This is a genomic window from uncultured Parolsenella sp. (assembly GCF_958346945.1).
Taxonomy (GTDB): Bacteria; Actinomycetota; Coriobacteriia; order Coriobacteriales; family Atopobiaceae; genus Parolsenella.
On the sequence record NZ_CATVTL010000001.1, the window covers coordinates 115344 to 229486 of the forward strand.

General features: G+C 66.1%; 98 protein-coding genes, 5 tRNA genes and 1 other RNA gene (2 of these 104 cut by a window edge). 68 read left to right on the plus strand and 36 right to left on the minus strand.

All coding sequences use genetic code 11. From position 1 onward, the window contains the following. On the plus strand, positions 1 to 150 hold the 3' portion of the coding sequence (locus Q3866_RS00475) for a transaldolase family protein (protein WP_301828782.1). It extends 519 nt beyond the left edge of the window; 150 of the gene's 669 nt are visible here — the last part of the coding sequence; its start codon lies off the left edge, out of view; its stop codon occupies positions 148 to 150. Positions 151 to 381: 231 nt separating this feature from the next. Here Q3866_RS00475 and Q3866_RS00480 read toward each other — a convergent pair whose 3' ends face one another. After that, on the minus strand, positions 382 to 1161 hold the full coding sequence (locus Q3866_RS00480; protein WP_301828783.1) for a DeoR/GlpR family DNA-binding transcription regulator: 780 nt from the start codon (positions 1159 to 1161) through the stop codon (positions 382 to 384). Between the two features lie 271 nt (positions 1162 to 1432). Between Q3866_RS00480 and Q3866_RS00485 the strand changes: the two genes are divergently transcribed. The 4 genes from Q3866_RS00485 to deoC all read left to right on the plus strand — a co-directional run bounded on the left by Q3866_RS00485 (position 1433) and on the right by deoC (position 4799). Continuing rightward, a complete protein-coding gene (locus tag Q3866_RS00485) occupies positions 1433 to 1888 on the plus strand; it encodes a PTS sugar transporter subunit IIA (RefSeq protein WP_293673503.1) in 456 nt (151 codons plus the stop codon). Positions 1889 to 1983: 95 nt separating this feature from the next. Further along, the gene (locus Q3866_RS00490; RefSeq protein WP_301828784.1) at positions 1984 to 3402 is read left to right on the plus strand and encodes a PTS ascorbate transporter subunit IIC; all 1419 of its coding nucleotides are present in this window, start codon (positions 1984 to 1986) and stop codon (positions 3400 to 3402) included. Between the two features lie 206 nt (positions 3403 to 3608). Next, positions 3609 to 3893 (plus strand): PTS sugar transporter subunit IIB, encoded by a 285-nt coding sequence (locus tag Q3866_RS00495; protein ID WP_301828786.1) that lies wholly within the window; start codon positions 3609 to 3611, stop codon positions 3891 to 3893. 261 nt (positions 3894 to 4154) lie between these two features. Further along, positions 4155 to 4799, plus strand: coding sequence for a deoxyribose-phosphate aldolase (deoC, locus tag Q3866_RS00500; protein WP_301828787.1), 645 nt, complete (start codon positions 4155 to 4157; stop codon positions 4797 to 4799). A 122-nt stretch (positions 4800 to 4921) separates the two neighbouring features. On the opposite strand, the gene Q3866_RS00505 is transcribed toward deoC, so the two are convergent. The 5 genes from Q3866_RS00505 to Q3866_RS00525 all read right to left on the minus strand — a co-directional run bounded on the left by Q3866_RS00505 (position 4922) and on the right by Q3866_RS00525 (position 8829). Next, positions 4922 to 5473, minus strand: a complete 552-nt coding sequence (locus Q3866_RS00505; RefSeq protein WP_301828789.1) for a LemA family protein — start codon at positions 5471 to 5473, stop codon at positions 4922 to 4924. 230 nt (positions 5474 to 5703) lie between these two features. After that, a tRNA-Ser gene (locus Q3866_RS00510) sits at positions 5704 to 5794 on the minus strand. Positions 5795 to 5868: 74 nt separating this feature from the next. Further along, on the minus strand, positions 5869 to 6228 hold the full coding sequence (locus Q3866_RS00515; protein WP_293673508.1) for a cupin domain-containing protein: 360 nt from the start codon (positions 6226 to 6228) through the stop codon (positions 5869 to 5871). 66 nt (positions 6229 to 6294) lie between these two features. Beyond that, positions 6295 to 7857, minus strand: coding sequence for an autoinducer-2 kinase (gene lsrK, locus Q3866_RS00520; protein ID WP_301828792.1), 1563 nt, complete (start codon positions 7855 to 7857; stop codon positions 6295 to 6297). Between the two features lie 12 nt (positions 7858 to 7869). After that, positions 7870 to 8829 carry a sugar-binding transcriptional regulator gene (locus tag Q3866_RS00525; protein WP_301828794.1) on the minus strand — a complete coding sequence of 320 codons (960 nt, stop codon included), beginning with the start codon at positions 8827 to 8829 and terminating at the stop codon, positions 7870 to 7872. A gap of 570 nt (positions 8830 to 9399) precedes the next feature. Between Q3866_RS00525 and Q3866_RS00530 the strand changes: the two genes are divergently transcribed. The 6 genes from Q3866_RS00530 (at position 9400) to tadA (ending at position 16232) form a co-directional block, all read left to right on the plus strand. Then, positions 9400 to 10986, plus strand: a complete 1587-nt coding sequence (locus tag Q3866_RS00530; RefSeq protein WP_293824311.1) for a sugar ABC transporter ATP-binding protein — start codon at positions 9400 to 9402, stop codon at positions 10984 to 10986. 65 nt (positions 10987 to 11051) lie between these two features. Further along, positions 11052 to 12086: an ABC transporter permease gene (locus Q3866_RS00535; protein ID WP_293673512.1), complete on the plus strand. Its 1035-nt coding sequence runs from the start codon at positions 11052 to 11054 to the stop codon at positions 12084 to 12086. Further along, positions 12086 to 13126, plus strand: coding sequence for an ABC transporter permease (locus Q3866_RS00540; RefSeq protein ID WP_293673513.1), 1041 nt, complete (start codon positions 12086 to 12088; stop codon positions 13124 to 13126). The genes Q3866_RS00535 and Q3866_RS00540 overlap by 1 nt, the downstream gene beginning before the upstream one ends. Before the next feature lie 25 nt (positions 13127 to 13151). After that, the gene (locus Q3866_RS00545) at positions 13152 to 14285 is read left to right on the plus strand and encodes a substrate-binding domain-containing protein (RefSeq protein WP_293673514.1); all 1134 of its coding nucleotides are present in this window, start codon (positions 13152 to 13154) and stop codon (positions 14283 to 14285) included. A gap of 231 nt (positions 14286 to 14516) precedes the next feature. Then, positions 14517 to 15395, plus strand: coding sequence for a 3-hydroxy-5-phosphonooxypentane-2,4-dione thiolase (gene lsrF / locus Q3866_RS00550; protein ID WP_293824307.1), 879 nt, complete (start codon positions 14517 to 14519; stop codon positions 15393 to 15395). 330 nt (positions 15396 to 15725) lie between these two features. Further along, entirely contained in the window at positions 15726 to 16232 is a 507-nt protein-coding gene (gene tadA / locus Q3866_RS00555) for a tRNA adenosine(34) deaminase TadA (RefSeq protein ID WP_301828797.1), read from the plus strand. Positions 16233 to 16280: 48 nt separating this feature from the next. On the opposite strand, the gene Q3866_RS00560 is transcribed toward tadA, so the two are convergent. The 6 genes from Q3866_RS00560 to Q3866_RS00585 form a co-directional block, all read right to left on the minus strand. After that, positions 16281 to 17540, minus strand: coding sequence for a DEAD/DEAH box helicase (locus Q3866_RS00560; RefSeq protein ID WP_301828799.1), 1260 nt, complete (start codon positions 17538 to 17540; stop codon positions 16281 to 16283). A 151-nt stretch (positions 17541 to 17691) separates the two neighbouring features. Then, entirely contained in the window at positions 17692 to 18549 is an 858-nt protein-coding gene (locus Q3866_RS00565; RefSeq protein WP_301828802.1) for a MetQ/NlpA family ABC transporter substrate-binding protein, read from the minus strand. 151 nt (positions 18550 to 18700) lie between these two features. Beyond that, the gene (locus tag Q3866_RS00570; protein ID WP_293673519.1) at positions 18701 to 19378 is read right to left on the minus strand and encodes a methionine ABC transporter permease; all 678 of its coding nucleotides are present in this window, start codon (positions 19376 to 19378) and stop codon (positions 18701 to 18703) included. Next, positions 19378 to 20136, minus strand: a complete 759-nt coding sequence (locus tag Q3866_RS00575; RefSeq protein ID WP_301828803.1) for a methionine ABC transporter ATP-binding protein — start codon at positions 20134 to 20136, stop codon at positions 19378 to 19380. The genes Q3866_RS00570 and Q3866_RS00575 overlap by 1 nt, the downstream gene beginning before the upstream one ends. Before the next feature lie 245 nt (positions 20137 to 20381). Then, positions 20382 to 20906 (minus strand): nitroreductase family protein, encoded by a 525-nt coding sequence (locus Q3866_RS00580; RefSeq protein ID WP_301828804.1) that lies wholly within the window; start codon positions 20904 to 20906, stop codon positions 20382 to 20384. Positions 20907 to 21296: 390 nt separating this feature from the next. After that, a complete protein-coding gene (locus Q3866_RS00585) occupies positions 21297 to 22673 on the minus strand; it encodes an alpha/beta fold hydrolase (RefSeq protein WP_301828805.1) in 1377 nt (458 codons plus the stop codon). Between the two features lie 187 nt (positions 22674 to 22860). Here Q3866_RS00585 and metA point away from each other — a divergent pair, with 187 nt between their 5' ends. Next, entirely contained in the window at positions 22861 to 23841 is a 981-nt protein-coding gene (gene metA / locus Q3866_RS00590) for a homoserine O-succinyltransferase (RefSeq protein ID WP_301828807.1), read from the plus strand. Between the two features lie 166 nt (positions 23842 to 24007). On the opposite strand, the gene yfcE is transcribed toward metA, so the two are convergent. The 3 genes from yfcE to Q3866_RS00605 all read right to left on the minus strand — a co-directional run bounded on the left by yfcE (position 24008) and on the right by Q3866_RS00605 (position 26575). Further along, a complete protein-coding gene (gene yfcE / locus Q3866_RS00595) occupies positions 24008 to 24592 on the minus strand; it encodes a phosphodiesterase (RefSeq protein WP_293673524.1) in 585 nt (194 codons plus the stop codon). Between the two features lie 112 nt (positions 24593 to 24704). After that, entirely contained in the window at positions 24705 to 25853 is a 1149-nt protein-coding gene (locus tag Q3866_RS00600) for an amidohydrolase (protein WP_301828809.1), read from the minus strand. Positions 25854 to 26140: 287 nt separating this feature from the next. After that, a complete protein-coding gene (locus tag Q3866_RS00605; RefSeq protein ID WP_301828811.1) occupies positions 26141 to 26575 on the minus strand; it encodes a hypothetical protein in 435 nt (144 codons plus the stop codon). 327 nt (positions 26576 to 26902) lie between these two features. Between Q3866_RS00605 and Q3866_RS00610 the strand changes: the two genes are divergently transcribed. The 4 genes from Q3866_RS00610 to dapD all read left to right on the plus strand — a co-directional run bounded on the left by Q3866_RS00610 (position 26903) and on the right by dapD (position 30787). Next, entirely contained in the window at positions 26903 to 28324 is a 1422-nt protein-coding gene (locus tag Q3866_RS00610) for a diaminopimelate decarboxylase (protein ID WP_301828812.1), read from the plus strand. A gap of 63 nt (positions 28325 to 28387) precedes the next feature. Then, on the plus strand, positions 28388 to 29278 hold the full coding sequence (gene dapA, locus Q3866_RS00615; protein WP_301828814.1) for a 4-hydroxy-tetrahydrodipicolinate synthase: 891 nt from the start codon (positions 28388 to 28390) through the stop codon (positions 29276 to 29278). Then, the gene (dapB, locus tag Q3866_RS00620; protein WP_301828815.1) at positions 29271 to 30038 is read left to right on the plus strand and encodes a 4-hydroxy-tetrahydrodipicolinate reductase; all 768 of its coding nucleotides are present in this window, start codon (positions 29271 to 29273) and stop codon (positions 30036 to 30038) included. Before dapA ends, dapB begins: the two co-directional genes overlap by 8 nt. Before the next feature lie 44 nt (positions 30039 to 30082). Further along, positions 30083 to 30787 carry a 2,3,4,5-tetrahydropyridine-2,6-dicarboxylate N-acetyltransferase gene (gene dapD, locus Q3866_RS00625; RefSeq protein WP_301828816.1) on the plus strand — a complete coding sequence of 235 codons (705 nt, stop codon included), beginning with the start codon at positions 30083 to 30085 and terminating at the stop codon, positions 30785 to 30787. Between the two features lie 318 nt (positions 30788 to 31105). On the opposite strand, the gene Q3866_RS00630 is transcribed toward dapD, so the two are convergent. After that, positions 31106 to 31291: a 4Fe-4S binding protein gene (locus tag Q3866_RS00630; protein WP_126420653.1), complete on the minus strand. Its 186-nt coding sequence runs from the start codon at positions 31289 to 31291 to the stop codon at positions 31106 to 31108. Between the two features lie 650 nt (positions 31292 to 31941). Between Q3866_RS00630 and dnaK the strand changes: the two genes are divergently transcribed. The 6 genes from dnaK to Q3866_RS00660 all read left to right on the plus strand — a co-directional run bounded on the left by dnaK (position 31942) and on the right by Q3866_RS00660 (position 39479). After that, on the plus strand, positions 31942 to 33846 hold the full coding sequence (gene dnaK / locus Q3866_RS00635; protein WP_301828821.1) for a molecular chaperone DnaK: 1905 nt from the start codon (positions 31942 to 31944) through the stop codon (positions 33844 to 33846). 14 nt (positions 33847 to 33860) lie between these two features. Further along, a complete protein-coding gene (locus tag Q3866_RS00640) occupies positions 33861 to 34697 on the plus strand; it encodes a nucleotide exchange factor GrpE (RefSeq protein WP_301828823.1) in 837 nt (278 codons plus the stop codon). Between the two features lie 67 nt (positions 34698 to 34764). Then, positions 34765 to 35700, plus strand: a complete 936-nt coding sequence (locus Q3866_RS00645) for a DnaJ C-terminal domain-containing protein (RefSeq protein WP_293824271.1) — start codon at positions 34765 to 34767, stop codon at positions 35698 to 35700. A gap of 73 nt (positions 35701 to 35773) precedes the next feature. Continuing rightward, positions 35774 to 36211, plus strand: coding sequence for a MerR family transcriptional regulator (locus Q3866_RS00650; protein WP_301828826.1), 438 nt, complete (start codon positions 35774 to 35776; stop codon positions 36209 to 36211). A gap of 401 nt (positions 36212 to 36612) precedes the next feature. Continuing rightward, positions 36613 to 39249 (plus strand): ATP-dependent chaperone ClpB, encoded by a 2637-nt coding sequence (clpB, locus tag Q3866_RS00655; RefSeq protein ID WP_301828828.1) that lies wholly within the window; start codon positions 36613 to 36615, stop codon positions 39247 to 39249. Positions 39250 to 39287: 38 nt separating this feature from the next. Continuing rightward, the gene (locus Q3866_RS00660; protein WP_293824266.1) at positions 39288 to 39479 is read left to right on the plus strand and encodes a hypothetical protein; all 192 of its coding nucleotides are present in this window, start codon (positions 39288 to 39290) and stop codon (positions 39477 to 39479) included. Positions 39480 to 39662: 183 nt separating this feature from the next. Here Q3866_RS00660 and Q3866_RS00665 read toward each other — a convergent pair whose 3' ends face one another. Then, positions 39663 to 40109, minus strand: a complete 447-nt coding sequence (locus tag Q3866_RS00665) for a hypothetical protein (protein ID WP_293674004.1) — start codon at positions 40107 to 40109, stop codon at positions 39663 to 39665. A gap of 251 nt (positions 40110 to 40360) precedes the next feature. On the opposite strand from Q3866_RS00665, the gene Q3866_RS00670 reads away from it, so the two are divergent. Beyond that, positions 40361 to 40783: an Hsp20/alpha crystallin family protein gene (locus tag Q3866_RS00670; RefSeq protein WP_293674003.1), complete on the plus strand. Its 423-nt coding sequence runs from the start codon at positions 40361 to 40363 to the stop codon at positions 40781 to 40783. A 160-nt stretch (positions 40784 to 40943) separates the two neighbouring features. Next, on the plus strand, positions 40944 to 41360 hold the full coding sequence (locus tag Q3866_RS00675; RefSeq protein WP_301828834.1) for a hypothetical protein: 417 nt from the start codon (positions 40944 to 40946) through the stop codon (positions 41358 to 41360). 205 nt (positions 41361 to 41565) lie between these two features. Here Q3866_RS00675 and Q3866_RS00680 read toward each other — a convergent pair. From Q3866_RS00680 to Q3866_RS00695, 4 genes are all read right to left on the minus strand, one after another. Next, positions 41566 to 41642, minus strand: a tRNA-Arg gene (locus Q3866_RS00680). A gap of 477 nt (positions 41643 to 42119) precedes the next feature. After that, positions 42120 to 42210 (minus strand) — tRNA-Ser (locus Q3866_RS00685). Between the two features lie 271 nt (positions 42211 to 42481). After that, positions 42482 to 43495, minus strand: coding sequence for a tRNA glutamyl-Q(34) synthetase GluQRS (gluQRS, locus tag Q3866_RS00690; protein WP_301828835.1), 1014 nt, complete (start codon positions 43493 to 43495; stop codon positions 42482 to 42484). A gap of 183 nt (positions 43496 to 43678) precedes the next feature. Beyond that, a complete protein-coding gene (locus Q3866_RS00695) occupies positions 43679 to 44197 on the minus strand; it encodes a ferritin (protein WP_301828836.1) in 519 nt (172 codons plus the stop codon). A gap of 124 nt (positions 44198 to 44321) precedes the next feature. On the opposite strand from Q3866_RS00695, the gene Q3866_RS00700 reads away from it, so the two are divergent. The 4 genes from Q3866_RS00700 to Q3866_RS00715 all read left to right on the plus strand — a co-directional run bounded on the left by Q3866_RS00700 (position 44322) and on the right by Q3866_RS00715 (position 50367). Next, entirely contained in the window at positions 44322 to 46265 is a 1944-nt protein-coding gene (locus tag Q3866_RS00700; protein ID WP_301828838.1) for a DUF2207 domain-containing protein, read from the plus strand. A 315-nt stretch (positions 46266 to 46580) separates the two neighbouring features. Continuing rightward, positions 46581 to 48179, plus strand: a complete 1599-nt coding sequence (gene purH, locus Q3866_RS00705; protein WP_301828840.1) for a bifunctional phosphoribosylaminoimidazolecarboxamide formyltransferase/IMP cyclohydrolase — start codon at positions 46581 to 46583, stop codon at positions 48177 to 48179. A gap of 447 nt (positions 48180 to 48626) precedes the next feature. Further along, on the plus strand, positions 48627 to 49298 hold the full coding sequence (locus tag Q3866_RS00710) for a response regulator transcription factor (protein WP_301828841.1): 672 nt from the start codon (positions 48627 to 48629) through the stop codon (positions 49296 to 49298). Between the two features lie 4 nt (positions 49299 to 49302). Next, positions 49303 to 50367, plus strand: coding sequence for a HAMP domain-containing sensor histidine kinase (locus Q3866_RS00715; RefSeq protein ID WP_301828844.1), 1065 nt, complete (start codon positions 49303 to 49305; stop codon positions 50365 to 50367). A gap of 39 nt (positions 50368 to 50406) precedes the next feature. On the opposite strand, the gene Q3866_RS00720 is transcribed toward Q3866_RS00715, so the two are convergent. From Q3866_RS00720 to Q3866_RS00745, 6 genes are all read right to left on the minus strand, one after another. Then, entirely contained in the window at positions 50407 to 51915 is a 1509-nt protein-coding gene (locus Q3866_RS00720) for a M20/M25/M40 family metallo-hydrolase (RefSeq protein ID WP_301828845.1), read from the minus strand. Between the two features lie 56 nt (positions 51916 to 51971). Next, positions 51972 to 52787, minus strand: a complete 816-nt coding sequence (locus Q3866_RS00725; protein ID WP_301828846.1) for an amino acid ABC transporter ATP-binding protein — start codon at positions 52785 to 52787, stop codon at positions 51972 to 51974. A gap of 8 nt (positions 52788 to 52795) precedes the next feature. Beyond that, positions 52796 to 53944 carry an amino acid ABC transporter permease gene (locus tag Q3866_RS00730; RefSeq protein WP_301828848.1) on the minus strand — a complete coding sequence of 383 codons (1149 nt, stop codon included), beginning with the start codon at positions 53942 to 53944 and terminating at the stop codon, positions 52796 to 52798. Between the two features lie 12 nt (positions 53945 to 53956). Next, a complete protein-coding gene (locus tag Q3866_RS00735) occupies positions 53957 to 54859 on the minus strand; it encodes a transporter substrate-binding domain-containing protein (protein WP_301828850.1) in 903 nt (300 codons plus the stop codon). Positions 54860 to 55066: 207 nt separating this feature from the next. Then, a complete protein-coding gene (locus Q3866_RS00740) occupies positions 55067 to 57298 on the minus strand; it encodes an FtsX-like permease family protein (protein ID WP_301828851.1) in 2232 nt (743 codons plus the stop codon). After that, positions 57288 to 58103 (minus strand): ABC transporter ATP-binding protein, encoded by an 816-nt coding sequence (locus Q3866_RS00745; protein ID WP_293673998.1) that lies wholly within the window; start codon positions 58101 to 58103, stop codon positions 57288 to 57290. The genes Q3866_RS00740 and Q3866_RS00745 overlap by 11 nt, the downstream gene beginning before the upstream one ends. Positions 58104 to 58297: 194 nt before the next feature. On the opposite strand from Q3866_RS00745, the gene Q3866_RS00750 reads away from it, so the two are divergent. The 7 genes from Q3866_RS00750 (at position 58298) to Q3866_RS00780 (ending at position 67232) form a co-directional block, all read left to right on the plus strand. Continuing rightward, entirely contained in the window at positions 58298 to 58960 is a 663-nt protein-coding gene (locus Q3866_RS00750; RefSeq protein WP_293824238.1) for a hypothetical protein, read from the plus strand. A gap of 239 nt (positions 58961 to 59199) precedes the next feature. Continuing rightward, complete coding sequence (nifJ, locus tag Q3866_RS00755; RefSeq protein WP_301828856.1) at positions 59200 to 62733, plus strand: pyruvate:ferredoxin (flavodoxin) oxidoreductase; 3534 nt, start codon at positions 59200 to 59202, stop codon at positions 62731 to 62733. Positions 62734 to 62905: 172 nt separating this feature from the next. Continuing rightward, positions 62906 to 63055 carry a hypothetical protein gene (locus Q3866_RS00760; protein WP_301828858.1) on the plus strand — a complete coding sequence of 50 codons (150 nt, stop codon included), beginning with the start codon at positions 62906 to 62908 and terminating at the stop codon, positions 63053 to 63055. A gap of 445 nt (positions 63056 to 63500) precedes the next feature. After that, complete coding sequence (locus tag Q3866_RS00765; protein ID WP_301828859.1) at positions 63501 to 64796, plus strand: glycosyltransferase family 2 protein; 1296 nt, start codon at positions 63501 to 63503, stop codon at positions 64794 to 64796. Beyond that, positions 64793 to 65980, plus strand: a complete 1188-nt coding sequence (locus Q3866_RS00770; protein WP_301828861.1) for a histidine kinase — start codon at positions 64793 to 64795, stop codon at positions 65978 to 65980. The genes Q3866_RS00765 and Q3866_RS00770 overlap by 4 nt, the downstream gene beginning before the upstream one ends. 15 nt (positions 65981 to 65995) lie before the next feature. Next, positions 65996 to 66715, plus strand: coding sequence for a LytTR family DNA-binding domain-containing protein (locus Q3866_RS00775; protein WP_293674173.1), 720 nt, complete (start codon positions 65996 to 65998; stop codon positions 66713 to 66715). A 10-nt stretch (positions 66716 to 66725) separates the two neighbouring features. Further along, the gene (locus tag Q3866_RS00780; RefSeq protein ID WP_301828865.1) at positions 66726 to 67232 is read left to right on the plus strand and encodes a metallophosphoesterase; all 507 of its coding nucleotides are present in this window, start codon (positions 66726 to 66728) and stop codon (positions 67230 to 67232) included. A gap of 307 nt (positions 67233 to 67539) precedes the next feature. On the opposite strand, the gene trxA is transcribed toward Q3866_RS00780, so the two are convergent. Further along, a complete protein-coding gene (trxA, locus tag Q3866_RS00785; RefSeq protein ID WP_301828867.1) occupies positions 67540 to 67860 on the minus strand; it encodes a thioredoxin in 321 nt (106 codons plus the stop codon). A gap of 173 nt (positions 67861 to 68033) precedes the next feature. On the opposite strand from trxA, the gene Q3866_RS00790 reads away from it, so the two are divergent. The 3 genes from Q3866_RS00790 to Q3866_RS00800 all read left to right on the plus strand — a co-directional run bounded on the left by Q3866_RS00790 (position 68034) and on the right by Q3866_RS00800 (position 71236). Further along, positions 68034 to 68579 carry a hypothetical protein gene (locus tag Q3866_RS00790; RefSeq protein WP_301828869.1) on the plus strand — a complete coding sequence of 182 codons (546 nt, stop codon included), beginning with the start codon at positions 68034 to 68036 and terminating at the stop codon, positions 68577 to 68579. Between the two features lie 202 nt (positions 68580 to 68781). Continuing rightward, the gene (gene pgi, locus Q3866_RS00795) at positions 68782 to 70476 is read left to right on the plus strand and encodes a glucose-6-phosphate isomerase (RefSeq protein ID WP_301828871.1); all 1695 of its coding nucleotides are present in this window, start codon (positions 68782 to 68784) and stop codon (positions 70474 to 70476) included. A gap of 73 nt (positions 70477 to 70549) precedes the next feature. Beyond that, a complete protein-coding gene (locus Q3866_RS00800) occupies positions 70550 to 71236 on the plus strand; it encodes an HAD family phosphatase (RefSeq protein WP_301828872.1) in 687 nt (228 codons plus the stop codon). Between the two features lie 160 nt (positions 71237 to 71396). On the opposite strand, the gene Q3866_RS00805 is transcribed toward Q3866_RS00800, so the two are convergent. Both Q3866_RS00805 and Q3866_RS00810 read right to left on the minus strand, forming a co-directional pair. After that, on the minus strand, positions 71397 to 71939 hold the full coding sequence (locus Q3866_RS00805) for a hypothetical protein (protein WP_293674328.1): 543 nt from the start codon (positions 71937 to 71939) through the stop codon (positions 71397 to 71399). Positions 71940 to 72122: 183 nt separating this feature from the next. Next, positions 72123 to 73829 (minus strand): DEAD/DEAH box helicase, encoded by a 1707-nt coding sequence (locus Q3866_RS00810; RefSeq protein ID WP_301828874.1) that lies wholly within the window; start codon positions 73827 to 73829, stop codon positions 72123 to 72125. A 187-nt stretch (positions 73830 to 74016) separates the two neighbouring features. Here Q3866_RS00810 and Q3866_RS00815 point away from each other — a divergent pair, with 187 nt between their 5' ends. Further along, on the plus strand, positions 74017 to 75840 hold the full coding sequence (locus Q3866_RS00815) for a CapA family protein (protein ID WP_301828876.1): 1824 nt from the start codon (positions 74017 to 74019) through the stop codon (positions 75838 to 75840). 446 nt (positions 75841 to 76286) lie between these two features. Here Q3866_RS00815 and Q3866_RS00820 read toward each other — a convergent pair whose 3' ends face one another. The 4 genes from Q3866_RS00820 to Q3866_RS00835 all read right to left on the minus strand — a co-directional run bounded on the left by Q3866_RS00820 (position 76287) and on the right by Q3866_RS00835 (position 80329). Then, positions 76287 to 76736 carry a MaoC/PaaZ C-terminal domain-containing protein gene (locus tag Q3866_RS00820; protein ID WP_293673871.1) on the minus strand — a complete coding sequence of 150 codons (450 nt, stop codon included), beginning with the start codon at positions 76734 to 76736 and terminating at the stop codon, positions 76287 to 76289. Positions 76737 to 76875: 139 nt separating this feature from the next. Continuing rightward, complete coding sequence (locus Q3866_RS00825; protein ID WP_301828879.1) at positions 76876 to 78006, minus strand: CaiB/BaiF CoA-transferase family protein; 1131 nt, start codon at positions 78004 to 78006, stop codon at positions 76876 to 76878. A 1-nt stretch (position 78007) separates the two neighbouring features. Continuing rightward, on the minus strand, positions 78008 to 79168 hold the full coding sequence (locus Q3866_RS00830; protein ID WP_301828882.1) for a CaiB/BaiF CoA-transferase family protein: 1161 nt from the start codon (positions 79166 to 79168) through the stop codon (positions 78008 to 78010). A gap of 15 nt (positions 79169 to 79183) precedes the next feature. Beyond that, positions 79184 to 80329 (minus strand): ABC transporter substrate-binding protein, encoded by a 1146-nt coding sequence (locus Q3866_RS00835; protein WP_301828884.1) that lies wholly within the window; start codon positions 80327 to 80329, stop codon positions 79184 to 79186. Positions 80330 to 80667: 338 nt separating this feature from the next. Here Q3866_RS00835 and Q3866_RS00840 point away from each other — a divergent pair, with 338 nt between their 5' ends. The 5 genes from Q3866_RS00840 (at position 80668) to Q3866_RS00860 (ending at position 85340) form a co-directional block, all read left to right on the plus strand. Then, a complete protein-coding gene (locus Q3866_RS00840) occupies positions 80668 to 81690 on the plus strand; it encodes an L-rhamnose/proton symporter RhaT (protein WP_301828886.1) in 1023 nt (340 codons plus the stop codon). Positions 81691 to 81834: 144 nt separating this feature from the next. Further along, positions 81835 to 82929 (plus strand): Gfo/Idh/MocA family protein, encoded by a 1095-nt coding sequence (locus tag Q3866_RS00845; RefSeq protein ID WP_301828887.1) that lies wholly within the window; start codon positions 81835 to 81837, stop codon positions 82927 to 82929. A gap of 99 nt (positions 82930 to 83028) precedes the next feature. After that, the gene (locus Q3866_RS00850) at positions 83029 to 83922 is read left to right on the plus strand and encodes an amidohydrolase (protein ID WP_301828888.1); all 894 of its coding nucleotides are present in this window, start codon (positions 83029 to 83031) and stop codon (positions 83920 to 83922) included. 107 nt (positions 83923 to 84029) lie between these two features. Next, positions 84030 to 84356 carry an L-rhamnose mutarotase gene (locus Q3866_RS00855; RefSeq protein WP_301828890.1) on the plus strand — a complete coding sequence of 109 codons (327 nt, stop codon included), beginning with the start codon at positions 84030 to 84032 and terminating at the stop codon, positions 84354 to 84356. A gap of 111 nt (positions 84357 to 84467) precedes the next feature. Continuing rightward, the gene (locus tag Q3866_RS00860) at positions 84468 to 85340 is read left to right on the plus strand and encodes a dihydrodipicolinate synthase family protein (RefSeq protein WP_301828893.1); all 873 of its coding nucleotides are present in this window, start codon (positions 84468 to 84470) and stop codon (positions 85338 to 85340) included. A gap of 450 nt (positions 85341 to 85790) precedes the next feature. On the opposite strand, the gene Q3866_RS00865 is transcribed toward Q3866_RS00860, so the two are convergent. Next, entirely contained in the window at positions 85791 to 86489 is a 699-nt protein-coding gene (locus tag Q3866_RS00865) for a FadR/GntR family transcriptional regulator (protein WP_293673880.1), read from the minus strand. Positions 86490 to 87239: 750 nt separating this feature from the next. Here Q3866_RS00865 and Q3866_RS00870 point away from each other — a divergent pair. From Q3866_RS00870 to Q3866_RS00900, 7 genes are all read left to right on the plus strand, one after another. Beyond that, a complete protein-coding gene (locus Q3866_RS00870) occupies positions 87240 to 88169 on the plus strand; it encodes a pyridoxal phosphate-dependent aminotransferase (RefSeq protein WP_301828896.1) in 930 nt (309 codons plus the stop codon). A gap of 460 nt (positions 88170 to 88629) precedes the next feature. Continuing rightward, on the plus strand, positions 88630 to 89199 hold the full coding sequence (locus Q3866_RS00875) for a hypothetical protein (protein WP_301828897.1): 570 nt from the start codon (positions 88630 to 88632) through the stop codon (positions 89197 to 89199). 92 nt (positions 89200 to 89291) lie between these two features. Next, positions 89292 to 89507 (plus strand): hypothetical protein, encoded by a 216-nt coding sequence (locus tag Q3866_RS00880; RefSeq protein WP_301828899.1) that lies wholly within the window; start codon positions 89292 to 89294, stop codon positions 89505 to 89507. A gap of 181 nt (positions 89508 to 89688) precedes the next feature. Then, a complete protein-coding gene (locus tag Q3866_RS00885) occupies positions 89689 to 91455 on the plus strand; it encodes an ABC transporter ATP-binding protein (RefSeq protein WP_301828900.1) in 1767 nt (588 codons plus the stop codon). After that, a complete protein-coding gene (locus Q3866_RS00890) occupies positions 91448 to 92194 on the plus strand; it encodes an energy-coupling factor transporter transmembrane protein EcfT (protein ID WP_301828902.1) in 747 nt (248 codons plus the stop codon). Before Q3866_RS00885 ends, Q3866_RS00890 begins: the two co-directional genes overlap by 8 nt. A 269-nt stretch (positions 92195 to 92463) precedes the next feature. Further along, positions 92464 to 92559: signal recognition particle sRNA small type (ffs, locus tag Q3866_RS00895), an RNA gene on the plus strand. Between the two features lie 98 nt (positions 92560 to 92657). After that, complete coding sequence (locus Q3866_RS00900) at positions 92658 to 93317, plus strand: VTT domain-containing protein (protein WP_293824206.1); 660 nt, start codon at positions 92658 to 92660, stop codon at positions 93315 to 93317. A 779-nt stretch (positions 93318 to 94096) separates the two neighbouring features. On the opposite strand, the gene Q3866_RS00905 is transcribed toward Q3866_RS00900, so the two are convergent. Then, positions 94097 to 95095 carry an ROK family protein gene (locus Q3866_RS00905; protein ID WP_301828904.1) on the minus strand — a complete coding sequence of 333 codons (999 nt, stop codon included), beginning with the start codon at positions 95093 to 95095 and terminating at the stop codon, positions 94097 to 94099. Positions 95096 to 95337: 242 nt separating this feature from the next. Between Q3866_RS00905 and dnaX the strand changes: the two genes are divergently transcribed. The 17 genes from dnaX to Q3866_RS00990 form a co-directional block, all read left to right on the plus strand. Next, positions 95338 to 97755 (plus strand): DNA polymerase III subunit gamma/tau, encoded by a 2418-nt coding sequence (gene dnaX / locus Q3866_RS00910; protein WP_301828906.1) that lies wholly within the window; start codon positions 95338 to 95340, stop codon positions 97753 to 97755. An 85-nt stretch (positions 97756 to 97840) separates the two neighbouring features. After that, positions 97841 to 98164, plus strand: a complete 324-nt coding sequence (locus Q3866_RS00915) for a YbaB/EbfC family nucleoid-associated protein (protein WP_301828907.1) — start codon at positions 97841 to 97843, stop codon at positions 98162 to 98164. Between the two features lie 3 nt (positions 98165 to 98167). Further along, the gene (gene recR / locus Q3866_RS00920; RefSeq protein WP_301828909.1) at positions 98168 to 98821 is read left to right on the plus strand and encodes a recombination mediator RecR; all 654 of its coding nucleotides are present in this window, start codon (positions 98168 to 98170) and stop codon (positions 98819 to 98821) included. Positions 98822 to 98885: 64 nt separating this feature from the next. Beyond that, positions 98886 to 99854 carry a hypothetical protein gene (locus Q3866_RS00925; RefSeq protein ID WP_301828912.1) on the plus strand — a complete coding sequence of 323 codons (969 nt, stop codon included), beginning with the start codon at positions 98886 to 98888 and terminating at the stop codon, positions 99852 to 99854. A gap of 133 nt (positions 99855 to 99987) precedes the next feature. After that, positions 99988 to 100064 (plus strand) — tRNA-Asp (locus Q3866_RS00930). A gap of 757 nt (positions 100065 to 100821) precedes the next feature. Next, positions 100822 to 100898 (plus strand) — tRNA-Asp (locus Q3866_RS00935). Positions 100899 to 101254: 356 nt separating this feature from the next. Beyond that, complete coding sequence (locus tag Q3866_RS00940; RefSeq protein ID WP_301828913.1) at positions 101255 to 101548, plus strand: hypothetical protein; 294 nt, start codon at positions 101255 to 101257, stop codon at positions 101546 to 101548. A gap of 311 nt (positions 101549 to 101859) precedes the next feature. Further along, positions 101860 to 102546, plus strand: a complete 687-nt coding sequence (locus Q3866_RS00945; protein ID WP_301828915.1) for an HAD family phosphatase — start codon at positions 101860 to 101862, stop codon at positions 102544 to 102546. Positions 102547 to 102621: 75 nt separating this feature from the next. Further along, a complete protein-coding gene (locus Q3866_RS00950; RefSeq protein WP_301829101.1) occupies positions 102622 to 103497 on the plus strand; it encodes an adenine glycosylase in 876 nt (291 codons plus the stop codon). Between the two features lie 179 nt (positions 103498 to 103676). Next, complete coding sequence (gene rbr, locus Q3866_RS00955; RefSeq protein ID WP_301828917.1) at positions 103677 to 104222, plus strand: rubrerythrin; 546 nt, start codon at positions 103677 to 103679, stop codon at positions 104220 to 104222. Between the two features lie 14 nt (positions 104223 to 104236). Continuing rightward, the gene (locus tag Q3866_RS00960; protein ID WP_301828919.1) at positions 104237 to 104377 is read left to right on the plus strand and encodes a hypothetical protein; all 141 of its coding nucleotides are present in this window, start codon (positions 104237 to 104239) and stop codon (positions 104375 to 104377) included. Positions 104378 to 104869: 492 nt separating this feature from the next. Continuing rightward, on the plus strand, positions 104870 to 107032 hold the full coding sequence (gene glgB / locus Q3866_RS00965; RefSeq protein ID WP_301828921.1) for a 1,4-alpha-glucan branching protein GlgB: 2163 nt from the start codon (positions 104870 to 104872) through the stop codon (positions 107030 to 107032). Positions 107033 to 107092: 60 nt separating this feature from the next. Further along, entirely contained in the window at positions 107093 to 109531 is a 2439-nt protein-coding gene (locus tag Q3866_RS00970; RefSeq protein ID WP_301828923.1) for a glycogen/starch/alpha-glucan phosphorylase, read from the plus strand. Positions 109532 to 109612: 81 nt separating this feature from the next. Further along, positions 109613 to 110761 carry a glucose-1-phosphate adenylyltransferase gene (locus Q3866_RS00975; protein WP_301828925.1) on the plus strand — a complete coding sequence of 383 codons (1149 nt, stop codon included), beginning with the start codon at positions 109613 to 109615 and terminating at the stop codon, positions 110759 to 110761. A gap of 3 nt (positions 110762 to 110764) precedes the next feature. After that, the gene (gene glgD / locus Q3866_RS00980; RefSeq protein WP_293673678.1) at positions 110765 to 111862 is read left to right on the plus strand and encodes a glucose-1-phosphate adenylyltransferase subunit GlgD; all 1098 of its coding nucleotides are present in this window, start codon (positions 110765 to 110767) and stop codon (positions 111860 to 111862) included. Beyond that, positions 111862 to 113358, plus strand: a complete 1497-nt coding sequence (gene glgA / locus Q3866_RS00985; RefSeq protein ID WP_301828928.1) for a glycogen synthase GlgA — start codon at positions 111862 to 111864, stop codon at positions 113356 to 113358. The genes glgD and glgA overlap by 1 nt, the downstream gene beginning before the upstream one ends. Before the next feature lie 54 nt (positions 113359 to 113412). Continuing rightward, positions 113413 to 114143 carry the 5' portion of a 4-alpha-glucanotransferase gene (locus Q3866_RS00990; RefSeq protein WP_301828930.1) on the plus strand. It continues 2605 nt past the right edge of the window, so only the first 731 of its 3336 coding nucleotides appear in the window; its start codon is at positions 113413 to 113415; its stop codon lies off the right edge, out of view.

Below are 114143 nucleotides of genomic sequence, written 5' to 3' on the forward strand. Positions count from 1 at the left end.
CATGAGCTCATCAAGGCCGGCATCCAGGCCATCACCTTCCCGCCCGCGATCCTGCACGCCATGATCGACCACCCCGGCACCAAGATCGCCGTCGACGAGTTCAGCGTCTCGTGGGAGAAGGCCTACGGCCGCAACGAGCTTGGCCTCTAGGCAACGGGCGATGGCGCTTGCGCCTCAATAAGCTGCGACTGAGGGGCGGTGCCAACGGGTGCCGTCCCTCTCTTATATATGTGTGAGCTGGGGGAGGAGGGCGCGAGGGGGTCAGCGCTCATCACGCACCCATGGAGCTGGAGATGCTCCGTCCATCTTCCGTCTATACATGTGGCCGCGTGCAGGTCGGGGGCGCGTCCGTGTCACGCGCGCATTGCCAAGTGATCACAGCTAGCAGAGCACGGGCGTGCCCGTGGCGGCAATGGCGCGCAGCACCGAGTGGTCGTTGGAGTCGGTGATGACCGCCGTAAAGTCCGAGATGGACGCAAAGCGATACCCATTGTGGATGCTGAACTTCTCGTGATCGGCGAGCAGGAAGCGATACGACGCGTTCTTGAGCACCTGGTCGTCCACCTTGCCGTCATCCGTCGTGGTGGCGAGCACCGCACTCGTGCCCAGGTCGACGCCGCACGTGCCGAGGAAAGCCTTGGAGAACAGCAACGGCTCGAGAAGGCTGATGCATGCGGGCCCGGTGAAGCCGTTGTTGAGCACGTTGAGATAGCCGCCGGTGGCGAGCGCCGTGACCTTGGGGTTGCCGGCGAGGCGTTGGAGCACGTCAATCATGTTCGTCGTGACGATGAGGCGCTTGTCGCCCGCCGCGATGAGGTCTGCGAGGTAGACGTTCGTGCGCGAGACGCCCAGGAAGATGGCGTCGCCATCGTTGATCTCGAGCCAGGCGCGGGCGGCGACATCGCGCCTGCCTTGCTCGACCACGGCCTCGCGCTCGGCAACGGCGGCCGGCGTGGAGGGGGCCTCCTCGACCGGCGGCTCGTCGACCTTGAGCGCCCCGCCGTACTCGCGTTTGATCTTGCCCTCGTTCTGCAGAACCTTGAGGTCCTTGCGGATACTGTCGACGCTTACCCCAAAATGCTTCGAAAGGTTCTCGACGGTGGCAAAGCCCGAGGCGTTCACCATCTCGAGAATCTGCTTTCTACGCTCCTTGGGGAACAAGGCACTCTCCGTACTTAAGTGGTTTGAGGGGACGGGCGTTGCATCCAAATTTAAATAGCGGACTGCTTACGCTTAGTTAACATATATTATCGAAACGGGAAATAATGCAATCGGCGAGTGTCGCTCACGGCTCAAAATCGACCGAAAACAGGAAACAAACCCGGCGAAACAGGAAAAAACAGGAAAACCGGCTGCAATATGCGTTGCCCTTTTGTACAATGCATGAAGGTTTTATGTGCAGGTATGTTTCGACCAAGAGAGGGGTTTGTCCATGGCCGGTATGGAGGACATGCTCAAGCGCGAGAACGTCCAGATCGTCGAGAAGGTCTCTGACTGGGAGGAGTCCGTCCACGTCGCGGTTCAGCCGCTCGTTGACCAGGGCTTCGTCAAGACCGACTACATCGACGGCATCATCTCCAACGCCAAGGAGTTCGGCCCCTACTTTGTCATCTGCCCCGACCTGGCGCTGCTCCACGCTCGTCCCGAGCAGGGCGTCATCAAGCGTCAGCTTGCCGTCACCGTGCTTCGTGAGCCGGTCCGCTTCAAGGAGGAGGGCCCCGACGTTCGCCTGCTCGTGACCCTGGCCGCCGAGGACGCCGACTCCCACATCGACGTCATGCGCAAGCTGGCCGTTATGTTCAGTGATCCCGCCAACATCACCAAGATTGCCGAGGCTAAGGACGCCGACGAGGTTTACGCCCTGTTCTGCGCCCCCACCGAGGAGTAATTGGCGACAAGGCGATCGCGCCGCCCGTAGCGTCCGCAGCCGCTGCGAGTGGCAAGTGAAAGTAGTAGTACCTACGTAAGGAAGGAAGGGAAGAAATGGCAGTTCTCGACTTTATCGTCAACATTCTGTCTACGCCGGCTATCCTAGTTGGCCTTCTCGCTCTCCTCGGCCTCGCGCTTCAGAAGAAGCCGATCGAGGACATTGTTATGGGCACCATCAAGACCATCGTGGGCTTCCTGGTCCTCACCGCCGGTTCCGGCTACCTGCAGTCCGGCTCCCTGCTCGCCTTTGGTGAGATCTTCAACTACGCGTTCTCCATGCAGGGCGTCGTGCCGAACAACGAGGCCGTCGTCTCCATGGCTCTGAACGACTTCGGTCAGGCCTCCGCACTCATCATGTGCATCGGCATGCTCCTCAACATCGTGCTTGCCCGCTTCTCGCGCATGCACTACATCTTCCTGACCGGCCACCACACCCTCTACATGGCCTGCATGCTCGCCGTCGTGCTGAGCATCGGTGGCCTTGACGGTTGGCAGCTCTACATCGCCGGTGGCTGCGTCCTCGCCTTCATCATGGTCGTCTCGCCTGCTTACTGCCAGCCGACCTTCAAGAAGGTCACCGGCACCGACGGCGTGGCCCTCGGCCACTTCGGCGGCATCGGCTACGCCATCGCCGGCCTCGTCGGCAGGGCTTTCAAGGGCGGCAAGTCCACCGAGGAGATCAACTTCCCGAAGCGACTTGTCTTCCTGCGTGACACCACCGTGTCCATCTCCATCACGATGATCGTCCTGTTCATCATCGTGACCGGCGTCGCCGTCGCCAAGGGCATCCTTGCCGCCGACCCGACCCAGTTCAGCTACCTCAACGAGCTCCTGAACGTCGGCACCGAGACCCAGACCAACTGGGTCGTCTGGGCCTTCACGTCCGGCTGCGCCTTCGCTGGTGGCGTCTACATCGTTCTGTCCGGCGTTCGCCTGATCGTCGGCGAGATCGTCCCCGCCTTCAAGGGCATCGCCGAGAAGCTCGTTCCGGGTGCCATCCCCGCCATCGACTGCCCCGTTGCGTACCCGTACGCTCCTAACGCGGTCATCATCGGCTTCCTGACCTCCTTCGCCGCCGGCATCGTGGGTCTGCTGATCCTCAGCGCCATCGACGCCAACCTCGCTCCCGTTGCTCTGATTCTCCCCGGCGTTGTCCCGCACTTCTTCTGCGGTGCCACCGCTGGTGTCTTCGGCAACGCCGAGGGCGGCGTGAAGGGCTGCGTCGCCGGTGCCTTCGTGCACGGCCTGCTCATCACCTTCCTCCCGGCCGTCTGCATGCCGGTGTTCACGATGCTTGGCTTCACCTCCGCCACGTTCTCCGACGCCGACTTCTCCTGGCTCGGCATCCTGTTCGGCAACCTCTCCCAGGCTGTCCCGGGCATGCCCCTGCTCGTCATCTGCGTCCTGTTCTTCGTCGCGCCGATCGTCTACAACTTCGTCGCCCCGAAGCCCAAGGCTGCTGACGCCGAGTAGCATTTGCTGCGGATGGGTTTAGCGGGGCCCTGCATACCATGAGCAACTCCGTCTAACCCAAATTTGTGTCACCTTACCGGTTGCGGGGCTGGGGCTGCGGCTCCGGCCCCGCAATTGGGTAACATCGTTGTTGGTGCGCAGCAACAGGCTGCGTAAAAACGGGCGACGCTACCAAGGGGGAGCGTCGCGATATGAAAAGAGGAACCATGGAAGTCCACAAGATTATGTGCGCCTGCGGTTCGGGCCTCGGCTCCAGCCTTATGGTCGAGATGAACATCAACGACGTCCTTAAGAAGATGGGCAAGTCTGACATCCAGGTCAGCCACTCCACCACCTCCGACGTCAAGCCCGGCGCTGCCGACCTTTTCGTCGTTGGCCGCGACCTCGCCGGCTTCATCAAGGATGTTCCCGAGGACTCCAAGGTCATCCTCAACAACATCGTTGACAAGAACGAGCTTCAGGAGAAGCTCACCGAGGCCTTCGCCCGCTAAGTTCTCCTGGTTGCCTTGCGTCCCGCGAGGCGCCTTGCGCGGGCCAGGTGCCTGCTTCGCCGCCTGAGCGCGGTGTCCTTTCCAGAGGAGCTGGCCCGGCGTTGGTCGTTCGGCATTGTGCCTTACGGCAAGCGCCGGGCCTCTTTGTGCCCTCTCGTTCCCGTTATGTCCTGCCTTATGACAAGGGCGCACGCCGCCGCGCGCTTCCTCGCCTGTAGGCACGTGCATTCGAAGGGAATGCAACGAATTAGGGAGAAGCACATGGAACTCAACCGCATGATTGACCACACCCTGCTCAAGGCCAACGCCACGCGCGCCCAGATCGAGAAGCTCTGCGACGAGGCCCTCGAATACCACTTCGCCTCCGTCTGCGTTAACACCTGCTGGGTGCCCCTGGCCCACGAGAAGCTCGCTGGCAGCGACGTCAAGACCTGCTGCGTCGTGGGCTTCCCCCTGGGTGCCATGCTTCCCGAGGCCATTGCCGCCGAGACCCGCCTGGCCGTCGAGGCTGGTGCCGACGAGGTCGACATGGTCATCAACGTGGGCTGGCTCAAGGATGGCGACTACGACGCCGTGCGCGACCAGATCGCGAGCGTCGTGAAGGCCGCCGGCGGTAAGTGCGTCAAGGTCATCATCGAGTGCTGCCTCCTCACCGACGAGGAGAAGGTCAAAGCCTGCGAGCTCTCCGTCGAGGCTGGCGCCACGTTCGTCAAGACCTCCACGGGCTTCTCCACCGGTGGCGCCACCGTTGCCGACGTTGCCCTCATGCGCAAGACCGTGGGCGACCGCTGCAAGGTCAAGGCCGCTGGCGGCATCCACACCGCCGAGGAGGCCAAGGCCATGGTCGAGGCTGGCGCCGACCGCCTAGGCTGCTCCGCCGGCATCCAGATCATGCAGAGCTGCTAGTAGGCTCCTTGCGCCGCTTCGGGTTTCAGAGCTAACGAGAAGGGCTCCGTACCAGCAGGTACGGAGCCCTATTTGGTTTGCGGGGAATCATGGCCCCCGCGAATACGTTGAGATTCAATAATCTAGAACTTGACCTGTGGTACCTGGGAGTCTGCGTCGGAGATCTCGAAGCCGTGCTTGGGGGCGCGGCCGCCGGCAAAGAGGCTGCCGGGGAAGGTCTGGATGGCGTTATTGAACATGAGCACGCAGTCGTTGAAGCTCTGGCGCGCGTAGACGATCTTGTTCTCAGTTTCCTCAAGCTGTCCCTGGAGCTGCTGGAAGTTGGCGTTGGCCTTCAGGTCAGGGTAGCTCTCGGAGAGGGCGAAGAGCTGGCGGAGAGCGCCGGTGAGCTGGTTGTTGGCAGCCATGGCCTCGTCGGGCGTCTTGGCTGCCGTGACGCCGTTGCGGGCGACGATGACGGCCTCGAGCGTGCCAGACTCGTGGCTGGCGTAGCCCTTCACGGTCTCGACGAGGTTAGGGATGAGGTCTGCGCGGCGCTTGAGCTGCGCGTTGATCTGGTCCCACGCGTTGTCGCAGCGGTTGGACAGCCTCACGATGTTGTTGGAGAGGTGGATGCAAAATCCGATTATCGCGATGACCACCACAACGATGGCAACGATGACGGTGGGGTTCATGGGGTACTCCCTTCGGTGGTGCCGCACGTTGCGGCGCTTGGGGAAAGTATACCCGCTAGGATATGTCCTCAATATGAGCGACCCCCAATGGTTGCTCCTGGGGTGCAGGAGCGCTGCCCTTGCACGCGTCCGGTGCCGCCCGCGCAACCATTCCGCCACGTGCGCCACGTGCAAACGCCTGGCGTCATGAAAAGGCCCCGCAGGCGCTAACCTGCGGGGCCATCACAATCTGGCGGAGGAGGAGAGATTCGAACTCTCGAGACGGACGAGCCGCCCAACGGTTTTCAAGACCGCCGCATTCAACCGCTCTGCCACTCCTCCAAGCAAACTCATCTTACAGAAAAGCGTCGCCCCGTGCGCTCAGGAACGCGTGGGGCGACGCCGCAAGGACCGTCCTAGTACTCGGGGTTGGGATCTTCGACCTTGTCGACCTCCTGGAAGGGGGCGAGCGTCGAGACCATCTTCATGGGCTTGTCGTAGGCGTTGTTCACATAGTGGACCTCGCCCGGGCCAATGTGGATGAAGTCGCCGGCCTCAAGGGTGTGGCAGACGCCGTCGACTACGATGTCGACCTTGCCCTCGAGCACGAAGAAGTTTTCCTCCATGATGTTGTGGTGGTGGGCCTGGAAGTTCTGGCCCGGCTGGAACTGCACCAGGGCAAAGTTCATGCGGGGGCCCTTCATGAGGTACTTGGGGCCGGAATCGCCAAAGCGGTACTCGAAGTCGTTCTCGTTGACGACAAACGTCTCTGCCATGTCTATCTCCTTTGCTCTGCCCGCGGCCTGGCCACGGGCACCTCTCCCTTACTGGTTGTGCCCAACTTACAGGCCGGGCGCACGCCACATGCCCTTGGTGACGCCGGCCTCGCTGAGCTCGAACTGCTGCTTGTAGACCTTGCGCCACGTCTGGTAGAGCTTCTCGTAGACGGGGGCGTTGTCGGGGTTGGGCTCGAAGGTGCGGTCCCACTTGACGACGCTCGCGGCGCCCGCGGCGATACTCGGGTAGATGCCAACGCCATAGCCTGCCAGGATGGCGGCGCCAAGCGCGGTGGCCTCCTTCACCACGGGAACCTTGACGCGCTTACCCGTGACGTCGGCCACGATCTGGGCCCACAGCGGGCTCTTGGAGGCGCCGCCGGCAAAGACCAGCTCGTCGGGCTCGTTGCCCGTGGCCTCGCGAACCAGCTCGATGTGGCCGCGCACCAGCAGGGCCGTGTTCTCGAGGATGGCGCGGTAGAAGGTGTACTTGTTGAACTTCTCGGGCTCAAGCTCGAAGTTGGTGAACGTGGGCGCGGCGTGCGTCCAGTGGATGTAGTTCATAACGTCGGAGAAGCAGCACAGCATGCCGTAGGAGCCTGCGGGGATGTCCTTGGCATGCTCATTCATGATGTCGTAGACGTCGCGGCCCTCGACCTTGGCCTGCTCCTTCTCGGCCTGGCAGAAGCCGTCGCGGAACCAGCGCATGACGAGGCCCGGCTTGAAGGCGAGCGCCTCGTACTGCCACACGCCCGGGGCGGCGTGGCAGTTGACGCGCACGCGGCACTTGGGGTCGGTGGCACCGTTGTCGGTGTTGAACTCGTACTGCCAGAAGCTGCCGCCAAAGACGCCGGCCTGGCCGGGCTCGCAGGCGTTGACGCCAATCATGCCCAGCTGGCAGTCGCCGCCGCCCACGACGACGGGCGTGCCCTCGGCAAGGCCGGTGTCGGCGGCTCCCTTGGCGGTCACGTGGCCGGCGATCTCGCCGCACTCCTTGACCGGGCCAAAGATGTCGGTGCGCAGGCCGCAGCGCTCGGCGATCGAGGGGTCCCAGGTGCGAGTCTTGAGGTCCATGATGCCGGTGGTGGAGCCGTTGGAGGGCTCGATGGCCATCTCGCCGGTGAGCTTATAGATGAGCCAGTCGTTGAACATGCCAATGCGGGCGGTCTTCTCGTAGACCTCGGGCATCTTGTTCTTGACCCACAGCAGGCGCGGCAGCGCGCCCAGGGCGTAGGTCTGGCCGCTCTCGCGGTAGAGCTCGGCCTCAAGCTCGGGGTTCATCGCGATAAGCTGGCCCACCTCGTCGTCGGAGCGAGCGTCGACGTTGGCGCAGGCCCAGATCTCATTGCCATCCTTGTCATAGAGCAGGATGCCCTCGCGCATGCAGGTCGTGGAGACCGCGGCGATGCTCTCGGGGGCGATGCCGGTCTTGGCGAGGACGTCGCGCACGCAGCCGCGGGCCAGGTCCCAGTTGTGCTCCCAGTCAAAGTCCATGCTGCCGGGCCAGCGCGGGTCCTCGTTGTGCGTCCACTCCTGCTGGGCCACGCCAACCTGCGTGCCGTCAGTGGAGAAGATGACCGCGCGCACGCTGCCGGTTCCGGCGTCCATGGCCAAGAGGTACTTTTCCATGCTGTCCATCTCCTAGTTCGAACTCTGATACTCGATGCCTATGCTTGCGGGGCCCTTCTCGTACTCGAGGAGACCCTGCGCCGTGACCTCGTCGGTGACGAGCACGTTGAGGTAGCAATGCCTGAGAACCGCGTGGATGGCGGGGATCTTGACGACGCCGCCCGCCACGCCCACCACGTTGCGCATGCTCTGCAGCGTCTCGAGGCTGGTGCTCATGATGCGGTCCTCGATGTCGGTGTCGACGGGGTTGCCGTTCGCGTCGATGAAGTGGTTGAGCACGTCTCCCACGGCACCCTGCATCTTGAGCAGGGCAAAGTCCGTCTTGCTTAGGATGCCGTTGCGGATGATCGTGGCCTCCTCGTCCATGCTGCCAATGCCCACGACCGTCATGTCCGCGTGGTTGGTCATGCGGTAGACGTCCTGGATGGGCGCCTCGTGGAGCAGGGCGTCGCGCAGCTCGGGCGTCGAGAGGATGAGCGGGGAGGGCACGAGGTAGAGGTGCATGGCGAACACCTCCGAACTCACCTTGGGCAGGTAGTAGCTCACGCCTCCCGTGAGGCTCGTGACGTTGATGTCCGAGTGGCGGGTGCTCGCCAGGTTGTCCAGGATTCGGCCCGTCATGTCGCCGTAGCCGATGTTGAGGAAGCCGTCTGCGCGCAGGTGGTCTGCCACGTACATCGATGCCGCGCGGGCGATGCTGTCAAGCAGGTCCGAGTGGTGCGCGGGCGTGGGGACCACGAACGCGTCGTGTAGGCTGTACTTCTTGATGAGCCTGCGCTCGACCTCCATGCGCTCCTGGTCGTTCTGGCGGAACAGGAAGCGGATGATGCCCTCGCTGCGTGCCTCGTCGAGCAGGCGGATGACCTTGCCGCGCGATACGCCCATGAGGCCAGAGATCTGCTGCTGGGTGTAGTTCTCCATGTAGTAGAGCCAGGTTGCCTTGAGCATCAGCTGGTATTCGTCGTCGGTCATCTCTCGCCTCCGTTCGTTGTCCGTGTGCCAAACAGATGTCATGCGCCGCGTGCCCGTCGGGTGCGTGCGGGCTGTCTGGCGGCGTGTCTGGCGCCGACCCTTGCTTGCGTCGGTGGTGCAAACAATTGTCTGCTACTCAAACAAAAGTCTGACTTACCTATACAACGCCCCAGATGGGGTGTCAATCGAGCCGGGCCAAGAATCCCGTGAGGGGTCGAAGCCGCTAGGTAAGCGAACGCCGCTCTGTTACAGAACGTGAAACTTGCACGTAAAACCCCACGATATTTGAGCTAACCAAACAGGTTTGCAGGGTGGCTCGCCCAAGGGAAGCTTGCCAGCACCATAAGAAATGCAAGTTGACACGTTGTGCTGACCGCGACACATGTATCCCCATGGGTGGGCATATGTCAGAACAATCGTCACAGGTCTGTGCAAATTACCGTTTAGAACCCATTTGCTACCGTTCGCTCCACAGCCTCTATGGAACCGGTAGTCCTATGGATACCTTTGAATCGAAATCGACTGAATAGTCGTCTGTACGTTCATTTGTTTCAAGGGGAGGGGAATCGAATGACCAACGAGACCCAGTCGTCGCCCGTCGAGGGCAGCGCCGACGCCCTCCGTGAGGTCGTCGAGGACATCAAGGGGCGCAACAAGCTCCTGTGCGTTCACGACATCTATAAGTCGTTCGGTACGAACGCGGTCCTCAAGGGCATCAGCCTTGAGGTCGACCACGGAGAGGTTCTGGCCCTGATTGGTGGCAACGGCGCCGGCAAGTCCACGCTCATGAAGATCATCATGGGCATCTACTCGTCTGATTCCGGCGAGGTCATCGTCGATGGCGACAAGGTCGACATCTCGAACCCGAAGGCCGCCCTCGCGCACAGCATCTATATGGTGCCGCAGGAGCCCATGCTGTTCCCGAACATGTCGGTTCGCGAGAACATCACCATTGGCTTCGAGGAGAAGCCCGCCGTCCTCAACGAGCGCCTCGAGAAGGTCATGGAGCAGACCGGCTGGCACATGGACCTCGAGCGCAAGGCCATGACGCTGTCCATCGCCGAGCAGGGCATGGTCGAGATCCTGCGCGGCCTCATGCGCAACCCCGAGGTCCTCATCCTCGACGAGCCCACGAGCGCCCTCACCTTCGACGAGGTCCAAAGCCTGTTCAACTGCGTGCGCGAGCTGCAGAAGCAGAACATCGGCATCATTTACATCACCCACCGCCTGGCCGAGGTCTTCGAGCTCGCTACGAGCGTCGCCATCCTGCGCGACGGCATCGTCGCTATGCAGGGCAACGTCAAGGACTTCACCCGCGAGGACCTGGTGCGCGGCCTGCTCCCGCCGGACGCCACCAACGTCGGCTCCGCCAAGGACGAGGCCGCCCGTGCCATCGACTACACGGCAGACCCCGTGCTCGAGCTCAAGGGCTTCTCGGGCTATGGCTTCAAGGACGTTGACCTCAAGGTCTACCCCGGTGAGATCGTGGGCATGGCTGGCGTCGTGGGCGCCGGCCGCACCGAGATGGCCACGACCATCTTTGGCATGGAGAAGCCCCTTGGCGGCAAGGTCCTGCTCGACGGCAAGGACATCACCGGCAAGAAGACGGCCGAGGTCATCAACGCGGGCATCAACTACGTGCCCGAGGACCGCTTCGCCGACGCCCTCTTCCGCATCCGCGACGTCTCCGAGAACACCACGAGCTCGCTGCTGTGCGGCAAGCGCCTGGGCAACTTCCTCCTCAACTTCAAGAAGGAGGAGGAGATCTCCCAGCAGTACGTCAACGACTTCCGCACCAAGGTGACCGGCCTCGACCAGGAGGTTGGCGGTCTGTCCGGCGGTAACCAGCAGAAGATCATCATCGGCCGCATCTTTGCCTCCGAGCCGCGCCTCGTCATCCTCGACGAGCCCACACGTGGCATCGACGCCGCGGCCCGTGGCGACGTCTACGCCGTGCTCGACAAGCTGCGCGAGTCGGGCGTCTCGATTCTTCTCATCTCCTCCGACATGGAGGAGGTCTGCGAGCTCGCGGATCGTGCGGTCGTCATGTTCCAAGGCCGCATCAACAGCGAGTTCCAGAAGGACGACATCACGCAGGACAACCTCATGTCCGCCGCGTTTGGCGTCACGAGCGACAAGGGGGCGGTGTCGGCATGAGCCTAGACCGCCGTTTGGTTGGATCGTCTCTGTTGGTCATCGATACGAGGGAAGGGGTGTAATCGATGGAGAAGGTTAAGAAGCTCCTCAAGGCGCGCGAGCTCACGAGCCTCGTGTTCCTCATCGCGCTGTTTGTCATCGTTGGCCTGATGAACCCTATGTTCCTCGACCCGTCCAACGTCTCCGCGTGCTTTAACTCGTCCGTCGTCTACACGCTCGTTGCAGTGGGAATGGCATTCGTGCTGTTCATTGGAGAGATTGACGTCTCCGTTGGCGCCAACCTCGGCCTTACGGCCGCCGTCGTGGGCTCAATGCTCCGCGACGGGCAGTCGCTGGCCCTGGCGGTCGTCGTCGCCATCGTCATTGGCATCGTCATTGGCCTCATCAACGGCTGGGGCGTGTGCATCATGGGCGCTCCGTCGCTCATCTTCACCCTGGGCGTCAACGGCATCCTGCGCGGCCTGATCTACCTGTACACGAACGGTGCCTGGGTCGAGAACCTGCCCAAGTCGTTCAAAGACTTCGCGGCCGTGAACCTCGTGGGTTCGGTGTCGGTGTACTACTGCTGCATCATCGCGCTCGTCATCGTGATTCACCTCATCCTCACCCGCACGCGTCAGGGCCGCTACTTCGTGGCCGTGGGCGACAACGCCCAGGGCGCCACGCTCGTTGGCCTTCCCACGCTCAAGACCAAGATGCTGGCCTACGTCATCTGCGCGGTCATGGCCTCCGTCGGCGGCGTGATCTTCTGCAGCCGCATTGGCTTCGTCACCCCGATGAGCGGCAACGGCTATGAGATGAAGGCCATCGCGGCCTGCGTCCTGGGCGGCATCTCGCTCGCCGGCGGCGTTGGCTCCGTGATCGGCTCCGCCATCGGCGCCGTCATCATGTCCTCCATCAGCTACCTGCTCGTCTTCATGGGCTTCTCGTCCAACTACGACAACGCCATCACGGGCATCATCCTGCTCGTCATCGTCGTCATCGACGCCGTGATCCAGCACCGTGGCCTCGTCAAGAACAAGCATGACCGCCTGCTCGCCCGCGTGTCCCAGGACGCGCCCGCCGCAGGCGCCCAGACCGAGAAGGGTGGTGAGGCGTAATGGATAAGCTCAAGAAGATGATCTCCAAGGGCCAGGGTGGCTGGAACCTCATCCTCATTGGCCTGCTCGTCCTCGAGTTCGTGATCTTTGGCGCCGCCAATCCCAAGTTCCTGCGCCCGCAGCTGCTCTTCACCGCGGTGAACGACAACCTCGCCGTGTTCATGCTCGCCTTGTTCGTCACGCTCGTCATGTGCACCGGCGGCATCGACATCCAGGTGGCCTCTCTCGTGGGCCTCACGTCGATCATCATCGGCGTGGCCTGGCAGGACTTTGGCCTGTCCATCTGGGCGGCCGCGGGGCTTGCCACGGTGATCGTGTGCCTGTGCGGCGCCCTGTCCGGCTTCTTCATCGCATATTGCGGAGTGCAAGCGATGGTCATTACGCTGGGCGGCAGCTTCCTGTACTCCGGCCTGGCCCTGCTCGTCTCCACGCTCTCGAGCACCGCGTCCTACGAGTCCATCTCTGGCTTCCCGGACAGCTTCAAGTTCATCGCCAACTACCAGATTGGTGGCGTGCTTCCGTTCCAGATCCTGGTCTACATCGTGATGCTCGTAGTCGCTTTTGTCCTGCTGCACAAGACCAAGTACGGCCGCAAGATCATCCTCACCGGCGTAAATCAGTCGGCTGCCGAATATTCCGGCATCAACACTCGCCGCGTGATAATGTCCACTTACATCCTGAGCGCCCTGGCGGCCGCCATTGCCGGCATCGTGCTCACGGCGTACCTGGGAACGGCTAAGTCCGACCTCGGCGGCGACCTCACGATGGACATCATCACGGCCGTCGTCCTGGGAGGCACGCTCTCCACTGGTGGCAAGGGCTCGATCATCGGTACGGCCCTGGCGTCCTTCGCCATCGCCCTCCTCAAGTTTGGTCTTCCCCTGTGCTTCAAGGTTGGTACGCAGTACCTGGATATCCCGGTGGGCATTCTGCTCGTCGTGGTTATCATCGGGCGCTCTGCAGCGACCAACACGGGAATCGTCCCGTGGCTGCGCTCGATGTTTGCAAGGAAGGGTAGTAGCAAGGCAAGTGCCCAGTAAGGGGCAAAGAAAAGGGAGGTTCGTTATGAAGAACATGACTCGTCGCGGATTCCTGAAGGTGGCCGGCTCCGGTGCTGCCCTCGCGGGCCTCGGCCTGGTTGGCTGCGGTGGCTCTGGCTCCAGCGCCGCCACGACCGCTGCCGCCTCCGGCGAGGCCGCGGCTGGCGATCTCGGCGGCAAGGTTGTCGCCTTCATCCCGAAGATCACCGGCAACGCCTTCTTTGAGTCCGCCAACGACGGCGCTCAGAAGTACGCCAAGGAGTGGGGCTTCGAGGTCCAGTACATCGGCTCCTCCAGCGCTTCCGCCTCTGACCAGGTGGGCATCATCAACCAGGCCGTCGCCAACGGCGTCGACGCCCTCTGCATCTCCACGGTTGACGCCGCCGGCGTCTCCGACGCTCTGAAGAAGGCCACCGAGGCCGGCATCGTCGTCACCACCTGGGACTCCGACGCCCAGCCCGAGGACCGTACGCTCATGGTCTCCCAGGGCACCCCTGAGATTCTTGGCCAGATGCTCGTTGACATGTCCGTCGACGGCCTGAAGCAGCGCGGCAAGGATCCCTCGGCCGACAAGATCACCTACGCCTGGCACTACTCGCAGGCCACCGTCACCGACCAGAACTCCTGGCAGGTCGCCGCTGAGGCCATCATCAAGAAGGACTACCCCAACTGGGAGAACGTCCACCCCGACAACTACTACTCCAACCAGGATGCCGAGCAGGCCAAGACGGTTGGCGCCGCTGTCCTGAGCGCGTTCCCGGACATCGACCTGATCATCTGCAACGACTCCACCGCCCTCCCCGGCCAGCTCGCCGCTGCTGAGGATGCCGGCTACGACGCCCAGAAGATCACCATCACCGGCTTCGCCTCCCCGCAGTCCATCAAGCAGTACTGCGAGAACGGCACCCTGTACAACTGGGGCCTCTGGGACTGCGCCGTCCAGGGCGCCATGGGCTGCTACGTCGCTGCCTACCTCGCCGCTGGCAACACCGTCAAGGTTGGCGACACCATCTCGATCCCGAGCATCGGCGACGTCAAGGTTGAGGCCAACGACTCGATTTCCGAGGGTGCCACGACCGGTGACGAGAACAACGGCGTCGTGCTCCTGCCCGAGCGCCTTGTCTTCACCAAGGACAACATGAACGACTACAACTTCTAAGTTGTAACGTGCTCTTCGCGGGGGCGCCGCGAGCGTGCGGTGCCCCCGTCTGGCTCGCGCACATCCGTTACTGCGGTAACGTATCTGCGCGAGCCAGATAAAGAAGCGGCGGCACGCAGCCGCTTGGCTCGCACTTCGTCCGGGATACACCGGCAAGTCAGTGCAAGCAACGATACCTATACAGGCGTCCTTCCCAGGGGTGGGGAGGGCAAGAGGAAAGGAATCTGGGACATGGCTGATCTCGATGGCCTCAAGGTCGCTCATGACTATCACGTCGACGAGCCGTTTGCCAACAACAAGGGCTTCTACGTCAAGGGTGCCAACAGCCTCGACTGGGGCATGAAGAAGCACCTCTCCAACATCTTTAACCCCAAGAGCGGCAACACCGTCATGTTCGCCTTCGACCATGGCTACTTCATGGGTGCCACGGCTGGCCTCGAGCGCCTCGACCTGCTCCTTCCGAAGCTCGCCCCCTACGTCGACTGCTTCATGGGCACCCGCGGTGCCATCCGCTCCTGCGTCCCGCCCGAGATCACGAAGGCCATCGCCCTGCGCACCACCTCCGGCTCGTCCATGCTCCAGGCTGACCTCTCCCACGAGGTCATCGCCGTTGACATCGAGGATGCCATCCGCATGAACGCCGACTGCATGGCCTCCCAGGTCTTCATCGGCGGCGACGGCCAGCTGTCTTCCATCGACAACCTGAGCCAGACCATCAATGCCGGCTTCCGCTACAGCATCCCCACCCTGGGCGTCTGCGCCGTGGGCAAGGACATGGAGCGCACCCCGCGCTTCTTCAAGCTCGCCACGCGCATCATCGCCGAAATGGGCTGCCAGATGGTCAAGACCTATGACTGCGAGGACTTCGAGGAGGTCGTGGCCGCCTGCCCCGTGCCCATCGTCGTTGCCGGCGGCAAGAAGCTTCCCGAGAAGGATGCCCTGCACCTCGCCTACGACGTCATCCGCAAGGGTGCCCACGGCGTCGACATGGGCCGCAACATCTTCCAGTCCACGCACCCCATCGAGATGGCCCAGTGCGTCAACAAGATCGTGCACGAGGGCATGACCGACGTCGAGGCTTGGGAGATGTTCCAGGACATCGCCAAGTAGCGATTCGCCTTCCAAGCGGCAAAAGAGGGGATAGCCGCATGGTCTAGCACATAGCCCCTTCGCGGCTCACTACCCGTCTTTGCGTGGGCCGTCTCCCGCGCCCGGAGCCCAGTTCCCCCTTCCACTGGCTCCGGGCGCATTGTATTGTTACGTGGTGTTGGAGCCGCATCGATGCGTTGCCGAGCCGTAGAGTGTTGGGTTGCGCCGATGCGCTACTGCGCGACGCGGTGCTTACTTTGCACCGATGTGTTGCCGTGTCGCGAGTCGCTTGGCCGCGTCTTTGCCGACGCGACGATGGGGTGTGGAAGATGGGGGGGGGAGGACAATCGCGTGACCGACGAGGATTATATGCGCATGGCGCTTGCCGAGGCGCGCCTGGCGGCCGATGAAGGCGAGGTGCCCATTGGTGCCGTCGTTGTGTACGAGGACGAGGTCATCGCCCGTGCCCACAACCGCCGCGAGAAGGACCGCGACCCGTCTGCCCATGCTGAGTTCAGCGCCCTGCTTGCCGCGGCCCGCGCCCTCGACCGTTGGCGCCTTACCGGCTGCACCGTATACGTGACGCTCGAGCCCTGCCTCATGTGTGCTGGTCTCATGGTCAACTCGCGCATCGACCGCTGCGTCTTTGGCGCGCCAGACCCCAAGGGCGGGGCCCTGGGCACGCTCTTTGACGTGAGCCATGATGAGCGGCTCAACCATGAGTTCGAGGCGGCGGGTGGCGTGCTTCAGGACGAGTGCGCGGCCGTGCTGCGCGAGTTCTTCCGCGCCCGGCGCCAGGCGGCAAAGGCTGCCAAGAAGAAGGGCCCCGGTGATGCCGAGGCCCCTGCCTGCTGCTAATGAACCTGGTGGCGGCCGGACAATTGCATCCCTGCCGCTCTTCTCGTCCTAGTAGTGCCTGCCGTAGCGGCCGCCGCGCGGGCCGCGGCCGCGGCCGCGCGAGCCGCTGAAGAGACTGCGCGTGGGCTTGGAGGTGCTGCGGCGGGCATTGGGCACGATGCGGCCCTCGGCATAGTTGAATCCCTCGAGGTCAAACAGCGGGATGAGCTTCTTGGTGAAGTACTCGATCTCGCGAAGCGGGCTCACCTCGTCGGGCGCCATGAAGGTGTAGGCGGCACCGTTTGCGCCGGCACGACCCGTGCGGCCAATGCGGTGCACGTAGTCCTCGGGGTCCATGGGCACGTCGAAGTTCACGACGGCGTCGATGCCCGAGACGTCGATGCCGCGGCTCATGACGTCGGTTGCCACGAGCACGCGAATCTTGCCATCGCGGAAGCGTTCGAGGGCCTTCTCGCGCGCCTTCTGCGGACGGTCGGCGTGCATGACGTCGACCTTGACGCCCGCGTTCTTGAGCGTCTTGCACACGGCGTCGACGCGCATCTTGGTGCGGCAGAAGACGAGCACGCGCTCGTAGCTCTCCTGTTTCATGAGGGCCTCGAGTAGCGGAACCTTGTCGGCCTGCGTCACGGGGCAGAGGTGCTCGTCGACCGTTGCGGCCGTCTCGCCCACGCGGGCAATCTCGACCACGTAGGGGTTGGGCAGCATCGCGTCGACCGTGCCCTTGATGCTGGGCGGAATGGTGGCCGAGAACAGCAGCGTCTGGCGCTTCTTGGGGCAGGCCGTCACGATGCGGCGCACGCTGGGCCAAAAGCCCATGTCGAGCATGCGGTCGGCCTCGTCGAGAACCAGCACCTGCACGTTCGCGAGACTCACGTGGTCGTGCTCCATGAGGTCGATGAGGCGGCCGGGGGTGGCCACGAGCAGGTCGCAACCTGCCTCGAGCTCACGAATCTGACGGTCGAACTTGGCGCCGCCCATGACCACGACGGTCGACTGGCCGGTCTTGGCGCAGACCTCGCTCGTGACGGCCTCGATCTGCGAGGCGAGCTCGCGGGTGGGGGTCACGACGAGCGCAAGCGGGTGGCGCGGCTTGGCAATCTTCTTGCTGGCCGCGATGCGCTGCAGCGTGGGCAGCGTGAAGGCGCATGTCTTGCCCGTGCCGGTCTGCGCGCTGGCAAGCACGTCGCGCCCCTCGAGAACGGCGGGGATGGCGGCTGCCTGGACGGGGGTTGGCGTGGTGAAGCCGAGGGCATCGACCCCGGCGAGAATCTGCTCGTTTAGCCCGAGCTCGGCAAAAGTAGTATCCATACCTGCAAGTATGCAGCAACGCCCCCATCTCTGCACGCGAGACGGGGGCGTTGGTCAGCGCTCCACCAAAAAGCGGCGCCCACTCTCAGGAGAGGGGGCGCCGCTTGGCTAATCCTTGGGCGCCGCGAGTCGCTGTGGCACCGGGGGATAACTAGAACACCGGGATGACGGAGCCCTTGTACTGCTCCTCGATGAACTTCTTGGCGGTGTCGGAGGTCAGGGCCTTGATGAGGGCCTGGGTCTTGTCGGAGTTCTCCTCGCCCTTGCGCACGGCGACGATGTTGGCGTAGGTCTGGGCGGCCTCGGAGCTGGCGTCCTCGCTGGCGAGCGTGGCGGAGGTGTCAAGGCCGGCGGACAGGGCGTAGTTGCCGTTGATCACGGCGAAGTCGGCGTCCTGCAGGGAGCGCGGCACGGCGGCTGCCTCGACCTCGACGAGCTCGATGTTGTGCGGGTTCTCCTCGATGTCGTTGGCCGTGGCCTCGAGCCCCACGCCGTCCTTGAGCTTGATGACGCCCTGGTCCTGGAGCAGCAGCAGCGCGCGGGCCTCGTTGGTGGCGTCGCTCGGCACGGCAATCTTGGCGCCGTCGGGGACGTTCTTGATGTCGGAGCTCTTGCCCGCGTACAGGCCCATCGGCTCGAAGTGGATGGCGCTGGCGCTCACGAGGTCGGTGCCGTTCTCCTCGTTGTAGTTCTCGAGGTAGGGGAGGTGCTGGAAGTAGTTGGCGTCAAGGTCGCCCTCGGAAAGGGCAACGTTGGGCTGCACGTAATCGTTGTACTCGACGACCTTGAGCTCGTAGCCCTCGACCTTGAGCTCGTCGGCCACGGCGTTGAGGATCTCTGCGTGGGGCGAGGGGGAGGCGCCAACGGTGATGACGTTGTCGGCCGAGCCGGAGGCGGCAGCGGTCGTGGCGGTGGCGTTGGAGTTGCCACCGCAGGCGGTGAGGGCAAGGGCGAGGCCGGCTGCGGCGACGACACCGGCGAGCGGCTTGAGGTGCTGCTTGAGGGACATGGCGGTTCCTTTCTGATGCGTGGTTGCTGTTGGCAGCGGGTGGGCAAATCGATATGGCAAGCCCCATCCCGAGTGAACGGGCGAGACGAAACACCTGGTAGAGTGGTTAACGCTGGATTGGGTGCGCGACTGCGCGCTTGGTGCGCGCTCGCTAGGAGCGCATTCGCTTGTCGAACACCTTGACGAGGACGTTGCACACGGTCTGGATGACCTGAACCATCACAATGAGGATGATAACCGTGGCGATCATGACGTCGTCCTGGTAGCGCTGGTAGCCGTAGCGGATGGCGATGTCGCCCAGGCCGCCGGCGCCCACGGTGCCAGCCATGGCGGTGTAGCCCAGGATCGTGATGATGACGATGGGCAGGCCGCGCAGCAGGCTGGGCAGGCCTTCGCGCAGGTAGACCTTGACGATGATCTCCCAGGTGGAGGCACCCATGGAGCTCGCAGCCTCGACCAGGCCGCGGTCGACCTCGGCCTCGCTCGACTCGACCATGCGCGCCACGAACGGCGCGGCCGAGACGATGAGCGGGAACACCGCGGCGGGAACGCCCAGCGTGGTGCCCACGATGGCGCGGGTCACGGGGATGAGGAAGAGCAGCAGGATGATGAACGGTAGCGAGCGGGCCATGTTCACGAACCAGCCGAGCACCTCGTAGGCAACGCGGTTCTCGCGCAGGCCGCCGGGGGCGAGCACCGTGAGCAGCGTGCCCAGGATGACGCCGATGACGTAGGCGCCCAGCGTCGAGGCAAGCACCATGACCGTGGTGTCGACGGTGCCCTGGGCGAGGAGCGCCCCGTACTTGTCGAAGAATGCGGCGAAGTCCATTAGCGACCCTCCCCCTCGAACTGAAGCAGCGCGCGTGTGACGTCTGCCTGAGGGTTTCCAAACACCTCGGCAACGGTGCCCTGCTCGACGACCTGGCCGTGCTCCATGACGGCGATGCGGCCGCAGATGCGGCGGGCAACGGCGAGCGAGTGGGTGATGAGTACGATGGTGACGCCGAGCTTCTCGTTGATGCTGCCCAGCAGGTCGAGGACCTGGCTGGTGGTGAGCGTGTCGAGGGCGCTCGTTGCCTCGTCGCACAGCAGCGTCTTGGGGTTGGTCATGAGCGCGCGGGCGATTGCGACGCGCTGCTGCTGACCGCCGGAGAGCTGGGAGGGGTAGGAGCGCTCCTTGCCCTCGAGGCCAACGAGGCCGAGCAGCTCGCGGGCGCGGTCGGTGGCCTCGGTGCGCGAGACGCGGCCGGCGCTGCTGGCGAGCGTGGCCGGGAAGATGACGTTGTCGAGCACGGTGCGCTGCTCGAAGAGGGAGAAGCGCTGGAAGATCATGCCGATGTCGGCGCGCAGGGCGCGAAGCTCGCTGCCGCGCAGGCTCGTGACGTCGCGGCCGTCGATGACGACGGAGCCCGAGGTGGGCTGCTCGAGGAGGTTGATGCAGCGCACGAGGGTCGACTTGCCCGCTCCCGACTCGCCGATGATGCCGAAGACCTCGCCGGTGTCGATGGTGAGCGAGACGTTGTCGAGGGCCTTGACGGTGCCCGCGCTCGTCTCGAACGACTTGGATATGTTAGTAAGCGTAATCATGGTGCCAGTGAGTATACCAGCAGAACTGAAGGCCGACTGGATAAATACCCTATAAACCCGGTAGGAAAAGTCAATAATTGGCGATAGCTTCAGGCTGTGGAAAAGGGTCCCTCGGGCAGCCGATGTTGTGGCTGTGTCCGAGGGACCCTTGGGATGCAGCTATGCTTGCGCTCGGCCGTCGCGAGGGCTCGGCAAGCCTGCACCCTTATACGTGGCGCGGGCTTGCCGAGGCGCCGTACTCGCTGCTACTTGACGTAGGTGACGCGGCCGGGCTTACGCTCGGCGCCCGCCTGCTCGCCGCCTTCCGCGGCGTAGCCCAGGATGCAGTGGCCAACGCCGCGCCAGGTGCCCTCGACGCTCCACTTGGCGAGCAGGGCCTTGCCCTCGTCGCTCTCGAACTCCTCCTTGGCGCGGTGAATCCAGCAGGAGGCAACGCCCAGCGCGTGCGCGGCGTTCATGAGGTTGCCCATGACGAGCGCGCCGTCCTCGACGCAGGTGGGGTTCTCAGGGTTGGTGAGCACCACGATGACGGCCCTGGCTCCATAGAAGGGGTCGTTCGTGCTGCCCATGATCTGGGCGTTCATGCGGCTGAGAGCGGCAACGTCATCGGGGTTGGTGACGACGACCAGGCGCGTGCCCTGGCGGCCCATGCCGCTTGCGGCCCACAGGCCTGCCTCGACGATCTGCTCAAGCTTCTTAGGGTCGACGGGCTGGTCGGTGTAGCTCCTGCAGCTGCGGCGCTGCTCGAGCGCCTCGATGACCTGGTTCATGGCACGTTCCTTTCTCGAAATGAGTGCCCGGAGAGGGCGTCCACGCTGTCCCTTAGAAAAAAACTTCATTAAGTCGGTAACCTGTTTGAGGCTTGCTGAGTAGGCGGGCTTTATCCGTAGCAAAACCGCAGGTCGCGGAGTCTACAAATGGGGGGCTACTTACCAATCGCGGAAGAGGTTACCGACTTGACGTTGTTTTTTGGCCACACAACGGTTTGATACCCATTTTTGAGGTAAAGCGGCGCTGCGCCATGGCTGGACGCGGCGCCGCTTGGCGGTCTTTGAGTGATCCTGGTCAACTTGCGTCGACGTGTGCGGGCGCAAATGCTGCGAGGGCCAAACCCGTTCCGCATTGCGGCAGCAGGAGTGACGCGCCGCCGTCCTCGGTTCCTACGCCCCCAGCGCGTGCTCGAGGTCGCCGCGGTTGAGCGCCTCGGCAAACAGGCGGCCGAAGACCTCGCTGCCGTGCAGGCCGTCGTGCTCAAACTGGTTCGTGACCCAGGCGTGGCTGTTGCCCATGCGTGAGAGCGTGTCGAGCTGCAGCCCCGAATCGACGTACGGATCGTCAAAGTAGACGGCGGCCTGCAGGGGCACCTCGTTTGCGGCAAGGCGTGCCTCGTCATAGACCGGGTCAAACTCGGTGTCTTCCATGAGCAGGTCAACGGCCGGCTTGAGCGGGGCCAGCAGCGGGTCGTCCTCGAACATGAAGGGGAAGGCCGCCTCGCCCGTGAGCATAAGGGGGCGCGCCGTGTCTGCGAACTCGGGGTGCCTGGCGTACTCCTGCTCAGCCGCCCAGCGGATGGGTTCCTTCATTGTGCCGTCGGCGTAGATGAACTCCTGCAGCGTCCAGTACAGGGGGTTACCCGCCGTGGTGAGGTTCTCGAGCACGCCCATGAGGAAGCCGTCGGTGAGCTCGGGCGCGGCGCCGGCGCAGGCCAGCGAGCCGTCGCCCGCCTCGAAGGCCGTGTCGAGCAGATTGTGCAAGCGCTCGGGCGCGGGCTTCATGCCCAGACCGCCGCCCAGGGTCTGCAGACGACGCACCGAAAGCGGGCTGCCATCGGGAAGAGTCACGTCGCCGGCGGCCAGGCGGTTGGCGATGGCGGCCATGCGTCGCTCGTCCTCGGGGTAGCGCTCGTAGTAGGCGCGCGTCTTGGCGACCATGCGCGGGAAGGTGTGGGCGTAGACGTCGGCGGCGCTGGCTGGCACGTGGGGGATGCCGCCGCAGGTAAAGCTGGCCGCGATCCCTTGCGGGAAGAGGCTCAGGTAGCATAGGGTGAGAAAGCCGCCGTAGCTCTGGCCCAGCGTGGTCCAGGCGCGGCCGCCAAACTCGGTGAGGCGCAGGTACTCGAAGTCGCGCACGATCGAGGGCGCAAGCAGGCGCTTGAGGTACTCGGCCTGGGCGCGGGCGTCACCGCGGCGCGCGATGGAGCGGGCACTCGCGTGCGTGCTGCGGCCGGTGCCGCGCTGGTCGGGCAGAACCACGCGGAAGTGCTTGATGGCTTCGGCGATCCAGCCGTCTGAGGTGGGGGAGAGCAGGCGCGGGCCCGCGCCGCCGGGACCGCCCTGCAGGAACACGAGGAGCGGCAGGTCGCGGCCCACGTTCTCGGCTGCGCAGACAGTGCGGTAGAACACGCGGATGCGCTCGCCGGCAGGCAGACCGTCTGCGGCGACGGCGGCGGGCTCGTGGCCGCGCCAGTCGAGCGGCACCTCGATCGAGTGATCCTCAACGTAGAGGCCCGGCAGGTAGTAGCTGGTAAGCTTGGGCATGGCGGCTCCTTTTGACGATGCTGCTGCCCACATTATGCCGCTGCCCGAGTGCACCTGCGCCGCCGCGCCTGCGTGGGGTACCATTAAACGCTGCATGTCTAAAAGCCGGCGGCAGACCGACCGGCGCTACGGCAGCCCGAGGTCTCATCTGCCCCGCGCGCATGCCCAGAAAGGTTCTTTGGCTCCCATGCCCATCAACATCCCTGACGGCCTGCCCGCCAAGCGCATCCTTCAGCAGGAGCGCATCTTTGCCCTCGAGGAGGACGTGGCCCGCAAGCAGCAGATTCGTCCGCTTCGTGTGGCGCTTCTCAACCTCATGCCCACCAAGATCGAGACCGAGACACAGATTCTGCGCCTCATCTCCAAGAGTCCCATCCAGGTGAGCGTCGACTTCATGCGCGTCTCGACCCACGAGGCCACCCACGCGGCCGACCACCTCGTGAAGTTCTACGACACCTTCGACGACCTCAAGGGCAACAACTACGACGGCCTCATCATCACGGGCGCGCCCGTCGAGCAGATGCCGTTCGAGCAGGTCGACTACTGGGACGAGCTGTGCCAGATCATGGACTGGGCCCAGGAACACGTGCTTTCCACGATGTTTCTGTGCTGGGGCGCCTTCGCGGGCCTCTATCACCTGCATGGCATCCACAAGCGCCTGCTGGGCTCCAAGCTCTTTGGTGTGTTTCCCCAGCGCCTGTGCGACGAGTACAACTTCCTCACGAACGGCTTCGACGAGGTCCACAACATGCCGCACAGCCGCCATGCCGCACCCGATGAGAAGGAGATCGACGCCGACCCCGCGCTGCAGGTGCTCTCGCGCGGCGAGACGAGCGGCCCCGCCCTCATTGCCACGCGCGACTTCCACGAGATCTACGCCCTGGGCCACTTTGAGTATGGCCGCGACACCCTGGCCGACGAGTACTGGCGCGACTTCCACGCCGGCCTTCCCATCCAGCTGCCGCTGAACTACTTCCCGGGCGACGACCCCGAGCGCCAGCCCATCTTCACCTGGCGCAGCCACGCCAACCTGCTCTACCGCAACTGGCTCAACTACGTCTACCAGACCACGCCCTACGACCTCGACCGCATCCCCGAGGTGGTGGCCGAGCTGCGTGAGCACACCGAAGCGCTGCTCGCCAAGGGTGGCGTGCCCAGCAAGTTCTAGCGCTCACTGCCACGCCCGTGGCCGAGGAGGACGCCGCCGAGAAAGACGCCGCCGACCCCGACGCACACAAATGAGAGAGGGGCGCGGGGCCTCAAGACCTCGCGCCCCTCTCGCGCAATACATCTAATAAGCGGGGCGGCTCCAGCTGGGACCGCCCCGCCTGTGTCTAGCCCTCGAGAACCACGTGGCGCACGGCACCGTTCTCGTAGATGCCGTAGCTGTGCGTTCCGTCCTTGGGGATGGAGACGCTGCCGGGGTTGAACGCCCAGACGCCCGGGTGCCCCGACGCGGGCTCGCTCACCTTCTTGTGAGTGTGGCCGTAGAGCAGAATCGAGCCCTCCGGCAGCTCGGGCAAGTGGTCGACGCTGTTGTGGAAGCCCGCGCCCCACACGTGGCCATGCGTGCAGAACAACTCACAGCCGCTCTTCTCGCGCGGGGAGCCGTCTGCGGCAAGCGTGGCCGTGGGGTCGAGGATGGTGGTGTAGTCGCCCATGCAGGGGAAGTCGAGGACCATCTGGTCGACCTCGGCCTCGCAGTTGCCGCGCACGGCGATGATGGTGCCTGCGAGTGGGTTGAGCATCGCGATGACCTCCTTGGGCGCGTAGCCCTCGGGCAGGTCGTTGCGCGGGCCGTGGTAGAGTACGTCGCCCAGGATAAGCAGGCGGTCGGGCTGCTCGGCGTCGAGCGCGTCGACGAGGCGTCGGCACCAGGTGGCCGAGCCGTGGATGTCGCTTGCGATGAGGAACTTCACGTTGGTCTCCAATCGTGGTGGTCTTGTGCGAGAAGAGCGGCCGTGTGCTGTGCGGGCGTTGCGGGCTGCTGTCGCCTGGCCGTCGTGCCGGCCGTCGGCGGCGTTTTCGCAGCTAGGCGATGCCCAGCAGCGTGCGGTAGGCGGCGAGGCCGTGCGCGAGCACGCCCTCGTCCATGTGGAACTTGTCGGAGTGCAGCGGCTCGCTCGTGCCCGTGCCCAGCAGGAAGAAGACGCCGGGCAGGTGGCGCTGGTAAAAGGCGAAGTCCTCGGCAATGAGCAGGGGCTCCTCGATGCCGTCGAGCGTGTCGCCCAGGGCGCCCGCCGCAAGCGCGTAGAGGGCGCGGTCGTTGTCGACGGGTGGGTAGCCGGTGGCAAAGCTCAGGTCGTAGGTGCAGCCGTATGCCTCGCAGGCCTGGGCCGCGCACTGCTCGACGCCCGTGCGGGCGCAGTCGAACATGTTGTCGGAGAAGACGCGCAGGCTACCCTCGACAGCACTGCTCGCGCTGATGGCGTTGCAGACGGTGCCGCTCTCCATGTGGCCAAACTTGAGCAGGCACGGCTCGTCCTGGGAGAGGCGGGCCATGAGGGTCTCGACCTCAGTGAGGAAGTGCGCGGCGGCGAGCAGGGCGTCGTGGCCGTCCGCGCTCTTGGCGATGTGGCTCGAGGTGCCGTGCACGTTGAGGTGCGTCTCGCTGGCGCGGGCAAGCAGCGGGCCCGGGCGGCTCGCGATGGTGCCGGCGGGCAGGTCGGGCCAGACGTGGAAGCCAAAGATGCGGTCGGCGCCGTAGCGCTCAAACACGCCCGACTCGCAGACGAGGCGGGCGCCGCCGGTGGTCTCCTCGGCGGGCTGGAACACGAACAACACGTTGCGCGGCAGCAGGTGTGCGGCCTCGGTGGCATCTCCTGCCAGTACCTCGTTGACCCAGCAGGCGGCGGCAAGCGCCATGGCCATGTGTCCGTCGTGGCCGCAGGCGTGCATGTGGCCGGGTTTGGTCGAGCAGAACGAAACGCCGCTGCGTTCGGTGATGGGCAGCGCGTCCATGTCGGCGCGGATGGCCGTGGCGGGCCCATGCGGGCGGCCCAGCTTGGCATCGACGTCAAAGAACGCGGCGACGCAACCCCTGCACGGGCTCGTCACCTCGCACGACAGGCCGTCGAGCACGCCGTGCACGTAGGCGATTGTCTCGGGCAGGTCAAAGTCGAGCTCAGGAATGCGGTGCAGGTCCTGGCGGAACTTGGTGAGCAGGGCAAGGTCTTCCATGGTTCTCCGTCCCCTTGTGGTTGCCAAGACTATACGCCGCCGCGGCACCCACGCCGGCGCAGACGGTGTCGGTCGGGAGAGGCGGCGCCACCGTTGAGGCCACTGACTACATCTGAGAGAATGACCACAAGGGCAGAGTCACGAGCCTCTCGCTCCTCAGTTGCCGGTGGGTGGATGACGATACGCCTGCCTTTGTCGTGCAGGCCTCCTTCCTGTGCGATCCTGCCGGCAAGCCCAAGGCCAAAACAAGAAGTGGGACAGTTGCCCGGAGCAACTGTCCCACTTTGCTATTCCTCGACCTTGTCGAGCTCGCGCACGTCTCCGCCGCCATGGTCGACCATAACGTGGCCAATGCCGTCCACACCGCCCTCGCTGGGCGTAAGCCGCCACTCGGTGAGCAGCAGGTCCATCGTCTCGGGTCCGTCCTTGCTCTCGAGCGTCACCGTGAGCGTGTCGCCGCTCTGCTGCACCTGCGCGACCTTCTCGCCGGGAATCGAGCCGCCCGCCAGCTGCAGCTGAATGAAGCCATCGCGCGCGGCCCAGCCCTCGCCGGGCATCGCCACGGTGCCGCCGCCGGCAACCTTCCAGGTGAGCACCGCGAGCGAGTCGTCCTGCGCGGCAACCCAGCCCGCCACGCTGGCCTGCTGCTGGCAGGCCGTTAGCGCGGGCGTCGCCACCAGTCCGGCGACTGCGGTCACGAAGGTCCTCCTCGTCATGCTCATGCGGGTCTCCCTCTCGAGGCTCGTGGGCGTTTTGCTCGCATTCTACCCGTCCCTCTGCCCCCGCAGATGGCGAGTGGGTAACGTCTTGCCGCCAATCGCCCTGCGTCGCGGGCGTTGTGTTACGGTAGCTGAACTGATAGAGGCGCGGGGGAGAAGAAGCGCGAGCGAGCCGGCGGGCTGTGACCTCGTGCGGGAGCAACCCCGCCGAACTCGGGCGCCCGTCACGGCGCAACCGGGTGGGCTTGCGGGAGACACCCGCAAGACTGTCTGCAGTGGCCGCCCCGCGCGGCCGCCCGTCCCTGCAGGAGCGCTATCGATTGGAGCCGCATGAGCGCGCCGCACGATCACACCCCGCCTATCCAGGCGCAAAACCCCAGCTACAACGTTACCTCGGTCGAGGACGTCGAGAAGCTCCCCAACCACGGCTACAGCCTCAAGACGCCGTTTGCGAGCAAGGTCGTCCTCGAGGCGGCGGCCGAGAAGTATCCCACGCCCTTCTACCTCTATGACGAGGCGGGCATCCGTCGCAACGCGGAGGCCGTGCGCGAGGCCTTCTCGTGGAACCCCGGCTTTCGCGAGTACTTCGCCGTCAAGGCCAACCCCAACCCGCGCCTCATCTCGATCCTGCACGAGTACGGTTGCGGCTGCGACTGCTCGAGCTACACCGAGCTCCAGATTGCCCAGGCCCTGGGCATCACCGGCCAGCAGATCATGTTCTCCTCAAACGACACACCCGCCGCGGACTTTGCCAAGGCCCGCGAGCTGGGTGCCCTCGTGAACTTTGACGACATCAGCCACATCGACTTCTTCGAGAAGGTCGCGGGGCCCATCCCCGAGACCGTGAGCTGCCGTTTTAACCCGGGCGGCCTGTTCCAGCTTGCTAACGGCATCATGGACAACCCCGGAGACTCCAAGTACGGCATGACCACCGAGCAGCTCTTCGAGGCGTTCTCCCTGCTCAAGGCCAAGGGCGCCAAGAGCTTTGGCATCCACGCGTTCCTCGCGAGCAACACGGTCACCAACGAGTACTACCCCAAGCTCGCGCGCATTCTCTTTGAGCTCGCCGTCGAGCTCGAGCGCAAGACCGGCTGCCACGTGGCGTTCGTGAACCTCTCGGGTGGCGTCGGCGTGCCCTACCTGCCCGGCCAGGCCGCAAACGACATCCGCGCCATTGGCGAGGGCGTGCACGCCGCCTACGACGAGATCCTCGTGCCCGCCGGCATGGGCGATGTCGCCATCTACACCGAGATGGGCCGCTTCATGATGGGCCCTTATGGCTGCGTGGTGACCCGTGCCATTCACGAGAAGCGCATCTACAAGGACTACATCGGCGTGGACGCCTGTGCCGTGGACCTCATTCGCCCGGCGATATACGGCGCCTACCACCACCTGAGCGTGGTGGGCCAGCCGGGAGGGCCCGACAAGACCCAGGCCGAGGCCACCGAGGTCTACGACGTCACGGGCAGCCTGTGCGAGAACAACGACAAATTCGCCATCGACCGCCACCTGCCGCCCATCGAGGAGGGCGACCTCATCGTCATGCACGACGCAGGTGCCCACTGCTACGCCATGGGCTACAACTACAACGGCCGCCTGCGCCCCGCCGAGGTGCTGCTGCGCGAGGGCGGCGCGACCGAGCTCATCCGCCGCCGCGAGACGCCGATGGACTACTTCGCCACGCTCGACGTGCTGCCCGAGGCCTTTGCCAACCTCGCCGTCGAGAGCGAGGGCGTCACCGGAATCAAGTAGAGACGGGTGCCAGCCGCGGGCCCAGCTCCGCGGTCCGGCGCCTTTGAGCACTAGGGAGACAACATGGACGTTCGCAAGCTCGAGGGCTCGATCGTGGCCCTCGTCACCCCGTTCAACGAGGACGGCTCCGTCAACTTCGACCAGCTCGAGCGCCTGCTCGAGTTCCAGATCGAGAACGGCACCGATGCCATCCTCACGCTGGGCACCACCGGCGAGAGCGCGACGATGACCGACGAGGAGGACAACTCCGTCGTCGAGTTCGTCGTGAACCACGTGGCCGGCCGCGTGCCCGTCATCGCCGGCTCGGGCTCCAACTGCACCGCCGCGCAGACCGCCAAGAGCCTCACGTACCAGAAGCTCGGCGCGGATGCCGTTCTCATCATCTCGCCCTACTACAACAAGTCCAACGAGGAGGGCATCTACCAGCACCTCAAGCACACGGCCGACGCCGTTGACATCCCGTGCGTCCTCTACAACATCCCGGGGCGCACGGGCTGCTCCATCTCGGTGCGAAACGTCGAGCGCCTGTCCGCCCACCCCAACGTGATGGGCATCAAGGAGGCCAGCGGCAACATGTCCTACGCCGCGAGCATCGCCCACACCCTGTCCGACGACTTCCGCCTCTACTCGGGCGAGGACGCGCTCACCGTGCCGCTCATGGCGCTGGGCGGCTCGGGCACGATCAGCGTCTGGGCCGACGTGCAGCCCGCCCTCGTTCACGAGATGTGCCGCGCCTACCTCGAGGGCGACGTCGCGCGCGCCACGCGCATCCAGGTCGAGGGCCAGCCGCTCATCTCGGCCCTGTTTGGCGAGGTCAACCCCATTCCCGTTAAGGAGGCGCTGGCCCAGATGGGCCTCATGGGCACCCACTACCGCCTGCCGCTATGCCCCATGAGTGAGGGCCCCAAGGCCAGGCTCGTCGAGGCCATGAAGGGAGCTGGTCTTCTTGACTAACGCCACCGCGCCGCTGCGCATCGCCATCATGGGCGAGGGTCGCATGGGCTCGCTCATTCGCTCCACCGCCGAGGGCGTGCGCACCGAGGCTGGCACCGCCGCCTTCGAGGTCGTGGCCCAGATTGGCTTTGACCTCTCCGCCGCCGACTCCGCCCCCGCTGCAGACGTCCTCATCGACTTCTCCAACGTGGTGACGCTGCCCGCCGTGGCGAACTACGTGCGCCGCGTGGGCTGCGCGCTCGTCTCGGGCACCACGGGCTATACCGACGAGCAGATGGACGAGCTGCGCTCGCTTTCTCAGGTGGCCCCGGTGCTGCACTCGGGCAACTACTCGCTGGGCATCGCCGCCCTGCGCCACGCCACGACGCTCGCCGCCCGCGAGCTCGCTGGCTTTGACGTCGAGATCGTCGAGACGCACCACAACCAGAAGGTCGACGCCCCCAGCGGCACGGCAAAGCTGCTGCTCGACGCCGTGGTCGATGCCGAGGCCGCCGAGGGCCGCGGCGAGTACCACCCGGTCTATGGCCGCGAGGGCATGGTGGGCAAGCGCGACCCGCGCGAGGTTGGCATGCACTCGCTGCGCGGCGGCACCGTCGCCGGCGTGCACACGGTGAGCTTCTTTGGTGCGGATGAGGAGGTCTCGCTCACGCACCGCGCCACGAGCCGCCAGATCTTCGTGAATGGTGCCCTGGCCGCTGCCCGCAAGATGGCCGGCCGCGAGCCTGGCATGTACGGCTTCGACGAGGTCATGTTCGGTTAAACATATGTGCGCGCCGCCGCGTTGGCGGTGCAGGAGGGATTTGCATGGACGCTCAGGAGATCATCAACTACATCGCCACGGCCCCTAAGAAGACGCCGGTCAAGGTCTACCTGACCCTGGCCGAGGGCGCCGATCTCGACCTCTCAGCCGCCGACCACGTCTTTGGCGATGGCGCTTCCAAGGTTGTCTTTGGCGACTGGGAGAAGCTCGCCCCCGTGCTCGCGGCTGCGGGCGACGCCATTGCCGACATGGTGGTCGAGAACGACGGCCGCAACACCGGCGTACCCCTGCTCGACAAGCGCAACATTCACGCGCGCATCGAGCCCGGCGCGATCATTCGCGACAAGGTCGAGATTGGCGACAACGCCGTCATCATGATGGGTGCCGTTATCAACATCGGCTCGATTATTGGCGAGGGCACCATGATTGACATGGGCGCCGTGCTGGGCGGTCGTGCCACGGTGGGCAAGCACTGCCACATCGGTGCCGGCACCGTGCTCGCGGGCGTTGTCGAGCCGGCGAGCGCCACGCCCGTCATCATCGAGGACGACGTGCTCATCGGCGCCAACGCCGTGGTGCTCGAGGGCGTGCGCGTGGGCAAGGGCGCCGTGGTGGCCGCCGGTGCCGTGTGCGTCGAGGATGTGCCGGCTGGAGCCGTCGTGGCCGGCGTGCCTGCCCGCGTCATCAAGCAGACAAGCGAGGTCGCGAGCGGCAAGGTGTCGCTGGTCGACGCGCTGCGCACGCTGTAAAGAGACGGGGCTGGCTGCCCCGCGCTTCTCGCGTTAGGGTACATAAGTTGGCGTTTTGAGCTCAACTTGCCCCGAAACCGTGGCATTCTTGCAACTTGTGCACACTAGCTGGCCTATGTGAGTGCGTGCGCTGGGCGCTCGCCAACGACAAGCGTCGCTAACAAGAAAGAGGGAGACGAACCAGCTGGCTCGTCTCCCTCTCGTGTTTAAGCGTCAAAGCCTTGCGGCTCCCCGTGACGCCGGGCTCTTCGCCCAAGGCCACGCCACCTCTCCGCGGCGCGACCATCTGCCCGGGCGCACCCGGGCACCCCGTTGGAGTTAGTCCTCGGCGATCTCGGTGATGGCGCCGGCGGGGCAGGCCTCCTGGCAGGAGCCACAGGCAACGCAGGAGTCCTCGTCCTTGACGGTGGCAACGTCCTCGAGCTCGAGGACGTCGCAGGGGCAGGTGTCGACGCAGACGCCGCAGGCAACGCACTCGTCGGCGTTAATAACAGGATGGGCCATGATGATTCCCTTCATCGTGTGCTTGTTGTACCCGGCTGGCTGGGGCTCCCTCGGCTCAAAAAGTAAACCTTGGTAACCTTTCTACCAGCTCCTTTACGTGAGAATACCAGTCATGGCACCGTTTGCAAGACGTGATACGCAAAAGATTGGGGACAGCAAAAACCCACCTTCGAGCAGGAATTTTGTCCGCTTCGAGAAACGCGTGCTTGGGGCCTTGCCGCCGCACGGGCGCCCCTAGTGGCCCTTGATGATTGTGCTCGCGACTCCACATCCAGGGCCGCCCACGACCCAGCTAAGCCAGAAGAGGTTGGGCAGGCTCACGCCGCCCGCCTCGACGACGTCGTGCGCAAGGGCCCGTCCCAGGAAGAGCCACGCCCCGCTTCGATGGCCTCGCAGCTGCCATCGTTGCCCGTGTTCTGGTGATGAGCCTGCGTGGCCCCTCACGCCCACGTGCGCCGCCGCCCGTGCGCCCGGCGGATTGCCACTGCCCGTCCTTTTCGACCCCTAAAGTGAAGGAAACAAAAAATCTATCTCTTTCTCACTTAGATTTTGTATAAGGAAAGCACGCAGAGGATATATAGTGAGCAGTAACAAAGATTGCCTGGGCGATTTGGCGCCCAGAGACGCAACAAGAAAGGAACGTGCCAACAATGAGCAAGATTCTCGGCATCGACCTCGGTACCACCAACTCCGCCATGGCTGTCCTCGAGGGTGGCCAGCCTACCATCATCGTGAACGCCGAGGGTGACCGCACCACCCCGTCCGTCGTGGGCTTCCGCTCCGAGGGCGACCGCATCGTGGGCAAGGCCGCTAAGAACCAGGCCGTCACCAACCCCAAGAACACCGTCTTCTCCATCAAGCGCTTCATGGGCCGCAAGTACAGCGAGGTTGGCTCCGAGCTTAAGACCGTGCCGTACTCCGTCAAGGAGGGCCAGGGCGGCCGTGCCGTCGTCGAGATTGACGGCGAGGACTTCACGCCCGAACAGGTCAGCGCCATGATCCTCTCCAAGATGAAGGCCGACGCCGAGAAGTATCTCGGCGAGACCGTCACTGACGCCGTCATCACCGTCCCCGCCTACTTCAACGACGCCCAGCGCCAGGCCACCAAGGACGCCGGCAAGATCGCTGGCCTTAACGTCAAGCGCATCGTCAATGAGCCCACGGCCGCCGCGCTTGCCTACGGCCTGGACAAGAAGGGCACCGAGCAGAAGGTGCTCGTCTTCGACCTGGGCGGCGGCACCTTCGACGTGTCCCTGCTCGACCTCGCCGACGGCGTGTTCGAGGTTCTGGCCACCAACGGTGACAACCACCTGGGCGGCGACGACTGGGACCAGCGCGTCATCGACTGGATGGCCGACAAGTTCCAGCAGGAGAACGGCGTCGACCTGCGTCAGGACCCCATGGCCCTGCAGCGCCTCAAGGAGGCTGCCGAGAACGCCAAGAAGGAGCTCTCCAGCGCCCAGCAGTCCACGATCAACCTGCCGTTCATCACGATGAACCAGAGCGGCCCGCTGCACCTCAACTACACGCTGACCCGCGCCGAGTTCGAGCGCATCACCCGCGATCTGCTCGACCGCTGCAAGGCCCCTGTCACCAAGGCCCTGCACGACGCCAACATGCAGATCTCTGAGGTCTCCGAGGTCATCCTCGTCGGCGGCTCTACGCGTATGCCTGCCGTCCAGGAGCTCGTCAAGCAGATCACCGGCAAGCAGCCCAACATGTCCGTGAACCCGGACGAGGTCGTCGCCGACGGCGCCGCCGTCCAGGGCGGCGTGCTCACCGGTGACGTCGAGGGTATCCTGCTGCTCGACGTCACGCCGCTGTCCCTTGGTGTCGAGACCATGGGTGGCGTCATGACCAAGATGATCGACCGCAACACCACGATTCCGACCTCCAAGACCGAGGTCTACTCCACGGCCGCCGACAACCAGACGTCCGTCGAGATCAACGTCCTGCAGGGCGAGCGTGAGATGGCCGCCGACAACAAGAGCCTGGGCAAGTTCCAGCTCACTGGCATCCCCGCGGCCCGTCGCGGCGTGCCCCAGATCGAGGTCACGTTCGACATCGACGCCAACGGCATCGTGAAGGTCACGGCCAAGGACAAGGGCACCGGCAAGGAGCAGCAGATTACCATTTCCGGCTCCACCGCCCTGTCTGACGACGAGGTTGACCGCATGGTCAAGGACGCCGAGTCCCACGCCGAGGAGGACAAGAAGCGCAAGGACGAGATCGAGATTCGCAACCAGACCGACAGCCTCGCCTACTCTACCGAGCAGACCGTCAAGGAGCTCGGCGACAAGGTCCCCGCTGACATGAAGCAGCAGGCCGACGACGCCGTGGCCGAGGCCCGCAAGGCCCTCGACGGCACCGACATCGACGTCATCAAGGCCGCCGGTGACAAGCTCCAGGAGGTTGGCCACAAGCTCGCCGAGGTCGTCTACTCCAGCGCCCAGGCCGATGCCTCCGCTGGCGACGCTGGCCAGGCTGCCGGCTCGTCCGACGACGTGGTCGACGCCGACTACGAGGTTGTCGACGACGACAAGGACAACCAGTAGCGAGAGGGTGAGTCATGATGGCTCGCACCACCGTGAACGATAAGCAGGCGGGGGCCACCGCGGCCCCCGCGCCGAGCCCCGAGGGGGACGACGTGAAGGTCGACATCGAGGTCGAGGGCGACGAGAAGCCCGAGCAGACCGCCGACGCCCAGCAAGACGAGGCCCAGGCCGTTGAGGCCGAGGTCATCGAGCCCGAGACCAGCGACGATGCCGACGAGCAGGCGCGCGTCGAGGCGGCCATCAAGGCCGGCGAGGCCGCTGCCGAGGCCGACATCAAGTCCGAGGCCGACGTCCTGCGCGCCGAGCGCGACGAGCTCGCCAAGAAGCTCGCCGACGTCGAGGGCGACATCGAAGCTGCCAAGGCCGAGGCCGCGAGCGCGGCCGACCGTCTCTCGCGCCTCCAGGCCGACTGGGAGAACTACCGTCGCCGCACCGAGCGCGACCGCGTGACCGAGCGCGAGCGCGCCTGCGAGGGCCTCGTGAAGGACCTGCTCCCGGCCATCGACGACCTCGAGCGCGCCATCTCCCACGCCCAGGCCACGGCCGAGGGCAACGAGGTGGCCCAGCAGCTCGCGGACGGCGTCTCGGCTGTGCACGAGAAGGTCGTCTCGGTGCTCGAGAAGCAGGGCGTCGAGGTCATCGACCCCGCCGGCCAGCCGTTCGACCCGCAGGACCACCAGGCGGTAGGTCGCGTTGAGAACGCCGACGAGTACGACGAGACCGTCGCGGACGTGTACCAGAAGGGGTACCGCCTGGGCGGCAAGGTCGTGAGGCCGGCCATGGTCACCGTCACCTATGGCGGTGCCAAGCGGCCTGCGGAAGCCCCGGAGGGCGACGCAGAGTCCAAGTAACGTGTCGCGTGCGCCCGGGCAACCCACCCGGGCGCACGCATCTGATTGAGAGGGGGTGCCCTTCGCCATGGCGCAAAGGACGTTCTACGACGTGTTGGGTGTCAAGAAAGACGCCTCGGCCGACGAGATCAAGAAGGCGTTTCGCAAGCTCGCGGTGAAGTATCACCCCGACGCCGGCGGAGACGAGCAGAAGTTCAAGGAGATCTCCGAGGCCTACGAGACGCTGTCGGACGACAAGAAGCGTCGCGAGTACGACCAGATGCTCATGTTCGGCGGCATGCCGGGCGGCGGCGGGAACTACTCGTACACCACAAACGTGGGCGGCAACTGGGCCGACATGTTCAACAACATGCGCGGCGACGGTGGCTTTGGCAACTTTGACTTCTCCACCATCTTTGGCGGGGCAGCCGGTGCCCAGGCCCGCCGCTCGATGCGCGGCTCTGACCTCACGCTCACCATCAGCCTGACGCCCGAGGAGGCCTTCAAGGGCACCAAGCGCGACGTCTCGTACATGGTTCCGTCCACGGGCGAGCGCGCCAAGCTCACCGTCGAGGTGCCGGCTGGCGCCTATGACGGCATGAAGCTGCGCTACCACGACCGTGGCGAGTACGGCAGCAACGGCGGCCCGCGCGGCTCGCTGGTCATTACCACGAGCGTGGCCGAGCACCCGCTGTTCAAGCGCGATGGCGCCGACGTGCGTCTCGAGCTGCCGGTGAGCATCTGGGAGCTTGCGCTGGGCGGTGAGGTTCGCGTGCCCACGCCGGGCGGCAACACGCTCAAGCTGCGCATCCCGGCTGGCACGCAGGACGGCAAGACGTTCCGCTTCCGCGACTTGGGCGCCCCCAACGTCAAGCGCCGCGGCTCGTTTGGCGCCATGTACGTCACCGTGCGCGCCCAGATTCCCACGCGCCTCTCGGCCAAGGAGCGCGAGGCCCTCGAGGCCCTGCGCGATGCCGACGAGCGCGACTACCGCGCCGACGTCGAGAAGTACTTCAAGGCATAGCCAGGGGCGCCCCGTGTCGGGTCGCGGGGCGCCCAGTCGGACCGCACTGGCCCACTGAGAGGGGAGAGCCCCGATGGCCCACAAGAATGACGAGAGCCGCACCAAGCCGCTCTACATGATCAGCGTGGCGGCCGAGCTCACGGGCATGCACCCGCAGACGTTGCGCGTCTACGAGCAGAAGGGCCTCGTGAACCCCGGTCGCTCGCGCGGCAACACGCGCCTGTACTCGCAGGCAGACATCGAGCGCCTCGAGCTCATCGGCCGCCTCACCGACGAGGGCATCAACCTCGCCGGCGTGGTGCGCATCCTCGACATGCGCGAGCACGAGGAGGAGATGGAGCGCGAGATTGACGAGATGCGCGCCCGCGTGCGCGAGCTCGAGGACCAGGTGCGCGAGTTCAAGACCCGCGAGCGCATCACGGCGCTGGCCCCCTACGAGGGAATGTCTCCCAGCAAGGCCATGCTCGGCCTGCTCAGCGGCAAGGTCGAGAAGCCCGAGGACGGGGAGTAGCCTGCGGGGTCGCGGCGCTACCTGTGAGCGTTTCCGCGCGCGGTTCAAAGACTGCCGCGCCGCTTGCGGCCGCACGCCTGGAGATGCCGCCCGCCGGCCGCCGTTAGTGCACATAAGCTCAGGAATACCGCCGATCTGGTGCAGCGAGCGCCAGGTCGGCGGCCTTTTTTACGCCAATCCGCCACTGCGGCGCCCGCGTGCCTGGCGAGCGCTCCCAACCCGTTTCCACGTGGCTCGCAAGCGATTATGGCCAGCTCTTCTCGCACTTAGAAAATCTATCTTGTAAAGACTTAGATTTCGCATCTGACACCCAGCATGCTGGGTACAATCACTATCGATAAGCAACGGCTGGCAACCGGGCTGCGAGGCCCTGGCTGCCGGCACCCCAGAGAGGTGATCGTATGAGGTTAGAAAAGATGGCCGTCACGGCGCAGGAGGCCCTGCAGGCCGCCATCGGCGTGGCGAGTGACGCCCAGGCCGGCTCCGTCGAGCCGGTCCACCTGCTCAAGGCCCTGCTCGACTCGGGCGAGCGCAACCTGAGCTCCATCATCGAGCGCGTGGGCGCAGACCCCCGCAGCATCGCCGCCGCGGTCGACGCCCAGATCGAGCGCGAACCCAAGGTCAGCGGCGACGGCCAGCAGGTTGGCCTTGCCAACGACTTCGTGAAGGTCGTGGACGCGGCCGAGAAGCTCGCCACCAAGCTGGGCGACTCCTACGTCACGAGCGAGCACCTGCTGTGCGCCCTGGCCGATGACCGCACTGACGCGGGCCGCATCCTCAAGGCTGCCGGCCTCACGTCCAAGCGCATCCAGGAGGCCTACAACGACCTGCGTGGCGACGAGCGCGTCACGAGCCAAGACTCCAAGCCCGAGTTCGAGGCCCTCGAGCGTTACGGTCGCAACGTCACCGACCTCGCCCGCCAGGGCAAGCTCGACCCCGTGATCGGCCGTGTCGAGGAGATCCGCCGCACCATTCAGGTCCTGAGCCGCCGCACCAAGAACAACCCCGTGCTCATCGGCGAGCCGGGCGTGGGCAAGACCGCCATCGTCGAAGGCCTGGCCGAGCGCATCGTCGCGGGCGACGTGCCCTCCACGCTCAAGGACAAGGAGCTCGTCGAGCTCGACATGAGCTCGCTCGTCGCGGGCGCCAAGTACCGTGGCGAGTTCGAGGACCGTCTCAAGAGCGTCCTCAAGGAGGTCGAGAAGTCCAACGGCCGCGTGATTCTGTTCATCGACGAGCTGCACACCATCGTGGGCGCGGGCGCCACCGAGGGCTCCATGGACGCCGGCAACATCCTGAAGCCGGCCCTGGCCCGTGGCGAGCTGCACGCCATTGGTGCCACCACGCTCGATGAGTACCGCAAGTACATCGAGAAGGACGCCGCGCTGGCCCGTCGTTTCCAGACAGTGCTGGTGAGCGAGCCCACGGTCGAGGACACCATCTCGATCCTGCGCGGCCTCAAGGAGAAGTACGAGATGCACCACGGCGTGCGCATCACCGACGCCGCGCTCGTCTCGGCGGCAGACCTCTCCAACCGCTACATCGCCGATCGCTTCCTGCCCGACAAGGCCATCGACCTGATCGACGAGGCGGCAAGCCGTCTGCGCATGGAGCTCGACAGCATGCCCAGCGACATCGACGCGGTCGACCGCCAGCTCACGCAGATGCAGATCGAGGAGCAGGCCCTCATGAAGGAGGAGGACGCCGCGAGCCGCGAGCGCCTCGAGACCCTGCGCCGCGAGATCGCGACAACCCGCGAGAAGCTCGACGGCATGAAGGCCAAGTGGCAGAACGAGAAGGGCGCCATCGACCAGGTGCAGGACCTCAAGCGTCAGATCGACGACGCCAAGACCGAGGAGGAGCGCGCCACGCGTGCGGGCGACCTTGCCCGCGCCTCCGAGCTGCGCTTCTCGACGATCCCCGACCTGCAGCGTCGCTATGACGCGGCCGAGGCCGAGCTCAACGCCAAGCAGGCCGAGGGTGGCGTGCTCAAGGAGGAGGTCACCAGCGAGGAGATCGCCGAGGTCGTGAGCGCCTGGACCGGCGTGCCCGTCTCCAAGATGATGCAGGGCGAGATCGAGAAGCTCCAGAACCTCGAGGCTGAGCTGCACAAGCGCGTCGTGGGCCAGGATGCGGCCGTCAACGCCGTGGCCGCCGCCGTGCGCCGCAGCCGCGCCGGCCTTGCGGACCCCAACCGCCCGCTCGGCAGCTTCTTCTTCCTTGGCCCCACTGGCGTGGGCAAGACCGAGCTCGCCAAGGCGCTCGCAGACTACCTGTTCGACGACGAGCGCGCCCTCGTGCGCATCGACATGTCCGAGTACATGGAGAAGTTCAGCGTCCAGCGCCTCATTGGCGCCCCTCCTGGATACGTGGGCTATGACGAGGGCGGCCAGCTCACCGAGGCCGTTCGCCGCAGGCCCTACTCCGTCATCCTCATGGACGAGATGGAGAAGGCCCACCCCGACGTCTTCAACATCCTGCTGCAGGTGCTCGATGACGGCCGCCTGACCGATGGCCAGGGTCGTGTCGTGAGCTTCAAGAACACGATCATCATCATGACGAGCAACGTGGGAAGCCAGGTCATCGCCCAGGCGGAGCAGGACGGCTCGAGCAGGGCCGAGACGGACAAGAAGGTCAACGAAGCGCTGCGCGCCACCTTCAAGCCCGAGTTCCTCAACCGTATCGACGACATCGTGGTCTTCCACCCGCTGGGCCTCGATGACATCGAGAAGATCGTCGATATCCAGCTCAAGGGCGTGCGCGAGCGCCTCGACAACGAGCGCATCTCGCTCACCCTTACGCCCGCGGCCATCCAGGCCCTGGCCCTCGACGGCCTCGACCCGGTCTATGGCGCGCGCCCGCTCAAGCGCCTCATCCAGCGCCAGGTGGTCGACAACGTCGCGAACCTCATCATCGCCGGCGAGCTCCACGAGGGCGACACGGTGAAGGTCGACGTGCGCGACGACAACGACTTCTACGCCGAGCGCGTGGTGGCGCCGCCCACGGGTCCCGCCGTCACGCCCGACGAGGTCGAGTAATATCGACCCGGTTGAGGACGGCGTTGGACGGAGGAGCCATGAGCCACAGCGTTTCGCCCCGCGAGGGCATGGACGGGGGAGCCGAGCCAAGGCCCGGCGTCGAGCCCAAGGACGGCGTGTCGCGCGACCCCTGCGTTCGCGCCGAGAACGAGGACGATGACGGCTACGATCCCTACTCGGACCGCAGGCCGTCGCCCGAGCCGCTCTTCGAGCGCGACCCCTGGGCCTAGCAGGCAGTCATAGGCAACAAGAAGGCACCCGCGGTGAAGAGCCGCGGGTGCCTTGCGTTGTGCGCGTGATTGGGTGGCGGAGCGTCCGGGATGGGCAGCGGCTGCCGGTGCCCGGAAGCCATGCCGATGCGTGCCTGGCGCCGAAGCTCGCAGGCCTTCTCGCCCCGCTCGCCCCCTATGTCGTTAGTGGAAGCAGATGAGCACCACGGCGATGACGACGAGCGCGGTGAGCGCCACGACAACGGCGGCAACGCCGATGGTGCGACGGCGCTGGCGCTCGCGCGAGCCAAAGATCTCGCGGCTGCCCTTGGGAACCGAGAGGTACTGGCCGTACTTGAGCTCCTGGCGCACCTTGGTCTCCTGCGACTGCGCGCCGCGGTAGGCGCCGCGCGAGATGCGGTTGCGGTTCGACAGCGTGTAGCCCGACTCGTGGGAGTACTGGGTCTGGAAGGTGTCGTCGGCCTGCATGTCGTTCACGGGCGCCTGCGAGATGTGGTGCCTGGGTTCGCGCACAAACGCCGGGCGCTGCTCGTGCTTGGGAGCCTCGACCTCCTCGTATGGGGCCTCGATGGTGGGTTCTACCTGCGGCGCGTTGTTCTCGTCGTACGTGTTCTGACCGTCCGTGTTCATGCATCCTCTTCCGGGGTCGTCCTTGTTCCCCTGAGTGTACCGCGCGGGCGCGCATTGTATTCGCCCTGCATGGACGGCACTCAAACCCGCAATGAGACTTAAGTTGAGCACGCTTAGATTTTATAAACAAATTAGCTAAGAAATTATGCGTCATCGTGTTTAGAACTCCACCTGGCGGGAACAACTACTAGTGAACAAAGGGGCGCAGGAAATACGGGGCGCCCGCAACCAACAAGAAGGAGTTGGTAACCATGGCAAGCATGATTCCCTATGATCGTTACAACAGGCTCGCTCGTAGCGTCTTCCCGTTCGATGACGTGTTCGACAGCTTCCTTGCTCCGGTCTCTACTCCGGCAGACTTCAAGATGGACGTCGAGGACGCCGGCGACGCGTACGTCATCTCGGCTCACGTCCCGGGCGTCACGCGCGACCAGATCGACGTCGAGCTTAACGAGGGTCGCCTGTCGATCTCGGTCGACAAGAAGGACTCCGACGAGCAGAAGTCCAAGAACTACCTGCAGCGCGAGACCGGCGAGTACACCTGCACGCGCGGCGTCTACCTCAAGGACGCTGCTACAAGCGGCCTGAGCGCCAAGCTGGCAGACGGCATCCTGACGGTCAACGTCCCCAAGCAGGACGAGAAGGCCAACGTCACGAAGGTCTCCATCGACTAGCAGCCTCGATGCAAGCTTGCATCCCCGGGGTCGTCGCGAGAGCGGCGGCCCCTTTTTCGTACCGTTCGGCGTGTCAATTTGTGCAAACGGGTGTTCGATTTCTTGTCCGGAAGCAGTTATACGCTACTCTCATCAGTAGGAGTCGAAGAGAGGGGCAAGAATGGACAAGGTCATGGATTCGGGCAAGGGCGGAACGCTCGTGGTGCAGCGCACGGACGGCGCAGACGAGCTCGCGGTCTGGGTCGAGCGCGTGGATGCGGCGAGCCGCATCGTGGTGGGTACGCGGGGCCAGAGCACGTACGATGCCTTTGGCACCGGCTGGCGCATGTCGTGCGTGGCGTTCGATGACGACGTCGAGGGCAAGGTCATCGGCGCCCTTGCGGGCGATGCTGCCGAGCAGAGCCTCGAGCAGGCGTGCGCGTCCTACTTTGTTGAGGGCGGCCGGCAGCTGTCCGACCTCCTCGACCTGCTCGACGCGCACAAGGTGGCCTACGTCTACGCCTGCGCCGACGAGTGCGGTGTGACCTGGCGTCCCGAGCCGGGGGAGTGCGAGCCGGTGGCGCTCGCCAACGCATAGCTTGCGCCTGCGGGCCGTACGTACGCGTGCGGCCCGCTTTTTCTGCTGGCGGGTGCTTGGATGGTGCGGGTCGCGTCCGACGGATCGGCGCGGGTGCCGCGCCTTGGCGCCACGTTGGACAGGCGATGGCCGATGCGGTCCTTATAGCAGCTCGATGTATAACAAAAGAGGCCAGAACCCATGGGCTCCGGCCTCGATCATTTAATGGTGCGGCATATAGGATTCGAACCTATGACCTTTTGATTCGTAGTCAAACGCTCTATCCAGCTGAGCTAATGCCGCAGCGCAGTTACTTATAATGCCTTTCTCCCCCTCATACGTCAAGCAAAAAATCGAGATTCTTGGAAATAATTTTGCCGTGCAAGTAAAGTACGAGGTAGATGAGTTGTCGATGCTCAGATTTCTATCTTGCGGCAACGACGCAATCCAAGGTTCCGTGCGAGATGTTTCGAAGCCCCGAACGCCCCAACTCTCGTCGGGCGGCCCTCCGCGCCAAAGTTCGCGACGGGGCTCCATGGCGCGGCTCGGGCCCCGGGTGTGCAAATGCTTCGGCTCCACGCCGTCTGGGGGGGGTCCCGCAACCGCCCCGCTGCGAAGGCGCGTGCCAAGCGCGGGTAATTATCGACTTCGGAAGGCCATAACTACCTGCGTTTGCCACGCACTGTGCGAGACGCGGCCTCTCCCAGCGAGTCGAATTGACCGCCGGAAAATTCAAGAAAGAAAAAGCCCCGCGGGTGAGACCCACGGGGCTGCGCGTTCTGGCGGAGAGCTGGGGATTCGAACCCCAGATACCCTTAGGGGGTATACTCGCTTAGCAGGCGAGCACCTTCGGCCTCTCGGTCAGCTCTCCGGAAAAGGTGCTTGAGTATCATACCGCACCCCGCCGCAAACGCAAAGTGACAAACTCGCGAATCTCATGAGGCGTGCACAAGGTGGGCACCAACCCCCCGAGGCCTTGCAAATCGCTGCCCGTGGCCGAGAAGTGCGATGGGCCAATAGGGCGCTGCGCCATGCGCGGCCGAGAAGCGCGCGGGCTTCTCGACAACGTCGTACTGCGCGTGGCCGAAAACGACGCCGCCCCCGCGGCCGAGGCCTGCGGCCCGCTCCACCAACGCCAGTCCCTACTCCAGGAACCCCTCATCGACCACGATGTCGCCACGGTGGGCGGCGATGGTCTCCCACGAGAAACGCCCCACCAGCGCGTCGGCGCTCACTGCCTCGCCCCTCTCGGCCAGGCCCAGGCTGCTGGCGATGGCGCCCAGCAGAACCTCCGGTCCTGCATAGCACTCTCGCAGCGCCCCCAGGTCGAGGTCGTGCTCGCGCTTGGAGAGCCTCCTGCCATCGGGCGCCACCAGGAGCGGCACATGCCCGTAGCTGGGGTTCTCGTAGCCAAGAAGGTCCTGCAGGTACATCTGCCTCGCGCAGGAGCCCAAAAGGTCGCGCCCGCGGACCACCTGCGTCACGCCCATCTCGGCGTCGTCGACCACGACGGCCAGCTGGTAGGCCACCACGCCGTCGCTGCGCCTCACGAGAAAGTCACCGCACTCGCGCGCAAGGTCCTCGCGCACCTCGCCAAAGGCAAGGTCGCAAAACTCGATGACGCCCTCGGGCACGCCGGCCTCGGGCACGTGCAGCCTCGTGGCGGGCGCGCGCCTCTCGGCGCGGCTCGCCACCTCGATGGCGTTCAGGCCGCGGCACGTCCCGGCGTAGACGTATGTGCCGTCGCTCGCGTGCGGCGCGCTTGCGGCGTGCAGCTCGCTTCTCGTGCAGAAGCAGGGGTAGGTGAGGCCCAGGCCGCTCGTGCCGGCAAGGATGCCGCTGCCGCCCAACCGCTCGATCGCGGCCTCGTAGAGCTCGCCGCGTTCGCTTTGGTACACGGGGCCCTCGTCCCAATCGAGCCCCAGCCAGCGCAGGTCGTCCATGATGAGATTCGCCCGCTCGCGGCTCTGGGCGCGTGGGTCGAGGTCCTCGATGCGCAGCACCATGCGCCCGCCTGCCGCGCGGGCAGACAGCCAGGCCACGAGGCACGAGGCGACGTTGCCCAGGTGCATGCGGCCCGAGGGCGTGGGGGCAAAACGCCCGACGACGCGCGGGGGCGTTGCCGGGCGAATGGTTGTGTCAGTCTGGTTAGCCATGCCTGCCAGTATGACAGAGGCGCGGGCCCGCCGTGGTGGCAGGTCCGCGCCTTGGGGTTGGCGTTGCGGCTCAGTCGGCCGCCGTCCGCATTGTCTGCGGGCCGATCGCGACGCCTTGCCGGAGCCGGCCCGTGGTGCATGGCGCCCGCCCCGTCAAGGGCCGCCGCGTCCGCGAGCCCCCCGCTACATCGGCAGCGTGGTCTGCGCGACGTAGGCGCGGGTGGCGTACTCGCGGTCGAGGTCGTAGAGGCCCTTGGGATCGGTGCCAAACAGCTTCATGTTGCTGATCATGTCGCGGGCGTTGGCCTCTTCCTCGCCCTGCTCCTTCACGAACCAGTCGAGCATCTGCGTGGCGCGGATGTCGTGGGCCTCCTGCGCAACCTCGTAGCAGTGGTGGATGAGGCTCGTGACGTACTCCTCGTGGGCAAGGCCCGCCTCGAGCGGCTCGAGGTCGTTCTCAAAGGTCTTGTCGGGCTTGTCGATGGCCTCCATCGTGGGCTTGTAGTCGTTGTCGAGCAGATAGCGGCGCAGCGCCTTGGCGTGGTCGGTCTCCTCCTGGACCTGGACCATGTACCAGTTGGCAAAGCCCTTGAGGCCGCGGTCCTCGTAGTAGTCGGCAAAGGTGAGGTAGAGGTAGGCGGAGTAGAGCTCCTTGTTGATCTGGTTCTCGAGCACCTTGGCGACGCTCTCGTTCATGGCCATCTTCGTTCCTTCCCACGCGGTTAATCGTTGCCGGCAATCAGCCTACCCCGGCCGCGGCCGGGGTATGCCCCGCGGCCGTTCAGGTACGATATACGCACATTAGGCCAACAATTGAGGGAGACCCATGGACAACCACCGCCCAGGCTCTTCTTGGCGCCCGCTCATCGCCGCCCTGGTGGCGATGCTCGTGGCCGCGCTCGCGCTCGTGTGCGCGCCGGCGCCAGCACTGGCGCGCGACTACTCGATCGACGCCGTCGACATCGACCTCACCGTGAACACGGACGGCTCGATTCGCATCGTCGAGGAGCGCGAGTTCAACTTCGACGGCTCGTTCAACGGTGTGTACTGGGACATCGCAACGAGCGCCCCCGCCGAGACCTCGAGCGACGTGGCCCCATGGATCTCTGACCTGTCGGTCGAGGACCTCAACCAGAGCTGGGGCGCATTCAGCGAGGCGTACAGCGGCGACCCCGGCACCTACGAGGTCGGCGACTACTACTCGTTCACGCGCGTCAAGATCTACACGCCCCACGAGGACGAGCGCGCCCGCGTGCGCATCTCCTACACCATGAACAACGTGGTGAACGCCTGGGCCGACACGGGAGAGCTGTACTGGAAGTTTGTCTCCGACGGCTGGGACGTGCCGTCTGACAACGTGACCTGCCGCGTTCACCTGCCGGTTCCTGCCGGCGTCACGGTATCGGGCGGCGACAACGTGCGCGCCTGGGGCCACGGCCCTCTCGATGCCTCGCTCTCCTTTGACGGCAACGACGTGGTCTACACCGTGCCGGGCGTGGGCACCGACGAGTACGCCGAGGCCCGCATCGCCTTCCCGGTGGAGTGGCTCACGGACACGGTGCCCTCGAGCACCTCGCAGCTCTCGACCATCAGGGCCGAGGAGCAGCAGTGGGCCGACGAGGCCAATGCCCGCCGTGAGCGCGCCCGCGCCACGCTTCTCGTGGGGACGAGCGTGGGCGCTGCCAGCTGCGTGGGCATCGTGGCGCTCGCCGCGCTGCTGACCCTGCGCTATCGCCGCCGCCACCGCGCCCAGTTCGACGGCGACTACTTCCGCGACGTGCCCTCCGACGACCACCCCGCCGTGCTCGCCGCGCTGTGGGCGGGCGGCAAGGTGCCCTCCGAGGCCTTCACCGCCACCCTCATGAAGCTCACCGACGACGGCATCATTGGCCTGTCGCTCGTGAAGGACGACAAGGGCCGCGACAAGGACTACCAGATCGAGCGCGGCGACCGCAAGGCCAAGAACGACATCGACTCGGCGGCCATGAACCTGTTGTTCAATGTCGTGGCCCCGCGCGGCAAGGACCGCCGCTGGCGCGACGCCCCGGCCGGCGGCTACAAGACGCTGCGCTTCTCCGACGTCAAGCGCGCCGCCAAGAAGGCGCCCCAGACCTACTCCGAGGCGCTCGACGAGTGGCGCGACGAGGTGAGCGGCCGCTGCGAGGTACGCAACTTCTTCGATGAGGACGGCTTCACCGGCCGCGCCCCGCTCTTGGTCTTCTCGATCCTGCTGGCCTGCGTGGGCGTCGTCGCCTCGGTCTTCTTGCTTGATGCCGAGGCCTGGGTCAACGGCCTGGTGCTGCTCGTCCTGAACCTGGTGGCGTGCACCGTGGCCTGCGTCCTCGCCACGCGCCTGCGCCCGATGTCGCGCGAGGCCATCGAGCTGCGAGCCAAGCTCGCCGCGCTGCGCAAGTGGCTCAAGGAGTTCACGCTGCTGGGCGAGGCCGTGCCGCGCGACGTGGCCCTATGGGACCGCCTGCTGGTCATGGCTGTGGTCCTGGGCGTCGCCGACCGTGTGATCGAGCAGCTCAAGGTGGCCGCCCCCGAGATTCTCGCGGACCCGTACTTCTACAGCTACTGCTGGTACGGCAGCTACGGCCGCCTGGGCTCGCCGGCGAGCGTCATCACCACGAGCTACGAGAGCGCCCACCACGTGAGCACGGCCGCGATGGCCGCGTCCTCGAGCAGTTCTGGCGGCGGCGGGGGCGGCGGCTTCTCCGGCGGTGGCGGCGGAGGCGGCGGTGGCGGTGGTGGCGGTGGCGCCTTCTAGCCACGTGCTCCGTGAGGCGAGCGTTTCTCGTCCCCTGCGTCTCTCGCACATATGAATCGACGGCGGCGGACTCGCGCATGCGGGCCCGCCGCCCTTTTGCTGGCGCGCCGGGCGAGCGCCGCACGCCTCGGCGGGCTGGTCGCCGGCGCTCGCGCCTCGCGCGGGCGGAGTGAGACAAAGGGACTGTCCCCTCGGCTAATTTTGGTCGGGTCTGACCGCGCTGGTTGCGGCACAATAAGGGTTTGGGAGTTCAAACCCCGGATGCGTTCGGCGGAGGCCGCTCCCATGAGGTAGTGCACACAACGAGGAGGTTTCATGGCAGACAGCTCTATCAAGCGTGCTCTCGTCTCCGTTACGGACAAGACGGGCATCGTCGAGTTCGTGAAGGCGCTCGAGGACGAGTTCGGCGTTGAGGTCATCTCGACCGGCGGAACGGCCCGGGTGCTCTCCGAGGCCGGCGTCAACGTGGTGCCCATCGAGCAGTACACGAGGTTCCCCGAGATGATGGACGGCCGCGTCAAGACGCTGCACCCCAAGGTGCACGGCGGCCTGCTCGCCCGCCGCGACGACGAGCGCCACATGGCCGAGGCCGCCGAGCACGGCATTGGCATGATCGACCTGGTCTGCGTCAACCTCTATGAGTTCGAGAAGACCGTCGCCAAGCCCGACGTCACCTTTGCCGACGCCATCGAGCACATCGACATCGGTGGCCCCTCGATGCTGCGCTCGGCCGCCAAGAACGCCGACGCCGTGACCGTGGTCTCCGACCCCGCCGACTATGACGCTGTGCTGGCCGAGATGCGCGCCAACGACGGTGCCACCACGCTCGCCACGCGCCGCCGCCTGCAGCTCAAGGTCTACCAGACCACCGCTGCCTACGACACGGCCATCGCCACCTGGCTTGCCGAGCAGGCCCCGGCCGCTGAGGATGGCGCCCCCGTCTTCCCGGAGCACTTCTCCATCGCCGGCACCAAGGAACAGGACCTGCGCTATGGCGAGAACCCGCAGCAGGCGGCCGCGTTCTACGTGCGCGGCGACGCCCCAGCCCACTCGCTGGCCCGTGCCACCCAGATCCAGGGCAAGCCCCTCTCGTACAACAACCTGCTCGACTCCGACGCCGCCTGGGCGGCCGTGCGCGAGTTCGACGAGCCGGCAGTCGTGATCCTCAAGCACCAGAACCCCTGCGGCTCCGCCACGGCCGCCGACGTCACCACTGCCTACGACAAGGCCTTCGCCTGCGACCCCGTCTCGGCCTTTGGTGGCATCATCGCCGTCAACCGCGAGGTGCCGCTCGAGCTCTGCGAGCACTTTGCCGACGTCAACAAGCAGTTCGTCGAGGTCATGATCGCCCCGAGCTACACGCCCGAGGCCCTCGAGCGCCTCTCCAAGCGCAAGAACATGCGTGTGCTCGCCACCGGCGGCGTCGACCGTACCGTGGGCGTCGAGGTGCGCACCGTCGACGGCGGCCTGCTCGTCCAGGACATCGACCACGTCGACGAGGACCCGGCCACCTTTACCGTGCCCACCAAGCGCCAGCCCACCGACGCCGAGATGGACGACCTCCTCTTTGCCTGGCGCGTCTGCAAGACCGTGAAGTCCAACGCCATCCTCGTGGCCAAGGACCGCGCGGGCCTTGGCATGGGTCCCGGCCAGCCCAACCGCGTCGACTCCGCGCTCATCGCCTGCGAGCGTGCCGAGAAGGCCTGCGAGCGCATGGGCGTCGAGCCCCAGGACCTCGTCGCCGCGTCCGACGCCTTCTTCCCGTTCCGCGACAACGTCGACACCCTCGCCGCCCATGGCGTCACCGCCATCATCCAGCCCGGCGGCTCCGTGCGCGACGACGAGTCCATCGCCGCCTGCGACGAGCATGGCATTGCGATGGTGTTCACCGGCACCCGCCACTTCCGCCACTAGTCGGCTCGCCCTGGCACCCAATCTCGCCGCTCAGGCTGCGGCTCGTGTACCTCAGTACACGTCGCCTTGCCTTCGTGGCGATCTCGGGCACCAGGGCGACCCTTGGTTTTGAGGGTGGCACCCAATCTCGCCGCTCAGGCTGCGGCTCGTGTACCTCAGTACACGTCGCCTTGCCTTCGTGGCGATCTCGGGCACCAGGGCGACCCTTGGTTTTGAGGACGGCGCCCAATCTCGCCGCGACAACGGGCGTCTTGCATCTGCGGGGCGCCCGTTTTTGTCCCAGAGCGGCGATACCCTAAGCAAAAAAGACTTTTGCCGAGAAGCGCGCAAGGCGCCTGGCCGAACAATAGCGTAAGGATGGCGCACGAGGGCCGCCGTCGATGCGGTGTGCGCTACGCTGGGCGTACAAGATGGTGGCATGTGCCGCCAGCGCGCGAGGGGAGAGGCATGGCTAAGGTCTACGTCATCGAGGACGACGAGGCGCTGCGCGCCGAGCTCGTGCGCCTGCTCGCTCGCGAGGGCTATGAGGTCGAGGAGTGCCATGACTTCCCGCGTGCCGCCGAGCTTGCCCTCGCCGCCGTTCCAGACCTCGTGCTTCTCGACCTCACGCTGCCGGGGACGGACGGCCAGCTCGTTTGTCGCGAGATTCGCTCCGCCTCGAGCGTGCCGGTCATCGTGCTCACGAGCCGCGTCACCGAGGTCGACGAGGTGCTTGCCATGGGCATGGGCGCGGACGACTTCGTGACCAAGCCCTACAGCTCGCGCATCCTGCTCGCCCACATCGAGGCGGTGCTGCGCCGCACCCGCGGCCAGGTGGCGCCCAGCTCCATCATCGAGCGCGGTGGCGTGCGCCTCGACCTCTCGCGCTCGCAGGTCTCCCACGACGGCCGTCAGACGGAGCTCACCAAGAACGAGCTGCGCATCCTCGCCCTGCTCATGCGCCGCGGCGGCGCCGTTGTGTCGCGCGAGGCGCTCATGTACGAGCTGTGGGAGTCCGACGCCTTCGTGGACGACAACACCCTCACCGTCAACGTGAATCGCCTGCGTGCGGCCCTCGAGCGCGTGGGCGTCACGGGCTGGCTCGTGACGCATCGCGGCCAGGGCTACTCGGTGAGGTAGCGACATGAATCCGGGCGCATATCTCAAGAGCCATCTGGGCCTCGTCCTGTTGCTGCTGGGCACGCTCGCCCTGCTTACCTTTGTGATGGAGGTGGCGGGCGGTCGCAGCTTTGCCCTGCTCGGTCTCATCATTGGCTCCGTGGGGCTGGTCTGCGGCCTGTCCCTTGACTACCTGGCGCACCGCGGGTGGTGGAGGCGGCTCGAGTGCCTGCCGCGCGAGCTCGACAACCCGCGCCTTGTCGCCGCGCTCACCGAGGCCCCCGGCTTTGCTGAGGGTGACGTTGCTTACGAGGCCATCGCCGCGTCCAACAAGTCTGCGAGCGACGAGGTGGCCGCGGCCCGTCGCCAGATGAGCGACTACGAGCGCTACGTCGAGATGTGGGTGCACGAGGTCAAGACCCCGCTTGCCGCCGTGCACCTCACGGTCGAGAACCTCATGGCAGACCCTGTCGAGGCCCAGGTCGACCCCGCCCGCCTCGACTCGATCGACGCGGGGCTGCGCCGCATCGAGGGCTACGTTGACCAGGCATTATACGTGGCGCGCTCCGAGACGCTCGAGGCGGACTACCTCATCCGCTCCCATCGCGTGGGAGACGTCGTGACGGCGGCGCTCAAGGCCAACGCCCGCGAGCTCATAGCCGCTCACATGGCGCCGCGCCTGGGCGAGGGCATGGATCTCACGGTGCTCGCCGACGACAAGTGGCTGGGCTTCGTGCTGGGCCAGTTCTTGCAGAACTCCATTCGCTACCTGCGCGAAGACACCGAGGGAGGGGCGCAGGTGTCCTTCTCGGCGCGCGTCGATGGCGAGGGGCTCGCGAGCGAGTGCGTCGTGCTTGTGGTGCGCGACAACGGCTGCGGCGTGAGCCCGGCCGAGCTGCCCCGCGTGTTCGAGCGGGGCTTCACGGGAGCGAACGGACGCACGCACAAGGGCGCCACGGGGCTTGGCCTATGGCTTGCCAAGATGCTCTGCGAGAAGATGGGCCTGTCCATCTCGGCCGACTCGCGCGAGGGCGCGTGGTTCGAGGTCTCGATCGCGTTCCCCACCAACAAGATGCATTACGTCGAGTAGGGACCCGTGCGGGCACGGTGGCGCCCGCACGGGCCGCCGCTACAGATCTACCTGCACGCAGGCGAGGTCGATGAGGCGCAGCAGGAAGCGAATGCCCTGCAGGTAGGCGTGGCGCGTGATGCGCTCGTCGGTGCCGTGGACGCCTCGGGCGCACTCGTCGTCATCGACCACGAAGGCCGAGAAGCGAATGCAGGCGGGGCAGATGTGTTCGTAGTTGGCCGCGTCTGTGGCGCCAATGACCGTGGAGGGCACGACGCGCACGGGCGTGCGGTCGCTGCTCTCGCCGGGCTCGCGGAAGTAGCGGCCTGCCGCCGCGCGCACGTAGGCGAGGCCGGCGCCGCCGGGTTCGGGCGCGTGCGTGGCCTCCGAGCTGCCGGGACCCAGCTCCACCGTGACGCCCAGGTCTGCCACGGCCTCACGGCAGCGCTCGAGCACGTCTGCGCGCGTGGTGCCCTCGAGCATGCGGAAGTTGACGTTGGCCCACATGTCCTGTGGCATCACGTTGCACGAGGCCGAACCGCCCTCGATCATCGTGGGCGCGCACGTGGTGGTGACGAGTGGGAAGAGCTGCGGGTCCGCAAGGCAGGCGCGGGCCACCTCGTTCGCGCGCTCGTCGACGTCTGCCGCGCAGGCAATGCCAAGCTCGGACAGCGGGCCGCTCGTCATCGCAGGTGCCAGCTCGCGCAGCAGGGCGGCCGTGAGCGGCGTGAGGCGCACGGGCCACTCGATGGCGCAGATGCGCGCAATGGCCTGCGACAGCACGCCCAGCGACGTGCCGCCAAACGGGTTGGACGAGTGGCCGCCGGCGCTCTTCGCCCGCAGCACGACGTCCGCGTAGCCCTTCTCGGCGAGGTCTGCGTGCATGAGGTGAAAGCCCGGCGCCCCGTACTCGGCCGACGAGACGATGCGGTAGTCGCCCTCGTCCACAAGAAACTCGAGCTCAACACCGCGGCGCTCGAGCTCCTGCCCCAGCGCGTGGGCGCCAAACTGGTTGGTCTCCTCGTCTTGGCCAAACGCCAGGACGATGGTGCGGCGCAGGCGCCAGCCATGGGCCAGCGCGTATTCGACGGCCTCGAGGATGCCCGTGACCTGGTCCTTCATGTCGATGGCGCCGCGGCCCCAGACGTAGGTGTCGTCCACGTCGCCCGAGAAGGCGCCGTGGCCCCAGTCGCCCTCGGTGCCGGGCACGACGCTCACCACGTCCTGGTGGCCCATGAGCATCATGGGACGCAGGGACGCGTCGCTGCCCGGGATGGTCACCAGCAGCGAGTGGCCAATGACCTCGGCTTCGCCGGCGGAGAAGACGTGCGGGTATGCCGCGCGCATCCAGGTCTGCAGCGCGTCGAAGGCGCCCCAGTCCGTCTGCGCGTCGTCCATGTGGCTCACCGTGGCAAACGAGAGCGCCCGGCCCAGCCGCTCGCAGAGGTCCTGCTCGCACAGGTCGGGGTAGTCCGTCTCGTGGTCAAAGAACTGCCAGACGGCCGCGCCGGTGTTACCGGCAGCCTCGCTACCAGCACCGCCCGCCGCCTGCTCGTTCTTCTCGGCCATGTGTCCGGCCGCAGGCGCGGCGCCTACCTGTTCGCCCGCCGCTACGACGGCGCCGCTCACGCGCCGGCTCCGGCCGTGGCCTCGGAGTCGTCAAGGTAGCGCGAGAGGAACGCGCGCGTGCGCTCGTGCTCGGGTGCGCCAAAGATCTTGTCGGGAGAGCCCTGCTCGAGCACCACGCCCTGGTCCATGAAGACCACGCGGTCACTCACGGTGCGGGCAAAGGCCATCTCGTGCGTGACCACCACCATGGTCATGCCCTCGCCCGCGAGCTTGCGCATGACCTCGAGCACCTCGCCCACGATCTCGGGGTCAAGGGCGCTCGTGGGCTCGTCGAACAGCATGATCTGCGGGTTCATGCACAGCGCGCGGGCAATGGCCACGCGCTGCTTCTGGCCGCCGGACAGGCGTGTCACGTCGGCGTTGGCAAACTTGGCGAGTCCCACGCTCTCGAGGTGCCTCAGGGCGGTCTTCTCGGCCTCCTCCTTGGAGCACTTCTTGAGCGTCACGGGCGCAAGCGTGCAGTTGTCGAGCACGTTCATGTTGTTGAAGAGGTTGAAGCCCTGGAACACCATGCCAATCTTCTCGCGCAGGGCGTTCACGTTGGTGCGGTCGGCCGTGAGGTCGGTGTCGTGGAACCACACGTGGCCCGAGTCGGGCGTCTCGAGCAGGTTGAGGCAGCGCAGCAGGGTCGACTTGCCCGAGCCCGAGGCGCCGATGATCGTCACGACCTCGCCCGGCATGACGGAGAGGTTGATGCCCTTGAGCACCTCGAGCTGGCCAAACGACTTGCGCAGGTCCTCGACGCGGATGAGGGCCTCGCCCTCGGCGGGGGCGGTTGCGGAGTGCTCCGCGGTGATGTTCTGGTTGTCCACGGTTCCTCCTAGTTAGAGCTGGGGAGCGTCTTGGTGCCCTGGGCGCCCAGGCGCTTGCCGAAGGCCTCGAGCAGGCGGCTCGCGATGAGCGTGAGGCACAGGTACACGACGAGCGCCACGCAGTAGACCTCCATCTGGCGGTAGTAGATGCCGGCCACGGTGGTGGTGGCGTACATGAGGTCGAACACGCCGATGACCGAGAGCACCGAGGAGTCCTTGATGTTGATGATGAGCTCGTTGGTGAGCGCGGGGATGGCGTACTTGATGCCCTGCGGGAACACGACCTTGCGCATGGCCTGCCACTGCGAGAGGCCCAGGCTGCGGGCCGCCTCGGCCTGCCCGGCGTCGACGCTCTCGATGCCGCCGCGCAGCACCTCCATCATATAGGCGGTGGAGTTGAGCGAGATAGTGACGAGGCCCGCCGTGAACGTGGACCAGATCTGGTTGGCCTGGCCGGTGTCCATGCCAAGGCCGCGCAGGAACGAGAAGCCCGCGAAGTAGATGAGCAGGCCCTGCACCATCATGGGCGTGCCGCGCACCACGGTGCTGTAGGCGCGCGAGAAGCCACGGCCCACGCTCTTGAGGAAGCGGATGGCGTCGTTGTCGACGCGGTCTGCCTGCTGGATGCGCAGGAAGCACATGCCCAGCGCCAGGAAGAACGCGATGATCGTGCCAAAGGTGGCAAGCGCGATGGTGATGCCAATGCCCTGGACAAAGAACCGCCTGCTCTCCCACGTCATGTAGACGAGGCTCGAGAGGAAGTCGCTGGGGTTGGAGTTGGACGCGACGCTCACGCGTACGAGGTCGGCAAAGCCCAGCGCGCCGCGGTCGACGAAGAACAGCAGCGTGCAGGCGACCACCACGTAGGAGCCGACGCGCTCGGCGCGCTTGGCGACCGGGCGGGCGAGGGGAGAGGTGGCGGCGTAGTCGCGCCAGCGCACGAGCTTGTTGAGCAGGGCCACGGCCGAGACGGCGAGCCAGGCCCACAGGACGAGCCACGGCAGGTCCTGGGCGATGCCCAGGGGCGCCAGCGCGCTCATGGGCGTGGGCGCCTGCTGCGAGAACCACAGGCCCACGGCCGCGATCGCGCTCGTGCCAAGGAAGACGTAGCGGTGGTCGGCCGCGCAGAAGGAGGCCAGACGCTCGAGTGACTTCATGGGGCTCCCTCCCTATTCCGGCTGGCGGTCGAGGCAGGCCTGCCACATGGCGCTGCGCTCGTCCTCGCTCACGCCGTCCACGACCTCGTTGATGATATCGAGCAGCTTGGTCGAGCCCTTGCGCATGCCCACGTTACAGGTGACGTCCTGCTGGAAGCCCTCGCCCTCGGCAAAGCGGACGGGCACGATGCCGGGGTTCTGCTTCATGTAGCCCTCCTCGTTCTCGGTGTTGTAGGTCACCGCGTCGCAGGTGCCCTGCAGCAGGTGGCTGAACACATTGGGCACCGAGTCGACGGGGGCCTGGTGGATGACGCCGGGGATCTCGTCGATGACGGTGTCGAGCATCGTGTCCTTCTGGCCCAGCACCTGCGCGCCCGAGAAGTCAGACAGCTTGGTGGCGTTTTCGTACTTGGAGCCCTCCTTCACGAACAGGCCAAAGTAGCCCACGAAGTAGGGGTCGGAGAAGTCGACGGACTGGCGGCGCTCGTCGGTGGCGCTCATGCCGGCGATGATGAGGTCGATCTGGCCGTTGTTGAGGGCGTCGATGAGGCCAGAGAAGGTCATCTTCACCGTAACGGGCTCGCCGCCGAGCTCCTCGCACACGAGCTTGGCGAACTGGACGTCGTAGCCGTCGGCGTAGGCGCCGCTCACGTTGTCGACCGGGATGGTGTACTCGCTGGGCTCTGACGTCTGCCAGTTGTAGGGGGCGTAGGCAACCTCCATGCCCACGCGGATCTGCGCCTTGCCAAGGATTTCGTCTGAGCGGTCCTCGCGAGCGTCGCCGGTGCCAGACTCGACGACGGGGATGGTGGAGGGGCGCTGGCAGCCTGCGAGCGCGGGCAGCGCCACGAGCGAACCGGCGCCCAGCGCGGTGCGCAGGAACGCGCGGCGGGTCATGTTGCGGTGAGTAATCATGCGTGTCCTTTCGAGCGTGCCGGCGCGAGGGGGGCGCTCCGGCACCATATGAAGCTCTAACAGGATACGGGTTTGATGGTCCCCGTGCATGCTTGCGCACAAAAGGGTAACGCTGCGGAAATGCCTTTCAGGTTGAGTGCGGGGGCCTGCGGCGTCATGCCGCAGGCCCCCGCCGGTCGTGCGTCAGTTTTAGTTGTCCGCTGGCCGCTACTCGCTCTTCCTCACGCGAATCGCGTCGCGCACGATGCCGGTGCCCATCACATAGGTGAGCACGAAGTAGCCACCGTAGGCCGCGAGGAACACCGCGCAGGTGAGTCCCACCGTGCCACCAATCGAGATGTTGCCCATGACCTTCACCAGGTCGATGATCACGTGCAGGGCAACGGACGAGTGAGCCACGCCCACCACCAGCGGAAACACGAAGAACACGGCCTGCTGCGCCAGCACCGAGTGGCGAATCTCGCTCGTCTCGCATCCCAGCTCAGACAGCACGCGGTAGCTGCGCGTGGAGTCGGCCACGCCCGAGAGCTGCTGGATCGTGAGAATCGCGGCGCACGCCACCACGAGCACAAAGCCAATGTAGATGGCCAGGTAGCTGATGACGCCGCGCATCGAGTTGGACTGCTCGTACATCTCGCTGCGGCGGACGATGGTCTGGCTCCAGTAGCCGCATGGCAGGTCGCCGCCGTCCTGCTCACCAAGGGTGGTGAGGACGAGGCCATCGAAGAAGTCGTCGCCCTGCTTGGTGGTGACGTCTTGGCGGTAGTTGGCGAGCAACGTGCTGAAGGCCAGCGTGTAGTTGGCATCTGCGAGCACCGCGTCGGGCACGATGACGGTGCCGGGGTTGCTACCCATCGCGGAGTTGCCTAGGGCGCCTGCCTTCGCATCGACCTTGCTCGCAACGGGGCGCAGCTCGTGGCCCGCGATTGTAAGCGTCTGGCCCTCGCTCATGAAGTGGTCGTACAGGTCGCTTGCGGTCTCGCCCATGTCGCAGGTGATGAGGTAGCCGTCCTCGCCCAGGCTCACCTGGGGAAGCCCCCGCAGGGAAAGCAGCGCGTTGTACTGGCTCTCAGAGGCAACGTACAGGCCAAAGGTCTCCGAGTTGGTGTAGCCAAAGGCCGCGGGCGTCTCGATGCCCAGCTGCCGGGAGAGCGCAGACGGCGACACCTCGGGCGCGTCCATCGTGTTCGCGGGAATGGAGTAGTACTGGTCGATCTGCACGTGGTCGCCCAAAACCTGGCGCGCATCGAGTTCCCCGGGGGCGCCGGCCTTGTTCGCGCTCTTCTCGGCCATGCCATACGAGCCGTCATCGAGCTTGATGCCCCGCAGGTTGTCGTAGATGTCGAGCGGCCCGCGTGCGAAAGCAAACCCATCGCCGCCAAGCTTCTCGAAGAAGCCGGACACCACGGCCGAGTTGTAGGTGTAGGTGCTCGAGACGTCCACGGGATTGTTGATCTCGAGGTTCTCACTCATGACGCTCGCAATCGACATACCGCAGGTAACGGAGGTAATGGCGAGGAACAGGATCATCGAGATGACGCCCATCGAGAGCGACACGGTGTTCACCTTGGCCGCAAGCTGACGCAGCGTGAACATGTTGAGGCCACGCCAGTAGACGGCTCGCAGGCGCTGTACCAGGGCGAGAAGCGCGCCCGACAGGCCAAAGAACAGCATGATGGTGCCGGCCGTAACCATGCCCGTGGTGATCTCGAACTGCGTCATGCCCTGGTCGAGCTCGTCGCCCACGAGGTCGATGGGAAAGCCGTCGTGCAGCAGGCGCGCGTAGGCCACGCCCACAAGCGCCGCGCCCGCCGCGAACAGCGCAACCGACACCCACGCCTTGCGCATCTTGACCTGCTCGTTCTGGCGGCTTGCGCTCATGAGGCCAATGAGCCGCGTGCGGGCAACAACGCGCAGGTTGAACGCGAGCGTCACCACAAAGATCGTGACGAGGCACGACACCGTGAGACGCAGGGCGTCGAGCGAGAAGAAGAAGTGGAAGGTCGCGATCTGCGCCTTGAACATCGAGGCGGTGAAGAACGTCATGACCCACGAGACGCCCACGCCAAGGAGCAGCCCCAGCACCAGCGCGGCGCCCGAGACGATGGCCGTCTCGAGGGCCATGATAAGGGCCACGCGCCCGCGCGTCATGCCCAGTACCTGGTAGAGGCCAAACTCCTTCTTGCGCCGCTTCATGATGAAGTTGTTGGCGTAGACCATGAGAAAGCCCATGATGGCGGCCAAGAAGTAGGTGAGGCCGCCGAGTGCCTCGCCGAGGAGCTCGGAGAGGCCCTCCATGGGGATGCCGGCGAGGTCCGCCTGCATCGAGACGGTGTTGAACGCGTAGAACACGGCCACGCCCAGGGTGAGCGTGAGCAGGTAGACGAGGTAGTCGCGCCCGGCTCGGCGGACGTTTCCCCAGGCGAGCTTACAGAGCATCGGAGCCGTCACCACCCATCACGGCGACGACCTCCATGATGCGGTCGAAGAACTCGCGGCGGCTCGAGGCGCCGCGGCGCAGCTCGGTGAAGATGCGCCCGTCGCGGATGAACAGCACGCGCTGGGTGTAGCTCGCGGCGAAGCTGTCGTGGGTCACCATGAGGATCGTGGCGCGCGCACCCTCGTTGAGGCTCTGCATGCTTTCGAGTAGCAGGCGCGCGTTCTTGGAGTCGAGCGCGCCCGTGGGCTCGTCGGCCATGATCACGGCGGGGCGGGTCACGAGGGCGCGGGCCGCGGCAACGCGCTGCTGCTGGCCACCGGACAGCTGGTAGGGGTACTTGTCGAGCACCTCGTCGATGCCCAGGCGGCGGGCGATCTGCTCCACGCGGGCGAGCGTCTCGCCCGAGGCCGCGCGTGCGATGGTGAGCGGCAGCGCCACGTTCTCGCGCGCCGTGAGGGTGTCGAGCAGGTTGGAGTCCTGGAAGATGAAGCCCAGCTGCTCGCGGCGGAAGCGCGCAAGGTCGCTGCCGCGCATGGCCGTGACGTCGGCCCCGCGCACCAGGACGTGGCCGCTCGTGGCCGTGTCGATGGTCGAGACGCAGTTGAGCAGCGTCGACTTGCCCGAGCCCGAGGCGCCCATGATGCCCACGAACTCGCCCTCGCGCACGTCAAAGCTTACGTCGGCCAGGGCGCGGGTGGTGACGCCCTTGGCCCTGCCCCTGGGGGCATAGATCTTCTGGAGGTGCTGGACCGACAGCACCGTTCCCTGCGGTGCCTGGTGAACGGGGGCGAGCCCCTCTCCCATGGCGTGGCCCGGCTCGTAGTGCATGCCCATGCGCAATCCCTTCTTTCAGACCCGGCGGCAAGGCCGGGTTCGTCTCACTGATTGTCGGGAATAATGGTGGGGCTGGCGCCCGAGAGGTGCCATCGATTTGGCTTACAGTGGGATTACGGTTTTGAAAGGTTGCCGGCCACGCCGGCTAGGGGGAGGGCACGCTCATGGCAGATGGCAAGATTCCCGAGGAGTTCGAGGTCGGAACGCCGGTGCTGGTGTGCCGCTGGAGGCTCTCAGCCGGAGACCTGCCGCTGCTCAACCGCCACATGCGCGCCCTGGGCAAGCGCAGCGTGCTGGGCAAGGGGCTCTCGAAGCAGCTGCTGGGCTGGGCCAAGCAGCACATCGAGTGGACGCTTGCCGACGGCACGGCCGAGCACCCCGACGGCGTGCTCATGCTGATGGTCGACGCCGAGGGTCGCGCCGCGATGGCGGCCGGCGACTACGAGCCGCCGGCAGACACGTCGCTCGCGGCGCTGGTCGAGCGCGCGGAGAGCGCCTCGACGGAGGCCTCGCAGACCGACGTCGCGCCCGAGACGCTGTGGGTGTCGCGTGGCAGCGGCCTTGCCGTGGGCATGGCGCCCGGCGAGCACATGAGCGGCGCCACCTCGCTGGTGGGCGACCTCGCCAAGACCCTGGGCATGCCCGTCGAGCGCGACCCGCGCCTGCTGCAGCGCCTGGCCGACGGCTCCGAGCGCCCCGCCGAGGCCTTCCTCGTGTCCGACGAGCACGGCATCGTTCCCGCGAGCGACTGCTCGGGCGAGCTTGCCGAGAAGTTCGCTGGCGGCTGGGACCGCCTCCTCGAGCGCTCCCGCTCCCGCCGCAGGTAGCTTCCGCGGGCTGAGCGTGGCGTTTGGCGCTTGCAGACATTCCTCAAGACACAATCTCAAATTGACGACTATTCCGTGCTCATTTGCGGGATAATTAGTTCGCTATGAAGAGATGTCACCCCTTGGCGATCGGGGAAGTCGCCACGGGGTGATTTCGCGTGCTTGGGCATCCGCCAAGGAGGGCGGAGGGCGGCTCTTCTCGCCAAGCCCACGCGTGACCTCGACAAGAAGGAGAGGATATGGCACGTAAGTTCAAGTCTATGGACGGCAACGAGGCTGCTGCTTGGGTCTCGTACGCCTACACCGAGGTGGCGGGCATCTACCCGATCACGCCGTCCAGCCCGATGGCCGACCACGTCGACCAGTGGGCCGCGCAGGGTCTGAAGAACGTCTTTGGCACCCCCGTCAATGTGGTCGAGATGGAGTCTGAGGCTGGCGCCTCCGGCACCGTCCACGGCTCCCTTGGCGCCGGCGCCCTCACGACGACCTACACGGCGTCCCAGGGCCTGCTGCTCATGATCCCGAACATGTACAAGATCGCTGGCGAGGGCCTGCCGGGCGTGTTCCACGTCTCCGCGCGTTGCGTTGCCTCCCACGCGCTCAACATCTTCGGCGACCACTCCGACGTCATGGCCTGCCGCCAGACCGGCTTCGCCATGCTCGCCGAGGGCAACGTCCAGGAGGTCATGGACCTCTCGCCGGTGGCCCACCTGGCCGCCATCAAGGGTCGCGTGCCGTTCCTGAACTTCTTCGACGGCTTCCGCACCTCCCACGAGATCCAGAAGGTCGCCATGTGGGACTTCGACGACCTCAAGGACATGCTCGACATGGACGCCGTCCAGGCCTTCCGTGACCACGCCTTGAACCCCGAGCACCCGCACGCCCGTGGTTCCCACGAGAACGGCGACATCTTCTTCCAGCACCGCGAGGCCTGCAACACGGCCTACAACGAGCTGCCCGCCGTTGTCGAGGAGTACATGAACAAGATCAATGCCAAGCTCGGCACTGATTACGGCCTGTTCAACTACTACGGCGCCCCCGACGCCGACCGCGTGGTCGTCTGCATGGGCTCGTTCTGCGACGTCCTCGAGGAGGTCATCGACTACCTCAACGCCCACGGCGAGAAGGTCGGCCTGGTCAAGGTTCGTCTGTACCGCCCGTTCTCCATCAAGCACTTCGTCGACGTCCTGCCCGAGACGGTCAAGAAGATCGCCGTCATGGACCGCACGAAGGAGCCGGGCTCCATTGGCGAGCCGCTGTACCAGGACGTCGTGACCGCCCTCTACGAGGCCGGCAAGACCGACATCCACGTCTCTGGCGGCCGTTACGGCCTCGGCAGCAAGGACACGCCGCCCGCGTCTGCCTTCGCCGTCTTCGAGGAGCTCAAGAAGGACGAGCCCAAGCGCGAGTTCACCATCGGCATCAACGACGACGTTACGCACCTCTCGCTCCCCGAGCCTGAGGACGCCCCCAACACCGCTGCCCCCGGCACCATCGAGTGCAAGTTCTGGGGTCTCGGCGGCGACGGCACCGTTGGCGCCAACAAGAACTCCATCAAGATCATCGGCGACCACACGGACAAGTACGTCCAGGCCTACTTCCAGTACGACTCCAAGAAGACCGGCGGCGTCACCGTCTCGCACCTGCGCTTTGGTGATTCCCCGATCCGCTCGCCGTACTACGTGACCAAGGCCGACTTTGTCGCTTGCCACAACCCCAGCTACATCGTCAAGGGCTTCAAGATGGTCCGCGACGTCAAGCCGGGCGGCACCTTCCTGGTCAACTGCCAGTGGAGCGACGAGGAGTTCGCCGAGCACATGCCCGCTGTGGCTAAGCGCTACATCGCGAACAACAACGTCAACGTCTACCTGATCGACGCTATCGACCTGGCTGCCAAGGTCGGCATGGGCAAGCGCACCAACACGGTGCTCCAGTCCGCCTTCTTCGCGCTGGCCAAGGTCCTGCCCGCCGAGGACGCCCTGCAGTACATGAAGGACGCGGCTACCAAGTCCTACATGAAGAAGGGCCAGGCCATCGTCGACGCCAACCACAAGGCCATCGACGCCGGCGCCACCGCCTTCCACAAGTTCGAGGTGCCCGCTGACTGGGCCACTGCCGAGGACAAGCCGCACGAGCTCTCCATCGAGGGTCGCGCCGCCATCGTTGAGCAGGTCAAGAACCTCCTCGAGCCCATCAACCGCATGGATGGTGACTCCCTGCCCGTCTCCGCGTTCGAGAAGCACGTCGACGGCCAGTGGGAGCTCGGCGCCTCTCAGTACGAGAAGCGCGGCGTTGCCGTCATGGTTCCGCACTGGGACGAGACCAAGTGCATCCAGTGCAACCAGTGCTCCTATGTCTGCCCGCACGCCACGATTCGCCCGATTGCCCTCACGGCTGACGAGGCTGCCGCGGCTCCTGAGAACATGCGCATGATCGACGCCAAGGGCAAGGGCACCGACGGCCTGAAGTTCGCCATCGCCGTGTCCCCGCTCGACTGCATGGGCTGCTACAACTGCGTGACGGCCTGCCCGAAGGACGCCCTCACCATGGTTCCGCAGGAGGACGAGCTCGACCAGGCTCCCGTCTGGGATTACGCCGTCAACAAGGTCTCCGAGAAGAAGGAGCTCGTTGCTGCCAACGTCAAGGGCAGCCAGTTCGCCAAGCCGCTGCTTGAGTTCTCCGGCTCCTGCGCCGGCTGCGCCGAGACGTCCTACGCTCGCCTGATCACCCAGGTCTGCGGTGACCGCATGTTCATCTCCAACGCCACCGGCTGCTCCTCCATCTGGGGCAACCCTGCTGCCACCTCGCCCTATACGGTCAACGCCGAGGGCCACGGTCCGGCCTGGAACAACTCCCTGTTCGAGGACAACGCTGAGCACGGCCTCGGCTTCGCCGTGGGTTACGCTGCCGTCCAGGACAAGCTCGTCGCTCAGACCAAGGCCCTGCTCGAGGGTGACGCCTCTGACGAGCTGAAGGCCGCTGCCACCGCTTGGCTCGAGAACCGCAACGACACTGAGGCCTCCAAGACCACGGCCGCTGCCTATGTCGCCGAGCTCGAGAAGTGCGGCTGCGACGCCTCCAAGGCCATCCTGGCCGACAAGGCTTACCTCACCAAGAAGTCCTTCTGGATCTTCGGCGGCGACGGCTGGGCCTATGACATCGGCTTCGGCGGCCTGGACCACGTCCTGGCTTCCAACCACAACGTCAACGTCTTCGTCTTCGACACCGAGGTCTACTCCAACACGGGTGGCCAGGCCTCCAAGGCCTCTAACCTCGGCCAGGTCGCGCAGTTCGCTGCCGCCGGCAAGATGACCAAGAAGAAGTCTCTCGCCGAGATCGAGATGTCCTACGGCTACGTCTACGTCGCTCAGGTTGCCATGGGCGCCAACCCCGCACAGACGCTCAAGGCCATCACCGAGGCCGAGGCCTACGACGGCCCGTCCCTGGTCATCGGCTACAGCCCCTGCGAGATGCACTCCATCAAGAAGGGCGGCATGATGCACTGCCAGGAGGAGATGAAGAAGGCCGTCGATTGCGGCTACTGGAACCTCTTCCGCTTCAACCCGGCTGCGCCGGAGGGCAAGAAGTTCTCGCTCGACTCCAAGGAGCCGGCGGGCGGCTACCAGGAGTTCCTCATGAACGAGGCCCGCTACGCCTCGCTCACGCGTTCGTTCCCCGAGCGCGCCAAGGAGCTCTTCGCCGAGAACGAGCAGGCTGCCATGGATCGCTACGCGCACCTGCTCAAGCTCAAGGCCGTCTACAACGAGGCGTAAGTCTCCGCACTAGTCTGGCTGGGCACATCGCCTGAGCTTATGGTCCCCGTCCTGGTTATCCAGGGCGGGGCCTTTTTATATATGACGAGCACGGAATGGGTGGTGCCCAAGCGTCTGTTGCGCCAATGCTGGTACTGCGCCGGGAATGTGGATGAAACCCTGGGCGCAACGTATGGGCCTGGTGCAGACGGGCGACAACTCGATCACGGCCCGCGGGGCCATCGTGCTCGTGGCCTTGGGCGCCGTCCTCGTGGCCACGGGCCTCATCCTGTGGCCCCGCCGCCACCGCAACGACGATGACGGCGCGGACGAGAAGCGCTAACGCTCGCAAGCTGCGCCGGCGTCCTTCTCGCACGTCAGCCCCGCCGCCCGCGGTACCCCCCCCATTTCATCTGTTCATCCAAATTACGCGCTAGGAGGCTCCTGGATACATAATTTGGACGAACGGGCGGGAGAGCCGAGTAATTCGGATGAGCGGATGGGAGGACCGCGGAATTCGGATGAACGGATGGCTGTCGAGCGAGCGGTGCGGACACCGGCGCGGGCCGTCCTTCTCACGCATGGTCCTGCTGGCAAACTTGGCAAAAGATAAATAAATAGTCCCTTCCAATTTGTCCTATCAAATGCTGTCGGCGAACGGCCAAAAATCCCCGGTGGGGTAGAATGGCCTTACGTAAACAGGGGAAGGGGGAGCATGGCCACGTATGCCTCGAGCTGCATCGAATTTGCTGCGCGTGCAAGCCTTGCCCCACGAGGGCGGCGATAGCATGAATCCCGCAATTGTCATTCCCACCTACTGGGCGGCAGACCCCACGGACAGCGGCGTGTACGACCACGCCACCGCCGTCGACGAGCCCCTGCCCGAGCTCGCGCGCTGCCTCGACTCGCTCGACGATGTGCGCGGCGTCATTCGCGTCATCGTGCTGCTCGTGGCGCGCCCCGGCGTCGAGGATGCCGCCCGCGCCCGCGTGAACGCCATCGTGCGCGACCACGAGGGGCTCAACCCCCTGGTCATCGGAACGGCTGAGGCCCGCCTCATCGAGGGCTGCATCGAGAACGCCATCCCGGGGCTTGGCGGCGAGACCGTGGCCCTGCGCGGCTACGGCGCCATCCGCAACATGGGCCTTGCCACCTGTGCCATGCTCGGCCACGACGTCTGCGTCTTCATGGACGACGACGAGGTGGCCCTTGGCCCCGACTACCTGGTCGACGCCGTCTACGGGCTGGGCCAGCTCACGCGCCAGGACCTCAAGATCCTTGCCAAGACCGGTCACTTCATCGACGCCAACGGCTCCCACCTGGCAGACGTCTCCAAGCCCAAGCTCTGGGAGCGCTGGTGGTCCAAGCGCCGCGAGTTCAACGAGTGGATGGAGCCCGCGCTCGAGGGCGTGCGCATCTGCCGCTCAAACTACGCGTGCGGCGGCTGCATGGCCATTCACGCGGCGGCCTTCGCCCGGGTGCCGTTCGACCCCGCCATCACCCGTGGCGAAGACCTCGACTACCTGCTCAACCTGCGCCTCTGCGGCCTCGAGATGTGGTTCGACCGCTCCTGGTACGTGCGGCACCTACCGCCCAAGACGCCCGATGACCCCAACCGATTCCTGCAGGACATCTTCCGCTGGTTCTACGAGCGCGCAAAGCTGGGGTTCTGCTCGCGCCAGCCAAGCCTCTCGCACGTCTCGGCCGAGTCGCTCATGCCCTACCCGGGCAAGTGGCTCTCGCCCGAGCTCGACGCACGGGTTGCCCACACGTCGTTCGCCCGCGCGGTCCTGGGACCCAACAGGGGCTCCTACCTGCGCATCTGGCAAAGCGGCAGAAGCGAGGCTCGCACGTACGCCACGGCCAACGCAAGCAGCTACACGCGCCTGCTCAACTTTTGGCCCAGCGTCATCGACGAGCTATGGGACAGCGAGGAGCTCGCCGCCCGCGTCGTTGCCTGCAGCAGGGCGTCACGCGCCGGCAAGGCCGCCAGGGATGGCGCGTCGCAACCCGCCCCCGCCCGGGGCACCGCAAAGCAGCCCGCGCCCGCCGGCGCGGCCCAAACGAAAGGAGAGGGCGCTTGAGTCCCAACCGTCTCAACGGGCGCCGCGCACGCCTCGAGGACGCCCGCGGATCGCAGGCCGCCGAGCACATGCTCGGGCTCGCGTCCAAGACGCTCGACCTCATGCGCTCCGGCCTTACCATGCAGGGCTGCCAGGGCGTCTGCCAGCTGCTGCTGCCGGAGACCACGGCCATCGCCGTTGCCATGACCGACACCGAGCGCGTGCTCGCCTACGAGGGCGCCCTTGCCGCGGACTTCCCGCCGGGCAGCCCCATCCACACGGCCGGCACCCTCGAGGTGCTCCAGACCGGCAAGATTGGCATGTTCCAGTCTCGTGCCGAGGGCGACAAGGGCTCCACCGAGCTGCCCCGCACCGTGCGCGGCGGCATCGTGGTGCCCCTGAACGTCCAGGACCGCACCTTTGGCACCATCAAGTTCTACTATCGCTCGCCGGCCGACATCGACCGCAGCCAGGTGGCCATCGCCCGCGGCTTTGGCCAGCTGCTCTCGACCCAGCTCTCGACCCACGAGCTCGACCGTCAGGCCGAGCTCACCGCAAAGGCTGAGGTCAAGGCCCTGCAGGCGCAAATTAACCCGCACTTCCTCTTTAACACGATCAACACCATCGCGGCGCTCACCCGCACCGACCCCGCGCAGGCCCGCACTCTGCTGCGCGAGTTCGCGGTGTTCTATCGCCAGACCCTCGAGAGCACCGAGCAGCTCATCCCGCTGTCGCGCGAGCTCGAGCAGACGAGACGCTACCTGCGCTTCGAGCGCGCCCGCTTTGGCCAGGACCGCATCCTCGAGCGCGAGCACGTGGCCTCAGGCTGCGGGGACGTGCTGGTGCCCGCCTTCATCGTGCAGCCCATCGTCGAGAACGCCGTGCGCCACGCCATGCGTGACGAGGGGCCGCTCCACATCGACATCCGCGCCGACGCGGACGACGGCGACGTGGTCATCGCGGTGGCCGACGACGGCCTGGGAATGGACGAGGCGGCGGTGGTCAAGCTGCGCGAAGGCATCGACGCCCCACACGGTTCTGGCTGCTCACGCGAGGAAAAGGGGACCGGGATTGCTTTGAGAAATGTTGCAGAGCGTCTCGAGAGGTTCTATGGTTTTGGGTCAGGCATCGACATCGTGTCGAAGCCTGGCGAGGGCACGTGCGTGACGCTTCGACTTGCCCGCACTGCCACTCACGACGAATAACAAGGATGTGCCTGAATGTTGCGTGCCATGATTGTTGATGACGAGGCCCCCGCTCGCTCCGAGCTGCGCTTCCTGCTCGAGGAGACCGGTCGCGTCGATGAGATCATCGAGGCTTCAAGCGCTCGCGATGCCGTCGAGAAGCTGATGGATGGTCGCCCTGACGTGCTGTTCCTCGACATCTCCATGCCCAAGACCAACGGCATGCAGCTTGCAGAGGCGCTCCACAAGCTCAAGAACCCGCCGGCGGTCGTGTTCGTGACGGCCTACAGCGAGTACGCCCTCGAGGCCTTCGACGTCGACGCGGTTGACTACCTGATGAAGCCCGTCGAGACCGAGCGCCTCGAGCGCGCCCTCGACAAGGTGGCCGCGCGCGCCAAGATGGCGTCGGCCCCGGCCGCCCCGGCCGAGCGCATTCCCGTCGAGAAGGGAGGCCGCAAGGTCCTCGTGCCCATCGACCAGATTCGCTACATCGAGGCCAAGGACGACTACTCCTGCATCTACACGGACAGCGACCGCTACCTGTCCGTCATCTCGCTGGCCCAGCTCGAGGCTAAGCTCTCGCCGCACGGCTTCTTCCGCGTGCACCGTGGCTACATCGTGAACCTCCAGTACGTGGAGGACGTCGAGGTGGTCTCGAGCGGCGTCATGCAGCTGGGCATCCAGGGCGTCGAGGGCAAGAAGATCTCCGTCTCGCGCCGACGCGTCGTGCAGCTCAAGCGCGCGCTGGGCCTGTAAAGGGGGAGCCGTGGCACGCAAGCGCATCGACGTCCTGAGCGACACCCACGGGCGCCTCTCGCGCGAGGTGCTCGACGCCATCGACGGCTGCGACCTCATCGTCCACGCCGGCGACATCACCTCCGAGGACGACTTCATCACCCTGGGGGCCATCGCGCCCTTGCGTCTGTGCCTGGGCAACAACGACTGGGCGGGCGAGTACGGGGCGGACGTCACGCGCAAGGTGCGCTTCGAGTACGAGGGGCTGCAGTTCTGCGTGACGCACTACCAGCAGAACCTCACGGGCGAGCGCTTCGACGTGGGCGTCTTTGGCCACACGCACGTGCCCGAGACGCGCACCCTTAACAGCGGCGCGCTCATGATCAACCCCGGCAGCCCCACGTTTCCGCGCAGCCAGGCGGGCCCCACGATGGGTCGCCTGGTGGTCGAGGGCGGGCGCGTGGTCTCGAGCGAGATCATCCGCCTCGCGCCCGACGAGGACCGCGGCTGGGGCCGCAGCTTCTTCGCCGGCTGGTAGCCGGGGACAGAGGGACGTGTCTTTTGTCCCCGCCTGCTTGGCTCTTCTCAACCACAAATTCCTAGGAAAATGCCGTTAACGCTGTCTCTTAATTGGCGTTAACGGCATTTTCCTAGGATTCTGAAGGTGACCGGTTGGGCCCAACCGGGCGGGCCCATCTGGGCCGCTGCCTGCGCCCGGATGGACGGGGTCGGGTCGCTGCCTGCGCCCCGGATGGGCGGGATTGGGCCGCTGCCCGCGCCCGGATGGACGGGGTCGGGTTACAGCCTGCGCCCCGGATGAGCCGGGGTTCGCAGCCGCCCGCGCCCTACAGGAACTCGCGGAGCTCCTTGACGAGGCGGGCCTTGGGGGCGCTGCCCACCATCGTGTGCACGGGCTTGCCACCCTTGAACAGGATGAGCGTGGGAATCGACATGACCTGGAAGCGCATCGCCAGGTCCTGCTCCTGCTCCACGTTGCACTTGTAGACGTCAAGCTCGTCTGCCAGCTCGTCGGAGATCTGTTCGACGATGGGGGAGAGGGCGCGGCATGGGCCGCACCAGGTTGCCCAGAAGTCGACCAGCACGGGCCTGTCGGTACCGCGTACGATGCCGTCGAACGTTTCTTCCGTGATTGCCTTCGATGCCATGGTTGCCTCCCATCGCGCGCATGGGCGCGCCTCGTTTCTGTTCGATGTGGCTTATACCCATGCGAGCGCGGGCGTAGCACCCGCCAGGCGGTAGAATCGCGCTAGTGACATCAATGCCGCGAGCACCGGGCGCCTGAGGGGCGTCCTCAACATCTTTGACCATGGGAGTGGGAATGGACGTCTCTGGGGAGAGCCTCGAGAAGGCAAAGGCCGAGCTGGGCGACCTTGCGGGAGCGGGTGTGTGCATGGCGGGCAACGCCTTCTCGCACGTGCTGCTCGTGAAGGGCGAGCCCGAGGTGGCGGGCGCCTCGGGCAACGTCCCGGCGCTGCTTGCCGGCCCCGACGGCGTGGCCCTGCACAAGGCGCTGGGCGCGCTGGGCTATGCCCCCGAGGACTGGGGCGCCCTCTCGGTGCGCGACGTCGACGGTTTTCCCCTCGTGCCCGGTACCCTGAGGCTCGCCATCGCCACGCTCGACCCCTCGACGCTTATCGCCCTCGACGAAGCGGCGGCCGCGGCCATTCGCGAGGCCTTCGCCGACGAGCTGGTGGAGCTCGAGAGCTTCGACGCCGCGATGCTCACGCCCGGTGCGGTCGTGCGCCTGTTGGGCATGCGCGTCATGGCGCTGGGCGGGTTCGAGAAGAGCCTGTCGGACCCCAAGGCCAAGCAGCTCATGTGGGCGCGCCTCAAGCAGCTGCCGCCCGAGGGCGAGCCGTACTAGGCGGCTCGCGGCATCGCCCGTCTCGCGCTGGGCATCGTCTCGCTGCCGTCCATGGCGGCTCCTCTCTCGCCCGCCTGTGTCTCCCTCCTTGCCAATCTCTCTCGCTGTCACCAAGCGCCCCCAATTTGCGGTACGCTTAAATCTGGTATGCGTAAGCGCGGGTGCGCTCGGCAGCTCCCGCGTCGTCGTCCAAGGAGGACACATGTCGAAGATTGCCGCACCCATCGACGCGACCCAGACCCCCGAGTGGGCCGCACTCAAGGCGCACCACGACCAGCTCGTGGCCGATAAGTTCACCCTCAAGGACGCCTTCGCCACCGACGACAAGCGCGTCGAGAAGCTCTCGTTCGAGATGAGCGACCTGCACTTTGACCTGTCCAAGGACCTCATCACCGACGAGACGGTCAAGCTGCTCTGCGACCTTGGCCGCGCCGTGAAGGTCGAGGAGCGCCGTGACGCCATGTACGCCGGCGAGCACATCAACACCACCGAGGACCGCGCCGTGCTCCACACCGCGCTGCGCCGCCCCGCCAGCCAGAAGGGCCAGTTCGTCGTCGACGGCCAGGACACCGTGGCCGACGTCCACGAGATCCTCGACCGCATGTACGCCTTCGCCGAGCGCGTCCGCTCCGGCGAGTGGAAGGGCGTCACGGGCAAGCGCATCGAGCACGTCATGAGCGTGGGCATCGGTGGCTCCGACCTCGGCCCGGTCATGGCCTACGAGGCGCTCAAGCCCTACGCCGACGCCGGCATCGACTGCCGCTTCGTCTCCAACATCGACCCCAACGACATGGCCGAGAAGGTCAAGGGCCTCGACCCCGAGACCACGCTCGTAATCGTCGTCTCCAAGACGTTCACCACGCTCGAGACCATCACCAACGCCCGCGAGGCCCGCACCTGGCTGCTCGACACCCTGCGTGAGCAGGGCGCCATCGACGGCTCCGACGAGCAGAGCGCCGAGGCCATCAAGAAGCACTTCGTGGCCGTCTCAACCAACCTCGAGCTCGTCGAGCAGTTTGGCATCGACCCCGAGAACGCCTTTGGCTTCTGGAACTGGGTTGGCGGCCGCTACTCCGTCGACTCCGCCGTGGGCCTGGCCCTCATTATCGCCTTTGGCCCCGAGCGCTTCTCCGAGCTGCTCTCCGGCTTCCACGACGTCGACGCCTACTTCAAGAACACGCCGCTCGAGGAGAACGTCGTGGCCCTCATGGGCCTCATGAACGTCTGGTACGTGAACTTCTGGGGCATGGGCAGCCACGCCGTGCTCCCGTACAACCAGTACCTGCACCGCTTCCCGGCCTACCTGCAGCAGCTCACGATGGAGTCCAACGGCAAGTCGACCCGCTGGGACGGCACGCCGGTCACGAGCGAGACGGGCGAGGTCTTCTGGGGCGAGGCCGGCACCAACGGCCAGCACGCCTTTTACCAGCTCATTCACCAGGGCACCCGCGCTATCCCCGCAGACTTTATTGCCTTCGTGAACACGCCCAACCCCACCAAGGACGGCGACCAGGACGTCCACGAGCTGTTCCTGGGCAACTTCCTCGCCCAGACCAAGGCCCTCGCCTTTGGCAAGACGGCCGACGAGGTGCGCGCCGAGGGCACGGCCGAGTGGATGGTGCCGGCCCGCGTCTTCACGGGCAACCGTCCCACGACCTCGATCTTTGGCGAGGCCCTGACCCCGCACGCGCTGGGCGAGCTCATTGCCCTGTACGAGCACATCACCTTTGTCGAGGGCACCGTCTGGGGCCTCGACTCCTATGACCAGTGGGGCGTCGAGCTGGGCAAGCAGCTTGCCAAGCAGATCACCCCGGCCTTCCACGACGACGAGGCCCTCGCCAAGCAGGACGCGAGCACCCAGGCCCTCATCGCCTACTACCGCGCCCACAGGAAGTAAGTTCTGGCTTTGATACACTTGAGGGGCCGTACCTGCGCGTACGGCCCCTTTTTTATCTCGAGAGGAGCCCTTCGTGAGCCAGTCTTCCGCCCCGTCCACGCCCCGCTTTGACGCCGTCGTCTTCGACATGGACGGCGTGCTCGTCGACTCCGAGGCCCTCTACATCCGCGAGTTCGAGGCCTTCTCCAACGCGCTGGGCCTCGACGTGACGCAGGAGGAGCTCCTGGCCCAGGTGGGTGCCTCGCACCAGGTGTTCCAGCGCATGATCGCAGACGTGCTGCGCCGCAACGGCATCGAGGTGGCGGGCCCCGAGGAGGCCGAGAGGGTCTACGAGGACTGGGCACGCGAGAACTACGTGCGCAACTATGGGCAGATCATGAACCCCGGCGTGCCCCAGACGCTCGACGCCCTGCGCGAGGCGGGCGTGCGCGTGGCGCTTGCGTCGTCCGCGCCCATGCGGTTCATCCACGAGGCGCTGGGTCAGTGCGGCATCGACGACAAGTTCGAGCTGTTCGTTTCGGGCGAGCAGTTCCGCGAGAGCAAGCCCAACCCAGAGATCTATCTCCACGCGTGCGAGCGCCTGGGGCTCGAGCCTGCGCACTGCGCCTGCGTGGAGGACTCGTTCTACGGCATCGCCGCTGGCAAGGCGGCCGGCATGTATGTGATCGCCAGGCGCGAGGAACGCTTTGGCTTCTCCCAGGATGCGGCGAACGTCATCGTCGACCAGATTCCCGATCTGCTGTCCGTGGTGCTGGGGTAGGGGTAACGTCGTATTTGGTCTTCGCTATGCCGACGTATCGTTGCGTCAGCTGACTCGATACCATGGCCGGTGTCCAAAGAAAGAGGCCCGCGAGCTGCGGGCCTCTTCTCGTGGGCTGGGTTGTGAGGTTGCCGGGCGCGTGGCCTGGCAACCTTGCGGGCTACTCCTTGATGGCGCCGAGGTGCTTGAGCATGTCGTGGTAGCGCTGGGCGCTCATCGCGCGCTTGGGCACCAGGACGTACTTGTTGCCGGCGTAGGCGAGCACGGCGAGCTCGGAGCCAAGCTTGGCCTCGCGCAGGCTCGAGATGGGCAGCGTGTCGGTGCCCTTGGGCGAGGTGACCTCGAGCTCGGTCTCGTATACGTGGATGGTGCGGCGGCGCTCGTCGGCGGCCATGAGGGCGGTGTTGAGGCCGGCGTTGCGCAGACGGCGCAGGCACAGCTGGGGCCAGCGGTCCGAGACGGCCCACAGCACGACCTCGACCACGACCAGGCCCACCAGGAGCGGCGTCATGTCCCTGGTGACGGGCGAGATGGCCGCGATGACGATGACGACGAGCATGCCGATGCTTGCGACGCCGGCGGGGTTGCGCATCTTGTCGCCGGCGATGATGTGGGCGGCCTCGTCGACCAGCTGGGCCGATAGGTCATACTTGAGGTTGAACAGCGGCTCGGGCTTGTTCGCCGCCGCGTTTGAATTGGCCATGCTTGGCTCCTTTGTGCGTTGGGTGTGCAGGAGTGATTGTAGCGTGCCGCCCGCCTCGGCGCTCATTGCGCTGGGGCGGGCGGCACGTGTTGGGTCATATGCTTTGGGCGAGAATGGCGTGCGGGCTCATGCGGGCGCCGCTTGTGGCGTTGTCGCTGCTGCGCGCTCGCGGCCCTTTACCTGCTAGTAGATGCCGCGGTTGCGGCCGGCACGGTCGCCCACGCGGCGACGGGGCTTGCCACCGCGGCCGCGGCCCGCGCTCTGGCCGCCCTGGTTGCCCCGCTCGCGGCGGGCGTTGCCCTGCGCCTGCGGCTCCTGGTTGCGGCCGCGCTCGGCACGATTGGCGCCGCCACGCCTGCCGCCACGGCTACGCTGCTTGCGCTCGCCGTCGCTCAGCAGCTCGTACTCCTCCATCTCGCGGCGCGAGAGCTTGGCGCTGCCCGGCTTGGCGCCGCCCTTGCCGCCGTTGCGGCGGGCCTTGGCGTCCCTGCCGCCCTGCTCGCGCGCGCCGCCCTTTTCGGGAGCGCCGGCCTTGGCGGCCTTCTGGGGCTTGGTGCCCTTGGCAGGCTTGGCCGGAATCTCGGCGCGCTTCTCGGCACGGGCCTCGGTGGCCGCGGCGTTGGCCTTGGCTCCCGAGTGCTTCCTGCCACCGCGCTTCTTGCGGCCCTTCTTGGCGGGGTGCGTGTTGGCCGGGTCGCGCTCGGGGTCGAGCTCGACGGGATTCTCGCCCAGCTCGAGCTCGACCTTGGGCTTGTAGGTGGGAACGGCCTTGCCCATGAGGCGCTCGCAGGCAAAGAGGTCGTCGCGGTCGTTCTCGGTCACAAAGGTGAGCGCCCAGCCCGCCTCGCCGGCGCGGCCCGTGCGGCCAATGCGGTGGATGTAGTCCTCGGGGTCAACCGGTACGTCGAAGTTCACGACGTAGCGCACGTCGGACACGTCGATGCCGCGGGCCAGCACGTCGGTGGCCACGAGCACGTCGCAGCTGCCGTTGCGGAAGGCCTTGAGGGCGCGCTCGCGCTGGTTCTGGCTGCGGTCGCCGTGGATGGGAGCGCAGGATATCTTGGCGCGACGCAGGCGTCGGCAGCAGGCGTCGGCGCGGTGCTTGGTGCGGCAGAAGACGATGACGCGCTGGGCGCCCTCGCTCTGGAGCACCTGCGCGAGCAGGGCGTTCTTCGCCTCGAGAGACACAGGCAGCACAAACTGGTCGATCGTCTCGGCAACGGTGCCCTTGTGGGCGATCTCGACCACGGCCGGGTCGCTCACGAGGTCGCGGATGCCGCCGATGGCGCCCTCGTCGAGCGTCGCGGAGAACAGCAGCGTCTGGCGCGTGGCGGGCGTCTGGCCCACGATCTTGCGCATGGCGGGCAGAAAGCCCATGTCGAGCATGCGGTCGGCCTCGTCGAGGACGAGCACCTCGACGTCTCCTAGGTGCGCCTCGCCCTGCTCGATGAGGTCGACGAGACGACCCGGGGTGGCAACGAGGATGTCGGTGCCACGGCGAAGCGCCGCCTTCTGGGGCTCGTAGCCCACGCCGCCCACCACGGTGACGCTGTGGTGGTGCGTGCTGTTCTCGATGGTCTTGCAGACGTCGGCGATCTGCTGGGCAAGCTCGCGCGTGGGCGTCACGATGAGCATGAGGGGGCCGCGGTGACGCTCGGCGTGGCCAAGGCGGCTCATCGTGGGCAACAGGAAGGCGGCCGTCTTGCCGGTGCCGGTCTGGGCGGCGGCGAGCAGGTCGCGGCCCTGCAACACGTAGGGGATGGCCTGTGCCTGGACGGGCGAGGGAACCTCGTAGCCAAGCTCGTCCACGGCATTGAGGACGGCCTCGGAAAGGCCGAGGTCGGAGAAGGCAACGGTGGCGCCGTTGTCTGCGGTGGTGCTCTGGGTCATGTGGTTTGTTCCTATCTGCGGGGCGTGCCCCATAAAAGCGCCCCACGCTCGCGGGCGCAGGGCTACCGATGGTCGATTCGTTGCTACCACTGTAGCCGAACTGTGCTTAGCCCGTGCCCCAGACGCGGTACGCTGTGTGCAAACTGTGGTATATAGCTGGGACGTCTTTGTGGACAAGGAGCGCGCGATGGGGGACCAAACGAACGATGAGTGGTGGCGTCACGACGAGCCTGCCGTGAACGAGCGCCATGCGTCCGCACCCTCGTCCGGCCGCCCCTCCCGCGCGGGTGGCGCCGCCGGGCAGGGAGCCCGCGACGCCCGCGGCTCGCGCGGCGTCCGCGATGCCCACGGCGGCCGCGTGAGCTCGCCGCGCCCGGTGCGCGAGGGCCGCACCGTTCGTCCCGAGACGGGCCGGCGCGAGGCCGCCTCGCTGCCCAACGCCCGCAGCCGCGCCCACTCGGGCGCCCGCCCCGCGAACGGTCCCCGCGGCTACCGCCAGGGCCCGGCCCAGCGCCTCGAGTACGGCGAGTCCGAGCGCTGCGGCCGCGGCACCACGATTCCCGACGACCGCCCACCGCGCCGCAGGCCCCGCCAGCAGCGCCCGCTTGGCTGGTCACAGCATAACGTCCCGCAGTTCCGTGACACCTCGGCAAAGAACGGCGGCTGGCGCTTCCGCACGCTCTCGAGCGCGCCGGCCCAGCGCATCCCGCCCCTCGCATTTGCCGCGGCCGGCATCGTGCTGCTCGTGGTGCTCGTCGTCTTCGTCGTGCGCGGCATCTCGGGCTGCGTGTCGTCGCAGGTGACGCCCGCCGCGGAGGCGCCCACCACCACCGAGGCCGCCGCAGACGCCGCCGCTACGACCGTCGCGGCCACGACCACCGACCCCAACGCCCCTGCCACCAAGGTGCTTGCCTGCAGCAACACCGCAAGCGGCATGGGCCGCATGAGCTTCTCGGCCGTGGGCGACAACCTCATGAACGAGAACCTGCTCACCCTGGCAGATGGCTGGGCGGGCTCCGTCGGCGACGGCACCTATGACTTCTCGCCCTTCTATGCCGAGGTCGCGCCCGTGGTGCAGAGCCGGTACGACGTCTCGTTCATCAACCAGGAGACGACCCTGGGCGGCTCCGACCGCTACGACTACATGGGCTACCCCAGCTACAACACGCCCGACTCGCTGGCAGACGCCGTGGCGGACGCCGGCTGGCGCATCGTGAACACTAACAGCAACCACACCTATGACACCTGGACGCCCTCGATCGAGCACGCCCAGCAGGTGTGGGACGCCAAGACCGGACTCGTGACCATTGGCAGCTACGCCAGCGAGGCCGACCGCGACACCGTGCGCGTCGTCGAGTGCAACGGCATCAGGCTCGCGGCCCTCTCGTACTGCTATGGCCAGAACGGCTACGAGCAGAGCGACCTGCCCAACGACTACTACGCCGTGCCCTACGACGAGACCAAGATGCGCTCCGACGTCGAGCGTGCCCGCCAGGTGGCAGACGTCGTGCTCGTCTACATGCACTGGGGCGAGGAGTACACCAACGGCGCGAGCGACGAGCAGAGGGCCATCGCCCAGGTGTGCGCCGACATCGGCGTCGACGTCGTCATTGGCAGCCACGTGCACGTGATCCAGCCGGTTGAGTGGGTGAGCCGCTCGGGCGGCGGCAAGATGCTGTGCGCCTATGGCCTGGGCGACTTTGTCTCGGGCTACCAGAACAGCCCCAACTGCATCCTCAGCGGCATGCTGAGCTGCGACTTCGTTCGCGTGGGCGAGGACGCACAGGATGGCGAGGACGTGGGCCCCGGCGGCATCGCGGTGCGCAACGTCGTGTGGTACCCGCTCGTGGAGCACATGGTGGGCAACACCGACGTCGTGCGCTTCGTAAAGGGCTACACGGCCGATGACGCCAACGCCAACGAACTGCTGAGCAGCGTGGACGACCCCACGACCTGGCCGCTCGAGAAGACCCGCGAGGTCATTGGCGACGCCATCACCATCGACGCCTAGCGCGTCGTTGCATGGGACGGCCCTGCACCATCGCCGCCCGCCTACGCCCGAGCAGTCCCTCTCCCCCTCAAAATCCTAGGAAAATGTCGTTAATCCTGTCCGCTAATAGCGATTAACGACATTTTCCTGGGAATCTGCTGCTGGCTGGGAATCTGCTGCTGGCTGGGAATCTGCTGCTGGCTGGGAATCTGCTGCTGGCTGGGAATCTGCTGCTCCGCTGGGTGCCGAGTCGCCGTGGCGTGCCGCCGCCATGGACCTGCGGCGCGTCGCCGCATAAAAGGGGCGCCCGCCTTGCATGGGAGAGACGGGCGCCATCGGGGGCGGCAGATCTTATGTGCGAGACGGACGGCGGCATGGGGCCAAATGGCGAGTGACGCCGCCTGGTGCGGGGCGCTGCCCGGGGAGTGGCGGCGCCCCGGGCAGCCTCGCGGTCGCAGAGGCGGCGTCTAGGCGTCGCGCTTCTGGCACATGAGCAGGTGGTCGGCGACCATGACGGTCTCGCCGCGCTGGTTGAGCACCTCGAGGTGCTCGGTCACGATGCCCATGTTGGCGCGCTTCTTGTGGTCCTTCTTGTCGGAGATGGTCACCACGGTGTGAATCGTGTCGCCAATGAAGACCGGCTTGATGAAGCGCAGGTGGTCGTAGCCATAGGAGAAGGCCACGGGGTTGATGAACGAGGCGGTGAGGCCAACGCCCACGCTGAAGGTCAGCGTGCCGTGGGCGATGCGCTGGCCAAACTCGGTGTTCTTGCAGAACTCGGCGTCGATGTGGTGGGGGAAGAAGTCGCCCGTCTGGCCGGCGTGGATCACGATGTCGGCCTCGGTGATGGTCTTGGCGCCCGTGGTGCGGGAGTCGCCGAGCTGGTAGTCCTCGAAGTAGCAGGCCTTCTCGTCCATGATGTGTCCTTTCGTCTGAAGCGGCGCTGTCGCCGTTGGTTGCCTGTGTGGGTAAAGCTGGCGGAGCAAGACGCGCGGGTGGAGCAGATGCCGCGGGATGTGCGCGGCGCGTGCGAGAAGAGCGGGAGACAGGTGCGCCCTAGGCCTCGAGCAGGGCGTTGTCCTGGCCCACCGTGGGCGCGGCGGGGCCGCCGTGCGGGCGCTCGCCGTCGATGACGATGGGACAGCACGTGGTCTGCACGCGGGTGCCGTTGGCGCGGCTGACCTCCTGGGTCATGTGCAGGCTCTTGAACGCCTCGGTGCCCATAAGCTTGTCCCAGGTGTAGACGTCGGCGCACCAGACGTCGGCCGGCTCGAGGATTGAGAGCCAGTGGTCGGTCGTCTGGTGGCTAAGGTGCTCGGCCACGATGGCCTTGATCTCGTCGCGCTTCGTGTGCCAGGTCTCGGAGTCGGTGTAGGCCTGCAGGGCTTCGCAGCCAACGAGCTCGCCCAGGCGGGGGATGGGGATCATCGCGAGCGCCAGGTAGCCGTCGGCGGTGGCGTAGATGCCGTAGGGCGCGTCGATGAAGGCGTTGGCGTTGTTGATGGCACTGCGTTCGGGGGCCTTGTGGCCGTCGTTGAGGTAGGTGGTGAAGACCTCGAACTGGGCGTCGAGCAGCGAGCGCATGAGGTCGACCTCGACGTGCGCGCCCTGACCCGTGCGCTTGGCGCGCAGGATGCCCGCGAGCAGGCCCTGGGCCAGGTGCTGGCCAGCGAACAGGTCGCCGATGGAGAGGCCCATGGGCATGGGCGGCTGGTTGGCGTTGCCGTTGAGGAAGCAGATGCCCGAGAGCGATTGGGCCAGCAGGTCCTGGCCGGGACGGCCCACCCAGGGGCCCTTCTTGCCGTAGCCGGTGATCTCGCCGTAGACGATCGCGGGGTTGAGCTCGCAGACCGTCTCGTAGTCGACGCCCAGGCGCTCGGCCACGCCGGGTCGGTAGTTCACGACCATGACGTCTGCCTCGCGAATAAGGCGCTCGAGTGCGGGGCGGCTCGCCGGGTCCTTGAGGTCGAGCGTGACGCTGCTCTTGTTGCGGTTGATGGCGTGGAACAGCGACGAGTCGCCGTCGATGTCGCAGTTGGAGATGTAGAGCGTGCGGCAGATGTCGCCGGTGCCGGGGCGCTCCACCTTGATCACGCGGGCGCCCAGGTCTGCGAGGCGCAGCGTCGCCGAGGGGGCGGAGAGGAACTGGCTCAGGTCGAGCACGGTGATGCCTTCGAGTGGCTTCATACTACTCAGCCTCCTTCTCGTCGAGGTGGAACTCACGGATGATGCGGTCGGTGTCCTCGCCCAGGCGCGGGGCGCTCTTGGAGGCGCCCAGGTCCTCGCCGGCGAAGGTGATGGGGCAGCGCGTGGTGAAGACGTGCTCGCCCTCGACGCGGCTCACGTCCTGGACAAAGTCGAGCGCGGCGAACGCGTCGGAGGCCACGAGCTTCTCCCAGGTGTAGACGTCGGAGCACCAGTAGTCGCGCTCCTGCAGAAGGCCTAGCCAGTGCTCGGTGGTGTTGGTCTGGAGCACGTCCTGGATCTTGCGCTTGATCTCGTCGCGGCGGTCGAACCAGTCGGCCTGGTTGGTGTAGGCGGCGATCTCTTCAGACCCGATGATCTGACCCAGCTCGGGCACCGAGCCCATGGCGAGCGCGATGTAGCCGTCGCTCGTCTCGTAGATGCCGTAGGGCGCGGAGAGGTAGGCGTGGGCGTTGTTGAAGGCGCTGCGCTGCGGGGCCTTGTGGCCGTCGTTGAGGTAGGTGGTGATGACCTCGAACTGCAGGTCGAGCACGCTCGCGAGCAAGCTCACCTCGACGTGGCCACCAACGCCGGTGGTCTCGCGGCGGATGAGGCAGGAGAGGATGCCCTCGGCGGCGTGGACGCCTGTGTAGGAGTCTGCGAGCGACAGGGCAAAAGGCATGGGAGGCTGGTCGGCGTTGCCGTTGAGCCAGGCGAGGCCCGACAGCGACTGGACGAGCAGGTCCTGGCCGGGCTTGGCGGCCCAGGGGCTCAGCGCGCCGTAACCCGAGATGCTGGCGTAGACCAGGCGCGGGTTGAGCTCGTGCACCTGCTCCCAGCCTAGGCCCATCTTGTCCATGACGCCGGGGCGGAAGCTCTCGATGAGCACGTCGGCCTGGGCGATGAGGCGCTTGGCCATGCTAAGGCCCTCGGGGCTCTTGGTGTTGAGCGCGATGCTCTCCTTGTTGCGGTTGATCGTGTGGAAGTTGAGGCCGTCACCGTCTGCCATGCAGCCCTCGAGCACGAGGTGGCGCGAGCCGTCGCCCACGCCGGGGCGCTCGATCTTGATGACGCGGGCGCCCAGGTCGGCGAGGCGCAGGGCCGCGGAGGGCCCGGCGAGGTACTGGCAGAAGTCAAGGACGAGGATTCCCTCGAGAGGTTTCATGGTGTCACGCTCCCCTTATGCCTTGGCGCGCGAGGCGACGTAGAGCTCGTCGAGCTTGGCGAGCGTCTCCTTGGCCGCCTGGCCTCCCTGCACGAACTCGTGCAGGATCGGGCCGGCGTTGTCCTGGAAGTAGAGGTAGCCGCTGTAGCGCGGGCGCAGGTAGGCGGCGTCGAGCGAGTCGAGGGTGTCGGCGAAGAAGCCCAGCGTGGTGCGGTTGCACTCCTCGTCGAGCCAGGCGGCGCGGTGGCCCGGCTGGCCGCCGCAGTCCGTGTAGAGCGTGCGCTGCACCTCGGGCGAGAGGGCGTACTGAACAAACGCCAGGGCCTCGTCGGCGTGCTGGGTGCCCGCCGAGATGGCGAGGCCCGTGCCGCCGAGGACGCCCTGCAGGATGCCGCCGTCGTGGTAAGTCACGACGTTCGTGGCCTTGACGGGGTGGGCGGCGTAGCCACGGCGCGAGTAGTTGACGTAGCCGTAGACCCACGGGCAGTAGACGGCCGTGTCGCTTGCGCACAGCTCCTCGGCAAGGCCGATGGGGTTGAGCGAGAAGACCTGCTCGGGGCACAGGCTCGCCAGGTGGCGCATGTCCTCGAGGACCATGAGGCCGGTCTTGGCGTCGACGACGTGGTCGGGGTCGGCCTCGTTAAAGAGGGCACCGCCGGCCGTGGCGCACATGCCGTAGAAGTCCATGAGCAGGTAGGTGGGCGTGGCGGCGTAGAGCACCTTGCCCGTGGCGGCGAGCTCGAGCACCTCGTCAAAGGTGCGGGGCAGCTCGTTGGCGGCGATCTTGTCGGGACGTGACAGGGCGATGGGCGAGGCGGCGTCGATGGGAAGGGCGCTCTGGAAGCCGTCGAAGTTGTAGCTCATGAACGACTTGCCCACCGAGTTGGCGCGCTGGTCTGCCATGAAGTCCGCCGGCAGGTGCTCGGCGAGGTTCAGCAGCACGTTGTGCTTGGCCGCAAAGCCCGCCCAGGGGTGGTCGATGATGAGGAAGTCGTAGCTGCGTGCTAGCTCCTCGATGGGCTTGCTCTCGAACTCGGAGAGCGAGCGCTTCTCCCACACGATGTCGGTGCCAGGGTTGAGCTCGCTGAAGCGCTGAGTCACGCCAACGATGGACGTGAGCCCGCGGCTGTGGTTCCAGGTGATGCCTCTCAGTGTTGCCATGTCTTCTCCCTAGAAGAGGGCGAGTGTTTTGGGGCGCGTCACTACATATATGAAAACGTGTTGCGCTGACGAAAGTGTAATTGGTAGTACCAAAGTTGTCTAGCGCGGGGGCGAAATAGCTAATTGGTAGTACCAATATTCCGCTTGCACCCAAATATCGACCGTTCGCCTTGCTGGAAAGGTCTGAATTCGCCCCGATGGTTGCAAAAGCGCACAGAGCAAACAATTATTGGTGCTACCAGAAGCGCCTACGGCATCCGCGGGCCCGGCAATCTGGCGAACCACCGCACCATTCGATTTCCCCTAATCGTCTACTGACAAAGACAAGGAGCAAAGAGATGGCAGTTGCAGGTTTTGGCGTTCTCTTGCTTGCGACCCTGTTCCAGGGCAGCTTTGGCATTTGCTTTAAGAAGTACCAACCGTTCTCGTGGGAGGCCTTCTGGGCGCTCTTCTCGATCATCGGCGTTCTGCTGATGCCGCACATCTGGGCCTTCATCGGCATCGGCGGCGACTACTTCTCCTACCTCACCCAGACCCCGACGCCCATGCTCATCGGCGGCGCCCTGGCCGGCTTCTTCTGGGGCATCAGCTCCATCTGGTACAGCCGCGCCATTGACTACATCGGCGTCTCGCTGGTCACGGGCATCAACCTGGGCCTCTCCAACCTTCTGGGCAGCCTCGTTCCCATGGCGATCCTGGGCACCTGGCCCTCGCCGAGCGTCCTCGCCCTCATCCTCGCCGGCCAGGCCGTTCTTCTCGTGGGCGTCATCGTTCTTTCCAAGGCTGGCTTCATGAAGCGCGCCGAGCAGGGCGAGACCGAGGAGCCCGGCGCCGGTGACGGCAAGAAGTCCCTGTTCATGGTTGGCTTCATCATGGCCCTCGCCTCTGGCGCCGGCTCCGCCGCGATCAACATCGGCGCCACCGCCTCCGGCACCCCCGTCAACATCGCCGTCGAGGCTGGCGTTGACCCGATGATGGCCTCCCTGCTCCAGTGGTGCGTCGTCTTCGCCGGCGGCTTCGTCGCCAACTTCTTCTACGCCCTGTACAAGCTCGTCAAGAACCACACCTTCTCCGACTACACCAAGCCTGGCTGCGGCAAGGCCTACGGCAAGGTTCTGCTGACCTCCTTCGTGTGGTTCGCCGCCCTCGGCGTCTACGGATTCGCCACGTCGCTGCTCGGCGACCTCGGCCCGGCCGTCGGTTGGGTCATGTTCAACGGCCTCGCCCTCATCGTGGCCAACGCCTGGGGCTTCAAGGACGGTGAGTGGAAGGGCTTTGAGAAGCCCAAGAAGGTCGCCCTCATCGGCAACGCCGTCATCATCGTCGCCCTCGTCATCCTGGGCATCTCTAACGGCATGTAAGCCGCCCGCCGCGCGGGCTGCCCCCTTCAGCCCGCGCGGTCCCTTCTCACAAGTATCAAAGCTCTAACTTGTACTGCGCCAACTAGCTTTCTCCATCACATGTACGGGCGACGCGTCGCCCTCACAAGCAAAGGAGTTCCAACCATGGCAGTCGACAACGTCTCCTCGATTGACGAGCTCACCTACGTCCCCGAGATGCCCGAGAAGCCCCGCCCCATCGTCTCGATCGGCACGGGCGGCATCGTCCAGGGCTCGCACTACCCGGCCTACAAGCTCGCCGGCTACCCGGTCATCGCCTGCTACGACGTGAACCTCGACAACGCCAAGAAGGCCGCTGCAGACTGGGGCGTCCCCACGGTCTGCGAGACCCTCGAGGACGCCGTGAAGGTGGGCGTCGAGGCCGGTGCCGTCTTTGACGTCGCCGTCCCGGCCAACTTCACCCGCGAGATCCTCGAGCAGCTCCCTGACGGCGCCGGCGTGCTCATGCAGAAGCCCATGGGCGAGAGCATCGAGGAGGCCCGCGCCATCCTCGAGGTTTGTCACCGCAAGAACCTTACCGCCGGCGTCAACTTCCAGCTGCGCCAGGCCCCGTACATGATCGCCGTGCGCAAGCTCATCGCCGACGGCGTCATCGGCCAGGTCGTTGATATCGACCACCGCCTCGTGGGCGAGCAGCCCTGGAACCTGTGGCCGTTCCTGTTCCCCAAGGACCGCGTGGAGATCAACTACCACTCCATCCACTACATCGACAACATCCGCAGCCTCGTCGGCGACCCCAAGGCCGTCTACTGCAAGACGATGCAGCACCCCAAGATGCGCGAGCTCGCCCAGACCCGCACCGCGATCATCATGGACTACGGCGACGACCTGCGCGTGAACCTGCACATCAACTTCAACCACAACTACGGCCGCAAGTACCAGGAGTCCACGCTCAAGATCGAGGGCCTCGAGGGCGCCATCCGCGTCAAGCTCGGCCTCATGTACGACTACCCCGAGGGCGAGCCCGACTCTGTCGAGTACATCACCTTCAAGGACGACGAGTGGAAGACCGTCCCGGTGCGCGGCAGCTGGTTCAACGAGGCCTTCATTGGCACCATGGGCGGTCTGATGAAGAAGCTCGACGACCCGAGCTACGAGTACATGAACTCCGTCGAGGACGCCTTCCACACCATGTGCGTCGTCGAGGCCTGCTACAAGTCCAGCGCCGATGGTGGCACCCCGGTCGACTACACCGAGTAGTAAATCCCAACCCTCGGGATGGGGCGCGGCCGTAGGGGGCCGCGCCCGCCTTCCCGACCTACCGCGCGCCAGCGCAACCGCGAAGGAGCACCTCCGCCCATGATGAACATCATCGATACTCACGTGCACGTCTGGGACCTCGACAACTACCGCCTCCCGTGGCTCGACGGCGAGGGCCCCACCCTCAAGCGCAGCTACTCGGTCGAGGACTACAAGTCCCTGTGCGACGAGTCCCACGGCTACCACGTGGAGCAGGCGGTCTACATCGAGGTCGACATGGCCCACGATGAGCGTCCCCGCGAGAACGAGCTCGCTTGCCAGATGGTCGACGACCCGAACGGCATCTACGGCGCGGCCTGTATCTCGGGCAACCTCGACGAGCCGGGCTTTGACGAGTACATCACCAAGTGGGCGGGCCGTCCACAGATCCGGGGCCTGCGCCAGGTGCTCCACGTGCCCAGTGCCGCTCCCGGCACCTGCCTGGGCGAGGGCTTCCTTGCCAACGTCCGCCGCATGGGCGAGCTGGGGCTCGTCTTCGAGGGCTGCGTGCGCTGTCCCGAGCTGGGCGACCTCGTGACGGTTGCCAAGGAGTGCCCCGACACCACGATCGTGCTCAACCACATGGGCATCGTCGACGCCGACATCATGGGCGCCGCCAATCCCACGGAAGACGAGCGCGCCTATCAAGAGACCTGGAAGCGCAACATGGCCGAGCTGGGGCAGCTCGACAACGTGGTATGCAAGGTCTCGGGTCTCAACCCCATGAAGCCCTGGAGCACCGACACGCTCGCCTGCGCCGTCGACGTGGCGCTCGACGCCTTCGATGCCGACAAGGTGATGTTCGCGAGCAACTTCCCGGTGCTCCACGTGGCGATGACGCTCGACCAGTGGATTTGCGCGATGCTCGAGATGACCGAGTCGATGGACGCCGCAGACCGCGAGGCGCTCTTTGCCGAGAACGCCCGCCGCGTGTACCGCATGGGCACCCGCTAGCGCAAACGTTCGCGGCTCGGGCCTCGCGCTGCGGTGACGCCCGGTCGCACCCCACTCATCAGAAACGCCCGCGACGCGTCGCGGGCACCAAGCAAAGGAGAATCACCATGGCTCAGGTTATGCGTTTTGGCTCCGTCTCCCGCACCGATGGCGAGGAGGGCTACAAGAAGTACGCCGCCTACCACTCCAACCCCTTCGAGGGCGTCAACGAGATGATCAAGGCCTGCAACCTGCAGAACTACTCGATCTACTACTACGACGGCCTGCTCTTCTCGTACTACGAGTACGTGGGCGACGACTACGAGGCCGACATGGCCAAGATGGCCGCCGACCCCAAGACCCAGGAGTGGTGGGCCGCGGTCGTTCCCTGCATGAAGCCCCTCACCGATGACGGTCCGTGGGTCGACATGCAGGAGGTCTACCACCTCGACTAGCACCGCAAGCTACCTTTAACGATGGGCGCCACTCCCCGGCGCCCATTTCCCGGGGCGCCCGCAATGGGCGCCCGTTTTGGCAAAGCCGCAACCCGCGCAAAGGAGAAGATGATGGAAGGCCTGTACGTAGCGTCGATGGTGCCCTTCGACGAGAACGGAAAGATCAACGACGAGGTCGCCCGCGAGATGATCGAGGCGAACCTTGCCGAGGGCGCGGCCGGCTTCTTCGTTGCCGGGTCGTCGGGCGAGTGCTTCCTGCTGAGCCCCGAGGAGCACCTGCACCTCTTTGAGGTCTTTGCCGAGTACAAGGACAGGTGCACGCTCTTTGCCCACGTGGGTTCGTGCGGCACCGACGAGAGCGCGGCCTATGCCAAGGCTGCCGCCGAGATGGGCTACCAACGTATCGCCGCCACGCCGCCCATCTACTTTGGCTACTCCTCGGCCGCGGTCGCCGGCTACTACGACGACATTGCGAGCGCGGTGGGCCACGGCGTCTACTACTACAACATCCCCATGAACACCAAGCGCACGCTCAACCTCTACGACGCCGACACCCGTGCGATGTTCGCCTCGGGCTCGATCGCGGGCGTGAAGCACACCAACCTCGACCTCTACGAGATGGAGCGTCTGCGCGCCATCAACCCCGAGCTCAAGTGCTTTGGCGGCTTTGAGAACGAGATGGTTGCGTTCATGGCGATGGGCTGCGACGGCTTCATCGGCTCGACGTTCAACTTCATGCTGCCGCATTACCTCAAGGTGTACGGGGCCTTCAACGCCGGCCGCCTCGACGAGGCCCGCGAGCTGCAGGTCAAGGCCAACAACATCATGGAGGCCATCATGGGCGAGGGGCTGTTCCCCTCGATCAAGCACATCCTGGCCAAGCGCGGCGTGGCCGTGGGCCAGATGCGCAAGCCGTTCCTACCCCTCTCCGAGGAGGCGGCCGCCCACGTCGACGCCGTCGTGGCGGAGAACCTCGTCAAGTAGGTTGGGGCGCGCCGGGCGGCAGGGTGGAGGAAGGGCTTCCCTTGCCGCAGGCTGCCTGCGTGCTGCCGAGGCGCACTGCTCATCTCGGCCTGCTCATGAATGAGGCCCTGACTGCTGGAAGGGAGCAGCGGGGCCTCTCTTTGTTGCGATGCTGGTTGCGGCGGTGCGCCGCGTTCGTGATTCTCGGCCAAACGCGAGCGCGCTCCTCACTTCCAACTCTCAAGTGCGCACTTTGCTTCCAGCTCTCAAGCGCGCCTCACTTCCAATTCTCATAATCCTAGGAAAACGGGGATATATCTATCCGCTAAAAGGCCATATCGCCATAATCCTAGGATTTTGAGCAGAGTGCGGCGTGCGGGCATGCGGCGTGCGGCGTGCGGGGGTGCAGCATGCGAGCGTGCAACCTGCGGGTATACGGCCCGCGGCTGTGTTTCTCGGCCTGGTGCGCCGCTACTCGGTGGTGAGCTGGCTGATCGAGTTGGCGAAGAAGCCGTCGATGTTGGAGACCACGCGCGAGCGGTCGTCTTGGGCAAACGACTTGAGCACCTTGACGCGCCACAGGATGGCGCTCTCCTTGGAGGTGGGCATCGACAGGATCTGCAGGGCGCTGTCGTGGCGCAGCACGATCATGGTCTGCATGAGCTTGTCGTAGATGCCGTTGCCGCAGTTGGCGCCCACGTAGGTGTCGATCTCGTCGATGAGCTGGCAGAACGCCTCGCCCGAGACCTCGTTCGTGTCGAGCGAGAAGAGCTTGTCGGCGTAGTCCTGCAGCGTGTCGACCACCTCGTCGGTCCGGCGGTCGAAACACGAGAGGTAGACGGTACCCTCGATGAGCTTGCGCGCATCATAGAGGTTCTCGTAGTCAGAGATCTCGCGATGATAGCTCCACAGGATGGTCTCGCGCGGAATCTGGGCGCTCTGTTCGGCCACGAACGAGCCGCCGCCGGGGCGAATGTCGATGAGGCCGATGAGCGACAGGGCGCGCAGGGCCTCGCGGATGCGGCTGCGGGTGACGCCGAACATCTCGGCCAGGGAGCGCTCGTCGGGAAGACGCTCGCCGGGAGCAAGCTCGCCGGAGGTAATCTGCTCGGCCAGCTGGTTCATGATCTGCTCGGTGAGGGTTTCCTTCTTGACGGGCTTGACTTCCATGGCGTGCTTCCGTTCCTGCGCGAGTGCTTAATATCGCAAGTTTACCCGAAAAAGCGCTGCTATTTGACGCGATGAATCCCACTTGACATGTTTGCGCCCGCCTTGGCTCCCGCAGTTGTCCCGTCGCATCCTCTCCATCCCGTCTCGCCCCTTCCTCGATTTCTGCGCGCTCATCCGCTCCCTCTCTCGCAGATTCCTAGGAAAATGCCGTTAACGCTGTCCGCTAATTGCGGTTAACGACACAATCCTAGGAATCTGGATTTGGGGAAGCGCGCTACGGCGGGCGAGGCGGTGCCCGGCGGGCGCTGCGACGGGTAGGGGGGCACTACGGCGGGCGAGGCGGTGGCGGGCAGGGGCGCTGCTGTGGGGAAGCGCGCTGCGGTGGGCGAGGCAGTGGCTGGCGGGCGAGGCGGTGGCCGGCGGGCGCCTGCCCGCAACGTGCGGGAAACGCGCCAGCGCCGCCGGCGTGGTAGGGTAGCGGCGTTGCTCAACCGCCATCGCGAGGAGAACGCATGCAAGAGCTCAGCCAGCGCACGTCGCAGTTCACGGACTCTGTGATTCGCCGCATGACGCGCGTCTCCATGAAGTATGACGCCATCAACCTGTCCCAGGGCTTCCCCGACTTCGACCCGCCCGCGGCCATCACCGACCGCCTGGCCGAGGTGGCCCACACCGGCCCCCACCAGTACGCGATCACCTGGGGTGCCCCCAACTTCCGCGTCGCACTCGCCGCAAAAGCAGAGCCCACGCATGAACCTCGACATCGACCCCGAGACGCAGATTGTCGTGACCTGCGGCTCCACCGAGGCCATGATGTGCTCGGTCATGACGGTCACCAACCCCGGTGACCGCGTCGTGATCTTCTCGCCGTTCTACGAGAACTACGGCGCCGACACGATCCTGTGCGGGGCCGAGCCCACCTACGTAGAGCTGCGCGCGCCCGAGTTCACCTTTGACGAGGCCGAGCTCGAGACCGCCTGCGCCAAGAGCGGTACCAAGGCCCTCATCCTATGCAACCCCTCCAACCCCACGGGCCACGTCTTTACGCGCTCCGAGCTGGAGTTCATTGCCAAGATGGCCGAGAAGTACGACTTGTGGGTCATCACCGACGAGGTCTACGAGCACATCGTCTACGCGCCCTACGAGCACATCTACTTCGCGAGCCTGTCCGGCATGGCGCAGCGCACCCTGAGCTGCAGCTCGCTGTCGAAGACCTACAGCATGACCGGTTGGCGCCTGGGCTACGTCATCGCCCCCGCCGACGTCATCGACCGCGCCCGCAAGGTGCACGACTTCCTCACCGTGGGCGTCGCCGCGCCCCTCATGGAGGCGGCCGTCGCGGGCCTCGAGCTGCCGCAGTCCTACTACGACGAGCTCACGGCCCTCTACACCCACAAGCGTGACCTGTTCTGCGGTGGCCTGCGCGACCTGGGCTTTGACTTCGTCGAGCCGCAGGGCGCCTGCTACGTCATGGCCAACGTCTCGTCCCTGGGCTACGCCGACGACTACGACTGCGCCGTCGACCTGTGCCGCAAGGTGGGCGTGGGCACGGTTCCCGGCTCATGCTTCTTCGAGGCGCCCGAGCACCGCTTCGTGCGCTTTCACTTCGCCAAGTCCGACGAGGTCCTCAAGGCCGCGCTCGACCGCCTCGACGGCTGGCGCGAAAAGATGGCCCAGTAGGGGGCGGGGCGCCGCCGACCGGCGCCTGGCGCCTCGACAGCTACCTGTGCGGCGCTCGGTAGTTTGCACCTTGATGCCAGCCGTTTGGCAAAAGCCCTGCTCGCGCAGAGCGTTTGCCGCGGTTACGCATCGTTAACAAAAAAGTCCTTGCGCCGGGTAGGGTTTGGCGCGTATAGTCGCTGCCAACAAGCGCACGAGGCGCTAATCGACCCCAAGAGAGGAGTGCACCATGTTCCAGTCCATGAACAACAACTGGTGGTGGCGCAACTCGATCTCTCTCGGTCGATGGTGAGTCTTGTCGCGCCACATCTACGCGAAGCAAAAGGGCTCCCGGTTCGACCGGGGGCCCTTTTTTCGTAGCTCGGCGGCGTGCCCGAGCGGGGCGGCTCCCCACGGCTAAGCGCGCAACCCCTCAGCAAACAGGCCCGACGACCACAGGCCAGACGAAAGGATCACCACCATGTCCGAGAACAACCGGCAGGCTCGCACCGTCAACACCAACGACCGCGACAAGCTCGACCTCCAGGCCCTCGTCCTGCTCGCGGTGCTGCTCGCCGCCGGCTTCATCCTCAACTTCACCGTCGGTAAGGCCATCTCCTCGATCTCAGGCGGCATGATCAGCCCCGAGTTCATCATCTCGGCCTTCTGCCTCACGATCCTGGTTGTGCGCCCCAACATCGGCCAGGCGCTCATCATCGGCCTCATCTCGGCCGCCGTCATCCAGATCACGACGACCTCACCGTTCATCGACTTCGCCGCCGAGGGCGTCGCCGCCATGCTCATGGCCGGCATCGTGGGCGCCGCCTCCAAGAAGGGTGGCGTCTCCGCCCCCGCCGCGGCCGTCGCCACCTTCGTGACCACCGCGGTCTCCGGCCTCATCTTCATGGTCATCAAGATCGCGATGGTGGGCGCCGCCGAGCAGCTCGCCGCCGCCATGGCGCCGGTCGTGCTCCTCACCGCCGTGTTCAACGCCATCCTGGTTGGCGCCCTCTACGTGCCCATCAAGAAGGCCCTGAAGCTCAACGACTAGCACCAGACCCTGTCGAGACTAACCAACAAACGCTAGCTCAAAGCCCATAGGCACATTCTCGCGCCCCGTGCGCCCACAGAGAGGAAGCCATCATGGCCACCGAAGCCCGCACCGTCTCCGCCTCCGCCAAGTCCACCGGCCTCGTCGACATCAAGTCACTCGTCCTGCTCGCCATCCTGCTCGCCGCCGGCTTCATCCTCAACATGACGCTTGGCAACGCCCTCGCCATTGTGGGTATCAAGCCGCAGTTCATCATCGCCGCCTACGCCCTCACGATTGCCCTCACCAACGCCAACCTCGGCAAGTAACATCGATACCATGGAGGGGCGCCATCGCGGGCGCCCCTTTCTTGCGCCGCCACCGTGCGCGGCAGCGCGGGCAAGCAGGCCCCGCGCCCGCCACCTGGCGACGCGCGGGCAGGCAACCCCGATGCGCGCGCCATGTAGGTGGCGCCGCGCGCGCCAACCTCCCAAGACTCGAAAGGCTCACATGGGAACTGCAACACCAATCATCGAGCTGAGGGACGTCTCGTTCTCCTACGACCGTGGTCGCGACAAGGCGCTCGACGCCGTGTCGCTCTCTATTGGCTCGGGCGAGTTCGTGGGCGTCATCGGCCCCTCGGGCGCCGGCAAGTCGACGCTCGCCGCCGTGATGGGCGGCGCCATCCCGCACCACTTCTCGGGCCAGCTCTTTGGCGCCACGCTGGTCGACGGCCACGACACCTGCGACGTCACACTCACCGACATCTCGCGTCTCGTGGGCAGCGTGCTGCAGGACATCGACGCGCAGATGGTCGCATCGGTGGTCGAGGACGAGATGCTCTTTGGCCTCGAGAACTTTGGCGTGCCACACGACAAGATCGAGGAGCGCCTCGCGGGCGCCCTCGCCTCCGTTGGCATCTCAGGCCTGCGCGACCGCGAGATCGCGACCCTCTCGGGCGGCCAGAAGCAGAAGGTCGCCATCGCCGCGATCCTGGCGCTCGAGCCGCGCGTGCTCGTGCTCGACGAGCCCACCGCCGCGCTCGACCCGGCCAGCTCGCGCCACGTCTTCGACATCCTGCGCCAGGTCAACGAGCGCATGGGCATCACGATTGTGGTCATCGAGCAGAAGGTGGCGCTGCTGAGCGAGTACTGCGCCCGCGTCGTGGTGATGGAGAAGGGCCGCATGGCCTTTGACGGCACGCCGCACGAGGTCTTTGCGCACGGCGAGGAGCTGCGTACGATGGGCGTCGACAGCCCCCGCGTGGCGCGCATCTCCAACAGCCTGGCAAGGCGCGGCCTCATCGAGCCCGGCCTGCCGTGCCTCAACGTTGCCGAGGCAACCTCGCTGGTGGCGGGCCTGGTTGGCCCGGACGCGCGCGAGGTTGGTGCCAGCCGCGCGCCCGCGGCCTCGCCCCACGCGCCCGCCGCCCGCCCGCACGCCGAGGGCGCCGAGCCCATCGTCGAGCTCACGGGCGTGAATTTCACCTACCCGGGTGGCGGCGCCTCGGTGCGCGACCTTGCCATGCGCGTCTATCCCGGCGAGCTCGTGGGCATCGTGGGTCAGAACGGCGCCGGCAAGACCACGCTCACCAAGCTGCTCAACGGCCTGCTCAAACCCAGTTCGGGCGAGGTGCGCATCGCCGGCCTTTCGACCTCCGAGGTGCCCACGAGCACCATCGCCGCCCACTGTGCCACGCTCTTCCAGAATCCCGACCACCAGATCTGCAAGGACACGGTGCTCGAGGAGATTGCCTTTGGCCTCGAGCTCCATGGGGTCGACCCGGCGGAAGCCAGCGAGCGCGCCGTCAAGGTCGCCGAGCGCTTTGGTCTGCCCGCCGACGAGGCGCCCTTCTCGCTCTCGCGCGGCCAGCGCCAGATGGTGGCCCTCGCGAGTGTCGTGGTCTGCGAGCCCGAGGTGGTGCTGCTCGACGAGCCCACAAGCGGCCTCGACTACCGCGAGTGCATGACGGTCATGGAGACGGTGCGCGAGATGGCCGACCGCGGCAGCGCCATCATCATGGTGTGCCATGACATGGAGGTCGTGAGCGACTTCGCCGAGCGCCTCGTGGTGATGGCGAACGGCCAGATCCTCGAGCGCGGCGTGGCCGCCGAGGTGTTCTCCAACGGCCCGCTCATGGAGCGCGCCTACGTGGCGCCCCCGCAGATGGTGCAGCTCGCCTCCGAGCTCTCGCGCGAGGTCTCGCCCGCGTTTGCCCAGATGAGCGAGGTCTCCGACATCGTCGACGCCATCGAGGGGATGATCGTCCGTGGTTAACGTCATCGACTACGTGCCGGGCGCCACCGTCCTGCACCGCCTGAACCCGGTGGCAAAGCTGGGGCTTGCCGCCGGCATCATCGTCGCCACCTTTCTGACAGACACGTTTCCGCTGCTCGTTGGCTTGCTCGTCCTCACGCTGGTGCTGGGCGCCTACGCGGGCGTGCTCAAGAACCTGCTGTCGCTGCTCAAGCTCCTCGTGCCGCTCGCCGTGGTGATGCTGCTTCTGCAGACCGCCTTCGTGCGCGAGGGCGACCCGGTCGTTGCCTGGATGACCACCGAGGGCCTCGTGACCGGCGGCAAGGCCTGCCTGCGCCTGCTGGGCGTGGCGCTGCCGCTCATCCTCATGCTCACGGTGACCAAGCTCAACGACCTCGCGAACGCCTGCGTCGAGGTGCTTCACGTGCCGTATCGCTATGCCTTCACGTTCACGACGGCGCTGCGCTTCGTGCCCGTGTTCTCGCAGGAGATGAACGCGATCATGGAGGCCCAGACGGCCCGAGGCGTCGAGTACGACACCAAGAACCCCATTAAGAAGATCAAGCTCATGCTGCCGCTGTGTGTGCCGCTGCTCGTGAGTTCGGTGGGCAAGACCGACGCGACGGCCCTGGCCGCCGAGCAGCGCGGCTTCTACCTGCGTTCGCGCGAGAGCAGCTACAAGCGTTACCCGCTCGCGGGCATCGACTTCGCCGCGCTCGCGGCGGCCGTGGCCCTCATCGTCTGCGGCGCCCTGCTCTAGGCGGGGGCAGGGGGACGGGTCTTTTGTCCCCGATTCTTGGGGACAGGCCTACTGACGGGCCAAAGGGGTCGGGTCTGTTGGCACGCCCCGGGGTGCCAGCACCGCCCCGTTGCGACCCGCGCTGGTGTGCCAGAGGGCTCGGGTCTGTTGGCGCGTGGGGCTCTGGGGCGCGCTCGTGTACCTCGTCCCAACTCGTGGAGCTTTCATAGGCGGGCGGCTGGGTTTGTGCCCGGTCGCCCGTCTCGTCTATACTGAATCAACGAGCGCGCTCGGTGGGTTCGGGTGACGTCACACCTCGAACCTGGTCAGGGCCGGGAGGCAGCAGCCATAAGAGGCCTCTGGCGGGCACCCGTTCCCACCGGGCGCGCTCGATTTGTACTCGGCGCCCCGCCGTCCTGCGCAAGCGGACCGCGGGGCTTTTTGTGAGCCCGCCAGCGTGCGGCGGGCAGAAACGGACGGACGCATGGGCTTCATCAACTTCATCGCCGAGCTGCTGCGCGACCCGCGCACCGCCATCGCGGGCTGGATCGCGGCGGGCCCGCTCATGGCCTACGGCTGCGTGTTCCTCATCATCTTCATCGAGACGGGCGTGGTGTTTTTCCCGTTCCTGCCGGGCGACTCGCTGCTGTTCGCCTCGGGCTTCTTTGCCCACAACGGCGGCTTCAACATCGTCGCGCTGCTGGTCGTTGCCTGGGCCGCCGCCATCCTGGGAGACCAGTGCAACTTCATGATAGGCCACTTCTTTGGCCGCAAGATCGTTGCCTCGGGCAAGGTCAAGGCCATGACGCCCGAGCGCCTCGAGAAGAGCGAGAAGTTCCTCGAGAAGTGGGGTCACCTCGCCATCTTCCTCGGCCGCTTCTTCCCGTTCATCCGCACGTTCGTGCCGTTCATCGCCGGCATGGGTGGCATGCACTGGCGCAACTTCGTGCTGTTCAACATCCTGGGCGGCGTCACGTGGTCCACGCTCTTTACGCTGCTGGGCTACTTCTTTGGCGGCATCCCGTTTGTTCAGGACCACTTCGAGCTGCTCATCGTGGGCATCGTGCTCGTGTCGATCATCCCCACCATCGTGGGCCTCGTGAAGTCCAAGATGGGCAAGAAGAAGGGCGCCCACAGCAAGTAGGCGCTTGTGCCTAGGGTCGCGTGCCTGCGGCTTTAGCTGCTTGATATGACGAGGGGGGCCGCTGGCTGCGTGTATTGCAGCCGGCGGCCCTTGTTCGTTGACGTCCGGTTTGCTCTTGGGGGCACGGGCTTTCCATGCCACGGCGTTTGGCGGCGGCCCTGACGCCTTGCAGCGGCCCCCGCGGCTGCGCCCCTCGAAATGCGCCGCCGACACGTCTTTTAGCAAGATGCGCGCAAAGAGGGGCTAGGCGCTGGCTGCGGGCCTTGTGCGGCGGGTGCCTGGCGTGACACCCGTTGTGTAGAAAAGTGCCCAACGAAAAGCGGCCTTTTGCCAGCTAAACGATACCGTTCGCGGCAAGATGTCAACTCTTGTCGCGTCCTCTGGGAAGATACGAATCGAAGCGCGCGTCCTCCTGAACTCTCGTCTCCCCTCCGGTCGTCGGGTAGTCACTTGGGCGCTTTCAACGGCACGTCCAAACGGTTCGTCAGAGATTCTTCCAACCCCCTGTTCTCTGGGAGGGCGCGCGCCAACCTAAAGATTCCGAGCCCCTCGCACAGCGAGAACGGCACCTTGAGTGGCCAAGGCTCGGCTAACGCCCTGCGGTCTCTATCCCACCGCGGGGCGCTCTTTTTGCCGAGAAGGGCTGGATGGCCGCCAAGGCTGCGCCGCAGCCCCCCATGCCCCATACGCAAGGCCCCCGCCTGCGACGGACGCAAGCGGGGCGCGAGGGGATCAAGACGTGTCGAGCGGGGACAAAAGGCGCGCCCCCTGTCCCCGCGCTACTGCAGGGCGGCCAGGGCGTGGCGGGCCGCACCCAGCAGGCCGGCCGCGTTGCCCAGGGTCGCCACGCGAATGGGCGTCTCGGCGCATCCCGGAATCACAAATGTGCGGTAGGCGTCGACGCAGGTCTGGCCAAAGGTGTCCCAGCCGCCGCACATGCCGCCGCCCAGCACGAAGGCGTCGGGGTCGACCATGACGGCAAGGGCCGCAAGGGCGCGGGCGAGAATCGTGCCCAGACGCTCGCAGGCGCGCTTGGCCTGAGCGTTTCCGCTGCGTGCGGCCTCAAAGACGGCGAGGGCGTCGGTGGCGTGGGCAATCTCGACCTCGGCCGCGCCGCACGTGGCGCACTCCTCGCGATAGAGGCGGATGAGGCCGCGGGCCGAGGCGTACTGCTCGAGACAGCCGCGCCGGCCGCAGCCGCAGGCCTCGGTCTCCTCGAAGTTCATGCAGAGGTGGCCAATCTCGCCGGCCGCGCCGTGGACGCCCGCGATCACGCGGCCGCCAATGACCACGCCGCCGCCCACGCCGGTGCCCAGCGTGAGCATCACGAGGCTGTCGGCGCCCGCGCCCGCGCCCACCCAGGTCTCGCCCAGGGCAGCAGCGTTGGCGTCGTTGATCGTGGCGATGCGCGCGGCGGGGAAGGCCGCGGCGAGGGCATCGCGCAGGCCGTCGAGGTCGAGCGTGATGTTGGGCGCCATCGCGAGCGTGCCGTCCTCGAGCACCACGCCGGGCACGTCGAGGCCAATGCCCGCGATGCTCGCCGTGTCAACGCCCGCGCCCCGAGCGAGCTCAACGGCAGCCTCGCTCACGCGGCCAAGCGCCTCAGCGCCCTCGAGCGCGCCGGTGGGAACCTTGGTCTGGGCGATGATCTCGCCGCGCTGCGTCACGACGCCCATCTTGACGATCGTGCCGCCCACGTCGATGCCAATGACAACCGGTCCTGCCTCGCGTGCGGGAACCGCCTCGAGCGCGTCGTCGATGTCCTCGATCTGTGCCATGATGCCCCTCTGCTTCGAAGTCATAGTGTTCTGATGGTACGGCCTGTCTGTCCCGGTCGTCCGCCTGTCTCGACGGGCGTTGGCTTGGTCGCCGCAGAAGGTTCCATCCTCGTCGGCGAATGCCTGCCGCCCTTCTCGACTGCCCCCCACCGGCGTCCCTCCGCCCACCTCAAGGCGCGGGCGTGTCCGGAAGCGCGGGTATACTTGGTGAGCGCAACCGCGCCCTAACCCGTGGAGGCAGCATGGAATCGCTCTACCGCAAATACCGCCCGCAGACGTTTGAGCAGGTCGTGGGACAGTCCCACGTCGTCTCGACGCTCGAGCGCGCCGTGACCGAGGGTCGTCTCAGCCATGCCTACCTGTTCTGCGGCCCCCGCGGAACGGGCAAGACCACCATGGCGCGCATCCTCGCCAAGGCCCTCATGTGCGAGCAGGGCGAGGGCCACCTGCCCGATGGCGCCTGCGAGGAGTGCCGGCTCATCGCCGCGGGCGAGCATCCGGATGTGTACGAGCTCGATGCGGCAAGCCGCACGGGCGTCGACAACGTCCGCGAGGAGATCATCAACCGTGTCGACTACGCGCCGGTGCGCGGCCGCTACAAGGTCTACATCATCGACGAGGTCCACATGCTCACGCCGGCGGCGTTCAACGCGCTGCTCAAGACCCTCGAGGAGCCTCCGGCCCATGTCGTCTTCATCATGTGTACCACGGACCCGCAGAAGATCCTCGCCACGATCCTTTCGCGTGTCCAGCGCTTCGACTTCCACTCCATCGCCCCAGACGAAATGCGCGCTCACCTTGCCCACGTGTGCGACGAGGAGGGCTTTACCTACGACGGCGAGGCCCTTGACCTCGTGGTCCGCCATGCCCGTGGCGGCATGCGAGACGCCCTGTCCTCACTCGAGCAGCTCTCGGTCTTTGGCGCCGGCAATGTGAGCGTCGAGGCTGCCCGTGACCTTCTGGGCGAGTCGAGCGACTCGGCCCTCTCCGAGGTGTCGCTGGCGCTTGCCCGCCGCGACGTTCCCACGCTGTTTGGCAAGGTCGCCGAGCTCGTTGACTCGGGCCGCGACCTGCTGCAGTTCACCCGCGAGCTCGCGAGCCGCGTGCGCGACGCGTACGTGGTGAGCATCGCGGGCCCCAAGCCCGGCGTGGTGAGCGTGCCCGAGGCCGAGCTTGGCCTGCTCAACGACGAGGCGGCCGCCTATGGCAGCCCCGACAGGCTTGCACGCGTCCTCACCGTGCTGGGCGACGCCGCGAGCGAGATGCGCACGGCCGTGAACCAGCGTCTCGTGCTCGAGATTGCCCTCACGCGCTGTGCCCGTCCCGAGAGCGACCTTACCCTTGAGTCCCTGGCCGAGAGGGTCGCGGCGCTCGAGGCAGGCGGGGTTGCCGCCGCCCCCGCGGCGGCTGCGAGCGCGCCCGCTCCTGCGGCTGCCGTGCCTGCGGTGGCGCCCGCTCCCAAGCTGGCCGCGCCCGTCGTGGTGCCCGCCCTCAACATCAAGCATGGCGCGCCTGCGCAGGCGCCCGCCGCCAAGCCTGCGGCACCCGCTGCCAAGCCTGCTGCGCCTGGCTTTACGCCGCCCGCGCTCAACATCAAGCCGAGCAGCCCCGCCGCCATGCCGTCGCGCCCGTCTCACGCTGCCACCGCCCCCAAGCCTGCGGCGCCGGCCCCTGCGGCTGCTGCCCCCAAGCCTGAGGCGCCCGCTGCCAAGCCCGCCGCTGCCGCCGTCTCCGAGGGCGAGCTGCAGCGCAAGTGGAAGGGCGTGGTCGACGCCCTGCTCAAGGTCAACGCCTCGTACGGGTCGCTGCTGCTGTCCGTGCGCGCCGAGGCCGACGACGGCTCCACGCTCACGGTCTCGCTGCCTGCCGGCAGCAGCTTCACCCGCCGCATGCTCGACCGCACCGACGTCAAGGCTGCGCTCGACCGCGCCGTGAGCTCGGTCTTTGGCGCTGCTCGCACGCTCGCCTACACGGGCGGGGGCGAGAAGGGCTCGCCTGTGGCTGCCAAGGCCGCCGCGCCCGCGTCGGCTCCTGCTGTTGCCAAGCCTGCCGCGCCTGCGCCTGGCCCGGTCCCTGCTGCTCCCGCGTCCCAGGCCCCCGTTCCTGCGGCGGCTCCGGCTCCCGCATCGACCCCCGCCGCCCCGACTCCGGCTCCCGCCCCTGTGGCCGCCCCGACCTCGGCCTCTGCGCCCGCATCCGAGCCGGCGCCCGCCCCGGTCGATGACGGCCCGGACTACGACGACGAGCCGCCGTATGACGACGTCATGCCCGATGACGACGCGCCCGGCTTCGAGCCTCCCTTCGATGTCCCGGCCCCCGAGCCCGCCCTGCAGCCCGCTGCCGCGGCCCCCGCGCCTGCCGCGTTCGCCGAGAAGTTCGTGCCGCCCGCGCTCAACAACAAGCACGACGCACCGCAGCCCGCACCCAAGCCTGGCGCTCCCGGCTCGGCCGCCGCGGCGCTCAAGATCCCGCAACTCCCGGCCCAGCCCGCCAAGCCCGCCCAGGACCAGCCGGCAACCCCCGTCGAGGCGCCCGCCCCGGCCGGCGAGGACCTCGAGCCCTCCACGGCCACCAACGACGAGCTCGTCTCGATGTTCTCCGACGTCTTCGGCGTCACCAAGGCCACGATCGTCGACGAGGACAACAACCCCATCTCCTAGCCGTCCCACGCGAGTTGGGCTAGAGTTTTTGCCATGACAAGCCGCGCGGACGCAGAGCAGCCCGTGCACAGAAGAAGGAGCACCCATGCCCCAGATGAACATGCAGCAGATGATGAAGCAGGCCCGCAAGATGCAGGAGCAGCTTGCCGCCGCGCAGGAGAAGCTCAAGGACGTCGAGGTCAGCGCCTCTGCCGGCGGTGGCATGGTCAAGGTCGTCGTCACGGGCGAGCTGCAGGTCAAGTCCATCGAGATCAGCCCCGAGGCGTGCGACCCCGAGGACGTCGAGATGCTCCAGGACATGGTCCTGGCCGCCGTCAACGACGCCCTCGCCTCTGCCCAGGAGGCCGCCGGCAACCAGATGAGCGCCGCCACCGGCCTTGGTGGCATGAACATCCCGGGCCTGTTCTAGCCCATGCCCTACGATCAGCTCGACGCCGGCGCCTCCTTCCAGGGGTCGCCGGCGTCCTCGCGAAACGATGGGCGCGCGCTGCGCCGCCTGCTCGACGAGCTGGGCCGCCTGCCGGGTATCGGCCCCAAGAGCGCCCAGCGCATTGCCTACCACATCCTGGGCTCCGACGCCGAGGACGCTCGCCGCCTGGCGCAGGCCATTCTCGACGTCAAGCAGCAGGTCCACTTCTGCCCCGTGTGCTTTAGCTATGCCACGCGCGAGCGCTGCGACGTCTGCGAGGACCCCAGCCGCGACCAGACGAGCATCTGCGTGGTCTCCGAGCCGCGCGACGTCTCGGCCATCGAGCGCACAGGCGCCTTCCACGGCCTGTACCACGTGCTGGGCGGCGTCATCTCGCCCATGGACAAGATTGGTCCCGAGCAGCTGCACGTCCGCGAGCTGCTCTCGCGCCTGGCAGACGGCGCCGTCACCGAGGTCATCCTCGCTACGAACCCGGACGTCGAGGGCGAGACGACCGCAACCTACCTCTCGCGCACCATCAAGCCGCTGGGCGTGCACGTGACGAGGCTGGCGAGCGGCCTGCCCGTTGGTGGAGACCTCGAGTATGCCGACGAGGTCACGCTCGGCCGCGCCATCGAGGCTCGCCGCGAGCTGTAGTATCGTTGCGTTGACTCAAGCCTCGCGCCCCGTGGCGCCAGGCGCGGATTCTGAGAGGCCCATCATGGCAAGATTCAAGCAGGTCCCCAACGAGGACGCCCCAAGACCGTCTGTCCGTCCCTCGTCGGGCGGCGCCCACGCTCGCCATGCTGCGCCGGCTCCCGCCGCAGGCGCTTCCGCGCCGCGCCCCCAGGCCTCCGCACGTCCGCGCGGCTCTCGCTTTGCCGATGCCGCCCGCGCCACGCAGGACTCGCACCGCTTCTCTCGGCTGGGTGCCACGCAGACTCACCTGGTTGAGGGCCAGGTGCCCGTGGTCTCGTCACCATCGCCCCTCGTCGACGACGCGCCGCGCCCCATTGGGGTCGACCCGTCCGTGACCGGTTCGTTCTCCACGATCCGCGGTGGCCAGGGCGCCGTCGTCTCCACGCGCGAGACGGCCTCGCGCGCCGCCGGTGCTGCCCGCGAGGCGCTCGACGTCTCCGGCGTGGTGCGCTCGAGCGCCCGCAAGCGCCGCGCCGCTGCGCCCAAGCCCCAGCGTGCCCCCAGGGCGGCCGTTGCGGGCATCGTCGTTGCGGTCGTCGTCGTGATCGCGCTCGCGGTTCTTGCCGTTCGCTCGCTCACGGCGCCTGCCCCCACCGACGTCGCGGCCCAGACCGCCGTGGCCCAGACGAACGCCTCGGTGGGCGAGGGCGTCAACGTTGCCGGCTCCACCTACAAGACCCAGCAGGGCGATGGCGGCTGGGAGCTCGTGAAGTCTTCGGGCGAGGGCGACGTCGTGGTGGCGCAGCTCTCGGGCACGCCCGTGGGCCTGTGCCTGTCGGAGGGCACGCTCGTCGTTCCCGAGAACCTCTCGGACGGCACCTGGGACGTCATCTGCTACATGGTGGCCGACGGCTCGACGCCCACGCAGCTGCTGGGCAACGACGGCAACCCGGTTGTGGGCTCGGGCGAGCTCGCCTCGGCTGACGTGGACGGCTCCGAGCTTGTCCTCACTGCAGCCGACGGCTCGCAGACCAGGGCTTCGCTGTCCTAAGACCTTGTCTGTGGCGGTGTTTTATCTGGTAGACGGACCGTTCAATAACTTTTTTCTCCGAGAAGCAAAAAAGTTTGAAAATGAGCTAGACAAGACTCGAAATTCTTGGCATTATATTCCTCGCACCTGACACGGGGTATTAGCTCAGCTGGTTAGAGCGCCGGCCTGTCACGTCGGAGGTCGCGGGTTCGAGCCCCGCATATCCCGCCATTGGATGTCTTGAGGAGCCTGGGAGAAGTCCCGGGCTCCTTTTTGTTTGGCCCGGCGTGGTCCGACCGCGCTCCCTCCGGGCTCGTTGCGGCCGTCGGCCGTGCCACGCTCTCGCCAGGTTCGTCATGGCCTCTGGTCTCGCGCCCGGCGGTCCGCCAGGCATATGCCGTCGCGCGCCCATGCGCGCCCCGCGCCCCCGTTCGCCGGGAGCCTGTCCCGGTCACCCTGCCCTTTGTCGCCGCTCCGTCCTTTCCCCATTCCGCCGATTCGTCCATATTCCGAGTCCGAGGGGCTCACGACGCGTAGTTTGGATGAGTGCGCGAGAGGGAGCGCCGACCTGCGTCGCTTGTGCACGCCGAGAGGTCCGTCGCGCCCGTGCCCTGCACGCAATCGGGCGTCGTGCGTTGCGGATGGGCGACGGATGGATGCACGAGGCCTCATTACGTGCAATCCGGTCTGACCGCCCGATGATGACGAACGCACCAGGCCCAAAAACGTGCAGCGCTCCGTCGTCTGGGCGGGGACGAACGGGGATGGTCGGACGAGGAGGGCGCGGGGACGAGCGGGGGGTGGCCGAACGAGGATGGGCACAGGGGCGAACGGGGATGGCCGAACGAGGATTGACGCGCGTGCGAGCGCGGCTGTGCGGAGCCCGACGTTGCGCCTGCGCCCGCCACCTGTTGTGCGATTCGTGAACGAGATTTCCGTGCTAGACAAGAGCCATAAGATTCGGCATTATATTCCTCGCACCTGACACGGGGTATTAGCTCAGCTGGTTAGAGCGCCGGCCTGTCACGTCGGAGGTCGCGGGTTCGAGCCCCGCATATCCCGCCATTGGATGTCTTGAGGAGCCTGGGAGAAGTCCCGGGCTCCTTTTTGTCTGGCTCGGTGCGATTCTCGAACTCGCGCTGCCGAGGGCGGGTTCGCCGCCCCATGCCGCTTGTCGCGTAAACCCTTCCGTTCGGCTCCGTTATCCGATGTGCGAACAACGATTTCGGCATTTTCACTCGATATTAACCGTTCGTCGAACGTTGTACTCGCATAACGTCAACGCCTAACAAAATGTTAGACGAGCTATCCATAAGTTGGGATTCGCCCGGGGGCGGGCGGTGGTCACGATGACCCCCCCCATACGCGTGGATGGCTTTGCCGCCGCGTGCGGCCACGCATCGAATCATAGGAGGTCACAGATGCCAACAAGCGTACCGGCATCAGCCGGTACGCCCCCGGCGCGTCCCTCACCTGCCGACCGCATCGTCTGCGCCCTGCCCGTCGTGGGCGGCGCGGCCGCGATCATCGAGTATCTGTACATGCCCAGCCTGCCCGGCTCGACGCTCACCTGGACCTACGTCTGGTTCATGGGCGCCCTCACGTGCGCGACCCTCGTGGGGCTCGTCGCCTCGCTCGCGTCAGAGCGCGCCTATGAGCCAGAAGGACTGCGAGCAGACCCTCATCGACGCGATCGAGTACTAGCCTCGACCTGAGCCATGAGGCAGCTTTGGCCCCGGCGATGCCACGCGCGTCGCCGGGGCCCTCTTGTCTGGCGGTGGCTCGCAATGGCTCCGGGGCGGGTCTCGCCGCCGGGTCCCATTTGCCTGTTTAGCGCGCGCATGTGGACGGGCCCCGCCCATCTGTTTGCGATGCGTCCGCGGTCGGGCCCGTCCCGCGCCGGCGCTCCCTCCCGCGTTCTGTAACAGAGGGCTTACGGGTGCCCTGCAGACTCATTTGCTAGAATCAGCAGACACGGGCGCGGCTATGCCACGCCCCTTGGCAACGTCATTCGAAAGGTCGCGTTTTGGCGCAAGAGGCTCAAGGACAGGTTCGTCTGGCCGTTTTCGACTACGACGGCACCATCATGGACGGCCAATCGGGTCAGCTCTTCGCGGTCTACCTGCTGCGTCACGGCCTCATCTCGGCCCGTACGGCCCTGCGCCTGGGCTGGTGGGGCGCCCGCTACAAGATTCACCTGCCCTATCGCCAGGACGAGGCGCGCGAGCTGATCTTCCGCGATATCGGCCGCCTCGACCACGACCGCGTCATGCGTATCATGGGCGATTTCTACACCGAGGCACTCGAGCCCCGCACGCGCGCCGACGCCGTGCGCGAGGTTGCCGCCTGCCGCGAGATGGGGCTCACCTGCGTGCTCGTCTCGGCAACGTTCTTCGAGATGGCGCGTGTCGCGGCCCAGAACCTGGGCATCGAGCGTGTCGCGGCCACGCGCATGGAGCTCGACGAGCAAGGCCACTTCACCGGGGCCGTCGCCGGAGAGGTCGTGGCGGGCGAGGGCAAGGTCCGCGCCGTCACGGCGCTTGCCAACGAGGCCTTTGGCGAGGGCGCCTGGACCATCGAGCGCGCCTATGGCGACCACTTCACCGACGAGTCGCTGCTCGAGCTCGCCGCCGAGCCCGTCGCGGTCGACCCGGGCACCACGCTCGCGCGCATCGCCCGTAGGCGCGGCTGGAAGATAGCGAGCTGGAGCTAGCCCATGGCGAGTGCCAAGACTCCCTCGAACTCTGGGCGCCCTGGGGATGCTCGGGCCGGCGAGCCCGTGCGCCTCATGAGCGACGAGCTGCGCGCCCGAATCTACCTGCTTGGTCGCGAGCTCTACCGCGACCTTTCCTGGCGCCACACGCAAGACCCCTACCAGATCTGGGTGTCCGAGGCCATGCTGCAGCAGACGCAGGTGAGCCGCGTCGACGGGCGCTGGCAGAGCTGGCTCGAGCGCTTCCCCAGCGTTGTCGCGCTTGCGCAGGCGAGCTCGGCCGACGTGCTGGACGAGTGGCAGGGCCTGGGTTACAACCGCCGCGCGCTTGCGCTGTGGCGTGCGGCCCAGCAGATGGTCGAGCTGCATGGGGGCGAGGTTCCGCGCGAGGCGCGCGAGCTCGTGGCGCTTCCCGGCATTGGCCCCGCAACAGCGGCGGGCATCCGGGCGTTTGCCTTCGACGCGCCGGGCGTCTATCTCGAGACGAATGTGCGCTCGGTCTTTCTCCACGAGCTCTACCCGGGCGAGGAGGGCGTGCCAGACCGCGCGCTCGTGCCGGCCGTCGAGGCCACCTGTCCTGCGGCGGCGGTCAACGTTGCGGGCTGCGACGTGCCCATGACCCCGCGCAGCTGGTACTATGCGCTGCTCGACTATGGCGCCTACCTCAAGCAGACGCTGCCCAACCCTTCGCGTCGCTCGAGCGGCCACACACGCCAGTCCAAGTTCGAGGGGTCCCACCGCCAGAAGCGCGCCGAGGTCGTGCGCATGCTGCTCGCGGCGCGCACATCCGAGCCGGGCGGCCTCACGGTGGCGGACGTCTCCCGCGGCCTCACCGAGGTGGAGCTCGCGGCCGGTCGCGAGGCCATCGACGAGGCGCACGCCCGCGTGATTCTCGACGAGCTCGTCTCCGAGGGCTTCTGCCGCACGGCAGGTGACCTCTGGCTCGCCTAGCCGTTTCGCGTCGCTTCGCACAGCTACGTTTTAGCGAACGTATGTTCAGACATGTCAGGTTGAGCCGCCGCTTGCTGATTGATTGGCGCTCGCGTGAACGGGCCGTCGCACGCTCGGGTACACAAGGGTTGGAGAGCGCCGCGCCGCGGTGCGCAAGCCACGAGAGAAGCGGGGACATCATGGCAGTTGACTTCAACGATTCGCAGACCAAGAAGAACCTCGAGGCCGCCTTTGCGGGCGAGTCCCAGGCCTCAATGAAGTACGGCTACTACGCCAAGGCCGCCAAGAAGGAGGGCTACGTCCAGATTGGCTCGATTTTCTCGGAGACCGCGGGCAACGAGGCCGAGCACGCCAAGCTGTGGTTCAAGTACCTCCACGGCGGCGAGGTGCCCGACACCCTCACCAACCTGCACGATGCCGCCGCTGGCGAGAACGACGAGTGGACGAGCATGTATCCCGAGTTCGCCAAGGTTGCGCGCGAGGAGGGCTTCGACGAGATCGCGGCTCGCTTCGAGGGCGTCGCGGCCATCGAGAAGACCCACGAGGAGCGCTACAACAAGCTCGCCGCGCGCGTCGAGGCCGGCGAGGTCTTTAGCCGCGAGGGCGTGAAGGTCTGGAAGTGCTCCAACTGTGGCCACCTGCACGTGGGCGAGTCCGCACCCAAGATCTGCCCGGTCTGCGCGCACCCGCAGGCCTACTTCGAGCAGCAGGCGGTCAACTACTAGTTGGGACGATAAAGGTGAGCACGGGCAAGAACGTCGAGACTAACTCGCTGCTCGTGCGCGCCAAGGTGGAGGAGTGGGGCGGCGAGTTCGTGGGCTTCCAGACCGTGCGCGACCGCCCCGCGGCCATCAAGCTCGCCCTGCGTGGGCGGCTCTAGCTTGCCTGCAACCGATTGGGCGATTCCTGCCCGCTCTTGTTGGCCCCTCGGGCACGATGCCCCGCCCGGGGCCGTGCCAGGCCCGGCCGGCGCGACCGTTCTTCTCCCTTGGCGGCCGCGCCGGCCGATTTCTTTTTTGAGCTTCTCGCGCACGGGCCGCGCGCTGCCAATCCAACCAAACGGGTGGGAAACTCTTGCGCACGTCAAGACCACAATGCGATGGAAGTAAGACAAACCGAGAATCCGTGTGGCCGCGTCCTCGTAGGGCGCGGCCACTTTATGTCAAGGCAATCAATTGTTGTATGGTCATATAACGGCAGCTTGTTGGGCGTTTTGAAAAAATGGCAAAGCGTCTTTACGCAAAGAAATTACCCGTTTACCGAACCATTGCGCCACCGCGCTATGTTGGTTGGGGATGTGGGGATAGAGTGGAGAAGACCCTGAGGGCGCGCCGCGCCAAGAGGGCCGGCGCCCAGGGGAGGGGAGTCACACATGAACCAGACCAGGCCCGTCGTCGCGAAGAGCGGCGACGCGCTCGACATTACCAACGACGACCTGTATCTCATGGCCAACGGTACGTGGTACCGCAGCTATGACAAGATGGGCGCGCATCCCGCCACGCTAGGCGGCGTGGAGGGCTACCGCTTTGCCGTCTGGGCCCCGGACGTGCGCAGCGTGCACGTCGTGGGAGACTTCAACGGCTGGGACACCCAGGCAAATCCGCTTGCGCCCACGCCAAGCGGCGGCGTGTGGTGCGGCTTCGTGCCCGGTGTCGGCGGCGGCGAGCTCTACAAGTACGTGATCGAGACCAACGCGGGCGAGCTGCTCTACAAGGCGGACCCCTACGCGTTTGCCTCCGAGCTTGCCCCCGGCACCGCCTCGCGCACCGCGGTCGAGCCCAGCTACCAATGGGGAGACGCCGCCTGGCTCGAGAGGCGCTCCACGCACGACCACATGCACGAGCCCCTCAACATCTACGAGGTGCACCTGGGCTCCTGGAAGCGCCATGGCGACGAGCCGCAAGGACAGCCGCGCCCGGACGGCACCTGGCCCGGCCCCATGGACGAGTTCCCCGCCCAGCGCGGCCGCTACTACTCCTATGACGACCTCGCCAGCGAGCTCGTGCCCTACGTCAAGAAGATGGGCTACAGCCACGTCGAGCTGCTCCCCGTGATGGAGCACCCCTTCGACGGCTCGTGGGGCTACCAGGTCACGGGCTACTTTGCCCCCACCGCCCGCTTTGGCGAGCCTGAAGGGCTCATGCGCCTCATCGACGCCTTCCACCGCGAGGGTATCGGCGTGATCCTCGACTGGGTCCCCGGCGGCTTCTGCGCCGACGCCCAGGGCCTCGCCATGTTCAACGGCTCGATGCTCTACGAGCGCGAGATTCACCCCAACTGGGGCACCCACAAGTTCGACTTCGCCCGCGGCGAGGTCCGCAGCTTCCTGGTCTCCAACGTCCTGTACTGGCTCGAGCGCTTCCATGCAGACGGCATCCGCATGGACGGCGTGTCGAGCATGCTCTATCTCAACTTTGGCGTCGACAACCCGGCCGAGAAGCGCTTCAACTCCAAGGGCACCGAGGAGGACCTCGACGCCTCCGCCTTCATCCGCCAGGTCAACGCCACGGTGAGCGAGTACCACCCCGACGTCATGATGATGGCCGAGGAGTCGACCGCCTGGCCGCTCGTGACCTACCCGCCGGCCGACGGCGGCCTGGGCTTCCACTACAAGTGGGACATGGGCTGGATGAACGACACCCTGCACTACCTGCAGACCGACTTCCCGTGGCGCCCCGGCAACCACGGCCTCATCACCTTCTCGATGATGTACGCCTTCAACGAGAACTTCATCCTGCCACTCTCGCACGACGAGGTCGTCCACGGCAAGTGCTCGCTGATTACCCGCCAACCGGGCGACCAGTGGCGCCAGTTCGCGGGCCTGCGCACGCTCGCGCTCTACCAGATGACGCACCCCGGCGCCAAGCTCAACTTCATGGGCAACGAGATCGGCCAGTACATCGAGTGGCGCTACTACGAGTCGATCCAGTGGTTCCTCGCCAAGGACTTCGAGGCCCACGCCAAGCACCAGCACTTCGTTGAGGCACTCAACAACTTCTACCTTGAGCAGCCGGCGCTGTGGCGCGAGGCCTACGAGTGGGACGGCTTCGAGTGGCTTTCCGCCGATGACTCCGAGCACTCCATCGTCTCGTTCGTGCGTCGCGGCAAGGGCGAAGACGAGCAGCTTGTCGTGGTGCTCAACTTCGACGTCAACTTCCGCCCCAGCTGGCGCGTTCCCGTGCCCGTCGAGGGCGACTACGCGGAGCTCTTCAACTCCGACGCCACCGAGTTCGGCGGTTCGGGCCAGCTCAACGCCGGCACCATCTCGAGCCGCCCGGAGGACTGCGACGGCCGCGACAACTCCGTCATCATCAACGTCCCGCCGCTGGGCGGCACCATCCTCAAGCGGGTGGGCCCCTCCAGCTACGTGGTGCCCGCGCAGATCGCCGAGGAGGAGCAGCCCGAGCCCAAGCCGGCCAGGAAGGCCGCCAAGGCTGCGACGGGCGCTCCCAAGGCCGCCCGCAAGCCGCGCAAGCTGCCTGCCAAGAAGGGCGCCAAGAAGAAGTCACCCAAGCGCGCCAGGGGGAAGGCCTAGGCCTTGAGTGCGCGCAAGAGATAGCGGCGCGCAAGCGCCGCACGACCGCAAGGAGACTGCATGATCGACCACATCTTCGAGAACTCAGAGGCCTTCGCCGGCGAGTACCGCGCTGAGCTCGAGGCTCTCGTGGGCAAGGACTTCAAGGACTGCACCACGCAGGAGCAGTACCAGGCCCTCGCCCGCCTCATCGCCCGCAAGGCCAACCGCGAGTTTGCGACCTCTGACTCCGAGAACAAGAAGAGCGACAAGAAGAAGGTCTACTACTTCTGCCTCGAGTTCCTGCTCGGGCCCCTTCTCGACAACTACCTGCTCAACTATGGCGTCCGCGACATCGTGAAGCAGGGCTTGGCCGAGATGAACATCGACCTCGAGGAGCTCATCGCCCAGGAGGGCGACCCGGGCCTGGGCAACGGCGGTCTGGGCCGCCTCGCCGCCTGCTTCCTCGACTCGATGGCCGCCGAGGGCATCCTGGGCTTTGGCAACGGCATGCGCTACCACTACGGCCTGTTCAAGCAGCAGATCGTAGACGGCCGCCAGGTCGAGGTCACCGACAACTGGCTCGATAAGGGCTACCCCTGGGAGACCAAGCACCCCGAGAGCAGCGTGCTCGTCCGCTTTGGCGGCGAGGTCGTGCGCCATGAGGACGAGAGCGGCCACTACTGGTTCACCCAGGAGGGCGGCGAGCTCGTCAAGGCCGTGCCCTACGACGTCCCGGTCGTGGGCTACGAGGGCAAGACCGTGAACCGCCTGCGCCTGTGGAGCGCCGAGCCCGCGCACGAGGACTTCGATCTCGACGCGTTCAACGCCGGCGACTACGCCAAGGCCGCCAAGTTCCGCACCGACGCCGAGGCCATCTCGGAGATCCTCTACCCCAACGATGCCGGCGAGCACGGCCGCATCCTGCGCCTCAAGCAGGAGTACCTGTTCGTGGCCGCGGGCCTCGCCTCGATCATCCGCAACTACAAGTACGATCACGCCGACGCCGGCTGGGAGCGCTTCCCGGACTTCGTGGCCATCCACACCAACGACACGCATCCCGCGATGTGCGGCGCCGAGCTCATGCGCCTGCTCGTCGACGAAGAGGGCCTGGACTGGGACGCCGCGTGGGACATCACGACCCGCACGATCTCCTGCACCAACCACACGGTCCTGCCCGAGGCGCTCGAGAAGTGGCCCATCGAGACCTTCCGTCGCCTGCTGCCGCGCCTGTACATGTACGTCGACGAGATCAACCGCCGCTACGTCGAGAGCTTCTCGCACGACATCGACAACTGGCAGGAGAAGCTGCGCAACACCGCCATCCTGTGGGACGGTCAGGTCCGCATGGCCAACCTCTCGGTCATCTGCAGCCACTCGGTGAACGGCGTCGCGGCGCTCCACACCGAGATTCTCAAGCGTGAGACCCTGCACGACTTTTACGAGCTCGTTCCCGAGAAGTTCAACAACAAGACCAACGGCATCTCGCCGAGGCGCTTCCTGGGCAACGCCAACCCGAGCCTGTCGGCCCTGATCACCTCCAAGGTCGGCAACGGCTGGCTCAAGGACGCCGACGAGCTCTCCAAGCTCTCCGCCTACTATGGCGACGACTCGTTCCTCGACGCCATGAGCGCCTCGAAGCGCGAGAACAAGGTGCGCCTGGCCAAGTACGTGCTCGAGCAGACCGGAGTCGAGATCGACCCCGACTCAATCTATGACGTGCAGGTCAAGCGCTTCCACGCCTACAAGCGCCAGCTGCTCAACATCTTCAAGGTCATGAGCATTTACAACCGCATGCTCGACGACCCGAGCTACAAGCCGCACAAGACCACGTTCATCATCTCGGGCAAGGCCGCGAGCGCCTACACGTTCGCCAAGGAGGTCATCCGCCTCATCAACTCGGTGGCCGACGTCATCAACAACGACCCCCGCGTCAACGAGTACATCAAGGTGGCCTTCATCCCCAACTTCGCCGTCTCGAACGCCCAGCTCATCTACCCCGCCGCCGACATCTCCGAGCAGATCTCCACGGCCGGCAAGGAGGCCTCTGGCACCTCGAACATGAAGCTCATGATGAACGGTGCCATCACGCTGGGCACCCTCGACGGCGCCAACGTCGAGATCGCCGAGCTCGCGGGCATGGAGAACGAGAAGATCTTTGGCATGAGGGTCGAGGAGGTCGAGGCCCTGCGTGCGAGCGGCAACTACTTCGCGTGGGACGTCGTCAACGCCGACCCCAACGGCATCGGCCGCTGCGTGCGCCAGCTCACCGACGGCACCTTCGCGGGCCTGTCGGGCAACTTCAACCAGATCTACGACGAGCTCATGGGCAACAACGACTACGACCTTGTCCTGGCCGACTTCGCGAGCTACGTGCAGGCCTGGGAGGAGCTCACTGCCTCCTACGACGACCAGCGCAGTTGGCAGCGCCGCGCCCTGCACAACATCGCCAACTCCGGTCACTTCTCGAGCGACCGCACCATCAGGGAATACGCCTCCGACATCTGGGGGCTCAACTAGCGACCGTCCGGGGCGACGCCGCGCGCGGCGCCCCTCAAGCCGCACCAGTAGGAAATCACCCGCAAAAGAAGGGGGAAGGACATGAGCAGCAAGGAAAGCATCGCGATGCTTCTCGCTGGTGGCCAGGGAAGCAGGCTGCTTGCGCTCACGCGCAACATCGCGAAGCCGGCCGTCTCGTTTGGAGGCAAGTACCGCATCATCGACTTTGCGCTGTCGAACTGCGCCAACTCGGGCATCGACACGGTGGGCGTGCTCACGCAGTACCGCCCGTACCTGCTCCACTCCTACATCGGCACGGGCGAGGCCTGGAACCTCGACTCCCGCGACGGCGGCGTCTCGATCCTGCCGCCGTACGCCACCGAGGCAGGCGGCAACTGGTATGCCGGCACGGCCGACGCCATCTACCAGAACATCGGCTACATCGAGAGCTATGACCCCAAGTACGTTGTCATCCTGTCCGGCGACCACCTGTACCGCATGGACTACAGCAAGATGATCGAGAGCCACGTCGCTAACAACGCCGACCTCACGATCTCGGTCATGCCGGTCGACTGGGCCGAGGCCTCGCGCTTTGGCATCATCACCAAGAACGACGACGACTCGGTGGCCAAGTTCACCGAGAAGCCCAACAAGCCAGACTCCAACCTCGCCAGCATGGGCATCTACGTCTTCAGCAGCGACGTGCTCATCAAGGCGCTCAAGGAGGACGCGCTCGACGCGCAGTCCGAGCACGACTTTGGCAAGAACATCATCCCCAAGCTCCTGGCCGACCAGGCGCGTATCTTCTGCTACGAGTTCCACGGCTTCTGGCGCGACGTCGGCACCATCTCGAGCTACCACGAGACCTCGATGGACCTGCTCGGTCCCAACCCCGAGTTCGACCTGTTTGGCAAGGAATTCCCGTTCATGACCAACGCCCCGGTGCGCCCGCCGCACTACGTGGGCCCCGACGCCGTGATCGAGGACGCCATCGTCGCCAACGGCTGCCGCGTTGAGGGCACGGTGCGCCACTCGGTGCTCTCGACCGACGCGGTCGTGGGCCCGCGCGCTGTCGTCGAGGACTCGGTGCTGTTCCCGGGTGCCGTCGTGAAGGAGGGAGCGCACGTTGTGCGCGCCATCCTGGGCGAGCACGCGGTGGTCGAGGCCGATGTCGAGCTCGGCAGCGTTGACGTTACGAAGGACACGGCAGTCATCGGCGACGAAGTCGTCGTTGGGAAGGGGGAGGAGTAGGCCATGGAGACCGCGGTCGGACTCATCACCACTAACTATTCCGTCAAGCACCCCAGCGCGCTCACGAAGTCGCGCCCGGCGGCATCCGTGCCGTTCCTGGGTCGCTACCGCTTCGTCGACTTCGCGCTCTCGAACATGGTGAACGCCGGCATCAACACCGTGGGCGTCATCATGCCGTTCAACTACCGCTCGATCGTCGACCACCTCTACACCGGCAAGGACTGGGGCCTCGACCGCAAGAAGGGCGGCATGTTCCTCATGCCGGGCTCCGCGTTTGGCACGAGCCGCAAGGGCCCGCGCTTCCTGCTGCGCGACCTCATCTCCAACCGCGTGTTCCTCGAGAGGGACACGGCCACCAACGTGGTGGTCTCGGCGGCCAACATCATCTACAACTACGACTACCGCGACCTCATCCGCGCGCACAACGAGTCTGGCGCAGACATCACGCTGCTCACCAAGACCTACCGCTGCGAGGCCGAGGACGTCTCGAGCGTCTACACCGAGGACGGCTGCGTGCGCGGCTTCACCTACGGCACCCGCTACGGCGACGAGGGCTTCCTCGACTGCTTCGTGATTCGCCGCGAGAAGCTCCTCGAGCTCATCGACCGCTACTCCAACGTCGACTACCTCGACCTGTTCGAGGCCCTCGAGCCCGACCTGCCGCAGATGGATATCCGCGCCCACCGCGTCGACATCTACACCGGCACGGTCTTCGACGCGCGCATGTACTACAAGCGCAGCCGCGAGATGCTCGATCCGGCCATCATCGACCAGCTGTTCCCGCCCGAGCGCACGATCAAGACCAAGGCGCACGACAACCCGCCCGCCAAGTACGAGGCCGGCTCGCACGTCACCAACAGCATCGTGAGCGGTGGCTGCCACATCATGGGCACCGTCGCCGACTCGATCCTTTCGCGCAACGTCGTCGTCGAGCCGGGCGCCACGGTGCGCGGCTGCGTCATCATGAACGACTGCGTCATCGGCCGCGGCGCGCGCATCGAGAACGCCATCATCGACCGCGACAACAACATCTCCGCCGGCACCGAGCTGCGCGGCACGCCCGACAACGTCCTGGTGAAGGAAAAGGGAGGCGATCGCTAGTGGCCGGCCGCACCCGCCGCAAGCTTCGCATCCTGTACTGCGCCTCCGAGGCCGCCCCGTTCGTGAAGACCGGCGGCCTCGGCGACGTGGCCGGCTCGCTGCCGCGTGAACTGCGTCGTTGCGGCGCCAAGGTGGCCGTGATGATGCCCAAGTACAAGAAGATCGACAAAAAGTGGCGCGACGCCATGCGCCACGTGGGCGACTTCTACATGAACCTCGGCTGGCGCACGGTGTGGTGCGGCATCGACCACCTCACCTACCACAGCATCGACTACTACTTCGTCGACAACGAGGACTACTTCGGCCGCGACTCGGTCTATGGCGACTTCGACGACGGCGAGCGATTCGCGTTCTTCTCCAAAGCCATCACCGAGTCCATCGGGCGCATTCCGGAGCTCAACGGCATCGACGTGCTGCACTGCAACGACTGGCAGACGGCCATGGCCTGCGTCTTTTTGCGCGAGTTCTACCGTGGCCTGCCCGGCTACGACAACGTGAAGACCGTCTTCTCGATCCACAACGTCAAGTTCCAGGGCCAGTACGGCGAGGACGTCATGAGCGACATCTGCGGCCTTGCCGACACCGCGGCCGCGGGGCAGCTCTACGTGGGTCCCAAGACGATCAACTTCATGAAGGGCGCCCTGCTCTATGCCGACACCATCACCACGGTGAGCCCCACCTACGCCGAGGAGCTCAAGCTGCCGTTCTACGGCGAGGGCCTCGAGGGCATCTTCCAGGAGCGCGCCTGGAAGCTCCACGGCATCCTCAATGGCATTGACCTGCAGGAATACGATCCGCACATGGACACGGGCATTGCCCAGAAGTTCTCGGCCGACGACCTGTCTGGCAAGGCCGCCTGCAAGGCCGCCCTGCAGCGGGAGCTGGGTCTCGAGGTCGACCCCACCCGCCCGCTCGCCGTCATGGTGAGCCGTCTCACCAAGCAGAAGGGCTGCGACCTGGTGCAGTACGCGCTGGGCCGCCTGCTCGACCGCTCGGTGCAGGTTGCGGTGCTAGGCACGGGCGACAAGCAGTACGAGGACTCGCTGCGCTACTTCGACTGGAAGTACAAGGGCCAGATGTGCGCTCGCATCGACTTCGACTCGGCACTGTCGCACCGCATGTACGCCGGTGCGGACCTCTTCCTCATGCCAAGCCAGTTCGAGCCCTGCGGCCTGTCCCAGATGATCGCCATGCGCTACGGCACGCTTCCCGTCGTGCGCGAGACGGGCGGCCTCAAGGACTCCGTGCAGCCCTACAACAAGTTCACGGGCGAGGGCACCGGCTTCTCGTTTGCCAACTTCAACGGTGATGAGTTCGCAGACTGCGTGCTCGATGCCTGTGAGGTATTCTGGACTGACAAGGGCGCCTGGGAAGGCCTCGTGAAAAACGCCATGGGCGCCGACTTTGGGTGGCGCCGTGCCGCGAATCAGTACCTGGACGTGTACCACGACCTTCACCCCGAGGTGATTCCCTACAACAAGAAACGAAGTCGCTAGGGTTCCCGCACTCGCGGTCGAGCCCCGGCCGCGAACGAGCGGGGATGAAGTTGCATGTGGGCCTATCACGATTCGCGTGACACCCTCTATAGGAATCCGTACGGCGCCGCCCCCGTGGGCGGCGCCGTCGTGCTTAAGCTCGACGTGGGTGGAGACCGCGACGCCTCGGCCACGCTGCGCACCTGGGTCGACGGCGTGGGCGAGACCTTCGTGCCCATGGTGGGCGAGCAGCTCGAGGACCGCGTGCGCTTCTCGGTCGAGTATGCCTGCGAGCAGCCCGCACTGGTCTGGTACTCGTTCGTGATCGAGCGTGGCGACGGCCGCGTGCTGCGTTATGGCGCGCGCGACGGCAAGACCGGCGGCGAGGGCGTGCTGTGCGAGTGGGAGCCGCCCTCCTTCCAGCTCACGGTCTACGAGCCGCGCGAGGTCAAGCCCGCCTGGTTCACCTCGGGCATCGTCTACCAGATTTTCCCCGATCGCTACCGTCGCGGCGCCGACTGGCGTGCTCGCGTGGAGCTGGCGGGCCACCTCCACGAGAACGACTCCGCTGACGGCGTGGTAGGCACGCGCCGTAATGTCGTTGAGCGCTGGGACACCGAGCCCGCCTACGCCAAGGACGAGGCCGGCCGCGTGACCACGTGGGACTTCTACGGCGGCACCCTCGAGGGTATCCGCGACGATCTGCCGCGCCTGGCCGACATGGGTATCTCGACGCTCTACCTCAACCCCATCTTCGAGGCGCGCAGCAGCCACCGTTACGACACGGCAGACTTCATGCAGGTAGA

Bases quoted from the DNA above. Each gene is read 5' to 3' on its own strand.
- dapD (WP_301828816.1), top strand. From the start codon at position 30,083: ATGGACGCTCAGGAGATCATCAACTACATCGCCACGGCCCCTAAGAAG.
- Q3866_RS00505 (WP_301828789.1), bottom strand. From the start codon at position 5,473: ATGAACCCCACCGTCATCGTTGCCATCGTTGTGGTGGTCATCGCGATA.
- Q3866_RS00545 (WP_293673514.1), top strand. From the start codon at position 13,152: ATGAAGAACATGACTCGTCGCGGATTCCTGAAGGTGGCCGGCTCCGGT.
- Q3866_RS00515 (WP_293673508.1), bottom strand. From the start codon at position 6,228: ATGGCAGAGACGTTTGTCGTCAACGAGAACGACTTCGAGTACCGCTTT.
- Q3866_RS00640 (WP_301828823.1), top strand. From the start codon at position 33,861: ATGATGGCTCGCACCACCGTGAACGATAAGCAGGCGGGGGCCACCGCG.
- rbr (WP_301828917.1), top strand. From the start codon at position 103,677: ATGGCAGTTGACTTCAACGATTCGCAGACCAAGAAGAACCTCGAGGCC.
- Q3866_RS00900 (WP_293824206.1), top strand. From the start codon at position 92,658: ATGGGCTTCATCAACTTCATCGCCGAGCTGCTGCGCGACCCGCGCACC.
- Q3866_RS00970 (WP_301828923.1), top strand. From the start codon at position 107,093: ATGATCGACCACATCTTCGAGAACTCAGAGGCCTTCGCCGGCGAGTAC.
- Q3866_RS00695 (WP_301828836.1), bottom strand. From the start codon at position 44,197: ATGGCCATGAACGAGAGCGTCGCCAAGGTGCTCGAGAACCAGATCAAC.
- Q3866_RS00865 (WP_293673880.1), bottom strand. From the start codon at position 86,489: ATGGAAGTCAAGCCCGTCAAGAAGGAAACCCTCACCGAGCAGATCATG.
- Q3866_RS00650 (WP_301828826.1), top strand. From the start codon at position 35,774: ATGGCCCACAAGAATGACGAGAGCCGCACCAAGCCGCTCTACATGATC.
- Q3866_RS00925 (WP_301828912.1), top strand. From the start codon at position 98,886: ATGGCAAGATTCAAGCAGGTCCCCAACGAGGACGCCCCAAGACCGTCT.
- Q3866_RS00750 (WP_293824238.1), top strand. From the start codon at position 58,298: ATGGCAGATGGCAAGATTCCCGAGGAGTTCGAGGTCGGAACGCCGGTG.
- Q3866_RS00815 (WP_301828876.1), top strand. From the start codon at position 74,017: ATGGGGGACCAAACGAACGATGAGTGGTGGCGTCACGACGAGCCTGCC.
- Q3866_RS00605 (WP_301828811.1), bottom strand. From the start codon at position 26,575: ATGAGCATGACGAGGAGGACCTTCGTGACCGCAGTCGCCGGACTGGTG.
- lsrK (WP_301828792.1), bottom strand. From the start codon at position 7,857: ATGGAAAAGTACCTCTTGGCCATGGACGCCGGAACCGGCAGCGTGCGC.
- Q3866_RS00805 (WP_293674328.1), bottom strand. From the start codon at position 71,939: ATGGCCAATTCAAACGCGGCGGCGAACAAGCCCGAGCCGCTGTTCAAC.
- Q3866_RS00860 (WP_301828893.1), top strand. From the start codon at position 84,468: ATGGAAGGCCTGTACGTAGCGTCGATGGTGCCCTTCGACGAGAACGGA.
- Q3866_RS00940 (WP_301828913.1), top strand. From the start codon at position 101,255: ATGCCAACAAGCGTACCGGCATCAGCCGGTACGCCCCCGGCGCGTCCC.
- Q3866_RS00765 (WP_301828859.1), top strand. From the start codon at position 63,501: ATGAATCCCGCAATTGTCATTCCCACCTACTGGGCGGCAGACCCCACG.
- Q3866_RS00490 (WP_301828784.1), top strand. From the start codon at position 1,984: ATGGCAGTTCTCGACTTTATCGTCAACATTCTGTCTACGCCGGCTATC.
- metA (WP_301828807.1), top strand. From the start codon at position 22,861: ATGCCCATCAACATCCCTGACGGCCTGCCCGCCAAGCGCATCCTTCAG.
- glgD (WP_293673678.1), top strand. From the start codon at position 110,765: ATGGAGACCGCGGTCGGACTCATCACCACTAACTATTCCGTCAAGCAC.
- Q3866_RS00840 (WP_301828886.1), top strand. From the start codon at position 80,668: ATGGCAGTTGCAGGTTTTGGCGTTCTCTTGCTTGCGACCCTGTTCCAG.
- Q3866_RS00525 (WP_301828794.1), bottom strand. From the start codon at position 8,829: ATGACCGACGACGAATACCAGCTGATGCTCAAGGCAACCTGGCTCTAC.
- Q3866_RS00575 (WP_301828803.1), bottom strand. From the start codon at position 20,136: ATGATTACGCTTACTAACATATCCAAGTCGTTCGAGACGAGCGCGGGC.
- Q3866_RS00675 (WP_301828834.1), top strand. From the start codon at position 40,944: ATGGACAAGGTCATGGATTCGGGCAAGGGCGGAACGCTCGTGGTGCAG.
- glgB (WP_301828921.1), top strand. From the start codon at position 104,870: ATGAACCAGACCAGGCCCGTCGTCGCGAAGAGCGGCGACGCGCTCGAC.
- Q3866_RS00580 (WP_301828804.1), bottom strand. From the start codon at position 20,906: ATGAACCAGGTCATCGAGGCGCTCGAGCAGCGCCGCAGCTGCAGGAGC.
- Q3866_RS00600 (WP_301828809.1), bottom strand. From the start codon at position 25,853: ATGGAAGACCTTGCCCTGCTCACCAAGTTCCGCCAGGACCTGCACCGC.
- Q3866_RS00905 (WP_301828904.1), bottom strand. From the start codon at position 95,095: ATGGCACAGATCGAGGACATCGACGACGCGCTCGAGGCGGTTCCCGCA.
- Q3866_RS00710 (WP_301828841.1), top strand. From the start codon at position 48,627: ATGGCTAAGGTCTACGTCATCGAGGACGACGAGGCGCTGCGCGCCGAG.
- Q3866_RS00485 (WP_293673503.1), top strand. From the start codon at position 1,433: ATGGCCGGTATGGAGGACATGCTCAAGCGCGAGAACGTCCAGATCGTC.
- Q3866_RS00915 (WP_301828907.1), top strand. From the start codon at position 97,841: ATGCCCCAGATGAACATGCAGCAGATGATGAAGCAGGCCCGCAAGATG.
- Q3866_RS00670 (WP_293674003.1), top strand. From the start codon at position 40,361: ATGGCAAGCATGATTCCCTATGATCGTTACAACAGGCTCGCTCGTAGC.
- Q3866_RS00820 (WP_293673871.1), bottom strand. From the start codon at position 76,736: ATGGACGAGAAGGCCTGCTACTTCGAGGACTACCAGCTCGGCGACTCC.
- deoC (WP_301828787.1), top strand. From the start codon at position 4,155: ATGGAACTCAACCGCATGATTGACCACACCCTGCTCAAGGCCAACGCC.
- Q3866_RS00825 (WP_301828879.1), bottom strand. From the start codon at position 78,006: ATGAAGCCACTCGAAGGCATCACCGTGCTCGACCTGAGCCAGTTCCTC.
- Q3866_RS00715 (WP_301828844.1), top strand. From the start codon at position 49,303: ATGAATCCGGGCGCATATCTCAAGAGCCATCTGGGCCTCGTCCTGTTG.
- Q3866_RS00570 (WP_293673519.1), bottom strand. From the start codon at position 19,378: ATGGACTTCGCCGCATTCTTCGACAAGTACGGGGCGCTCCTCGCCCAG.
- Q3866_RS00730 (WP_301828848.1), bottom strand. From the start codon at position 53,944: ATGAAGTCACTCGAGCGTCTGGCCTCCTTCTGCGCGGCCGACCACCGC.
- Q3866_RS00975 (WP_301828925.1), top strand. From the start codon at position 109,613: ATGAGCAGCAAGGAAAGCATCGCGATGCTTCTCGCTGGTGGCCAGGGA.
- recR (WP_301828909.1), top strand. From the start codon at position 98,168: ATGCCCTACGATCAGCTCGACGCCGGCGCCTCCTTCCAGGGGTCGCCG.
- lsrF (WP_293824307.1), top strand. From the start codon at position 14,517: ATGGCTGATCTCGATGGCCTCAAGGTCGCTCATGACTATCACGTCGAC.
- Q3866_RS00810 (WP_301828874.1), bottom strand. From the start codon at position 73,829: ATGACCCAGAGCACCACCGCAGACAACGGCGCCACCGTTGCCTTCTCC.
- Q3866_RS00775 (WP_293674173.1), top strand. From the start codon at position 65,996: ATGTTGCGTGCCATGATTGTTGATGACGAGGCCCCCGCTCGCTCCGAG.
- Q3866_RS00700 (WP_301828838.1), top strand. From the start codon at position 44,322: ATGGACAACCACCGCCCAGGCTCTTCTTGGCGCCCGCTCATCGCCGCC.
- dnaK (WP_301828821.1), top strand. From the start codon at position 31,942: ATGAGCAAGATTCTCGGCATCGACCTCGGTACCACCAACTCCGCCATG.
- Q3866_RS00585 (WP_301828805.1), bottom strand. From the start codon at position 22,673: ATGCCCAAGCTTACCAGCTACTACCTGCCGGGCCTCTACGTTGAGGAT.
- Q3866_RS00560 (WP_301828799.1), bottom strand. From the start codon at position 17,540: ATGGATACTACTTTTGCCGAGCTCGGGCTAAACGAGCAGATTCTCGCC.
- Q3866_RS00745 (WP_293673998.1), bottom strand. From the start codon at position 58,103: ATGGGAGAGGGGCTCGCCCCCGTTCACCAGGCACCGCAGGGAACGGTG.
- Q3866_RS00565 (WP_301828802.1), bottom strand. From the start codon at position 18,549: ATGTCCCTCAAGCAGCACCTCAAGCCGCTCGCCGGTGTCGTCGCCGCA.
- Q3866_RS00535 (WP_293673512.1), top strand. From the start codon at position 11,052: ATGGAGAAGGTTAAGAAGCTCCTCAAGGCGCGCGAGCTCACGAGCCTC.
- Q3866_RS00870 (WP_301828896.1), top strand. From the start codon at position 87,240: ATGAACCTCGACATCGACCCCGAGACGCAGATTGTCGTGACCTGCGGC.
- Q3866_RS00720 (WP_301828845.1), bottom strand. From the start codon at position 51,915: ATGGCCGAGAAGAACGAGCAGGCGGCGGGCGGTGCTGGTAGCGAGGCT.
- clpB (WP_301828828.1), top strand. From the start codon at position 36,613: ATGAGGTTAGAAAAGATGGCCGTCACGGCGCAGGAGGCCCTGCAGGCC.
- dapA (WP_301828814.1), top strand. From the start codon at position 28,388: ATGGACGTTCGCAAGCTCGAGGGCTCGATCGTGGCCCTCGTCACCCCG.
- pgi (WP_301828871.1), top strand. From the start codon at position 68,782: ATGTCGAAGATTGCCGCACCCATCGACGCGACCCAGACCCCCGAGTGG.
- Q3866_RS00880 (WP_301828899.1), top strand. From the start codon at position 89,292: ATGGCCACCGAAGCCCGCACCGTCTCCGCCTCCGCCAAGTCCACCGGC.
- Q3866_RS00610 (WP_301828812.1), top strand. From the start codon at position 26,903: ATGAGCGCGCCGCACGATCACACCCCGCCTATCCAGGCGCAAAACCCC.
- Q3866_RS00950 (WP_301829101.1), top strand. From the start codon at position 102,622: ATGAGCGACGAGCTGCGCGCCCGAATCTACCTGCTTGGTCGCGAGCTC.
- Q3866_RS00540 (WP_293673513.1), top strand. From the start codon at position 12,086: ATGGATAAGCTCAAGAAGATGATCTCCAAGGGCCAGGGTGGCTGGAAC.
- gluQRS (WP_301828835.1), bottom strand. From the start codon at position 43,495: ATGGCTAACCAGACTGACACAACCATTCGCCCGGCAACGCCCCCGCGC.
- Q3866_RS00850 (WP_301828888.1), top strand. From the start codon at position 83,029: ATGATGAACATCATCGATACTCACGTGCACGTCTGGGACCTCGACAAC.
- Q3866_RS00845 (WP_301828887.1), top strand. From the start codon at position 81,835: ATGGCAGTCGACAACGTCTCCTCGATTGACGAGCTCACCTACGTCCCC.
- Q3866_RS00855 (WP_301828890.1), top strand. From the start codon at position 84,030: ATGGCTCAGGTTATGCGTTTTGGCTCCGTCTCCCGCACCGATGGCGAG.
- trxA (WP_301828867.1), bottom strand. From the start codon at position 67,860: ATGGCATCGAAGGCAATCACGGAAGAAACGTTCGACGGCATCGTACGC.
- Q3866_RS00790 (WP_301828869.1), top strand. From the start codon at position 68,034: ATGGACGTCTCTGGGGAGAGCCTCGAGAAGGCAAAGGCCGAGCTGGGC.
- Q3866_RS00830 (WP_301828882.1), bottom strand. From the start codon at position 79,168: ATGAAACCTCTCGAGGGAATCCTCGTCCTTGACTTCTGCCAGTACCTC.
- Q3866_RS00740 (WP_301828851.1), bottom strand. From the start codon at position 57,298: ATGCTCTGTAAGCTCGCCTGGGGAAACGTCCGCCGAGCCGGGCGCGAC.
- Q3866_RS00530 (WP_293824311.1), top strand. From the start codon at position 9,400: ATGACCAACGAGACCCAGTCGTCGCCCGTCGAGGGCAGCGCCGACGCC.
- Q3866_RS00660 (WP_293824266.1), top strand. From the start codon at position 39,288: ATGAGCCACAGCGTTTCGCCCCGCGAGGGCATGGACGGGGGAGCCGAG.
- Q3866_RS00495 (WP_301828786.1), top strand. From the start codon at position 3,609: ATGGAAGTCCACAAGATTATGTGCGCCTGCGGTTCGGGCCTCGGCTCC.
- Q3866_RS00875 (WP_301828897.1), top strand. From the start codon at position 88,630: ATGTCCGAGAACAACCGGCAGGCTCGCACCGTCAACACCAACGACCGC.
- Q3866_RS00665 (WP_293674004.1), bottom strand. From the start codon at position 40,109: ATGAACACGGACGGTCAGAACACGTACGACGAGAACAACGCGCCGCAG.
- nifJ (WP_301828856.1), top strand. From the start codon at position 59,200: ATGGCACGTAAGTTCAAGTCTATGGACGGCAACGAGGCTGCTGCTTGG.
- Q3866_RS00630 (WP_126420653.1), bottom strand. From the start codon at position 31,291: ATGGCCCATCCTGTTATTAACGCCGACGAGTGCGTTGCCTGCGGCGTC.
- purH (WP_301828840.1), top strand. From the start codon at position 46,581: ATGGCAGACAGCTCTATCAAGCGTGCTCTCGTCTCCGTTACGGACAAG.
- Q3866_RS00885 (WP_301828900.1), top strand. From the start codon at position 89,689: ATGGGAACTGCAACACCAATCATCGAGCTGAGGGACGTCTCGTTCTCC.
- dnaX (WP_301828906.1), top strand. From the start codon at position 95,338: ATGGAATCGCTCTACCGCAAATACCGCCCGCAGACGTTTGAGCAGGTC.
- Q3866_RS00760 (WP_301828858.1), top strand. From the start codon at position 62,906: ATGGGCCTGGTGCAGACGGGCGACAACTCGATCACGGCCCGCGGGGCC.
- Q3866_RS00645 (WP_293824271.1), top strand. From the start codon at position 34,765: ATGGCGCAAAGGACGTTCTACGACGTGTTGGGTGTCAAGAAAGACGCC.
- Q3866_RS00835 (WP_301828884.1), bottom strand. From the start codon at position 80,329: ATGGCAACACTGAGAGGCATCACCTGGAACCACAGCCGCGGGCTCACG.
- Q3866_RS00735 (WP_301828850.1), bottom strand. From the start codon at position 54,859: ATGATTACTCACCGCAACATGACCCGCCGCGCGTTCCTGCGCACCGCG.